Genomic DNA, 108,577 nt, shown 5'->3' on the forward strand with positions numbered 1-108,577 from the left:
CTGTGCCGGCTGCCAGGGCTGGGCCGGTGCCTCTTCGGGGAAGGCCATCGGCGGGCGCCCCTTGAGCGAGCTGAGCATCGGGATCAGCGTCATCGACACCAGCAGGGAGATCGCGATGGCGATTGCCACCGTCAGCGCCTGGTCGCGGAACAGCTGCCCGGCGATGCCGTCGACGAACACCAGCGGCAGGAACACGGCAATGGTGGTCAGCGTCGAGGCCACCACCGCCATGCTCACCTCGCGCGTACCTTCGATGGCCGCACGCAGAATGCCCAGCCCACGTTCGCGGGCCTTGGCGATGCTCTCCAGCACCACGATCGAATCGTCCACCACCAGGCCGGTGGCCAACGCCAGCCCGCCCAGCGACATCACGTTCAAGCTCAGGCCGAACTGGCCCATGAAAAAGAACGTGGTGATGATCGAGACCGGCAGCGACAGGCTGATCACAAACGTGCTCCAGCCATCGCGCAGGAACAGGAAGATGATCAGGATCGCCAGCAGGCCGCCGATCACCGCGTCCTTCTTGACGTCGGCGATGGCGTGTTCGATGAAGCGCGACTGGTCTTCAATGGTGGTCAGCTCGGCATCGCCGGGGAAGGTCGCCTTGATCTGTTCCAGCCGCGTGCGCAGTGCCTCGGCCGTTGAGACGGTGTTGGCATCGCCCTCCTTGTAGATCGCCAGCTCGACCGCCTCCTTGCCACCCAGGCGGATGATCGCCTCGCGTTCCTTGTAACCCTGGGTGATGGTAGCCACGTCCTTCAGGCGTACAGGCACGCCATTGGCCACCACACCCGAACCGCTGCCGGACGAAGCACTCTGCGCCGCCGACGCCGCGGCGATGGCCGCGTCCGAGCCGGTGGCCGCCGCGATGGCGAACATCTGTGCCATGGCCGAGTCAGCCGCACTGCCGTTGGCCGACTGCGTTGTCAGCAGCAGGTTGCCGATTTCCTCCAGCCCGGCGAACTGATTCACGGTGCGCACCAGGAAGCGCTGCGCGCCTTCTTCCAGACGGCCGCCGGAGATGTTGATGTTCTCTTCCTTGAGCCGCTGGATCACCATATCGATCGGCATCTTCAGCTGGGCCAGCTTCTGCTGGTCGATGTCCACCTGGATTTCATCCTCCAGGCCACCCCCCACCTTGACCGCGGCCACGCCGGTGACGGGCTCGAGTTTCTTTTTCAGATCTTCGTCGGCATAGCGGCGCAGGCCGGTGAGCTCGCGCACGGCGTCAGCCTCGCTGGCCGCTGCCTGCCGGCTGGAGAGGACCAGGCGCATGATCGGTTCGGTGGACGGGTTGAAGCGCAGCAGCACCGGTGCCTTGGCCTCCAGCGGCAGGTTAAGCGCTTCCATCTTGTCGCGCACCTCCAGACTGGCCTGGTCCATGTTGGTGCCCCACGCGAACTCCAGCACTACATCGCTTTGCCCGGTGCGTGAGATCGACTTGAGCTTGCGCAGGTTCTTGACCACGCCAACGGCTTCTTCCACCGGCTCGGTGACCAGCGTTTCAATCTCTGCCGGCGCCGCACCGGTGTACTCGGTGCGTACGGTAAGCGTCGGATAGCTCAGGTCGGGCAGCAGGTTCACCTTGAGGTTGCCCAGTGCGATCAGACCAAACAGCAGCAGGGTGACCGTGCACATCGCCACCGTGACGCGGCGGCGCGTGGCGAATTCGACCAGTCCGCCGCCCATCGCGCCGGGGGCGTGGCCGCTGTGTGGGTCGCCACCGTGATCGTTGCCGGCAGCGGTCATGGCGTGCTCCCGGCCTTGCCCGTCGCGTCCGTGGCCGCCACGGCCTTGGGATCGGCCGGCACGATCACCTGTACGGCGGTGCCATCGCGCAGTGCGACCTTGCCGGCGGTGACGACCTGGTCACCTTCGGCCAGACCCTCGCGGATCTCCACCCACGCGCCTTCGGCATAACCGACCTTGACCGGCACACGTACCGCCTTGCCGTCGGTGACGCGGAATACCGCCGGCTCACCGTCGTCGAGAATCGCCAGCCGCGGCACCACCAGCGCGTTCGCACGCTGGTCATAATCGATGCGGATGCGGCTGAACATGCCCGGCTGCAGCGACTGCGTGCCGCCATCGAAGCTGCTGACCACCCGGAACGTACCGCTGCCCGAGTCGACCACCGGCGAAATGCGATCCACCAGTCCGGTGAACGTCTGGCCCGGCAGCGCGTCGGCAGCCAGCGTGACCGGCTGGCCCGCACGCAGCGTGGCCAGCTCACGCTCGGGCACGTTGAGCGTGGCTTCCAGTCGCGAAATGTCGACGATGCGGAAGATCGGCGTGTTGATCTGCACGAAATTGCCCGTCTTGATCGAGCGCGAGGCGATCACACCAGAGATGGGCGCCACCACCGTCGTATAGGACAGTTCGAGCGTGGCCAGACGATGCAGTGCGCGCGCGTTCTCCACGTCATAGCGCAACTGGTCAACATCAGCAGCGCTGACCATCTGCTGTCCCACCAGCTTCTGCGCGCGCTGGTAGGTGTTTTCGAGCTTGCGCAGCTGGGCCTCACTCTGCGCCACACTCAGCCGCGCGCGGTCCGGGTCCAGCCGCACCAGCGGCTGCCCCGCCCGCACATGCTGGCCTTCCTCGACCAGTACGGCCAAGGCAACGCCCGAGGTCTTGGCCACAACCTGCGCTTCAGCACGCGGCTCCAGCGTGGACGTACCGGTGTAGCTTGCAGCCACCGGCCGATGGCCGGCCGCCGCTGTTTCCACCGCGACAGCCTCGGTCTTCTTCTCCTCCTTGCCCTCCTGCTTGCGCTCGCCCGCCTGTGCGGAATCGGTCCCGCCCTTCGAGCAGCCCGCCAACAGCAGGCCGATGGCCGTGGTCAGAAGCAATGCGGCGGCCAAGCGTCCGCTGCGGCGGCCGTGCAGTGAGAAAAAGTGCGACATCGTGTGTTCCCTGGGATGCGTGGGCAGGTGTGGTAGCAAAGTAATGCACCACCTCACGGGAACACCATAGATCAAAGGTCATGGTGGTCGCCGCACGCGCGCCGCAGCCGCAGATTTCAGCCAGATGAATCCAGCGGCTATACTCGGCCCGTTCCGGGAACGCTGCCGGGACCACCAGACCCGCACCGGAAAGGACATCATGCGCCCGCAGCCGCTCGCCGCTTGTCTTCTCGCCGTCCTTGCGCCTCTCGGGGCGGTTGCACACGCCGCCCCAGCTACGTCACCGCCCGCCCCCGCAACAGCGCCTGCCGCCACTGCCCCCAGCGGCAACTTCGACAATGGCCGGGTCCTGGCCTACACGTGTCAGGGCTGTCATGGCATTACCGGCTACAAGAACGCCTATCCCAGCTACAAAGTGCCGAAAATCGGCGGACAGAGCGTGGAGTACCTGACCCAGGCGTTGACCGAATACCGTCAGGGCAAGCGTCGCCATCCGACCATGCAGGCGCAGTCGATGAGCTTCAGCGAGCAGGAAATCGCTGACCTTGCTGTCTATCTGTCCACCGTCAAGTAAGGCCACGCCCATGTCGAATGCCGCGCACCACCTGCGTCACGCCATCGCCCTGTCCGTCGCTGCGTTGCTGGCGGCGTGCTCAGGCGGCACTGAAGGCCCACACGCCGGAGGCGATACCCCGGCCTCCTCCTCCGCCGGACTGCCGGCCGGCCGCGTTGCTGCCGGTGAGGCGCGCGCACAGGTCAAGGGCAAGGCTACAGGGCAGAGCTGCATCGACTGCCACGGCCAGGACGGCAACGTCCCGCTGGACCCGACCTACCCCAAGCTCGGTGGTCAGTACGCCGACTACATGGCGCATGCGTTGCAGGCCTACCGCAGCGGCGATCGCCAGCATGCCCTGATGACGCCGCAGGCCGCCGACCTGAGTGACCAGGAGATCGCCGACCTTGCCGCGTACTTTGGCAGCCGCCCCAGCCAGTTGCGTGACCTGCAGGGCGTACGGTGACGCCTCCGCACGTCCGCCCACCGCGCAGATCGCGATGAACCCGGTAGGTGACGACCGTTGGTCGTCACGCTGTGGGGGTTGCACCCACCCCACCGGGCAGACGCCCGCGCTGCCAACGCACGGCTGCGCCGCCAGAGCGTGACGACCAACGGTCGTCACCTACCAACGCGGCGTCGGCCGGATCGCGATAAATCTGGACGGCTCCGCCGCCGGAGCGTGACGAGCGACGGTCGTCATCCAACAACCCGGCGTCGAGCGGATCGCGATGAACCCGGTAGGTGACGACCGTTGGTCGTCACGCTGTTGCTGTTCAAGCCGCGCTGCGCGCTCGCCGGGCAGAGCCCGGCGTTACCAGAACATGGCTGCGCCGCCAGAGCGCGACGAACCCGGACCGCTGGTGATCGGACTCAGCTTTCCAGCTCTTCCCAGCGCGCGTAGGCTGCGTCCAGCTCGGCCTGGACCTTGGCCAGCTGCTGGGTGTGGGCGGTGACTTCGGCGCTGCTGCGGGTATAGAACGACGGATCGTTCATTGCTGCAGTCAGGCCTTCCACGTCGCCTTCAAGCTTTTCGATCGTCCTGGGCAGCTGCTCGAGCTCACGCGCGTCCTTGTAGCTCAGCTTGCGCTTGGCCGCAGCCGGCGCGGGCGCGGCCGCGACAGGCGCGGCAACCGGACGGCCCGCTGATACCGCCGGAGCGGTCTCGCTGGCAGTGGTGCTGGCACTGTAACGCTGCCAGTCGGTGTAGCCACCGACGTACTCGCCCACCACGCCGTCGCCCTCCATCACCAGCGTGGAGGTCACCACGTTGTCGATGAAGTCACGGTCGTGGCTCACCAGCAGCAGCGTGCCGGCGTAGTCGGCCAGCAGCTCTTCCAGCAGCTCCAGGGTTTCCACGTCCAGGTCGTTGGTCGGTTCGTCCATCACCAGCAGGTTGGACGGCTGGGCGAACAGCTTGGCCAGCAGCAGGCGGTTGCGCTCGCCACCCGACAGACGGGTGATCGGCGCGCGCGCGCGCTCGGGAGTGAACATGAAGTCCTGCAGATACGCATGCACGTGCTTGCGCTTGCCATTGAACTCCAGGAAATCGCGACCCTCGGCCACATTCTCGATCGCGCTCCAGTCTTCGCGCAGCACGGCACGGTACTGGTCGAAATAGGCGATCTGCAGGTTGGTACCAGCGCGCACTTCACCGGCCTGAGGCTGCAGCTCGCCCAGCAGCAGTTTCAGCAGCGTGGTCTTGCCGCTGCCGTTCGGCCCGATCAGGCCGATGCGGTCGCCGCGCAGGATGGTGGTGGAGAAGTCGCGCACCATCGCGCGTTCGCCAAAGGCGAAGGACAGATCCTTGACGTCGATGACCTTCTTGCCCGAGTTGGCAGCCTGCGCGGCCTCCATCTTGACGTTGCCACTGAGCTCGCGCCGGTCAGCGCGCTCGTTGCGCATCGCCTTGAGCCGGCGCACCCTGCCTTCATCGCGGGTACGCCGGGCCTTGATGCCCTGACGGATCCACACTTCCTCCTGCGCCAGCAGCTTGTCGAAGCGCGCGTTTTCCTGCGCCTGCGCGTTCAACCGCTCTTCGCGGCGCCGCTCGTAGTTGGCCCAGTCGCCCGGCCAGCTGGTCACCTGGCCGCGGTCGATCTCGACGATGCGGTTGGCCAGCGCGCGCAGGAAACGGCGGTCATGGGTAACGAAGATGACGCAGCCGTTCCACCCTTTCAGGAACGCCTCCAGCCAGTCGATGGCTTCGATATCCAGATGGTTGGTCGGTTCGTCCAGCAGCAGCACGTCGGGGCTGGCCACCAGGGCACGCCCCAGCAGCACGCGGCGCTTCATGCCGCCGGAAAGCCGCGCGAACTCGGCGTCGCCGTCCAGGTCGAGCTTGGTCAGCGTCTCGCTGACCCGCTGGTCCAGTCCCCAGCCGTTGGCCGCGTCGATCCTGCTCTGCACCCGGCCCAGCGCATCGCCATCGAACTCCTCGGCGGTGCTCAGGTGATGGAACTCGGCCAGCCACTGGCCCAGTTCACCCAGACCATCGGCCACCACATCGAACACGCTGCCGGCGGCGCCATGCGGCACCTCCTGTTCCAGCCGGGTTACGCGCACGCCCTGCTGCACGCGCACCTCGCCGTCATCGGGCACCAGTTCGCCGGCCAGCAGCTTGAGCAGGGTGGATTTGCCGGCGCCGTTGCGACCGATCAGGGCGATACGCTCGCCAGATTCGATCGACAGTTCGGCTTTTTCCAGCAACAACGGGCCGCCGACGCTGTAGTCGACGTTCTGCAGAGTGATCAGAGGCATCGGCATAGTGTAGCGGGATATCCGCAGGCGGTAGCGGTCGCGCTGCACCAGCCCGGCAGACCACCGCAACGCAGGTACAATGCGCCATGACCGATTTTTCGACCCTGCCGCTCAGCCCGGCCCTGCAGCCCGGCCTGGATGCCCTTGGCTACACCACCCTCACCCCCGTGCAGGCGCAGAGCCTGCCGGCCATTCTCCAGGGCCGCGATGTCATCGCCCAGGCCCCCACCGGCAGCGGCAAGACCGCCGCCTTCGGGCTTGGCCTGCTGCAGGCGCTGGACCCGTCGGTGATCCGCGTGCAGGCGCTGGTCCTGTGCCCTACCCGCGAGCTGGCCGACCAGGTGGGCAAGCAGATCCGCAGGTTGGCCACCGGCATTCCCAACCTCAAACTGCTGGTGCTCACCGGTGGCGTGCCTTTGGGCCCGCAACTGGCCTCGCTGGAGGGCCACGACCCGCATGTGGTGGTCGGCACACCCGGTCGCGTGCAGGAGCTGGCGCGCAAGCGCGCCCTGAACCTGGGCGTGGTGCGCACGCTGGTGCTGGACGAAGCCGACCGCATGCTCGACATGGGCTTTGAGGAGCCCATCCGCGAGATCGCCGGGCGTACCCATCGCGACCGCCAGGGGCTGCTGTTCTCGGCCACCTTCCCTGACGCCATCCGTGCCATGGCCCGCGACCTGCTGCGCGATCCGGTGGAGATCACCGTGGCCGGCGCCGACCAGGCCCCGGCCATCCGCCACGTGTTCTGCGAGGTGGAGCCGGCACGCCGGCAGAAGGCACTGGCCGGCCTGCTGCTCAAGTACACGCCCGAGTCGGCGGTGGTGTTCTGCAACACCCGCAAGGATGTTGACGAGGTCGCCAACTCGCTGCAGCAGTTCGGCTTCTCGGCGCTGCCGCTGCATGGGGAAATGGAACAGCGCGACCGCGAGGAGACGCTGTTGATGCTGGCAAATCGCAGCTGCAACGTGCTGGTGGCCAGCGATGTGGCCGCGCGCGGGTTGGACGTGGAAGACCTTGCGGCAGTCATCAACTACGAGTTGCCCACCGACGTGGAGAGCTACCAGCACCGTGTCGGGCGTACCGGCCGTGCCGGTGCCAGCGGGCTGGCCATCAGCCTGGTCGCCGGACGCGAGAAAACCCGCGCCGAAGCGGTGGAGGCGGCGCTCGGCCGCGCGTTGGACTGGCAGAAAACACCGCTGGCCACCTCGCGGCCGGCCGAGCTGCCGCAGGCTGCCATGCGCACGCTGCGCATCGACGGCGGCAAGACCGACAAGCTGCGCCCGGGCGATATTCTCGGCGCACTGACCGGTGATGCCGGCCTGGCTGGAAGGTTCATCGGCAAGATCGCCATCTATGCCACGCGCTCCTACGTGGCGATCGCCCGCGACCAGGCCGGCAAGGCGGTGGCCAAGCTGGAGGCGGGCAGGATCAAGGGACGCCGGTTCCGCGTGCGGATGATCTGAGCACGCGCGACGACCGAGGGTCGTCACGCCTGGTAGCGCCGACCCCACGGTCGGCTGCTCTTCGTACAGGTCGCGGTGGCCCTGCCGCGCTGCGCGCGGTGAGCCGACCATGGGTCGGCTCTACCGGTCCATGCCTCAGAACACCAGTTCGGTGTGCAGCGGCAGGTCCGCTTCCCAACGGCCTCGGCCACCCAGGCCGTCCAGTTCGACCAGCACGCCGGCGCCGGCCACGTCCACACCCAGGCGGCGGATCAGCGACAGCGCGGCCACCAGCGTCCCGCCGGTGGCCAGTACGTCGTCGATGATCGCCACGCGGGCGCCCGCCGGCAGCGCATCGGCATGCACTTCGATACAGTCGCTGCGGTACTCCAGGGTGTATTCCTCGCGCAGCACCTTGCCCGGCAGCTTGCCCGGCTTGCGCACCGGCACGAAGCCCACGCCGAGCTCCAGCGCCATCGCCGCGCCGAGGATGAAGCCGCGTGACTCGATGCCGACCACCGCGTCGAGCTGCGCGGCGCGCCAACGCTCGGCCATGGCGACCACGGCGCCACGGAAATCCTCGCCGTGCGCGAGCAGCGGCATGATGTCCTTGAACAGGATACCGGGCTTGGGGAAGTCGGCGATGTCACGCAGGCGCGAGGCCCAGGCGGGGACGACCACGGCGGCGTCGGTCATTGCAGCTACCAGCTTGTAAGGGCGGCATAGGGTAACCGCTTCGCCGCGTCGATGCCCGTTGCTGCCCTGCGCCAATGTCGGCGGCCCTGAACGGACCGTCGATGGTGATGACAGCGCGTCGGCCCGGCTCAGGAACTGCAGGACAGCATCGAGCAGCCTGCCCGCTCCTCGGCCCACGCCGGGCGCGGGCTGGCGTAATGCTCCAGCCCGGGCCGCTGCGTATACGGATCGCGCAGCACGTTCTGCAGGGCCAGCACGCCGCCCATGTCGCCGTCCATTGCACGGTCGATGGCCTCCTGCGCGAGCCAGTTGCGCAGCACGTACAGCGGGTTGGCAGCGGCCATCTTCGCCTGCTGCGCGGCCGGGGCCAGTACGTCGTCACGGCGCCGCTGGGCATACTGGTGCAGCCAGTCGTACAGGGCCGGCTGTACGGACTCACGCCGCGCCGGATCATAGAAAGCACCCGCGAGCACATCGGCCTGCGGTGCGTGCAGGTCCAGCTGCATCAACCCACGCCAGGCCAGCGTCATATCCATCGCGCCCTGCTCCATCAACTGCAGCCAGCGCTGGTACAGCGCCAGGTCCGCATCGCTGGCGGTGTCCAGGCCGAACCTGGCTGCCACGTCCCGGCGCGTGCAGGCAGTGAAGGTCTCCTGATAGGCGGCCAGCCCCGCCTGCAGCGGCCCAGTGTCGGTAAACAGCACCGATAGTGCCTGAGCCAGCCGGCCCAGATTCCAGTACGCCACCTGCGGCTGGTGGCCGAAGCGGTAGCGTCGCCCCTGCGCATCGGTGGTGTTGGGGGTCCAGCCTGGTTCAAACGGCTCCATCCAGCCGTAAGGCCCGTAATCGATGGTCAGGCCCAACACGGACATGTTGTCGGTATTCATGACACCGTGGACGAACCCCACCCGCATCCAATGGGCGATCATCACCGCTGTGCGCTCGCAGATGCAGCGGAACCAGGACGCGTGCAACGCCTCGCCCTGCCCGTCCAACCAGGGAAAATCACGCGCGATGCAGGCGTCCACCAATTGCCGCAGCAGGGTGATGTCACCACGCGCGGCAGGCAGCTCGAAGCTGCCAAAGCGCAGGAACGAGGGGGCTACGCGACATACCACCGCGCCGGGCTCGGCCTGCGCGTTGCCGTCGTAGAACATGTCCCGCACCACCGCCTGGCCGGTACTCACCAGCGACAGCGCCCGTGTCGTCGGCACGCCGAGATGGTGCATGGCCTCACTGCACAGGAACTCGCGAATCGACGAGCGCAGTACCGCACGGCCATCAGCGCCCCTCGAGTACGGCGTTGGCCCAGCCCCTTTGAGCTGCAGTTCCCAGTGCTCACCATCGGGCGCCACCAGCTCGCCCAGGGAGATGGCGCGGCCGTCGCCCAGCTGACCGGCCCAGTGACCGAACTGATGGCCGCCGTAGTTGGCAGCCCAGGGCTGCATGCCCGGCAGCAGCGCGTTGCCGCCCAGCACCTGGGCCATGCCCGGATCTTCCTGCCAGCCCGGCTGCAGGCCAAGCGTGTCGGCCACTTCCGGCCACCACGCCAGCAGCCGCGGGTCGGCCACCGGCGTCGGCAGCACCGACGACCAGGCCGCGCCGAGCACCTCGCGGCGGCGCGGGCCGCGCTCGGGGTCACCCGGCAATGCGTGCAGCAGGCGGTTGTCGAACGGGTAGGCAGGCGTGTTCATGGGGACGTGATGGGGGCGCGGCGGGCAGCGGGCAACCGTGCTGCGGGCAGAACGCTCATGTCGCCGCCTCGAGCCGTCCACCGCGGGCAACCGCACGCAGGTAGGCAGGGCGCTGCTCGATACGCTCGACGAAGCCGCGCAGCGCCGGTCGATCGCCGAGACCGCCGCCACGCTGGGCCGCGGCCTGCAGGGGGAAACTCATCTGGATGTCAGCGGCAGTGAAACGCGGGCCGGCAAACCAGGTACTTGAGGCCAACCGCTGTTCCATCCAGTCCAGGTGCAGGCGGCGCTGCGGGCCGACGAAGGCGGCTTCAGCACGGTCGGCGATGCGCGTGGCGAACGGCCGCGCGAAGAAGGGCATGGGCGCCTTGCGCAGGCGCGAGAACACCAGCGTCAGCAACAGGGGCGGCATCGCCGAACCCTCGGCGTAGTGCATCCAGTAGCGGTAGGCCAGCCGTTCCTCGCCATCGGCAGGTGATGCGGGGGGCGAAAGCTCATGGCCGGGGTCGTAGCAGTCGGCCAGATACTCCAGGATCGCACCGGACTCGGCCACCACGTGATCCCGGTCCTGCAGCACCGGCGCCTTGCCCAGACCATGCACCCGGCGCAGCGCCTCCGGCGCCAGCAAGGTGCGCGGGTCGCGGGCGTACTGCTTGACCTCGTAGTCCAGCCCCAGTTCCTCAAGCATCCACAGCACGCGCAGCGAACGGGAGTTTTCAAGGTGGTGGACGATGCGCATGAACGATGTTCCGTAAGGACAAGGCCCTCATGGTAGCGGCAAGCGCGCAGCGGGCAGGTGTGCGCCGCGCGATGGTCAGGTCGTAGACGGGTGCCGGGGCGCGGACAAAAAAAAACGCCGGAAGCTTTCGCTTCCGGCGTTCTGGCTACCCAAAGGCAGCAGACGGATCAGACCGCCTGCACCTGGTCAGCCTGCATGCCCTTCTGACCCTGGACGGCGACGAAGGTAACCTTCTGGCCTTCCTGCAGGGTCTTGAAGCCGGTGCCCTGGATGGCACGGAAGTGCACGAACAGGTCCGGGCCGCTTTCCGGGGTGATGAAGCCGAAGCCCTTGGCGTCGTTGAACCACTTGACGGTGCCGGTCTGACGATCAGACATTTTGTTAACTCCTGAAACACATGTTGAAAAGTATCGCAGCCACCGGATATCGGAGCCGAGACTGAGTTGCAGGCGTTAATAAAGCGGATCGATGAGCGGATCGTGAGATCAACTGCACCAGGCCACGATTCACGGTGACCCTAGCAAACACAGTACGCCGAACGATACGCGGGTTTCAGCGAAAAAGCGATAGCCCCTGCGTTCATCGTTGGCAGGTGTCAGCTCAAGCACGGCAAGGACTGACGCTGCGTATCGGGTAACCCCTACCCCGCATTCAGTTTTTTCCTGCACACTGGGTCCATGAGTACCGTTCCCACCCCCCGTCCCCGCATCTGGGTTGACGCCGACGCCTGCCCGGTGGTGATCCGCGACATCCTGTTCCGCGCCGCCGAGCGCAGCGGCCTGGAGTTGACCCTGGTCGCCAACCAGTGGATCCGCACGCCGCCCTCGCGCTGGATCCGCGCCATCCAGGTGCCACAGGGCCTGGACGTGGCTGACAGCGCCATCGTTGAACGGGTCGCCGCCGGCGATCTGGTGGTCACCCAGGACATCCCGCTGGCCGCCCTGGTGCTTGAGCGCGGTGCGCTGGCCCTGCACCCGCGTGGGGAGCTGTATACACCTGACACGATCGCCCAGCGGCTGTCGGTGCGCAATTTCATGGAAGAGCTGCGTGGTTCCGGGGTGCAGACCGGCGGGCCGCCGCCACTGCACGCGCGTGACCGCCAGACCTTCGCTGCCGCGCTGGACCGCTGGCTGGCCCACCTGCCCCGATCCTGAGCCCGGCAGTGAGGGCGCCGAAGCACTATCATGGCGGTCTTTGTTGCCCGGAATTTCCATGGCTCTCACCGCCACCATCCGCAAGGCCGAACTGCAGATCAGCGACATGGATCGCGGCTATTACGCGACCCACAATCTGACCCTTGCCCAGCACCCCTCCGAGACCGACGAGCGACTGATGGTGCGCATGCTGGCCTTCGCCCTAAATGCCAGCGACCGGCTGGAGTTCGGCAAGGGGCTCAGCACCGACGATGAGCCGGACCTGTGGGAGCACGACTACACCGGTGACATCCTGCGCTGGATCGACCTGGGGCATCCGGACGAGTCGCGCATTCGCAAGGCATGCAACCGCTCGGCGCAGGTGCAGATCGTCAACCACGGTGGCAATGCCTCCGATGTCTGGTGGCAGAAGCAGGGCAAGGCGCTGGAGCGCTTTGCCAACCTGTCGGTACTCGACCTGCCCGGCCCGTTCGTTGAACAGTGGGGTCTGCAGATCCAGCGCGCCATGCGCTTCAGCGTGCTGATCCAGGACGCCGAGGTGCAGCTGATCAACGACCAGCTGCAGCTGGATGTGGTTCCCGTCTGGCGCAAGCGCGCCAAGGACTGAGCATCATGGCCACGATCCGCTGCGACGTGCTGGTCATCGGTGCCGGTGCAGCCGGGCTGATGTGTGCGCTGACCGCCGGCCAGCGCGGGCGCATCGTGCACGTCATCGACCATGCCAACAAGGTCGGCAAGAAGATCCTGATGTCCGGTGGCGGCCGCTGCAATTTCACCAACACCGGCACGACGGCGGCCAATTTCATCTCGGCCAACCCTCATTTCTGCAAGTCCGCCCTGGCCCGCTACAGCCCGGCCGACTTCATCGAGATGGTCGAGCGTCATCGCATCGCCTATCACGAAAAGGAACTGGGCCAGCTGTTCTGCGATGTTTCCTCCAAGCAGATCGTCAAGATGCTGGTGGACGAATGCCAGCAGGCCGGCGTGCAGATCCGCACCCACTGCGCGGTGGAATCGATCGAGCGCGGTGCCGACGGGTTCCGTGTGCAGACCGCGCACGGGCTGTTCCATGCCGCCTCGCTGGTGGTGGCCACCGGCGGCCTCTCGATTCCCAGCCTGGGCGCCAGCGGCTTTGGCTACGAGCTGGCCCGCCGCTTCGGCCACCAGGTACTGCCTACCCGCGCCGGGCTGGTGCCGCTGACCCTGAGCGGTACCCACCAGCAGCGCCTGGCCGAGCTCAGCGGCGTGGCCCTGCCGGTGGAAGCGCGCTGCAACGGCCACCGTTTCAGCAACTTCATGTTGCTGACCCACCGCGGCGTCAGCGGCCCGGCGATCCTGCAGATTTCCTCGTTCTGGCAACCCGGTGACCGCCTTGAGCTGGACCTGCTGCCGCAGCTGGACGCACAGGACTGGCTGCGCCAGATGAAGCGCGAACGCCCGGCGGCCGAGCTGCGCACGGTGCTGGCCGAGGTGCTGCCCAAGCGTCTGTCCCAGCGCCTGTGCGAACACTGGCTGCCCGACACGCCGGTGCGCCAGCTCGACGAGCCACAGCTGCGCCAGGCCGCGCAGCTGCTGGCAGCATTTCCGTTGGTGGCCAGCGGCACCGAGGGTTACCGCACCGCCGAGGTGACGCTGGGCGGCGTGGACACCGCCGAAGTCTCCTCCTCCACGATGGAATCCAAGCGGGTGCCGGGCCTGCATTTCATCGGCGAAGTGCTCGATGTCACGGGCTGGCTCGGCGGTTACAACTTCCAGTGGGCCTGGGCCAGCGGGCATGCGGCCGGTCAGGCCGTGTGATCCGGATCGCGGTTCATTGCAGCTGCGCATGGACCCGGAGCGTGCCTTGGTGTATCTAACTGCTGTACCTGGGGAGCGTTGAATGCAGAACTCGAAGGACATCACCCTGCGCCTGGTGATCGTGGACGACAGCGGTGAAAACGCCGAGGCGATCGTCAGCCAGCTGCGTAACAGCGGCATCGCCGTGCGGCCCTCGCGCCCGCAGGACGACGCCGAGCTGGCCCAGGTGCTGGCCGACACCGCCATCGACCTGGTGCTGACCCGGCATGGTCAGAGCATTGGCCTGGCCCAGGTAGCCCAGCGCATCGCCGGCAGCGGCAAGGACGTGCCGCTGATCCTGCTGGTCGATCACATCGAGGAGGACACGCTGGTGGAAGCCAGCGCGCACGGCGTGCGCGCGCTTGCCCTTGGTCACCGGCCCGAGCACCTGCTGGCCGTGGTCCGCGACCAGTGGGTGGACCTGCAGGCGCGGCGCGGGCTGCGCCGCATCGAGGCGCAGATGCGCGAGACCGAGCGCCGCTGTGATGCGCTCATCGCCTCCTCGCGCGACCCCATTGCCTACATCCACGAAGGCATGCACATCCGCGCCAACGAGGCCTATCTGGAGATGTTCGGTTTTGAGAGCTTCGACGAGGTCGAAGGCATCTCGCTGCTGGACATGGTGGCCAGCCAGCACGTGGACGACTTCAAACAGCTGCTCAAGGCGCTCGGCCGCGGTGAGGCGCCACCGCCGCAGTACCAGCTCGACGCGCGCCGCCAGGACGGCAGCGCGTTTGCCGCCACGCTGGAGTTCACTGCGGCCACCTACGAGGGCGAGGCCTGCCTGCAGGTCGTGCTGCGCCGCCGGCTGGAAATGGATGCCGAGCTGGCGCGCGAGGTCGAGGACCTGCGCCAGCGTGACCAGGTCACCGGCCTGCTCAACCGCCCGACCTTCATGGTCCGCGTGGAAAACGCCGTGGCCCAGGCCGGCCGCAGTGAAGGCCAGTTCGGCCTGCTGCTGGTGGAGCCGGACCACTACGCCCGGCTGCTGCCGGACATCGGCCTGGACTCGGCCGACACCCTCGTGGCTGCGCTGGCGCAGCTGCTGGCGGGTGTGGCTGGCGAGGCCATGCCGGTCGCGCGGTTTGGCGAGCACAGCTTCGCCGTGCTGGTCGATGGCCCCTACGCCACCACCATGGCGCTGGCAGAGCGCATCCGCGAAACCTACGCTGCCCATGTGTTCAGCGTCGGCGAGCGCTCGGCCACGGTCACCGTCAGCATCGGCGGTGTACAGGTGGGCGAGAAGATCGCCAGCATCGGCCAGGTGCTGGCGCGCGCCAGCGCCTGTACCCAGGCCGCCTCGGAGGTCGGCAACACGGTGAGGGTGTTTGACCCCGCCGCGGCCGACCGGGTCGAGGAAGAGCGCATCGAGCGCTGGGTGGCACGCCTGCGCGAAGCGCTGGCCGGCGACGGTTTCCAGCTGCACTACCAGCCGGTGCTCAACCTGCAGGGCGAACCGCTGGAGCTGTATGAGGCCTACCTGCGCCTGGACAACAACGGCGAACTGGTCGGTCCGGGCAGCTTCCTGACCATCGCCGAAGAACACGGGCTGCTGGCGCAGATCAACTGCTGGGTGGTGCAGCGGGCCATCGCCGTGCTCGGCGAGCGTCAGCGCGCGGGCCATGCCACGCAGATGCTGGTCAAGATCACGCCGGAGTCCTTCGCCGACCCGCAGCTGATCGCCACCCTGCACCAGGAACTGAAGGCGCACGACGTGCCCGGGCACCGGTTGTGGCTGCATGCACCCGAAGCGAAGGTGTTCACCCACCTGCGCAACGCGCAGCAGTTTCTGGCTGATGTGGCACCGCTGGGGTGCCGCATCGGCCTGGAGCAGTTCGGCTCGGGGCTGGACTCTTTCCAGCTGCTGGCCCACTTCAAGCCGCAGTTCCTCAAGATGGACCGCGACTTCACCCGCGACGCGGCGGCAACGCGCGACAATCTGGCCAAGATCACCGAAATCACCCGGCGCGCGCAGGCAGCCCAGATCCTGACCCTTGCCGAGTTCGTCAGCGACGCCAACTCGATGACCCAGCTGTTCAGTGCGGGGGTGGATTACGTGCAGGGCGAGTTCGTCGGCGCGGCTGCACCGACGATGGACTTCGACTTCGGTTGAGCGGGCCGCTTACAGCTCGTGCTGGGCGTCCAGCTCGAAGCTGCTGCCGATCGGCGCGGCAACCACGTTCTGCCATACCCGGGCGGGGAAGATGTTGCCGGTCTCGCCCCTGAAGTTCTGCAGGTTGTGCAGGTATGGGGTGTGCGCCCAGCAGCGGTAGCCGAACTCCTTGATCTTCCGTACCTCCGCTTCGACGTTGTCGATGCCCGAGGTACGCGCGTAGATCAGCGGATGGCAGCGACGCACGGTGTCAGCCGCGCCATTGAGCACCCCGAGCAGATCATCCTTGACGTTGCTCTTGAGCACGTCCAGGCGCTCCAGCTTGAGGCTGTCGATGCTGTTGATCAGCTCTTCGTCCTGGCCGTTGTCACCGCGCCTGCGGCCCTCGGCCGCGGCAGCGCGGAACTGGTGGGTGTAGACGTTGTGCAGGCGGTTGAGGATCGCATTGCCGACCACTTCCTGCAGCGCCAGCCGGGACGGGTCCACCACGTGCACGCGGCCACCGCGCTCGACGGTACGGGCAAACCACAACGGATGCGCGCCATGTTCGGCGCCGACCTGCAGCACATGCTGCCCTTCGATCACAAAGCTGCTCAGCACGTCGAGCTCTTTTTCGGCCCATTCGCCGTAATGCTGCAGCGAACGGACCGCGTTGTCGTTGTCGGTGGCATCCACGCCGATCATGGCGCCATAGCGGGTGGTCCACAGCTCCAGCGGAGCACCGATGGTAAGGGTCGAAATATTCATTGAAGTTCTCGTTGGTCGTTTTCGTTAAAGCTGGGCGGACGCGGCCTGGCGCGCCCGTACGTTTTCCTGCCATGCCGTCCGCGCGTCATCGCGCAGCCCCTGCGCCTTCCAGCACGCGCTGGCACGCTCCCACAGCGCGATCAGGTCCGGTCGCAGCCGGTGCTGGCTGGCCGCTTTTGCCGCTACCTGGCAGGCGAGCTGGAACTGCTCGCGACGCAGGTGCACCTCGACAATGCGCCGCCAGGTCTCGGCAGCAAGCAATGCGGTGCCCTGCAGCTTGTCGGCCAGATCCTGCGCCACCTGCTGCGGCGCCGGCGCATTGCCCAGCGCCTCGTAGGCCAGCTGCACCGCCAGCCGCGTCTGCAACGAGGCGGCTTCGAGCGCCGGCTCGCGACCGGCCAGAAATGCGTGTGCCAGCGCCTGCTCCAGCAGCGTCAGCGCCTGCGCAGGTTCGGCCAGCTCGGCACGGGCCAGCGCCACTCCGGCCACGGTCAGCGCGGCGGCCGGTGTAGCGCTGTGCGCATGGACCTGCGCGGCCAGCGCCTCGGCGCGGCGCAGGCTGGCCTCACGGATGCCGCCCACTTCCTGGCGCGCGCGCAGCAACAGGGTTTCGGCCAGCAGGCGCTGGCTTTCCTGCGCCATCAGCGGATGGTCCGCCAAGCGCATGCAGACCGCCTCGGCCTCGTCAAAACGCTGCAGCCCGGCATCACCCTGCTGCTGGCTGCCCCACCACTGCAGTACCTGCAGCCACGCAAGCTGCACCGGCAGCGAATCACGCTGGTCGAGCTCGGCAACGGCGTGGCGCATGCGCGACAACCCGTGCATTCGGCTGGCACGACCCTGCTGCTGCAGCCAGGCCAGATGGAGCTGGATGCGCACGGCCTGCCAGTCGGCGTCGCTGGGTGAGCCGCTGCGGGCCGGCGGCAGGGTCAGCTCCACGGCATGCTCGTAGATCCGCTCGGGCTTGTGCCCCTGCACATTGAAACGGCTCGCCAGAATCACCTGCACCTGCAGCCAGCGGGCCAGTTCGGGCACGCTCATCCGGTTGATCCCGGAGAACAGCGCGCTGGCCGCTGCCGCCGGCAGGCTCGGCACCAGCAGTTCCAGCTGCGGCACCTCCGACCCCTCCACCACGTGTACGCGCAGCAACCCGGCACCGGCGGTGTCGTCCAGCAGCGCCTGTACCCGATGCGCGAACGGCAAGGGTTCGGCGGGCACCACGGCCGCGCCGCGTTCTGCTGCTGCAGGCGTCGACGCCTCCGCCTTGGAGGTCGTCGGGACCACAACCTGAGGCAACGGCGGCGAGAGCGACGCGCACGTGGCCGCCGTCGGCGACTGCGTGGCATCAGGCGCGGACACGGTCGCCGCCACTGCCGGCTCTGCCGGTTCTGCCGGTGCATCCTGATACTGGAGTTGGCAGCCTTCCCCCATGTCCACCGAGGCACTGGACATCCAGTCGTCCCAGATCATCTGCTCGCCCCGGGTGGCGAGCCAGCGCATGCGCAGCGACATCTGCGTGCCGCCGAGTGTCCACATCGGACGCGCGGCAACGGCGGCTTCTGATTGCGGGGATGCGGGTTCGCGCGACACGGGGGTGGGCTCCATCGGGGTGGCAGACTGGGGGGTGGCGGGGAGTGGTGCGGCAACGCCCGGCTGCGGGGTGGCGTGCGGTCGGCGCAGTGGAACAGCGCCTGCACGGAGCGGAATGCTGTGACCTGCCCGGCGGGCCGGCACCTTGATGAAGGCCGCCGGCGCGGCCGGGGCCAACCGTGCCCAGCGGATCGACGGTGATACGGTGTCGCGCAACGGTTGGCTGCGCCGCAGTCGAGGCCGCGCGCGATATCGCTGCCGCACGACGAGCAGCACCGCCAGCACCAACAGTGCGAGCAGTGCCCACAACGACCAGAGCCACGGCCCGGCGAACGCTTGCTGCACCTGTGCCAGGACGCTTGCCGCGCCCGGCGCCGGCATCGGGCGCGCGTCATCCAGCGTGCGGGCGCTCGAGGCCGGGATTGCTGGCTGCACCGCCGATGCATGCACCGGGAGCGCCGCCGCATCCGCCGGCACACCATCACCGGCGACGTCAGCGACATCGATACCCCCCATGGTCGATGACTGGGCGGCAACCGGGGAAGGCGCGAGCGCAGCGACCGGTGCGCCGGCGGCGCGCGCGGCGCGCGTCCCGCTGCTGACTACCGCCCCAGGCACGTCCGTCATGACCGGCAACGGCACCGCCTGCACGGGCGCCACCCCAGCGACGGGCGGCGCGTCCACGTCAGCCACCGCATGGGGTTCGTTCACCGCCGACGCCGGTGCCGGCTCCCCCATCGTCGGGGTACCGGGCCATGCGCATGCAGCCAGCAGGACGCACAGGGTGGCAGCCCGCCAGCAGCGCAGCGAACGCCAGGCGGCAAAGCCCGGCGCGCATGGCGCTGCGTTCTGCTCATCGCTGGCGTGGACCTGGACCACGGCGCTCCTGCTCCTGTGAAGGGGGGACAGCAGTCCGTGGGTGACGTGACGCCCAACAGCGCCCGCCCCCTGTGCTGACCGGTACCGTAAGGTCGCCCATAAGCACGAGGCAGACTATCGGACACGCCCTAATAAGAAGCCCCGCACCATTACGGCACAGGGCCTGCCGGCGCAGTCCGGGCGCCTGCAACGTAAAAGGGCCGGCACCTGGCCGACCCTTTCACGTCATTACCTAAAACTATCGACTCGCCCGATCAGCTCAGATCAACCAGATCGTTGATCTTCACATCCGGGTTGACGTCGGCCTCGTAATCCACCCCTTCGACGCCGAACCCAAACAGGCGCAGGAAGTCAGCCTTGTAGCCGGCCAGGTCGCTGATCTCATACAGGTTCTCGTTGGTCACCTGCGGCCACAGCGCAACCACCCTGCCCTGTACGTCGGCGGCCATTTCCTTGTAATCGGCACGCAGACGGCCTTCCTCGTCGACCAGCTTCACCGCATGGCCCTGCGCATCGACCAGCTCGTGACGCAGGCGCTCCTGGGCTGCGCCCTCGGCCTTGCCGCCATAGAGAATGTCGTAGAGCACGTCGAGCTGCTCGATGCAGCCCTCATGCGTACCCTGCTCTTTCATCACCTTGAACAGCAGCGACAGGTACAACGGCATGGTCGGAATCGCCGAGCTGGCCTGGGTCACCACCGCCTTGAGCACCGACACGCGTGCATCGCCGCCGATCGCGGCCAGCTTCTCGCGCAGACCCAGCACCTTCTGGTCAAGATCCTTCTTGGCCGCACCGATCGAGCCGTTCCAGTAGATGGCCTGGGTAATCTCTTCGCCGACGTAGGTAAACGCGGTGGTGGTGCAGCCCTCGGCCAGCACACCGGCCTCGGCCAGCGCGTCGATCCACATCTGCCAGTCCTCTCCCCCCATCACCGCGACGGTACCGGCGATCTCCTCGGCGGTGGCCGGCTGCAGCGTGGTCTCGGTCAGCACTTCCTTGTCGGTATCCAGCCCACGCAGGGTGATGGTCTCGCCGATCGGCTTGAGGGTCGAGCTGATGATTTCGCCGGTCTTCGGGTGCTTGCGGCGCGGCGCGGCCAGGCTGTAGACCACTTGGTCGACCTGGCCCAGATCGGCCTTGATCATCTCGATGGTACGTGCCTTGACCTCGTCGGAGAACGCGTCGCCGTTGATGCTCTTGGCGTACAGGCCCGCTTCACCGGCGTACTTGTGGAAGGCGGCTGAGTTGTACCAGCCGGCCGTGCCCGGCTTGGTTTCGGTGCCCGGACGCTCGAAGAACACACCCAGCGTCGCTGCACCACTGCCGAAGGCAGCGGTGATGCGCGCGGCCAGGCCGTAGCCGGTGGAGGCACCGATGACCAGCACGCGCTTGGGCCCGTTGGTGATGGCCGGACGACTGCGGATGTAGTCGATCTGCTGCTTGACCGCGGCCTGGCAGCCAGTGGGATGGGTGGTGACACAGATGAAGCCGCGTACGCGCGGTTTAATGACCATGAGAACCTCGAAGGTGGCGGGTGCAGGCCGGGCCTGCACTGCAGGAAACACCGCGCCGATGACGCTGCGCGAACCGCAGAAGCGTAGTGCGCAGGCGGGCTTTGCACAACCGACGCCAGCGTATGCACCGCTTTCTCGTGGCAGGTGGCGCCGGTTGGCCGTCACGCTGCTGCGCGCTGCTGTCGATCCTGCACATAAAAAAACCCCGCCGAAGCGGGGTTTTTCATGTCACCGGTCAGGGACGACGCGCGAGCGCTTCGTCTTCCTTGGCCTTGGGCAGCAGGTCCTGCTTGGTCACCGCCAGCACCCCCATGGTCAGCAGCGGGCAGGCAATGAAGATCGAGGACAGGGTACCGATCACCGCGCCGATCATCTGGCTCAGCGCCAGCCCTTCCAGCGAGCCACCGCCGTACATGTACAGCGCCAGCACCGACAGGAAGAACACCAGCGAGGTGATGATGGTGCGCGACAGCGTCTGGTTGATCGAACGGTTCATCACTTCCAGCGGTTCGACACGCAGGCTGCGGAAGTTCTCGCGGACACGGTCGAACACCACGATGGTGTCGTTGATCGAGAAGCCCATCACCGACAGCAGACCGGCCAGCACGGTCAGATCGAACTCGCGGCCGCTGATGGAGAAGTACGCCGCCACGACCAGCACGTCGAACAGCGTGGTGATGATCGCCACCACCGCGAACTTCCACTCGAAGCGGAACCCGATGTAGATCAGGAAGCCGATCAGCACGAACAGCGCGGCATACAGGCCGTTGAGTGCCAGCTCCTTGCCGACCTGCGGGCCGACGAACTCGGCACCGACGATCGAGGCGGTATTGCCTTCGACCGAGATCGCCCGCTGCACAGCCTGCGCCGTGCGGTTGTTGGCATCGCCGGCGCTTTCGCCTTCGGCCGCTTCCTGCGGCTGCAGACGGATCAGCAGGTCGCTGCCGCTGCCAAAGCTCTGTACCTGGGCGCCAGCATAACCGGCTCCTTCCAGATGCTCGCGCACGCCGTCAACGTCGGCCGGCTTCTCGAAGCGCACTTCCACCACGGTGCCGCCGGTGAAATCCAGCGCGTAGTTGAAGCCCTTGCCGATGATCGTGCCCATCGAGGCCAGGAACACCAGCGCGGCGATCGTGACCGCCACCCAGCGGGTGCGCATGAAGTCGAACTTGGTGTCGTTCGGGATCAGATGAAGCGGAAACAGTTTCATGATTGTCGATCCTTCCCGTCAGATAGCCAGGGACTTGAGCTTCTTGCGGCGCGAGTACACCAGCACGGCAAGGGCACGGGAAACGGTGATGGCAGTGAACATCGAGGCGATGATGCCGACGATCATGGTCACCGCAAACCCCTTCAGCGGGCCGGTGCCAAAGGCGTACAGCGCCACGCCGGCGAGGATGCCGGTGAGGTTGGCGTCGAGGATGGTGCCCGAGGCCTTCTCGTAGCCGGCCACGATGGCCGCCTTGGGCGGCATGCTGGCGCGCAGCTCTTCGCGGATACGTTCGTTGATCAGCACGTTGGCGTCCACCGACAGGCCGATCGACAACGCCAGACCGGCAAAGCCCGGCAGGGTCATCGTGGCACCGAACAGCGACATCACCGCCACCACGATCAGCAGGTTGAACAGCATCGCCACAGAGGTGATGACGCCGAACATGCGGTAGTACACGGTGAAGAAGACCAGGGTGAACAGGAAGGCGAAGGCCACGGCGGTGACACCGCGCTCCACGTTTTCCGCACCCAGGCTCGGGCCGACGATCTTCTCTTCAACGAAGTCCATCGGCGCGGCCAGCGAGCCGGACTTCAGCAGCTTGGCCAGGTTGTCCGCCTCGGTCTTCTCCAGACCGGTGGTCTGGAAGTTCTTGCCGAACACGCCGTTGATGTTGGCCACCGAAATGACCTCTTCCTTGACCCGGAAGCTGCGTACTTCCTGGCCGTTGACGGTCTCCACGGTGGGGATGCGCTCGGTGTACACCACCGCCATCGGCTTGTTGACGTTGGCACTGGTGAAATCAAACATGCGCTGGCCGCCGACATTGTTCAGCGTCACGCTCACCGCCGGCACGCCGTTCTGGTCGGTCATCGCCTGCGCGGCCACCATCTGGTCACCGGTGACGATCACGCGCTTGTTCAGCAGGATCGGGCCGAGGCCATCACGCCGCTGGTATACCTTGGCTTCCGGCGGAATCCGTCCCGCGGCGATGGCGTCCTGCGCGTTGCCCTCGACCACGGCGCGATACTCCAGCGTCGCGGTTGCGCCGATCATGCGCTTGGCTTCGGCGGTGTCCTGCACGCCCGGCAGCTGCACCACCACGCGGTCGGCGCCCTGGCGCTGGATGATCGGCTCGGCCACGCCGAGCTGGTTGACGCGGTTGCGCAGGGTGTTGACGTTCTGCTCGATGGCGCCGGTAGCGATCTCGGCCAGCTCGGTGTCCGGCAGGCTGACGGTCACGCGGTTGCCGCTGACCTCGTAGTTCAGCGTCGGCTGCGCCTTGACCAGCACCTCGCGCGCACGCTGGCCGGCATCGGCACCGGCCGACGGGCTCAGGTTGGCCACGATCGAATTGTCCGCGCGGCGCTCCACCGACTGGTAGGCGATGCGTGCGTCACGCAGGCTGGTGCGCACGTCTTCGGTGTAGGCATCCAGGCGCTTGTCCAGCGCGGCCTTCTGGTCCACCTGCAGCACGAAGTGCACACCGCCCTGCAGGTCCAGGCCCAGCACCAGCGGCGAGGCGCCGAGGTTGCTCAGCCATTCCGGCACGGTCGACGCCAGGTTCAGGGCCACCGTATAGTCTTCGCCCACGCTCTGCTTGAGCACGTCGTTGGCGGCGGTCTGGGTCTGCAGGTCCGGCAGGCGGACGATCAGGCTGTCGCCTTCCTTCTCCACCGCCGTGCTGCTGACGTTGGCACCCTTCAGGTCGGCCAGCACCCGCTCGCGCAGGGCGTCATCGATCTGCCCGCCACGGTTGGCGGTGATCTGGATGGCCGGGTCCTTCTGGTAGATGTTGGGCAGCGCGTACAGCGTGCTGACCGCCAGGACGATCAGGATGAGGAAGTACTTCCAGCGTGGAAATTCGAGCATTGCGAGTGTCCCGCGCGGCGCCGCCAGCGGCGCCGCGGTTGAGCTTCGGAAAGAAAGGGCTTACTTGGCCGAGTCCAGCGTGCCGGGCAGCAGCACGCTGCCGATGGCGCCCTTCTGCACGCGGATGCGCACGTTGTCAGCCACCTCGATGGTGACGAAGTTGTCGCCCACGTCGGTGACCTTGCCCACCAGGCCGCCATTGGTCAGCACTTCATCGCCACGCTTGATCTTTTCGATCAGCGCCTTGTGTTCCTTCTGGCGCTTCATCTGCGGGCGGATCATCAGGAAGTACATGATGGCGATCAGGATGACCGGGAACAGCAGCGTGCTCAGGCCCATGCCCTGCGGTTGGCCACCGGCGGCCTGGGCGTGAGCGGCGGGAATCAGGAAAGCGAGCAGGTTCATCGAAGGTCCTTGTGTTGGGCGGCGCTCCCGGCCTGGCTGGACGGGGCGCGACCGCGGAACGGGGTCAGCCGTGAAGTATGCCACGGGCCCGGACGTTCGTCCTTGGGCCCTTTGGCAGGGGGGTGCAGCTTACAGCGCGGGCGTTGCCGCACCCCGGGCTGCGTAGAAGGACTGCCGGAAGGCGTCAAAGGTTCCCGAAGCAATCGCCGCGCGCATGTCGGCCATCAGCTTCTCGTAGTAATACAGGTTGTGCAGGGTGCCCAGCATCGGCGCCAGCATCTCGTTGCAGCGGTCCAGGTGGCGCAGATAGGCGCGGGTGTAGCCGCCAGCACAGGCCACGCAGCCGCAGCCCGGCTCGATCGGGTCCATGTCGCGCTGATACTGCGCGTTGCGGATGCGCACGGTGCCGAACGAGGTGAAATAGTGGCCGTTGCGCGCGTTGCGGGTCGGCATCACGCAGTCGAACATGTCCACCCCGCGGGCCACGCCCTCCACCAGGTCTTCCGGACGCCCCACGCCCATCAGGTAGCGCGGGCGGTCGGCCGGCAGCTGCGGATGGAGGTGGTCAAGCATGGCGTTGCGCTCGTGCTCGGGTTCGCCGACCGCCAGCCCGCCAATGGCATAGCCATCAAAGCCGATCTCCTGCAGCGCGTCGGCCGAGCGGCTGCGCAGGTCGGTGTGCACGCCGCCCTGGACGATGCCGAACAGCGCCGCATCATTGTCAAATGCGTCATGAGCCTGGCGGCTGCGCCTGGCCCAGCGCAGGCTCAGCTCCATCGAACGGCGCGCGACTTCTTCGGTGGCCGGGTACGGCGTGCACTCGTCGAAGATCATTACGATATCCGAGTCGAGCACCTTCTGGATCTTCATGCTCTCTTCGGGGCCCAGGAACACCCGGGCGCCGTCGGTCGGCGAGGAGAACGTGACGCCTTCTTCGGTGATCTTGCGGCGATGCGCCAAGGAAAACACCTGGAAGCCACCCGAATCTGTGAGAATCGGCCCATCCCAGCGGGCAAAGCCGTGCAGGCCGCCGTGGTCGGCAATCACATCCAGACCCGGACGCAGATACAGGTGGAAGGTGTTGCCCAGGATGATCTCCGCACCGAGCGCGCGGATCTGGTCGGGGAAGATGCCCTTGACCGATCCATAGGTGCCCACGGGCATGAACGCCGGCGTTTCCACCGTGCCGCGCGGGAAGGTCAGACGGCCGCGGCGGGCGCGGCCATCGGTGGTGTGGAGCTCAAACTGCAGTCGGGACATGGTGCGGTGTTCAGGCAGATAGACTGCCATTGTCGCCGAAAACCGCCCATCCCTGCGCAGGCCCGCGCTCAGCCCTGCGGCTGGGGAAACAGCAGCATGGCGTCGCCGTAGCTGAAGAAGCGGTAGCGCTGGGCGATGGCGTGCTGGTAGGCCTCAAATACCCGCGCCTTGCCCGCGAACGCTGAAATCATCATCAGCAGCGTGCTTTCAGGCAGGTGGAAATTGGTCACCATCGCGTCGACGCTGCGGATCTGGTAGCCGGGCGTGATGAAGATCTGGGTCTCGCCAGCGAAGGGCAGCAGCTCGCCGTCACGCATGGCGCTCTCCAGCGCGCGCACCACGGTGGTGCCCACGCCGATGACCCGGCCACCGGCCTGACGCGTGCGCCGCACCTGCTGCACCAGTTCGGCACCCACGTTGAGCCACTCGCGGTGCATCACGTGGTCCTTCAGCTCGTCCACGCGCACCGGCTGGAAGGTGCCCGCGCCCACGTGCAGGGTAACGTGGCCGAAACTCACGCCCTTGGCCTGCAGCGCCTCAAGCAAGGCCTGGTCGAAGTGCAGGCCGGCGGTCGGGGCGGCCACCGCGCCGACCTCGCGGGCGAACACGGTCTGGTAGCGTTCGCGGTCATCCATGCCCGGCTCGCGCTGGATGTACGGTGGAAGCGGCAACCGACCGGCGTGCAGCAGCCACTGCTCCAGCGACTCCGGCACGTGGAACTGCAGCACATAGAACTCGCCATCGCGGCCCAGCACCTCGGCCTCGCCGCCGGCATCCAGGGCGATCCGGCTGCCGGCCTTGGGCGACTTGCTCGCGCCCACCTGCGCCCGCGCCTGCTGCGCGCCCAGCAGGCGCTCGATCAGGATTTCCACCCGGCCGCCGCTGGCCTTCTGCCCGAACAGCCGCGCCGGAATCACACGGGTGTCGTTGAACACCAGCAGGTCGCCGGGCTGCAGCAGCTCTGGCAGGTCACGCACGTGGCGGTCAACCAACGCGTCCGGCGAGGGCGGCACCAGCAGCAGGCGGCTGGCCGAGCGCTCGGCCAGCGGCGCCTGGGCGATCAGTTCTTCGGGAAGGTCGTAGTGGAAATCGGACTTCTTCAAGGCAGTGGACGGCAACAGGTCGGCAATGTCGCGCATTGTACGACCGGGGCACCGGTGGCGTCGCACACAAGGCCGAACGTCGGGAATCATGCTGCTATGCAGCAGGCATTTGCGGGGTTATCGGATAAAAAACTGCGTGCTAGCATCGAATGGGAAGTCCGATGCACAAGCCTTGCCCCAGCGCGCGCTTTTGACGCGCGCTCTGCATTTAAGGCGTGCGCCCTATCGTTTCAGGAGATCTGCAATGAGCTTCATCGACCACCTCGCCCCCCTTCGCCAGCACGGCGGCGCCCGCCTCACCGTCGGCCTGGACGACACCGCGCTGCAGCGCCTGGCCAGCGGCCACCCGCAGCTGGTGGCGGCCGTTGAAGCCGCCGCCGTTGCGTTTGAACAGGTCAAAGGTGAGTTCGGCGACCTGCTGGAGCTGGATGAAGCCGAGCAGATCGCAGCGACCCAGCAGGGCTTCGTCAATTTCTACGCCGACGACGCGGTGACCCCGTACGTGGCGCTGGTGGCGCGTGGCCCGTGGGTGGTCACGCTCAAGGGCGCGGTCCTCTATGACGCTGGCGGTTACGGCATGCTCGGCTTTGGCCACACCCCCGCCGAGGTGCTCGAGGCGATGGCGCGTCCGCAGGTGATGGCCAACATCATGACCCCCAGCCTGTCGCAGAAGCGCTTTGTGACCGCCCTGCGCAAGGAAATCGGTCACCGTCGTGGCGGCTGCCCGTTCACCGAGTTCATGTGCCTCAACTCCGGCTCCGAAGCGGTCGGCCTGGCTGCCCGCATCGCCGACGTCAACAGCAAGCTCAACACCGACCCGGGCGCGGCCCATGCCGGGGCCAGCATCAAGCGCGTGGTGGTCAAGGGCAGTTTCCACGGCCGCACCGACCGCCCGGCGCTGTATTCGGACTCCAGCCGTCGCAGCTACCAGCAGCATCTGGCGAGCTACCGCAACGAAGATTCGGTGATCGCCATCGCCCCGTACGACGAGGCCGCGCTGCGCAAGGTGTTCGACGATGCCGCGCAGAACCAGTGGTTCATCGAAGCGGTGTTCCTGGAGCCGGTGATGGGCGAAGGCGATCCCGGCCGCTCGGTGCCGCCGGCGTTCTACGCCGCGGCCCGCGAACTGACCGCCGCCCATGGCAGCCTGCTGCTGGTGGATTCCATCCAGGCCGGCCTGCGCGCCCATGGCGTGCTGTCGCTGGTCGACTATCCCGGCTTTGAAGGGCTGGAGCCGCCGGACATGGAAACCTATTCCAAGGCGCTCAATGCCGCGCAGTATCCGCTCTCGGTGCTGGCGGTCAACGCACGCGCCGCCGGGCTGTACCGCAAGGGCATCTACGGCAACACGATGACCAGCAATCCGCGGGCATTGGATGTGGCCTGCGCCACGCTGGCCCAGCTGACCCCGCAGGTGCGCGCCAACATCGCCGAACGCGGCCGCCAGGCCGTGGCACTGCTGGAACAGCTCAAGAGCGAGCTCGGCGGGCTGATCACCAAGGTGCAGGGCACCGGCCTGCTGTTCTCCTGCGAACTGGCCCCGCAGTTCAAGTGCTATGGCGCCGGTTCCACCGAAGAGTGGCTGCGCAGCCATGGCATCAATGTCATCCATGGCGGGGAAAACTCCCTGCGCTTCACCCCGCACTTCAACATGGACAGCGAGGAGCTGGAGCTGCTGGTGGCGATGGTCGGTCGCGCCCTGCGCGAAGGCCCGCGCCGTCAGGAAGCCGCGGCGGCCTGACGCACCGCCTTCTGGCAGGTGACGACCGTTGGTCGTCACGCTTTTGCTTCATCGGGTTGCCGGGCAGAGCCCGGCACTACCGGCGCCGCATCAAACTCGCCTCTGGTAGGTGACGACCGTTGGTCGTCACGCTTTTGCTTTAAACGGATTGCCGGGCAGAGCCCGGCACTACCGGCGCCGCATCAGGCTCGCCTCTGGTAGGTGACGACCGTTGGTCGTCACGCCTTTGCTTTTATCGGGTTGCCGGGCAGAGCCCGGCACTACGGGGCGGCGCTCAAGCGGGGTAAAATGGCCTGCTTGTCGCCCTCCGGAACCCCCATGAAGTCGATCTGTGTCTACTGTGGCTCAAACCCCGGCAGCAAGCCGGCCTACACCGAGCGCGCCATCGCGCTGGGTGACCGCCTGGCCCGTGATGGGCTGCGCGTGGTCTACGGCGGCGGCAACGTCGGCCTGATGGGCACGGTTGCCAATGCCGCACTGGCCGCCGGCGGCGACGTGGTCGGGGTCATCCCGCAGCAGCTGGCCGACTGGGAAGTGGCCCATCGCGGCCTCACCTCGCTGGAAATCGTCGGGTCCATGCATGAGCGCAAGTCGCGCATGTTCGACCTCGCTGATGGCTTCGTCGCCCTGCCCGGCGGCTTTGGCACCATGGAAGAGATCTTCGAGATGCTGACCTGGCGCCAGCTGGGCATCGGCAACAAGCCCTGCGCGTTTCTTGATATCGAAGGCTTCTACGCCCCGCTGATCAGCATGATCGACCGCATGGTCGAAGAGCGCTTCCTGCACCCGGACCAGCGCGCCGACCTGTGGTACGGCTCGGATATCGAGCAGATGCTGGAATGGATGCGCAACTACCAGCCGGCCCAGGCCTCGAAGTGGATCGACGAGAAGCGCCGCAGCGCCCTGCGCTGATCGCTACCCCTGGGTCACCTCGGTCGGCGCCGGCCGACCGAGCAGATATCCCTGGCCATGGTCGCAGCCCAGCTCCAGCAGCGTCTGGCGCTGCGCCTCGGTCTCGATGCCTTCGGCGATGGTCTCGATGCCCAGCGTACGTGCCAGCGAGACCACGCCTTCCACCAGCGCGCGGGTGCTCTGGTTTTCCGGCCCATGCAGGCCGGCAATGAAGCTCTGGTCGATCTTCAGCGACGTGATCGGGAAGCGATGCAGGTAGGACAGCGCCGAGAAGCCGGTACCGAAATCATCCAGCTGCACCAGGATGCCGCGCTCGCGCAGCGTCTGCAGGATGCGCAGCGTGCGCGGGCCGTCGTCGAGCAGGGCCACCTCGGTGATCTCCAGCCGCAGCCGGCGCGGGTCGGCATCGAATGCTTCGATCAGCCCGAACAGCCGGCTAGTGAAATCGGCCGAGCGGAAGTGCCGCGGTGAGACGTTGACCGACACATAGCCGCGCCCGCCCCGGCACAGACCGGCGATGACCTGCTCGTAGATCAGCCAGTCCACCTGTTCGATCAGACCGCTGTCCTCGCCCAGGTCGAGGAACACACCGGGCAGCAGCATGCCGCGCTTTTCATGCTGCCAGCGCAGCAGCGCTTCGTGACCGATCACCTCGCCGTCGACCAGGCGGATGATGGGCTGGTACCACGCCACGAAATCGCGGCTCATAATCGCCCGGCGCAGGTCCGACTCCAGATCGAGGCTGCGCATGGCCTGCTCGCGCATCTCCTCGTCGAAAATCGCACAGCGCTCCTGGCCCTGCGCCTTGGCGCGGTACATCGCCGCGTCAGCATCACGCACCAGCTCCTCACCACTGCGGTAGCGCGGGTGCCAGAACGCAATGCCCAGGCTGCCGGAAGGAAACAGCTCGCGCCCCTCCACCCACATCGGTTCCTGCAGCGCGCGCAGCATGCCCTGCGCGAATGCCAGACCCTGCGCCTGGCCCTGTGGGCACTGCAGCAGGATGGCGAACTCGTCGCCGCCCAACCGCGCCACCACGTCCTCGGGCCCCATCATCGCCACGATGCGATGGGCCACCTCGACCAGCAGGCTGTCGCCGGCGGCATGACCGATGCTGTCGTTGACCAGCTTGAAGCGGTCCAGGTCCAGGAACAGCACGGCAAACAATGCCTCGGCATCATGCCGGGCGCGCGTGAGCGCATCTTCCAGCCGGTCCAGCAGGTGCAGGCGGTTGGGCAGGCCGGTCAAACCGTCATGCATGGCCTGGTGGGTCAACCGCTGCTCGGCCCGCAGGCGCTCGGCGATCTGGCCGAGCAGCTTCTCGTTGACTTCGGCCAGCTCTCGCGTGCGCTCCTCCACCCGTCGCTCCAGATTGGCATGGGCCAGCCGCAGACGTTCCTGCCCGCGCTGGCGCGCCAACCCGCTGGCGATGTTCTGGGCAACAAAGGTCAGCAGCCGCTGATCGTTGCGGGTGAATGACACGTCAGGGCTGTAGCTCTGCACCACGATCGCGCCGACCACATCGCCGTCCACCCCCAGCGGCACGCCCAGCCAGCAGTGCGAGCGCGCGCCGAACTCGGCCACCTCGCCGCTGTCACGCATCGCGTCCATCCGCTCGCGGGTGGCCAGCAGCGGACGTTGCTCACGGACCACATATTCGGTGAGGCCACGACTGAACGGCCGCGAGGGCCGCGCGTTGTTGAACTCGTCCACCGAGTAGACAAAGTCCAGCCCGTCGCCGGCCTCGTTGACCAGCGCGATGTAGAAATTGCGTGCATCCAGCAGGGTGCCGACCATGCCATGGACCTGCGCGTAGAACTCGGTCAGGCTCTCGGCTTTCATCGCCAGCTCGGCAATGCCGTATAGCGCAGCCTGCAGTTTCTCGGCGCGGCGTCGCTCGAATACTTCTTCCTGCAGGCTCTCGTTGGCCAGCTGCAGCTCATGGGTACGCCGCTCCACCTGCCGTTCCAGCTGCACCTGGGCCTGGCGCCGGTCCATCGCGGTCAACACGTGCTGGGCCACAAAGCCCAGCAGCGCGCGGTCGGCTGGTCCATAACGCTGCGGCAGGTCGTAACTCTGCACCACGATCGCCCCGCTGACCCGGCCTTCGCGCAGCAGCGGCACGCCGAGCCAGTCCAGGCTTTCCGGGCCCGGGTCGCCATCGGGCTGGCCGAGGATCGCACGCAGTTCGGTGGAAGGGCCGCTCAGCGGCTGACCGTAGTGCAGCAGACCCACCGTGAGGCTGGCCTGCAGCTCGGCTTCGGGATAGATCCGTTCGGGATCGGCGACAAAGGTATCGACCTCGTCGGCGAAGTAGAGAAAGCGCAGCGTCCGCTGCACGTCGTCGTACTCGACGATGAAGCAGTTGCGCGCATACATCAGCGTTTCCAGCACGCCGTGAACGTGGCGCAGCATCTCGCCCATTTCCAGATCGGCGCCGGCCAGATCGGCGATCTCGTAGAGGGCCTGCTGCAGCCGTTTGGCGTCCTGCAGCGCCACGATCTGCCCTTCCTGCCGACTGCGCTGCAGCCCCAGCTCCAGGGCCTGACGGGCCAGTGTCCACCACGCTTCGGACGGCTGGGCGTGCTCGACCTTCACCGCCAGCCGCGCACCGTCGTGGATCCAGACCTGCCACGCATTGGCCTCGGCGTCCGTGCTGCCGCCGCCCCACAGCCACTGACCGTCCTGCTCGTCGCTGGGCGGGCTGGTACAGCGCCCGGCGCCCAGCTGCGGGTCGTCCCAGCCCAGGTGCAGCCGCGCGCCGTCAGGCAGCAACGCATGCAGCGCCTGGGCCAACGTCTGGGAAACCACCGTTTCGCTTGCCGTCTGCACCGCTGAGGTCAATCCTGATTGTGTGTATGTCACGTGGCGCCGGCCGTACGGGCGCATCCCCTGAAGCGAGCATAACGCGCCGCGTGCGGCAACGGGACGCAGCGCAACCCCAGACTGCCTTCCGGCGCGTTGTTGCCTGATGATGACCACGCCGTCCGCCCTCGCCCTGTCCCACTGCGGCCCGCCGCAGCCACGCTATGCGCCAGCCGACACAGCGCTTACCCTGTGCGGCGTGGATACCGCTGCCCTGCCCACCGACGATGCCTTGATGCTGGCCTGGGCCGCTGGCGACCTGCCGTCTTTCCAGGCGCTGTACGAGCGTCACCGCAAACGCCTGTTCGGCTTCCTGCTGCGGCAGGTGCGCGACACCAGTCTGGCCGAGGAGCTGTTCCAGGACGTGTGGCAACGGGTGATCGCTGCGCGGATGGACTGGAAGCCCGATGCGGCCTTCACCACATGGTTGTTCCGCATTGCCCACAATCGCCTGAACGACCACTGGCGCGCGGCCCGGCATCGCCCGCCCGCACCGCTGGACGCCGACGAACGACTGCAGGCCTTGAGCGACAACCACACACCGGAGAGCGAAGTGAGCCAGTTCGAGCAGCGCCGACGGCTGCAGCTGGCCATGGACGCGCTGCCAGCTGACCAGCGCGAAGTACTGCAGCTGCGGCTTGAGCTGGAGCTGAGCCTGGAGGAGATCGGGCAGATCACCGGTGTGGGCCGGGAGACGGTCAAATCGCGCCTGCGGTACGCGATGGACAAGCTGCGCACGGGACTGCTGCCATGAACCGCAACGACCCCCTGACCCCGGAAGAACGCGACCTGGCCCGTCTGCTCGGGCGCGGCGGGCGCGCACCCTCAGCCGCGGTGGACGACGCCATCCTTGCCGCCGCGCGGGCTGCCGCAGGACCTGCACCCGCCACGGCCGACCACGCGACACCATCGTCCGTCCCTCGCGCGCCGCGCCGCCGTCCCCGCTGGCCGGCCGCCTTTGGCGTGGCCGCCTCGCTGGTGGTGGCCTTTGGCCTGGCCTGGCAGCTGCGACCCGAGCCGCCGACGTTGCCGTCGATGGACGCAGCGCCGCCACCCGCCGCGCCGGCGGCGTCGGTGAAGGCGGCCCCCGCTGAAGCGACTGATGCACCGCCCGTCGCGCCGGAGGCGGCCGTCCAGGCACCAGCACCAGCACCGATGCCGTCGACTGCACCGAAACAGGGCCCGGCTGCGCCACGCGCGGCGGCGCAGCCGCAGGCAGCTGCGCAGGCCTACCGCGTCGCTCCGCCTTCTCCGCCCTCATCGCCAGCGCCAGCGCCAGTGTCGCCCGCTGCCGATGCGATCCCCACTGAAGCGACCGACCCCGCCGCCGCGCCGTTGTCCACTTCCGCAGCCAGTCCGCAACGGCGGGCCAGCGTGATGGCCGAGCGCAGCGCCGTGGAGGCAGGCGCCAACGCGCGGCCTGCCCCGCTTGCGGCGCGCGCCAACGATGCGGCCTCCCTGCAGCAGCAGCTCGACGCCGATGCCCAACTGCCCCGACGGCAGTGGCTGAACGCCATCCGTGCCCACCAGCAGGCCGGCAACGAAGACCTGGCCCGGGCCAGCCTTGAGCGTTATCTGTCCCAGCATCCCGGGGCGCGTCTGCCAGACGACCTGCGCGCACTGCTGGAGCAGTAGCGCGCGCGCCGGCGCGTGGCAGGGACGGTTAGAATCACGGTGATGCTCGACACCCTCACCACCGCCGTCAGCTACAGCCAGGACATCAAGCACAGCCGCTTCATCGCGCACGCTGCGCCGATCGAAGAAGCCGGCCAGGCGTTGGCGTTTCTGCAGCAGGTAGCGGTGCCTGATGCCACCCACAACTGCTGGGCCTACCGGCTGGGCAACGAGTACCGCTCCAGCGATGATGGCGAACCGGCCGGTACCGCCGGGCGACCGATTCTGGCGGCCATCGACGGCCAGGGCTTCGACCGCGTCGTGGTGGTGGTGATCCGCTGGTATGGCGGCATCAAGCTCGGCGCAGGCGGGCTGGTACGCGCCTACGGTGGCACCGCGGCCGAATGCCTGCGCAACGCACCGCGCAGCCCCTTGCTGCAATGGACGCAGCTGCGCATCCGCGCCGCCTTCGAGGACCTGGGCACACTGCACGCCGCATTGGCCGCGCACGCAGCGCTCAAGGGCGAGGAACACTTCGATGCTGATGGCGTGGCCATGGACGTGCAGTTGCTCGCCGACCAGGTTGAAGCATTGAAAACACGCCTGCGCGACGCCACCCGTGACCGTATCCGTTTGAGTGAAGTCGACGCATGAGCGAACAGCCCGCCACACCTGCCCCCACCCTGCGCCGCCTCGGCAGCCTGGGCACCCTGTGGCCGTTCGTACGCCGCCACAAGGGGTTGTTCGGCGCGTGGTTGGTCGCGCTGGCGGTCTCCTCGGCCGCTACGCTGAGCCTGCCACCAGCGGTCAAGCTGATGATCGACCACGGCTTCAACGGTGACGGCGGGCGCATCAACCTCGCCTTCTCGGTGCTGATGCTGGTGGCGGTGGTGCTCGGCCTGGCCACCGCGGCACGCTTCTTCTTTGTTTCGCTGCTGGGCGAGCGCGTGGTGGCCGACCTGCGCGGCGAGCTGTACGGCCACCTGATCGGACTGGATGCCAGCTTCCACGACCGCAACCGCAGCGGTGAACTCGTTTCGCGGCTGACCGCCGACAGCGAACTGCTGCGCAGCGTGATCGGTTCGACCATGTCCGTGGCGCTGCGCAGTGGGGTCACCGTGGTCGGCAGCCTGGTGATGCTGTTTGTCACCAGCCCCCGCCTGGCGGCGTGGGCGCTGCTTGGCATTCCGCTGGCAGTGCTGCCCATCGTGGTCGGCGCGCAGCGCCTGCGCAAGGTTGCCCGCGCCAGCCAAGACCGTATCGCCGATGCCAACAGTCTGGCCGCGGAAACACTCGGTGCGGTGCGCACGGTGCAGGCGCACGCCCGCGAACCGTACGAGCGCGGCCGCTTCGATCATGCGCTGGCCGATGCCATCGCCGCCGCCAAGCGGCGCATCGGCTCCCAGTCGGTGGTGACCGCCAGCGCCATCGTGCTGATCTTCGGCGCCATCGTCGGTGTGCTGTGGCTCGGCGCCCATGATGTCAACGAAGGGCGCATGAGCGCCGGCACGCTCGGCCAGTTCGTGCTGTACGCAATGATCGGTGGCGGCTCGGTGGGCGCGCTGGCCGAAGTGTGGAACGAGCTGCAGCGGGCCAGCGGCGGCATGGGGCGGATCAGCGAGCTGCTGCACGAACGCAGCCTGGTGCAGGCACCGGCACACCCGCAGGCGCTGCCTCAGCCGCTGCGCGGCGCCATCCGCTTCGACGATGTGGTGTTCCGTTACCCGCAGCGCCCCGACCAGGCGGCGCTTGACCACTTCAGCCTGGAGGTGGCGCCCGGCGAGACCGTAGCGCTGGTCGGCCCTTCGGGTGCGGGCAAGAGCACCGTGCTGCAGATGCTGCTGCGCTTCCACGACCCGCGCAGTGGCTCGGTCAGCGTCGACGGCGTGGATGTCCGCCTGCTCGACCCCGGCACGCTGCGAAACGAGCTTGCGCTGGTGCCGCAGCAGCCCACGCTGTTTGCCGCCAGCGCGCGGGACAACATCCGCTACGGTCGGCTTGAAGCGACCGATGACGAGGTGGACGCCGCCGCGCGCGCGGCCGAGGCCGATGAGTTCCTGCGGGCCCTGCCCGAGGGCTATGACAGCGAACTGGGCGAGCGTGGTGCGCGCCTGTCCGGTGGCCAGCAGCAGCGCGTGGCCATTGCCCGTGCGCTGCTCAAGGACGCACCGATCCTGCTGCTGGACGAAGCCACCAGCGCCTTGGACGCGCAGAGCGAGCGCGCCGTGCAGCAGGCGCTGGAGCGCCTGATGGCCGGCCGCACCACGCTGGTCATTGCCCACCGGCTGGCCACCGTGCTCAAGGCCGACCGCATCGTGGTGATGGACCACGGTCGTATCGTAGCGCAGGGCACGCATGCCCAGCTGCTGGCCGAGCAAGGCCTGTACGCGGAACTGGCTCGGCTGCAGTTCATCGATTGACCACGCCCGGCTAACACTGCCAGGCGCAGGCTCGCCGCAACGCCACAGATGAGGAGCCTGCCATGTCCTTCCGTCAGTTTCCGGCCACCGACAGCCTGGGCGAAAGCCACGTCATTCTCGAGTTCAAGGCCGAGCAGGACAGTGGCGAGCGCGGCGACAAGGAGCCGCGGTATGAACTGGATGATGGCCGCCGGCTGCTGCGCAGCGGGCGCGAATTCGTCACCGCCGGCGGCGAGCTGCGGCTGACGATCTAGGCGATATGCGCAGCCTGCGCGTCCGGTGCGCAGGCTGGTCAAATAATCGCCAGCCCTCTTGACAGCCTTTTCGCAGAACGCCTGCGAGAGGTTATCCACATGTTTGCGCAACGCTCATCCACACCACCTGTGGATGAAAACGTCAGCGCAACAGGACCCGACCGATGCCGCTGGCGTCAACTGCTGCCGCCGCCAACGTGATCGCCGCCGCATCGCTGCCGGGCACGAAGCCGATGCGGAAATGCACCTCGCCTGTCGGCGTTCGCGAGGAATGAATGGAAGCCAGGCTGACGCCGTGCTGCTCGAACACGTGCAGCAGCGCGCGCAGCGAACCCGGACGGTCTTCGGGCAGATGCACCGAAAGCGCCTGACGTTCAGTCAGGTCGGCCAGCAGATAGCCGACCCGCTCGAAGGTGTAGTTGCCTTCGGCCACGCTGGTCTCGCCCAGCGCGTCACGATTGTCCAGCAGCAACTGCTGGCGGAATGCGGCCCGCGCGTCATCGTCACCGCGCGCCACCTGCGCCTGGAGCGTCTGGAGCTGCGTGATCAACCGTTCCAGCATCGGCGCGACATGCGGGTTGCCGAACTGGATGTCTTCATAGATCGCCGGGTTCAACGACAGGATGCGCGCGATGATCGCCGTATCCAGCTCGAACGACGCCGAGCGGTACGGCAGCAGCGCTGCCAGGCTGCCCAGCTCCGGCGCATAGTCACGCAGCACGCCGGCCTGTGCGAGGTGGGTGGCATGCACCATGGCCTGCACCAGCGCCATGACCTTGTCGTGGTGCTCGGGGCTGGCCTGCACACACTCGGCCTGCAACGTATTGCACAGATGTGCGAGCCACGGCTGCCAGTGCTGCAGCCGCGCCTGGCACACCACCATCACCCGGCCCTTGAGCGTGGGCGACTTGGGCGGTGCAGTCATCGGATGCAGGCCCACCACCTCAGCCTGCGAGGCCAGCATGGCCTGCACGGGTGCCTGCTTGACCGAGGTCACGTCAAGCCACAACCGTCCCGCTTCGCGCCCGGCCGATTGCTGCACGTACTGGGCGATCAACGCCGGGGTCTGCCGGATCGGCGCGGAGAACACCAGTACCTCGGCACGCTCCAGCAGCTGCTCCGGGGTGTGCGACGCGGCATCGGCCGGGTCGTGGCCGATCACCTGCATGCCCATCTGCTGCTCGAAGAAGCGCTGCAGCCAGCGACCGTAGGCACCGGCGTTGCCCACGATGCCGATCACCTGCGGCGCAGGGCTCATGCCAGCCGCTCGGCGCGGAAGCGGCCGCCGTCGGCCAGGGCGGCAGGCGCCGCAGCCAGCACGTCGAACTCCTCGTGCTGATTGCCCAACGTGGCCTCGAGCGCGGCATGCACGCCGGCCAGCGCACGGGTGATCGCCGCTTCCATGTCCAACCCGCGCAGCACGAAGCTGACGATCAGCGCCATCAGCACATCGCCGGTACCGGCCACGTCCACCGGCAGCAGCGGCGAGGTCCAGCGCCAGATGCCTTCGCGGCCGACGGCCAGCGTCACCAGCTCGCCGGCATCGCCGCTGACACTGTGTGCCAGCACCCAGTGCGGGCCGCGGGCCAGCAGCTCGCTGGCCGCCGCGATGGCATCGTCCTGCGCCAGTGCCGCCCGCCCGGTCAAGCGACCGAGCTCGAAGGCGTTCGGGGTGACCAGCCAGGCGCGGGGCAACAGGCGTTCGGCGAAGACGCGTTCCAGACCCGGCTCGACATAGGGGCCGGTGTGCGTATCACCGATCACCGGGTCCAGGCAGTAGCGCAGCTGCGGGCAGGCAGGCAGCGTCTGGTCCAGCCAGTCCGCGAATGCCTGGCCATTGCCGACACTGCCGAAGTAGCCGGACACCAGCATCTGCGCGCGCTGCGGCACGCCGCGCTCGCTGGCGCCACGCAGCAGGTCGGCGAACCAGTCGCTGGGCAGCACGCGGCCGCGCGTGGTCTCGTAGAACGGCGCATTGCTCAGCAGGGTGGTCGGCACTTCCGCCACGCGCAGACCCAGCGCACGCATCGGCGGTACTGCCGCGCTGTTACCTGCGTGCCCATAGACCAGCTGCGACTGCACCGAGATGACATCGACCGGAGACGGCCCCTGCGGGCGCTGGCGGCGGCCGTGGACCAGATGGTTTTCAAGGGATTCGTTCATGGGACAAGTTTACGCCCGCACCGCTCACGGTAGAGCCGACCCATGGTCGGCTCACGCGCGGAGCGCGCAAGGTTGCCGCAATCTGTACGAAGAGCAGCCGACCGTGGGGTCGGCTCTATCATGGTCTGGTGGTCAGCCAGCGCGGCGACGCGGCGCCAGACAGAAAAAACCCCTGCGATGCAGGGGTTTTTGATCAGGACGTCATCCGGTCCCAGAACCCCTTCACCCCGTCGATGAAGGTCGCCGACTTCGGCGAATGCTTGCGCGCTTCCTCGCCGATGAAGGTCGCCTCGAACTGCTCCAGCAGCCGGCGCTGGTCAGCGGTGAGGTTGACCGGGGTCTCCACCACCACGCGGCAGTACAGGTCACCTTCGCTGCGGCTGCGCACCGAACGTACGCCCTTGCCGCGCAGACGGAACAGCTTGCCGGTCTGGGTTTCAGCCGGAATGCGGATTTCCGCTTCACCGCCCAGCGTGGCCACGCGGATGCTGTCGCCCAGCGCCGCCTGCGAGATGCGGATCGGCACCTCGCAGTGCAGGTCATCGCCATCGCGCTGGAAGATCGGGTGCTCACGCACGCGCACTTCCACATACAGGTCGCCCGGCGGGGTGCCGGCCGGGCCGGCCTCGCCTTCACCGGCCAGACGGATGCGGTCGCCGGTGTCGACACCGGCAGGCACCTTCACCGACAGCACCTTGTCTTCTTCCACACGGCCATTGCCGTGGCAGGTCGTGCAGGGGCTCTGGATGATCTGGCCGCGGCCGTTGCAGTTATGGCAGGCCTGCTGCATGGCGAAGATGCCACGCTGGATGCGCACCTGGCCACGGCCATGACAGACGCTGCAGGTTTCCACCTTACCGTCTTCCGAGCCGCTGCCATGGCAGTCATCGCACTCGGACAGGGTGGGAATCTCGATGCGGCGCTCGACGCCGGCCACCGCTTCTTCCAGGTCCAGTTCCAGCACGTAGCCGATATCGGCGCCGCGACGAGCCTGGCGTGCGCCACCGCCGGCGCCGCCACCAAAAATATTGCCGAAGATATCGCCAAAGATATCGTTCATATCCGGGCCGCCCGGGCCGCCCGGGCCGCCACCACCGCCCATGCCGTGCTCGAACGCGGCGTGGCCATGGCTGTCATACATGCGGCGCTTGCCGCCGTCGGACAGAACTTCGTAGGCTTCCTTGCACTCCTTGAAGGAGGCTTCGGCCGCTGCATCACCCGGATTGCGGTCGGGGTGGAACTTCATCGCGCAGCGACGATAGGCCTTCTTCAGCTCGTCGTCGGTGGCGGTTCGGGCAACGCCCAGAACTTCGTAATAATCGCGTTTGCTCATGGGATGGATCGCATTCCGGTACGTCGGGATTCGTCAAAGCGGAAGAGCGGAACCAGGTCCGCTCTTGCGTCGGGCGCCCCGACACGCCAGCTGGCGGCCAGGACCCTGAGGCGGCAACGGAGCATGGTGTTGGCCATGCCCCGTACCGTCTGGATCAGGACTTCGTATCGTCCTTGACTTCGGTGAACTCGGCGTCCACCACGTCATCCTGCTTGCCACCGGTACCGGCGTCAGCGCCCGGGGCGGCACCGCCCTGTTCGCCCGCGGCGGCGGCGGCGAACAGCGACTGGCCAGCTTCTTCCAGTGCCTTCGATTTGGCTTCGATCTGCGCCTTGTCGTCACCCTTCATCGCGGTTTCCAGCTCCGACAGGGCCGATTCGACCTTGCCGATGACATCGCCGCCGACCTTGCTGCCATGCTCGGTGATGGCGCTGCGGGTGCCGTGGATCAGAGCGTCGGCCTGGTTGCGGGCCTGCACCAGCTCCTGGAACTTCTTGTCTTCCTCGCGGTTGGCTTCCGCGTCGGCGACCATGCGTGCGATCTCCTCCTCGGACAGACCCGAACCGGCCTTGATCTCGACCTTCTGTTCCTTGTTGGTCTTCTTGTCCTTGGCCGACACATGCAGGATGCCGTTGGCGTCGATATCGAAGGACACTTCCACCTGCGGCAGGCCGCGCGGCGCCGGTTCGATGCCGGAGAGGTCGAACTTGGCCAGCGACTTGTTGAAACGGGCCTGCTCGCGCTCACCCTGCAGCACGTGCACGGTCACAGCCGACTGGTTGTCTTCGGCAGTGGAGAACACCTGCGAGGCCTTGGTCGGGATGGTGGTGTTCTTCTCGATGATCTTGGTGAACACACCGCCCATGGTTTCGATACCCAGCGACAGCGGGGTCACGTCCAGCAGCAGCACGTCCTTGACGTCGCCACCCAGCACGCCACCCTGGATCGCTGCGCCCAGTGCAACGGCTTCGTCCGGGTTGACGTCCTTGCGCGGTTCCTTGCCGAAGAACTCGGTCACCGCCTGCTGCACCTTCGGCATGCGGGTCTGGCCGCCGACCAGGATCACTTCGTCGATGTCGCTCGAGCGCAGACCGGCATCGTTCAGCGCGAGGCGGCACGGCTCGATCGACTTCTTCACCAGGTCTTCGACCAGTGCTTCCAGCTTGGCGCGGGTCAGCTTGATGTTCAGGTGCTTCGGGCCGCTGGCATCAGCGGTCACGTAAGGCAGGTTCACTTCGGTCTGCTGGGCGCTGGAGAGCTCGATCTTGGCGCGCTCGGCGGCGTCCTTCAGACGCTGCAGGGCCAGCGGGTCCTTGCGCAGGTCGATGCCCTGGTCCTTGTTGAACTCCTCCACCAGGTATTCGATGACGCGGTTGTCGAAGTCTTCGCCGCCCAGGAAGGTGTCACCGTTGGTGGCCAGCACCTCGAACTGCTTCTCGCCGTCGACATTGGCGATCTCGATCACCGAAACGTCGAAGGTGCCGCCGCCCAGGTCGTACACCACGATCTTGCGATCCTTGTTGTCACCCTTGTCCAGGCCATAGGCCAGCGCGGCCGCGGTCGGCTCGTTGATGATGCGCTTGACGTCCAGGCCGGCGATGCGGCCGGCGTCCTTGGTCGCCTGGCGCTGGCTGTCGTTGAAGTAGGCCGGCACGGTGATGACCGCTTCGGTGACCTTCTCACCGAGGAAGTCCTCGGCGGTCTTCTTCATCTTTTCCAGCACCTTGGCCGAGATTTCCTGCGGCGCCATCTTCTTGGCATCGCTGGTGGACACCCAGGCATCGCCGTTTTCATGGGCCTGGATGCCGTACGGCACGTGCGAGATGTCCTTCTGCACTTCACCGTCGGTGAACTTGCGGCCAATCAGGCGCTTGACGGCGTAGAAGGTGTTCTTCGGGTTGGTCACCGCCTGGCGCTTGGCCGAGGCGCCGACCAGGATTTCGCCGTCCTTGGTGTAGGCGACGATGGAGGGCGTGGTCCGGTCGCCTTCCGAGTTTTCAATGACGCGGGCCTTGCCGCCGTCCATGATCGCCACGCACGAGTTGGTGGTGCCGAGGTCGATACCAATGATCTTGCCCATGTGGGGAGACTCCTGAGTGCTGTGTTTTGGTCAGACCGGCACGCTGGCCGGTGGATGAAAACGATGTGGGGGATGGCCGTGGAACATTCAAGCCACCCTCCGAACGCTGTGTTCAATGGGGTCGGGTCGCCGTCTGCCCAAGGGCCGACGGCCACCCATGCCGGGTCAGTCGGCGGCCACCACCACCAGCGCGGGGCGCAGCAGGCGGTCGTTGAGCAGGTAGCCCTTCTGGAACACCTGCACCACGCTGCCCGGCGCGGCGTCGTCGGCCGGTACCTGGCTGATGGCCTGGTGATGCTCGGGGTTAAACGCCTGGCCGGTCGGGTCCAGCAGGGTCAGGCCGTTGTCACCGGCGACCTTGAGCAGCTGCTTGTAGGTCAGTTCCAGACCTTCGCGCAGCGGATGGGCCTCATCGCCTGCGGCCTTCAGCCCGGCATCGAGGCTGTCGAAGACCGGCAGCAGCTCGCCCAGCAGTTTTTCGTTGGCAAAGCGACGGGCCTGCTCGACATCGCGGGCCACGCGCTTGCGCTGGTTGTCCAGGTCGGCGCGCTCACGCAGCGCATCGGCCTTGACCTGCTCCAGCTCGCCGCGCAGCTGCTCGATCTGGTCGTGGAGTGCACCCTCGGCCGCGTCGGCCGGCTGGGCTTGAATCTCTGGCTGTTCGTGGTTCATGTGCGGTTCCCTGGCGGACACACCCCGCCTCCACCCACCCTAGTGTGGGCGGGATGCTGCGTTTCAAGCGTCAGATCACTTCGAACCGTGCGGCGGGGTCGAAAAGGCGGCGCCAAGGGCCTCGGCAGTGGCCGTGACCAGCGGAATCATGCGGTCATAGGCCATCCGGCTGGGGCCGATGACCCCCAGCACGCCCAGCACCTGGCCCTCGGCCACATAGGGGGCGGTGACCAGCGACACGCCCTCCAGCGGCACCATGCCGGTTTCCTCACCGATGAAGATGCGCACCCCCGGCGCCTGGATCGTGCGCTCGAGCAGCTGCAGGATCTCGCGCTTGCTGGCAAACAGCTCGAACAGCTCGCGCAGGCGTTCCAGGTTGGTCAGATCCTGCACGCCCAGCAGCCGGGTCTGGCCGGCCAGCAGGATGTCGTCCTCAGGCGGCTGCAGGGCCTGTTCGGCCAGCTCGACGCTCTGTGACAGCAGCCGTTCCAGCTCGCTGCGGGCGCTGCGCAGCTCCAGCAGCAGGTGCTGACGGATGCCCGACAGCGGCATGCCGGCAAACTGCGCGTTGAGGTAGTTGGCCACCTGCTCCAGCTCACCCGGCTCCCAGCTGCGGCGCGCCTCGATGATGCGGTTCTGCACCTCGTTGTCGGCAAACACCACAATGGCCAGCACGCGGTTGGCGTCCAGCGCCACAAAATCGATCTGCCGGAAGGCGAACCGGGTCCGGCGCGGCGCGCTGACCACCCCGACGAACTGGCTCATCGCAGACAGCAGCTGTGACGCACTGCCCAGCAACGCCTGGGTACCTGCGCCGCTGGCCAGCTCCTGGCGCAGCCGGCTCAGGTCCTCCTCGCCCGGCGGCTGCATCTGCACCAGGCTGTCGACGAAGACGCGGTAGCCGTGGGCGGTGGGAATACGCCCGGCCGAGGCGTGCGCTGAACTCAGCAGACCCACTTCTTCCATCTCGGCCAGAATATTGCGGATGGTGGCCGCACTCACATCCAGCCCGGCCACCCGGGCCAGGGTCTGTGAGCCCACCGGTTCACCGTCCTGGATGTAGCGCGTGATCAGCGTGCGCAGCAGATGGCGGGAACGGGCGGGAAGCTGGTCGGAGAACGCCTGCATGGAATCAGCCTGTGAGACTGTTCCATTAGATAATGCCAGCCCCCATGCTTGGCAAGTCATTGGACCGACCTGCCCTGCGTGCTAGCTTTGCGCGGCTTGAGAGACTGACCTACCGATGCTCAGACACCTATCCATCAAGGATTTCGCTGTTGTCCGCGCCACCGAACTGGAGTTCGGGCCGGGCATGACCGTGGTTTCAGGCGAGACCGGCGCCGGCAAGTCGCTGATGGTCGACGCGCTGGGCTTCCTGTCCGGCCTGCGCGCCGACAGCGGCGTGGTCCGCCACGGCGCCCCCCGCGCCGAGCTTTCCGCCGAGTTCGCGCTGGAGCAGCTGCAGGCCGCGCGCCGCTGGCTGGCCGACAACGAACTCGACGATGAGGAGCAATGCCAGCTGCGCCGGGTGATCCGTGCTGACGGCGGCTCGCGCGCTTTCATCAACGGCCGTCCGGTGACCCTCACCCAGCTGACCGAGCTGGCCGGTTTGCTGGTGGAGATCCACGGCCAGCACGAACAGCAGGCGCTGCTGGCACGGCCCTCGCAGTTGGCGTTGCTCGATGCCTACGCTGGCAACGCCGAGGCGCGGCGCAGCGTGCGCCAGGCCACCGCCGCCTGGCAGGCGCTGGTGGACGAGGCTGACGCGCTTTCCCAGCAGGGCGATGTGAGCGACCGCATCGGGTTCCTGGAACACCAGTTGCGCGAACTGGAGCGCGAGGACCTGGAACCGGCGGCCATTGCCACGCTGGAGGCCAGCCACCGCCGCCAGGCCCATGCCAGCGCGCTGCTCACCGCCTGCGAGGTGGCCAGTGGCCGCCTCAACGGCGACGACGACGGCGGTGCACTGGACCTGCTGCAGCAGGTCCGCGGCGAGCTGGGCCGGGTGGCCGAGCATGACCCGCGGCTGGGCGAGGTGGACGCGCTGATCGACAGTGCCGCCATCCAGCTGCATGAAGCGCTGGCCCTGCTGGACCGGGTGCGCGACGACCTGGACGCCGACCCCGAGCAGTTCGCCGAGAACGAGCGTCGGCTAGGCCGCCTGCACGACCTGGCGCGCAAGCACCGGGTGGCGATGGCCGAGCTGGGTCCGCACCGCGAGCGCATGCAGGCCGAAGTGGAGCAGCTGCGCGGCGCCGACGAACGCCTGCAGCGCCTGGCCGGCGAAATCGAAAAGGCCGCTGCGGCATGGCGCACGCAGGCTGCGGTGCTCAGCGAAAGCCGCCAGCGCGCGGCCAGCGAACTGTCCACCACCACCACCGGGCTGATTGCCGAGCTGGGCATGGGCGGTGGCCAGTTCCTGATCCAGCTGGAGCCGCATGGCGACGGCCAGCCCGACGCACAGGGTGCCGAGCGGGTCGAATTCCTGGTGGCGGCCAATGCCGGCCAGCCGCCGCGCCCGCTGCGCAAGGTGGCTTCCGGCGGTGAGCTGTCACGCATCTCGCTGGCCATCGAAGTGGCCGCACTGGACCTGGACGCCGTACCGACGATGGTGTTCGACGAAGTGGACTCGGGCATCGGCGGCGCTGTGGCCGACATTGTCGGCCAGAAGCTGCGCGCCCTCGGTGAGAAACGCCAGGTGCTGTGCGTGACCCATCTGCCGCAGGTCGCCTCCAAGGGCCACGCCCATTACCGCGTGAGCAAGGCCCCGGTGGACGGCATGACCCAGAGCGCCGTGGAAAAGCTCGACACCCGCGCCCGCGAAGAAGAACTGGCGCGCATGCTGGGCGGCGTTGAAGTCAGCAAGGAAGCGCGCGCTGCCGCCCGCAAGCTGCTGCAGGCCTGAGCGCCGGGGCGCTGGCGCCCCTCGCAACCGGTAGGTGACGACCGCGGGTCGTCACGCTTTCGCTGGCAGAACCCAGGCCCCATCACAAAAAAACCCGGGTATCCCCGGGTTTTCAGCTTTCAGCACGTGCGTCCGCGCTCAGCGGCGCTTCTTGCGCACGTACAGCACCAGCGAATGCTCTTCCAGCTCGTAGCCGTGCTCGGCGGCGATCCGGCGCTGCAGCTCCTCGATCTCGGTGCTTTCAAACTCGATGATCTTGCCGGTATCCACGCACACCATGTGGTCATGGTGGCCGCCACGGTCCAGCTCGTACACCGCCTGGCCGCCCTCGAAGTTGTGCTTGAGCACCAGACCGGCCGCCTCGAACTGGGTCAGCACCCGGTAAACCGTGGCCAGACCGATCTCATCGCCGTGCTCAAGCAGCTGGCGATAGATGTCTTCGGCGGTCATGTGGTGCTGCGGGGTGCGCTCCAGCAGGGCCAGGATCCGCATCCGAGGATGGGTCACCTTCAGGCCGACTTTGCGCAGGTCGTGGGTTTCCATAAAGCTCCGTTCATTGGCGATTTAGCGCCGGCTGCCTCGGATTGGGTCGCGGTGGCACGCCGGGAGTGTATCATCGGTTCGATTTCCCAAACCGCCATTCCCGATGCGCAATCTTCTGCTGGTCGCCGCCGTCGCCCTGTCCACCACCGGGTGCGGCATCATCTATAAGCAACCCATCTATCAGGGCAACCTGATCCGGGAAGAGGGCGTGTCCAAACTGCAGGTCGGCCAGAGCCGCCAGCAGGTCGACGCCCTGCTCGGCACGCCTTCCATCGCCGACCCCTTCCACGCCCAGCGCTGGGACTACACCGCCAGCCAGCGCGTGAACCGCCTCGGCAAGACCGAAGTGAAGAACTTCGTGGTGTATTTCGAGAACGACGCCGTGGCGCGCTGGGAAGGTGATTACTTCCCCGGCAATGACGCGGAGCTGGCCCGCCAGACCATCCGCCAGTTCGGCCGCAACCTGCCCAAGCCGAAGAACAAGAACGGCGGTCGCTGAGCCCGCCTGCCCTGCCCGCTCCCGCGCGCAGGGCCCGTGCCCGTCAACCGCCGCGCGCGCGTCGCCGGCGGTTGTCCTTGGGGTCGGCCAGCAATGGCCGCAGCAGTTCCACCCGGTCACCCTCCTGCAGCGCCTGCTGCGGCGGGGCGACCACGCCGTGCACGGCGTAGGCCACGCACTGCTCGCTGCCGGGCAGCGCCGCAGCGGCCACCGCCTCGGCCACGGTGGATGGCTCGGGCAGTTCCAGCACACGCGCGTTGACGCGATCAGCCCAGGCCAGCACCACCTCCACCCGGATCACTGCTCAGGCCTGCTGGTCGGCAACGCGGACGAAATCGTTGACCATGCGGTCGGCCAGGCCCTGGAAGCCGATGGCCAGCGCCGGCCCCAGCAGCCGCGAGGTCGGCTCGAACTGCAGCGCCAGGCTCACCTTGCAGGCGTTTTCGGCCAGCGTATGGAACTCCCAGCGTCCGTGCAGCTGCTTGAAGGGCCCATCTTTCAGGCGCATATCAATGCTGTGCGGACGCTCGAGCGTGTTTTCGGTCATGAACCAGGTCGAGAACGAGCCCAACCCCAGGTCCAGACGGGCCACCACACGGGTGTCCCCTTGTTCAAGGACGTGCGCGGCCGAACACCAGCGGAACCGGTGCGGATAGGCGGCTACATCGTTGACCAGATCAAACATGCGCGCGGCGGAATGTTCCACCAGCGCGCTACGACGGATGGTAGGCATGACAAGGACTGCTGAAGGTGATCGACCGGGCGGGCCCGAATCGGAGACAATACGGAAATGAGCAAGAACACCGGCAAGGATAAAGCAAAGAACGCGACGGCCAACAAAACCATCGCGCTCAACAAGCGTGCACGCCACGAGTACCACCTCGAGGAACGCCACGAAGCCGGCCTGGCCCTGCAGGGCTGGGAGGTCAAATCGATCCGCGCGGGCCGCGGCAACATCATCGACGCCTATGCGTACGTGAAGGATGGCGAGATCTATCTGATCGGCGCGCAGATCACCCCGTTGATCCAGGCCTCTACCCACGTGGTGGCCAACGACCGCCGCGAGCGCAAGCTGCTGCTGCACCGTCACGAAATCGACAAGCTGATCGGCCGCGTCGAGCGTGACGGCTACACCCTGGTGCCCACCGCGCTGTACTGGAGCAAGAACAAGATCAAGCTCGAGATCGCGCTGGCCAAGGGCAAGCAGAACCACGACAAGCGCGATGCCGCCAAGGACCGCGACTGGGCGATCGAGAAGCAGCGCGTGATGCGCCGCGGCAACCGCGACGCCTGATGCCTGCCGGCCTGCACACCGCCTCGGCTGATGAGGTGCAGGCCCTCTGCGCGCGGCTGCTGCAGTTCAACCAGCAGGCTACCGGGCTATCCTTCGATGACACCGCTGTGCACCTGGTCTGGCGCGATGCGCACGGCCAGCTGCGCGCCGGCCTGCTCGGCGAGGTCTGCGCCAGCTGGCTGAACATCCATGTGCTGTGGGTCGACCCCGATCTGCGCGGTCAAGGCATCGGCGCCAAGCTGCTGGTCGCCGCCGAGACGCAGGCCCGGCAACTGGGGGCCATCGGAGCCGCATTGGATACGTTCGACTGGCAGGCCGAGGCGTTTTACCGTGCCCAAGGCTATGTGGAGTTCGGCCGGCTGCACGACTGCCCGCCCGGGCACCAGCGCATCTACCTGCAACGCCGCTTCGCGACGTAGAGCGGGGCCCTGCCCCGCTCGGCCATACCCTGCCCCAACGCCTCACACCCGATGTCGCCGCCCTGCCCCGCGCACGTGCGGCGCCAACGCCGCGTGCATCACCGCCAGGTGCATCACCACGGCCAGTTCCTGCGCCCGGCTGTCGTCACCGTCGCGCCAGCGCAGCGCGTGCGCTGCCGCCTCCTCGGGCAACAGCTGCAGCAGCCGCTGCTCATCCATCGTGTCGGCAGCGGCCAGCAGGCGCATCGCCAGCCGGCGCGCCTGCAGCACGTAGGCCAGCACACTGGCCGCCGATAGCGACAGCAGCGCCACCGACAATCCATGCTCGAACCAGTCGGAGAGCGCATCGGGCTCAGGCACCCAGGCGGCCACCCCCAGCACCAGCAGGCCAAGCATGCGCCAATGGCCCGGCCACAGCAGCCCCCGCCGCGGCCAGTGCACCACCACCGCACTGCCGATGACCGCCGTGGCCGCCAACGCCGGCAGCGTGCCGTGCAGCGCCAAGGCCAGCAGCAGGGCAAGCACTGCCCATACCCAGGTGGGCGGCAGCGCGCGGCGCAGGTAATTCGATCCGACCGGACCGATCAGCTGACGCAGGGTGCGCCCGTTACATACTTCCACCCGACTCTCCATGAAGACCTGTGACCATGCTGGCCACCGGGGCGTCGCAGCAGGGTCGGAATGACGTTAACAGTTCATTCCCTGCACCCGCTACCGCGTCTTCTCCGTGGGTGACTATTCAGGTGAATTGCCGTAGCATCACCCTCGTTAGGCAGGTCAGGTCCAGCTATCCGGGACCCGGCCTTGTACCTTGCAACGCTGTAGAAACCGGGGGTGCATTGGTTTCGACGGGGGTTGTGAAGTCGCTTGGCGCATGCCGAGGGGGTAGCTTTCCTCGTAAATCCAGCTGCAAAACTCTAGTTGCCAACGACGACAACTACGCTCCGGTCGCTCTCGCAGCCTAAAAACTGCGGTGTGTGACCATCTGCCGACTTAGGCGGAGCCTCGAAACTGCTTGTGTCCATGCTCGCAGCGTAGAGTCATTATCATGGAATCGCGCTGGGCGGCTGCCTGTCAGTCCGGCACTAGACTAAAACAGGCTGGTTCCGGGATGCGCTTTGCACACCGTGCTGTTCCGGGACGAGATTCAACGGTGAGCTAAGCATGTAGTGCTGGGGATGGAGTGCCTTCGGACGGCGGTTCAATTCCGCCCACCTCCACCAATACGCGGTTCGTCATAGACCGGAGAAGCCCGGAAACCCCCGATACATAAGGGTTTCCGGGCTTTTTTACTTTCCGGATCGGTTCGTGGCAGTGCGTTGCAGGCCGTGAGACGGTGGGGGCATATTCTGGGGCATCTGCCCTCTTCGAAGAATCACATGCCCCCACTCTCTGATCTGGCCATCCGCAGGACCAAAGCGTCCTGCCGCACCCAGAAGATCTTTGACGGCGGCGGCCTCTACTTGGAGATATCGCCCAAGGACAGTCGATGGTGGCGGTTCAAGTACCGTTTCGACGGGAAAGAGAAGCGGCTGGCCCTTGGCGTCTATCCAGAGGTCTCACTGGCCCTTGCTCGGCAGCGGCGTGAAGAGGCGCGTCAGCTTCTCGCCCGGGGTGTCGACCCATCGCAGCACAAAAAAGCCGCGGCGCTCGCCAAGGCTGAATTGGGCTCCAACACGTTCGAAACTGTGGCTCGGGAGTGGTTGGCCAAGCGCGATTGGGTGCCGTCCTACTCCCTCAAGGTCAACGCATGGATGGTCAACGACGTGTTCCCCTGGATTGGGAGCCGACCGGTGAGCGAGCTGCTGGCGCCCGACTTTCTGAGGGTGGCACGCAGGATCGAGGAACGTGGGGCGATTGAGTCCGCCCACCGCATCATGCAGAACTGCGGCCAGATCATGCGCTATGCCATCGCCACCGGCCGCGCGGATCGGAACCCCGTTGCTGACCTTCGCGGGGCCCTTGCTCCGGCCCCGGAGAGGAACCACGCTGCAATCGTTGAGCCATACGCCTTCGGCGGCCTCCTGCGCGCCCTGCATTCGTACACAGGCACCATGGTCGTAGCCTCGGCCCTCAAGCTGGCCCCGCTGGTGTTCGTCCGCCCGGGCGAATTGAGGCAGGCTGAGTGGTCGGAGGTGGATCTAGACGCCGGCCTCTGGAGCATTCCAGCATCGCGCATGAAGATGCGCCAGGCCCATGTGGTTCCCCTTGCCAAACAAGCCGTGGCCATCCTGCGAGACCTGCACCAGCTGACCGGCAGAGACACATATGTCTTCCCATGCCGCGGTAAAAAGGGGCGCCCAATGTCAGAGGTGGCCGTTCTGGCCGCGCTTAGAACAATGGGGTTCGACAAGGACACAGCTACCGGACACGGCTTCCGTGCGACGGCCCGGACCCTGCTTGATGAGGCTCTCGGCTTCAGGCCGGACATCATCGAGCACCAGTTGGCCCATGCGGTCAAAGATCCCAATGGCCGGGCCTACAACAGGACCAGCCACTTGGGAGAGCGGACGCGGATGATGCAGAAATGGGCCGATTACTTGGACGACTTGCGAAATCAGCGCAGCGGAGGCCCGGTACATCCATCGCCGGAGGCTATCGCCGCAGATTTGCAAGATTCCATGTCCTGAGTTCGGCACCAAAGTCGCGACTTGGGCGTCCCACTGTACTGCGGCACCGCTGGGTCTTATGATTCCTCGGATGCTGGGGGGAAGATGAACAAGACAGCCACATGGAAGCGGCGTCGGCTGGACGCCAAGCGGGACCGTAAGCGGCGAGCTAGAAAGACATGGCGGGATCGGCAAGCAGAGATGCGGCTTGCAGCTCATGCGCGCTTGGCAGCGGTTGCGCCTGCGCGGCCCCACCCGAACCCGGAACAGGCGACTCGGAAACGCGTCCGTACCATTACGCCCCCTCCCCGCTTGGACCTCGACGAGAACTACCACGCCACGATCTCTCTGCTTAAAGACATTAGGTTCGCCACGCAGCAGCTGCGTGGTGACATCATGGTGGATCTCAAAGTTGTTAAGGACATCTCTCCTGCTGCCGCTTTGCTCTTGGTCGCGGAGTGTGACCGCTGGCGCGAGCGAACCAAAGCGCAGTGGCTGCGTGCATTCGACGTGTCCTACTGGACGCCAAGCGTTAGGCGCCGTCTTAAGGAGATGGGATTTTTCGAGGTACTTAACAGCCGCAACATCCCCGAAGATCCCGTCTTGGCCGGCGAGGACCGTTATGTCTCATTCCTGACGGGTCGTCGCAACCCTGGAGCTCCTGCCGCTGAGCTCCGGAAAGGCATCGAGGCACTTGGCCCAACAGTGGCAGACAGAGAAGCTTTGTACGAAGGCCTCGTAGAAGCTATGACCAATGTGACACAGCATGCCTACCGGACCCGTCGAGGCGATTCAGGCCCGGAACGATGGTGGATTTCAGCATCTGTCAATCCCGAGCGCCGTACGATGACTGTCATGGTAGTGGACCATGGCGTTGGCATTGCAAAGACTCTACCTAGAAGCGGCCGGTGGGAGGCAGTTAGGCAGGCCATACCCCTTGGTATGGTGAAGGACGATGCCCACATCGTTCGCGCTGCCTTCGCAAAGGATGATGTAAATCGGTCTCAGACGGGCGAGGAACACAGAGGGAAGGGCTTACGCGAAAATATCAAAGGTTATGTCGAATCGCATAACTCGCACGGAAAACTCCGAGTTATAACGAATCGAGCTAACTACCAATACAGTCGGTTGAACGATACCGAGGACGAAACGTCGACCTCGGTCCCAATCCCCTTCGAAGGGACGTTTATCGAGTGGGTCATTGAAGACTATGGTCAAGAATGAAATGAAAGTAATCGATATCAGCCGCGACTTTTCCAGAGTGCCGGCAGGCCGACATAAAATAGATAGCGACCATAGCGGCGAGGTCTTTCGAGACAATCTGCTCGCGCCAGCTTTGCGCCAGTACGAGCACGTGAAGGTAGTTCTTGACGATACGGAAGGCTTCGGCTCTTCTTTCTTAGAGGAGGCATTCGGAGGACTGATCCGCTACTGTGGCTTTACTAAGGATTATCTGGCCTCGCATCTCACCTTGATCGCCAAGTCCCCTGGCGCCATGCGCTATCCTGCGAGAATTCAGAATTATATCCTGAAGGCTTCGAACTTAACGATTCCTTCGAACCCAAAGATTCAAAGAATGAAGAGGTAATCTATGGGATCTGTCTGGGACGGAACCTTGGCAGGAATAACTGGTGCAATCGCTGGAGGTATTGGCGGCTATATCGCGACACGTGTTGCGAACTCCGCTAATAGAAAAGCAGTGCGCCTAGAATCCCGCCTCGACGCTATTGATAATACTGTCGAGAGCCTTTGCAGAGACTCCGTCGCGTATTGGAAAAACTCCAGTCGCGATCAGTCTTCTGAAAGTAGAATTATTGGTTACTTTGAGGACCTTGGGATCAAAGTCTCGAACCTTTCAGGCTTTGGCGTTTCCGAGCAGAGTATCTCTGCAGCGCAGTTCAAAGTCGACCGGCTATTCGACTTGGTGACCGACGATCCGTTCCAATCCGATCGATGGACGCCGCGCAAAGATATCATTGAAGAGGTTAGAAAGAGTTGCCGCGGAATTTCGGCAACATTCCACCCCAATCGAAGTTAAGCCGTTACCGATCACTAGGGCGCGCCTTGGCGCAATACGCCGGTCAATGATGGCCATGTGGATGCTCCTGGGCGTGGCCATCGATACTTTCTCGCGGATCCACTGGAGCTTCTTCGCCACATTGGCGCGCAGCTCGGCCTCGTGTCGCAGCACCCACCGCTCCGCCCCGTGCCGACCGCTGTTGAAGTCGGTGCACTGACGCAGGGTCAGCGCGGTGTCGGGCTTGTCGTAAGGCCCCCGCGGCTGCCAGATGAAGTTGTCGGCGAGGTCAGGGTGGCGGCGGTACTCGGTCATGAGCGGAGCATAGGCCCCGCCTGTCTCAGGGACCGATACGCTATGTTCGGCGCACACCAGCTATCCTTCGTCCTCACTTCGAAGGAGGGTGCATGGCCAACCTAGACAGCATGCTGGAACGCTTGGAGCAGTGCGAGATGGAGCTCCACGCGTCTCGCGGCTACATCAAGGCATTGGAGTACGGAATGCATACCCTTATCGCCCGGCATCCCAACCCCGCCGAGCTGTCCGAGCTCTGGGCCCACGTACTCCCCGAGGTTGCCGATCATCATGCCGAGATGCAGGACAGGCCCCCGCTGTACCACGCCGCCCTACAGCAGGCTCTTGGCGTGATCACGGAACAGATCAATGGCGCTGCCAGCCGGGACTAATGATTTGCGTCATAGCTTACCGAGGTCGCTGACTACGGAGCGACCAACGGTCAGATCTACCATCAACAAACTGCCCCCGGCTACCCGTCGTCCCTCTTGCGCGTTCAGATAAAGAGCCTGTAAGCGACCGGCCTCCAGCAAGTCCTCGGCCTCTAAACTGTCCGCCCGGCCCCTCAGTGGCTCACCCGGCGAGGCCATTCCACCATCCAGGGGGTGGACTATCGAAGGCTGCATGGACGTGCTCTTGGCGTATGCGGTAGCAAGCATGCGGCCCTGGACCGAAGACCACCCACCCAGCACGAGCTCAGTTCCCACGCGGGATGGATCCACGCCGGCTTTCAAGGATGCAACCTCGAACGCTGGCCAGATCTTGTCGATCAGCGGGCCCAACTCCGCCAAGACCCTCTCCAACTTAAAGGCTGGCCTGTAGCCAGCATGCAGGATTATCTGGTAGACCTGTAGTAAAAACCTAGCAGACCCACGCGCGGCTAACACGACGTTGTGCTGCGGAAGCAATAGGGCCTTGGCACCTGTGGAAGGAGCGCCTGACTCCGCATCTTCGACTAGGGTGTCAACGACAACCACCAACCGCTCTGGGGATAGAAGGACGTTCAATATGGTCATCGAGCCACCTTCTTTTGGCGAGCGGATCGCCAGACAGAGTCATGATGCCGCATCACATCGGAAGATGTCACTTCAGGGGGAGACAGTTATGCCAAACACTGGAAGTTTTTATCTTCTTAGCGTGGAAGGAATTCAGGACCGCGGACACCTGTTGCAGGTCACCAAGATCGACGCACGCTGCCTACAGTGCGGCATACAATTTCGTGCAATACCGACCTCTGGCCTAATAGACCACGACGGCGCAGCCTCCCTGACCTGTCCTGAATGCGGGAACCATCAAGCGATCAGCCGCAGTCGCCTCGAGGACTTTCGCAGGACAGCCTGAACAAACGGCTGACCTGCGAGCCTGGCACTCAGGAGGGAAGTCACCTCGTTCATTGATTCAATCCCGAGGAAAGGTCGGCCTGCACCACTCAGCCAGTAGCGTAGCCCCCTCGGCGGCCTACGGTAGGGTCACAGGTTCGCGCACGTGATCCGCCCCGACACTGGGCTGCTCCTGCACAGCGACGGACATGGCCGGCACTGATGCGTTTAGCCATGTGCGGTCCGTGGCGGCCTTGATCAGGGCCATGAGCTTCCAGCCCGGCTCCAGCAGCTCTTCGCCCGTCACCGGGTCGGTGATTGCGTACTCGCCGTCCAGCAGGTCCGCGATCTGCAGACGCAGCGTGCGGTCGTATTCGCGGCTGAATACGTGGTTTGTCGCCGGATCCCAGTCCACGCGATCGAAGAAGAAAAGCACGGGGCCGTCGTTGGTGCGGAAATCCCACTGCACCTCAATGCGTGTGGCCAGCGCCTCTATGGTGTTGCTGGGTGATTCACTGATGATCGGCGGCATTGTTACTCCAAGGGATTAAGGCGCCCGGCAAGGCCAGGCACCGGTCAGCTTTCGACAATGCTCAGAACGGCAAGGTTGGCTTCGACGCCAATAGCCTGGCCCGGCGTGCCGTAGTAGTTGCCACCCACGACATCGATCTGCATCCGATAGGGGATGTCGCCTGCTTCCGAGCTGGTATCCGTCAGAGACAACTGCGGCCATTCCCACGTGGTGTAGGTCCGGGTCGTGTTGTCGTCTGCCGTGTAGACGTTCTGGGACGTTGCAGTGATGTTTTGCTCAGAGAGCAGCGTTGGTCCGCGCCAAAGGCGAAGCCTCAGTATCCCGGTACGCGCCGGCTGCGGTGAATTGCCTCCGGAGATGATCCCCGAGCTCAGGCGCGCCCAGCGCATCACCGTCTTCGGGCGGCCCAGCGAGCCCTTATGGGTCGCGCTCATGAACGTTGCGCTGTTCCAGTTGCTCTCGTTGAGGTTGTACTGCCCGCCGCTGTTGATGGCGCCGGCACGCAGGGATCCACCGAAATAACCGTTGCCCCTGTTGTCGATCCAGAACATCGCATTGGCTTTGCTTGCCGCAGCAGGATCAGATCCGATCCCCAGCCACATCATCAGATCGCCCGTCGTGCCGAACGGCTTTCCGTGCGCAAGCATGTAGCCACCAGAGCGCGTAATCCAGCGTCCCTGCTCGAACGTCGTGCTACCGGTGTTGTTGGGGTCGGTGATTGCGAAGCGGTCGGCAACGACGTCGAAGGTGCCGCGCTCCCCGTCGTTGTTGGCACTCCAGCCAATCACCCGTTTATTGACATCCAGCATCACGCCGGCCTTGGCCATGAGCTGGGTTTGACCGTTCTCCAGTTGCGTGGCGCGAACAGACAGCGACTGCGTTACCGCGCCGTATTTCGCATCCAGGCCAGCCGCCCCTTCGGACCAAGCAGACGGGAGTGTCTTGCCAGCCGGGACCTTTTCCAGCAGCGGCCGGATGTACCAGACGTAAGGGTTGTCCTCCCCAGTGGACACGAGTTCAATGCCAGCCCGCACGTACGCAATGGCTGCATCGTTCACCACGTAGCTGGCGACTGGGCGCGGCAGGTTGTTGAAGGTCGCGCTGCCTACGAACGTCGACGCTTGGTCAGCGCTGGCCGTGGCTACCAGCGCGCCATTGCCGTTGTAAGCGTAGATGATGACTCTGGCGATGCAGCGGAAGCAGTTGATCCATGCCGACAGCAAAAGTCGCTCACCTTGACGCACAGCAATGAACTCAGAGTTCGCCACCTGCAGGAAGGTGTTGACCGCTGGCCTGCCAAGAACCCGCAACAGCAGGCTCGTCGTGTTGCCTGGGGTGTAAACGTTGCCGTCGCCAATGTTCCCGTTGCTGGAATCCGTCGTAACGTTCAGCCCTGTGGTGTTTGCAAAGCGCGTCCACCCTCCTACTCCAGCGAATATCGAGTTCGGAACCAGGTTGGGCGAGCCCACCTGCTCGGCGCGCACCTGGGTGATAGCCTGAGACAGCGCGTTGCCCTGCGCATCCAGCTCCGCTCGGAGCAATGACGTTGCCGCAGCTGTGCCCCGGAGGGTCTGCTCATCCGTGTAGGCGGTGGCCGTACCGCCGTACTCGAGCTTGAAGCGCCGGAAGGAGTTGTTGGCGTCTGTCCCCTCTACAATCGCGCGTACCGCAATAGTTGCACTGCCAGGCGGCACGGCCACGCGGACCTCTACACGCTGGAACTGACCGCCCTTGGCGTTGTCAGCCAGCGCTGTGTCGCTGGCCAGTATGTTCCCCGACGCGTCACGGGCTGCGATATCAATACGCTTGGTGCCAGTCGGCGAGTTGACGTAAATGTCGGCAGACAAGGTGTAGACGCCCGTGTTGAACGGCAGTTGCAGCGCTTGCGACGCTGCTGTTCCGCCTGCTGTCGGCGGCAGGACCATGTAGCTGCCGAAGGTGTTATCCCGATTTACGTAGGCACCTGCAGGCAGCGACCAGCCATCCGTGCCGAGGTCAAAGCCTGGATTCGCGAGCAGGTTTGGATTGGGGCGCGAGGCCGCCTCTACCGTCTGGATAGCTTCAGCATTGACGCGGGCACTATCAATGCTCGCCTTCTCAACGGAATCGACCCGGGCATTGCTGGCCTTGTCGGCAAGGCTGGCGCTGGTTGTCTCCAACCGCTGCCCCAAGATCCTGTCCTGCTCCACCAGCGCATCCACCTGCGAGGCCACCTGCGCGACGCCTGCTGCACGTTCGTCGCCGGCGGGCATCCTTGCAAGCACGGCGTCGATGCGCTGGGACTGCGCGGAGATGTCCGAAGCGTTCTGCAAAGCTGCACTGATAACGGCGGCGAACGCGTCGGCAACCGAGGCAAACTCGCCGATCAGGGTCCAGTGCTCCGGGTGATCGTGAGGCGTCAGGTTTACATTCGGGGTCTGACGGGCCGCGTACAGCTTCCCGCCGCTCTTCACATAGAAACCGATCGGATAATCGGTTTCCCATTCCCAGTCAGGAGCATCCATGATCTCGGAAAGCAGGCTGTTGAGCCGGCCAACTTCTTCATCGGTGTACTGACGCGCAGCGGCGATCGCATCGTTCGCCGCCTTCAGGTCACCGGCCAGCATGTCGGTAATCGCCTGGCCAACGCGCTGATTCGCCCGCTCGGCCTCTTCCCAAGTTTCCCGCAGTTGCTCGCCCAGGTTCTGGCCGAGCGCCTTGGCCACCACCCGCATGCCGGTCGAAAGATCCCCGGAAGTATTGCGGGAGCGGCAGGCGAAGGTCCAGTCCCCCGCCTTCGGCACCACAGCCTCGAACGGAACGGTGTGGTAGCCGGCCTCGCCAATTGGCGTCATGGCCTCCCAGTCCGGCACAGACACCTGGCCAAGCATGTACCGCACCTCCACCCCGGCGAAGTCCGGCGATTGGATCGTCTCGCTCAGGAACCCCCAAGTGTACATACGTACACCACCCGGCAATTCGTCCACTTCGAAGTAGTCCACCAGCCGCGGCGGAACGTCGGCGCCCGCAGTGGCGTAGGTCGCCGAGGCCGACACGCCCATCCGCCCTGCCGGGCTGAAGGGGCGCACCACCACGGTGTACTGGTCGGCCTGGCGGATCCGCCAAGTGGCCGTGCGGGTGCTGGTCTGAGCCACCTCGGTCAGGATGCCGTCGTTACCTGCTGCCAGGACGATCACGTTGCCGACCGGGCCGCTGATCTCGAAGGTGACAGTCAGCTCTGTGAAGACGGTATCGCCCTGCACAACCTGCTGCTCCGTCACGTTCAGGCCGCTGGCCACCGGGCGGGTCAGGCCCGGGTTGCTGTCCACCGGCGGCACATACTGGCCGGTCAGCACGTAGTCCCAGAACTCCGGGGGCTCGGGCACTACGGACACCTTGGCGCCCTTCAGGTCGCTCTCCGGCTCGATGCCGGTCACGCGCACGCGGTAGCCGGGCGTCTGCTTGAAGTCGTAGATCCAGATGGTGTCGTGCGCCGGGTTAGCTGCGGCGGCGCCGGGCAGCGGCGCGGCGGCAGGCCACGCTTCGATCAGGCGCAGGGTGTCGCTGGTGCCGGTGAAAGGCTGCACGCGGAACACGCGATAGACCCGCTCGCCGGGGATGCGCAGGCCGATGTAGGCGTTGCCGGCCGCCGGTGCCGGGACCGGCTCATCCAGCTGCAGGGTGATCGTCTTTCCCGTCGGGTCGGCGGCTACACGCTCAACACCGATGAATTGCTCCGGCCTGCCGTCCACCATGCGCACCTTCTGCACAGGGACGTCCCGATAAGGTGCCTCTCCGTCGACCAGTACCCCGACCAGACGCCCACCGAAGCCCCACTGGGTCAGGTCGTGCTGCAGCGCCAGCACCGACAGGCGTCGGTAGCTCAGGTGCTCGATATCGGTGCTGTAGCTGATGTCCTTGTACTGGTACAGGGACTGCGCCAGGTGATAGCGCGCCATCCGTGCTGCGTGTGCCTCGCTGGTGATGCCCTCACCCTGCACCGTGGCCGGGTTGAGCATGGTGCTCACGCCCGGCGCCGCGACGCGCAGGGTCTTGGTCGTCCAGTCGGTAGCATCAAAATAGCTGTACTCAATGCCATCGGCCGCGTTGGCCAAGGTGTAGTCGACTTGGAACTGCCCCTTTTTGATCGTGGCCATATTGACCACGCCCGACAGAGGCTGCTCCGCGCCGGCCCATGCTACCGACAGGCGGCCGCCGGCCCAGGTGATCTGCCCGAAGCCCGCCAGCGCCACGGCGTTGAGCACATCGTCGTGGTTGCGCACATCCTTGATGTGGTGTGCGTAGGTGTAGCCCTCGGCCGCGCAGGACAGCATGAAGCCTTTCAGCGCTTCAATGTCGATCTGCGGGTCCTCCAGCCCAACGCCGGCGATCAGCTTCCCGTTCTCATCACGGAAGCCACGGGCATAGGCCAGGATAAGCGCGCCGGGATTGTTGGTCTCCTGCGTGACCCAGCCCGCTTCCGTCCATACCTGCACCGGGTTCGAATGAGCGACACAGCGGATTTCATCTGGCTGCCCGTTGAGCTGGCCAGTCGCTTTGATGCGAATACCGATCCGCGCCAGACCCGCGTAATCGGCGGTGTCCTTCTGGATGCTTGTCAGGGTGGACCAGGTGAAGTCGCTTGTGGCGCCGCTGCCGTTGGTGTTGCGGCCAGCGATCCGAACGCGCACCTCGTACTGGCCTTCGTGGACGTCCAACGAGTAGCTGCGGCGCTGCTGCTTCTGCGAGCGGCTCACCACCTGGTAGGAACCGAAGAACATCCAGTTGCTGGCCCCAGCAACCCGGTACTGCACCTCGATGGTTTCCCGGTTGTCCTTCGGCTTGCCCTTGCTTGTGGTGTCGAACAGCATGAAGTCCACATCCACCTTCAGGCGGATGGTGCTCGCGCTGCTGGTCCGCTGTACCCAAGGGCTGGGCTCGCCTTTCTCCGCCTCCAGCGCGCCGCCCGCAATCGTGTCGGCGTTGCTGTACAGCGGGATTTCCTCGGCCGGCATCTGCGAGAACCCGTTGTGCCATACGGTGACACCCTCGAAGCTCGACAGCAGCGCATCGCCGTTGTACAGCGCCTCTACGCGCCCGACGTTGATGCCCGGGGTCAGCACCATGGCCATGTATTGGTCGTCGCTCTCATACCAGCTGTACGGATTGCTGGCGACATCCGGCGTGATTCGCAGCGGGCCGCCCAGCAGCAGACCGACCGGCTCATAGGGCCGAGGCTGGTTGCGGGCAGCCCCCAGGCTGTAGACCGCACCTGCATCGCTGGCGCTCGGCTTGGGTCGCTTGGGGCCCAGCACCTTGTTGATGATCAGTGCGCCTGCCGCGTAGATGGCGGCCTGCGCCATGCCAGCGGCAACGGCACCGTAGCCTGCAGCCACCATGGCCGTACCGACGCCCATGGTGAAGACGGTGAGGGCCACGAGGGCCACGATCATCAGCGCGGTCTTCTTCACCACACCACGGACCTCGATCACCGTCCCGCCCTTCGGCCGCACCCGGTCCATCACCTCCAGCGGCACAAGCACGCCGTTGATGCGCACTTCCCACAGATCCCCGTCGTAATCCGGAACCGTGCGCGACAGGAACGCGCCCAGACGCTCGCCTTCCTGCAGCTCGGCCGCCAGCGTCCGCTGCCCCTCCAACGTCACCGGGTGCGGGGTAATGATCAGCGGAGCGGTGGCATTCATCAGACCCATCTGTAGTAACCCTCAATCCTCAAGCCGAAATCCGGCAGATCACGGACGCGGTGCAGCACGCTGCAGCCGTTCTTTTCGTTGGAATGCAGCACCCAGCCCTCGTGGGCCAGGCGGAAAAAGACGCCGGCATGGCCTGCGCGCTTCTGGCCGTGCTCGATCATCAGCACCAGGTCACCGTCCATCGGAGAGGCCGCGGCCGTGGCATACGGCCGCGACAGGTCGCCGATGGCAGCCTGGCCAGCCGCGCCCCGCGGCCGTGCGCCGGGAAGGCGTACTGCGCGCCCAAATAGCTGCTGCTGCACCAGCACCACGAAATCAGCGCAGTCGCAAGTTTTCTCGCAATACGGCACGCCAACCAGCGCCTCAACATCCGCCGCGCGCATCAGAAGATCCCCGGCAGGGTGAAAGGGTTGGCCCGCAACCGCACGGCCTGCTGCCGCATGAGGAAGTCCACGCCGCACTGGGCAGATGCGGTAGCGCCGGAGATTGAAACGCTGGTGACAGGCAGGTAGTAGTCGCGCTCGTAGACATTCGGATCCGCTCTGTCCGACAACATGAGCCTGGCCATCAACAGGTCATTGGGCGCAAGTGCTTCCAGATCCTCGGAGATGCCCCGCCCGACGTTGTCCAGCACCAGCTGCGCGCGCGGCGACTGCCCCCGCGTGTCTTCGGGCAGCTTGAAGCTGAAGGGCACCCCCAGGTACTCCACACCTTGGCTCACCCAATCCTGCGTGTCGTTGACGATGCGCAGCGGCGCCGGCAGCGACGTTGCGCTGATGGAGAGAAACAGCAGGGTGCCGCTGGTGTCGGTGACGCGTTGCTTCCGCGCGGTGAACGTGCTCATCGCAGGTACTCCAGCTCTAGGGCGCAGGTGGCGCGGCCAAACCTCTTCATCTCCGACTTGACCTCGCCGAAACCATCTGGAGCGAACCGGGCTTTCACTACTTGGCCGGTGCGGGGATGAGTGAGGTCGAACTCCGCCACGCGCTTGAGGTCATCCAAGTACCAGCTCACAAAAGCCTCAACGTCGGCCGCTGACTCCAGCAGCACCGTCATCGAGAGCTTGGCGAGGACCTTGGTGTTCTCGATGCGCTGCTTGGGCAGGCCTCGCTCCATATCGGTGCGTACGATCGAAGGAGGGAATGTCTCCCGAACCGTTTCGGACAGGATTTCCGGGTAAGACGGGAAGGCAGGCATCAGACCGCCTCCTGCAGACCGAAACGGGCTTTCGCCCCGGCGTATGTGGCACCAGTGCCGGATGCGATGTTGCTGCCGATGTACTGGTCGACCTGTTTCAGCATGACCTCGATGTTCATTTCCCCGTTCGCTCCCTGCGTAACGCTGGCCTCGGCCGATGTGCCGGCCGGGGCGTTGTTGATGGTCACGTTGACGCGCGCCGCTTCAGCTTTGCCGCTTGCTTGGCGGCCAGGCGCAGCGGGAATGACGCGCCCACTGTCGCCCGGGATCAGGTACTGCCGGCCGTTCTGTTCGAACAGCTCAGGACGGCCACCCTCGCCCACCTGGTAGAAGGAACCAAGGCGGGCGGCCCCACCGCTCGCGCGGCCCCCGCCGAAGTTCAACCCGCCGTTGAGCCAGCCGGTGTTGTTGCCGAAGCTCTGTGCCGAATAGGTGCTGGAGACAGCGCCACCAGCGGCAGCACCGAACCCACCCCATGCGCCAGCAATCGCGTTGACCAGCCCCATGGATGCTTGGCGGGCGCCAATCCGCGCGAGATCGGCAATGATCGAGTTCGCCATGTCGCTGAAGGAAAGCTTCCCGGTCTGAGCCAGCCGAACCCAGGCATCTTCCCAGCCACTCAGGGCAGTGCTCATCACCCCGCCGGCTTGGTCCATCGCATTGCGGGCGGCGAAGACATAGTCCTCCCACACGCGATTCACGCCAGCGCGCCAGTCACCCAGCATGGCGAGCCGCGTTTCTTGGAAGGCGCGCTCCTTGGCCAGCTCGGAATCACGGAACGAAGCGGCATTAGCCGCAAGCAGGTCCCACGTTTCTTTTTCCTTGGCGACATCACGGCTACCCAGTCGCTTAAGCTCATCCTGGTATTCGCGCTGGATGTCCAACTGCCGGCGGAGCATCGCTACTGCATCCGAGCCCCGCCCCATCCCCATGACGTCAAGCTCGTTGGCTCGATCCCGGTTTGCCCCCGCCTGCGCGAGAATCGCCTGCTGCCGCGCCAGCGCTTCGGCAGCTTCCTTTTCCTTGGTGTAGGCCGCCGCCTTCTGGCCCGATGCCAGCAGTTCCTCCCTGGCCGCCGTGAGCAGTGCGCGCGTGGACGCCGTCATGGTGTTCTTACCCTTGGCCAACGCCTGCTCGATCGCCATGGCCTGCCGCTCGCTCTCCGTCACTTTGACGCCCGTCTCCACCAGCTGCTTGTTGGCCTCGATCTGACGCAGTGCCGTAGCCAGCATGGTCTGAGCCGCAGAGTCGTCACTGTTGCGTGCAGTCTTCCGCTCACCCTTTGCGGCGTCCTTGGCCAGCTTCGCTAGTGCGACGTCAAAGCTGCCGCCACTGATGCTGCCGTTGGCCCCGAACATCACGCCTTTGAGCAGGTCCGACTGCGGGTTTGACACGCGCAGCGCTTCATAGCTCTCCTTCAACCTGCGCGTACTCGCCTCAAGCTTTTCAGCGCGCGTCCGCGCACCTTCCAGTACGGTGCTGATGTGTGAGTAAGCCGCAACACCATCTTCTCGAAGCTGGTTCCAAAGCGCTTCCCCGGAGGCGAGCTCCTGTTGCTCGCTACGCTGCTGGTTCAGCAATCGCAGCTGCTCCTGCAGTACAGCAATGTCTCGATCCCGGGCACCCGGGATCAGATATCGGGGGCCGACGAAGGAACCGTTCTGGAGGGACTGCAGCTTCTGTTGAATCTGCGCAATGTTGATGTCCAACGTAGGGTTTGCGAGCTGCCGCAGGTCTGCGGTGAAAGCTTGCCACTCCGTCCTCAGCGACCTGATCACTCCGGTCAGCGCCTGCGTCTGCGCTTTAGCCTGCTCGGTCCGGCGATCAAGCTCGTCCATCGCAGCGGTCATGGCGAAAGTGGCCGCCTCTGACTCTCGCCCCTGATCTTCAAGCGCCTTCGTATGCTCCAGCACCGCGGCTGTCAGGAAGTGGTAGTTCCCATCGAGTTCAATCAGCGCCTTCGACGGCTCTCTCGCAACGGCCTCCAGTTGCCTGGCGATGACGGAGGCCTCGCGGCCAGTCATTTCGGCGATGCCCGCTGCGGTGGTGGCCACCCGAACCAGCATGTCACCACTTACCCGGCCTTCTTCAACGAGGGCAACTACGGCCTTTCGGGCCTGCTCATAACGGCCCGTGGTCCGGCCAATCGTCTCCGCCGCGGCACTGAGCCCAGATGCGGTCAGGCCTGCCGAGTTGCCTGTTTTCAAAAGCGCCCCGTTGTAAGCATCCATCTGCTTCTGAGCGCTGTAGGTTGTCGCAACAAGTGCGCCCAGACCGAGCGCGAAGCCTGCAACGGTGACACCCGTCGCGCTGAACATTGCTGACAGGGCACCTGACCGCGCAGTGAGGCTCGTGATTGACGCCTGTGCCTGGGCAAAGTTGCCCGTCATCAGGGCTCGCATCAGGGTGCCCAGCGACTGCTGGGTCTCGATCGCCTGGAGGTTCAGCTTGCCAAAACCTCCGGTCAGCTTGCCTGCGCCGTTGGACGCCTCGAGCAACCGGGCGCGGGTCAGGTCTATCTGATTCTGATACTGCTGCCACACCTGCGGCCGGAGAAGTCCGAGGTCACGCGCGCGGGCGAGCCGCTCCTCTTGGTCGGCCAACCTGTTGAGTGCGGCAACCGTTGGATTGATCTGCCCCAACAGCTTCTGCAGGTTCAGCTCCTGGGCCTGCGATGCTCGAGCGGCTTCCTTTTGCTGCTGTGCGGTCCGCAGCTCCGCCTCTTCCAGCGCTTTGACGCGCGCGACCATGCGCTGCTGCTCAGTGCCTCCCGCTGCCATGGCCCTTGCTTTCACATCGATGCCGGCGGCAGCGTCGCGTGCGGCCTCGGCCAATGCACGCTCCGACACGTTTGCCCCGCGCATCGATTCGGCGTACTGGACCGCTTGCTGCGCGACGGACCTGAAACGGGCATCCTGGCTCGCCAGCTCGCGGTCGAGTTGCTGGCTTGCGGTCGCTAGCTGCTGTTGCGCCACAGCGGTCGTGCTGGCTGCCGAGCCCACCGCCTGCAGGTTGCTGGCAGTGCTTGCCAGCTTTCCTTCCATCGCTCCCAGCGCGGTCAGGATGCTCGCGTTGGTCTGATTCAGCGTCTGCAGCTCGGTGATGACCGCGCCGGTGCCGGTGCCGATGCGGTCGAGCGCCCCGCCCAGCCGATCACCCAAGGCACTGGACGACCGCTCAACCGTGCGCGACAACGACTGGAAATCTCGCTCCAAGCGATCGGTGGCACCGCTGACCTTATCGGCCGCCGCGGCATTTTCGTCCAGGGCCTTGGTTCCCTCTGCCAGACCGCTACTATCGACTTTGTAGCCAAGCTCGGCGATATCCACTCATGATCTCCCGGTGCTGCTTTGTTCGGCGCGCTCGCGCGCCGCCGCCTGGTCCTCGCGAACCGCTTTCAGGTACTGGTCGTCCATGGCCATCAGCAAGGCCACCTCTTCAGAGAGCACTTGGACGCCCGTCAGGCGCTGCCATTCGCCCACGTCGGCAAACGAAAGGGCCTCAGGGCCCGAGCGGCGCCGGCCTGACAGCTCCCAGAACCAGCCCCATACGTGAAGGGCTGGCTCCGGAGGCTCTGCGTTGGGCGACTTGGCACCGAATCGAGCATTACGCTGGCGCCGCGTCTCGCCCTTCTCATCCGCCATGTCGTAGCGGACGGCCACGTAGACGGCTTGCGCCGCCTGCGCGCTCAGCTCAGCGAAAGAACGCCGCCCGGTCGCCTAAGGCGAAGTCCACCTGCTCGGCCACCCACGGCAGCTCCTTGAACACCTGGCGCAGCGCCTGCTCCGTGAACGCCGGCTTCTCGCCGCGGAACGTCAGGTCACCGTCCCAGCGCCAGTCGCTGACCGAGGCAGCGAGCATGTCCGTCCGGCCGGCTTCCAGCTTCTCGGCAGTCACCTTTCCGCGGTTGAACATGCGCTCATTCGTCGCCTTGCGAGATGCTGCCCTCACCTGCTCGTGGCTGTCGGGGAGCAGCATCAGCTCCAAGCCGATGGGTTCATCGGTAGCCGGGTGCTTAATCTGCAGCGGGCGCGGCTCGGCAACGATCTTGGTCAGTTCAGTCATAGGTTGATCCTCTGGTGCGATCCGGAAGAAAGCCCCGGGGAAGCCGGCCGGATCAGGTCCGGCTTGTCAGGCGGCCGCCCTATCCCCGAGGTGTCCGAGTTACGGGGTGGCCGGAGGCGGCGGCACGTCGATCGGCGCCTGGTTGAGGCCGAGCGTGTAGGTGTTCAGCCGGAAGTCTTCATTGCGGCCGCCGGGCTTGTTTGGACCGGCGACCAAGCCCCGCAGGTACTCCACGGCGCCATCCGGCCGCTCGACCTTGAAGGCGTAGGCGTCGGGCACGTCCGGCGCGCCAGCGGCCCGCATGGCCACCTGGCCCGGGTCCGACAGGCTCTCAGCCACCTCGACCTGCGGGTCGCCGGCGTTGGTGATGCCCTTGCCTTTCTTTGCCACCAACGTGTCCCAGGTGTCGTACTGGACGATGTTGGTGTTGATGCCGCGCTCACCCACTGAGCCGACATTGCTGACCTGGACGAAGGCCAGCGCCTTGAACTCTGCTTCGGTGAGGTCCTTGTTCTGCGGCGACACGCAGATGAACAGCTTCGATCCGCTGTTGGTTTGTGCTTCGGTCTCGGCCATAGCCATATCTCCTCGCGATGGGCATAAGAAAACCCGCCACGGGGCGGGGTCGTTGGTAAAGCAAAAGGCCCGCACGCGGCGGGCCTCGGGAATAAATCCGGCAGTATCTTGCGGTCGGTTCTGTAGTTACTTCTTACCCGGACTCAGCTTGGCCGCAACCAGCTGCATCGCCTGCGGCCGGGTAAATCCAGCCTCCACATAAGCCAGATACTCGCCGCGGCACAGGCGCGCCTGCTCGGCCGCGAACTCGTTGAGCAGGTTTCGATTGCGCTTCATGCGGTCGATGGCATCGCGCATGGCCTTCAGCTCGCCCTCGTTTGGCGTTTCGCTGCTCCTGACCAGATGCAGGTTGGGTGTCTTCGGGCTCATGGCCGGAGTCTACCCCGAAACGAAACCCCGCCAGCGAATGGTGACCGGGTGCATGTGCCGCTCCGGATCCTGAATGATGCTGGACGTCCAAGGCTTTCGCTCCACCCGCATGCCGGCGAAGGTCGTGCCCTTGGCGAAGGCAGCGATGATCTGGTCGGTAATGGCCGTGCCCACCATGATCCCCTGCCCCGGTCGGTAGCAGGCCGAAAGCTGGGCGAAGCCTTGCAGCAGCGACGGGCCGTCATCGGCCATGCCGTAGTTCTGGGTCTGGTTCGGGAACCACTGCAGCTCGAGCCAGCGCGCATCCGCACCGGTCGGCGGGGTGAAGCCGAGGCCCGGATATGAGCACGGCAGGGATGCGGCTGCCGCGAAGCGGGCGACCAACGTTGCAAAGGCGTCGTAGATCTCGCTGTCGGTCATCCCATCCGTCCTCTCACGTCCGCCGCCACCTCGGCGACGATGAAGTCCCAGCGCTGCGCCGCCGCGCGCGCGAAGCCCTTGCCGGCCTGCGCATAGACCCGCCCGAGGCTGTCTGTGCCCTGGAAACCGTGTTCCATGCGCATGGCGTACTTCGCCGTCCAGCCTGCCCACACCGTCTGGCCAATCTGCAGGGTGACGAAGACCAGCCCGGGCGCCTGCGCTCCGTCGGCCGGCATGCCCTCGGTCGACGCTGCCTGCGAGTTGCGCAGGAAGCCGGTGTCCACCGGGAGCTTGCCGCCCTGCCCCTCTGGCGTGTTGGCCTCTTCCATCAGCCTCTGCGCCGACTCGCGGAAAATCGCCAGCTGCATTTCCTTCGCCTTCTCCGCGAAGGCGCGGACCTGGCTGCCGAACTTGTTAGCCACGCTGCATCTCCGCTGCCATGTCGATCCGATACGTCTTGGTGCACCTGCAGGCGATGGTTTCCTCGGGACCCGCGCCGAGTGCGCTGTCACCAGGGAAACGCATGTACGCGCCGCTCGGTGTCTGGAAGGGCTGACCGAAGGGCCGTTGCTGCCCGTCCATCGCCTGATGGCTGTGCCGCGTGCGGTCGTCGCCGGTGGCGGACCAGCTGCCGATCACGTTCTCCGGCGCCAACCGCCCCGCCTCGATCTGCTGCCGATATGCCTCTTCCCGACCGGCGTTCATGGCAGTCAGCGACTCGGTGCGGGCGATCATCTCGCCGCGCAGCGCCAGCAGCCGATCAGCGTAGCGGCCGGCTATCTTGTCGATGTCCGCCGCCGACACTGGCTTTCCTGCCGCGATGGCCCGCTTCACGATCCCATCCAAGCGGCGATCGCGCCGTTGCCGGCCGAAGTACTCGGCCATCTGCGATGGGTCGCCGGTGGCCAGCTGCTGCCGCACGTTGGCGGCGAACTGCGCCTGCTGGGCGGTGAGACCGACCACACCACCTGTGCGCCGCCCCGTTTTACCAATCCGCCCAACCAGCTCCAGCGCGCTCTGCCGAGGGTTGGTGCCTTGGGACATTGCCCGCTGCAGGTGATGCCGCACCAGCACGCGCTGGTCCTCGACAATACCGCTGATCAGCCTGGACGAGTTCGTCCGCAACCATTCCTCCACGCCTTTGTTCCGCATATCGAAGCCGAACCGATGTAGCGGCATCTCGGTCTGCGGGTTGTACCGCCCGCGCACCTGTTGCCGCAGCGACAGGGTCGGCAGCTCCTTCATGCCCGCGTCGGCACCACCCACAAAGGCTTGGCGCACCGACTCGGCCACGGGCGACAGCTGCTGATCATCGAAGCCCAGCGCCTCGAGCACCGCATCGATCTGACCGGCGCGCAATAGCTCGGCCACCAGGTCCAGCTGCGCTTGGGATCGGACGGCCGCGATGGCTTGCTCGAAAGACTTCCGGATGGCCGGCTCAAGCCGGCGCGCGAGCAGCTCGAGTTCGCGAGGGGTCAGGTTGGCCATCAGCGTCGGGCATGGAACTCATAGAGCAGCACCTGGCCACCCGGGGAGAGCGGCTGCAGGTCCACGAAGTTGTACGGCACCCCGCCCAGCAGGATCCGGTCGTCCTTGCTTGGCTCAATGTCGATCGCGATGGACATCAGGCCCAGCTTGTCGCCCTTCAACACCAGCGCGGCATCGCGGTTGGTGAGGCTGTAGTCCAGATCCACCACGGTGCATGCGTGCTGGGTAGCTGGGCCGGGCTGCGGGTTGTGCGGCGGGCCACTGGGCGCGCCATCACGCTGCAACAGCGTTGCGTAGCCGAACCGGTCGATCAGCCGCGTGGCCGTAGCCTGCATGCGGTTGTAGAACGCGCTCATACGACACGCACCGCGGGCAGCAGCGCCGGCTTCCGCAGCAGCGGCGCCAAGATCTCATCGATGGCCGGAACCACCGGCCGATTCGGCACCTGCCCGGCCGCAGCCGCATCGGCATAGGTAACCTCGATGGGGCCGACCTTCTCCTTGGTCACGGCCTCGCTGGCGACGTAGTCCGGCGACAGGCTGCCGGGGCTGGCCAGCTCGCGAAGCGCCGCCTCGTAGGTTGCACGCTCGACCTCATCCGGCACCACGTTCGCGCGGAGCAGGTTGCCGCCATAGTCCCGCGCACCGGTGCGGGGCCATTCGTTGGCCTGGCCCCGCCCTTCGGTGCGCACGCCGGGGAACATCGACGCCCACCGGCCGCTGGCCAGCAGCACCCGATAGCGTCCATCGATGTAGTCCGTGGCACGAACCAGCGCGCCGGTGCGGGCTTCGTCCGTACCGAGCGCCCATGCCGCGTTGCCGCGCGCCTGGTGATAGCTGTTCGCTGCGTCCAGCGTGCCGTACATGGTCAGCCCTCGCCCTTCTTCGCCTCGGCGTCGGCGATGGCTTCCTTCAGCTTGCCGACGCCCCAGTGGCTGCCGACACCCGGGATGTTGAGCGCCTTGGCCTTTGCCACCAGCACGCCCTTGTCTTCGGGGACACCGTCCGCGCCGGCGCCCGCGTCCGCATCACCGCCGCCGTCCGAGCCCTCGCCTGAATCGCTGGTGCCGGCCGCGCCCCCCTTCATCGCATCGACGTCGGCGATGGCTTCCGAGCGCAGGCGCTCGATGGCGTCGGCCAGCTTCACCTCCCGCAGCACCTCGTCCAAGCGGTTCCAGTCCTCGACGGACAGACCGGAGGCATCATGCGCCGCGCGCACGACCTCGCTGAGCTGCACGGTGAGACCGTCGACCAGCTCGACCTGCGTCGGCAGGATGCTCGACCCCAGCAGGGTTGCGGAACTGGACGTCTGGGCGGTCGCAGCCTCGCCCTGAATCAGGATGTTGGCCCTGACCCAGCCCTGCACCACAGAGTTCTTCTTCAGCTGCTCCCAGTTCTGGACCAGGCTTTGCACGCCGGGCAGCAGAACAGTGCCATCGGGCAGGCCCAGCGGGCCCTTGTGGTTGTTCGTGATCTTCATGCTTCGCTCCAGTGAGGCCCCGGCATGCGGCCGGGGCCGTGCGGATCAGATGCCGTCCAGATAGACGACTTCCTTCGGCAGGCGAACGTCCAGGCCGCCAAGGCGCATCACGCCCGGGATGTCCCAGCGCAGCGGGCCGCTCTGCCAAGCCGGCAGGAAGCGGTGCGGCATCGGCATGTGCAGCTTCAGCACCTGCGGGTCGTTGCGGTACGCCACCAGGCGGGTGGTGCCGCCGACACCAGCGGTGTCCAGGCCACGCACGCCGCGCAGGGTCAGCTGCTGGCCGGTCTGTACGGTGTACAGGTTGTTGGCCATGAACCACTGGATCACGGTCATGTCGCTGTGCTCGCTCATCTTGCGAGTGGCCAGCAGATTGAACTTGGACCACGGCAGCAGCAGCGTGTCCGCGATCGAGGTCGTGTTGGTGCCGTTGAAGACGTTCAGCAGCGCCTGGTTGAGCACGCCGACGATCAGGTTGGTGTCGGTATCCACCGTCCAGCTGCCGGTCGAGGCCGCCACCGGCACAACGCCAGCGGCGTTGAACAGGCCGGTGAAGCCCTTGCTTTCATCACCGAGCAGCGCAACGCTGTCCACCATCTCTTCCGATGCTCGGCGCGCGGCCGCCGCATCTTCGGTGGACAGGTTGATGCCCAGCATCTGTGCGCGGCCGACCTCTTCCCAGCCGTAGCCGTAGCCGATACCGGCGGTGTGGACCGGCGTCTCGAACTTCGAGCGAGCGGTGCCGGCCTTGGGGATGTCATCGGCATTGCCGTTGATCCAGTCGGCCTTGCCGTGCTGGTCCTGCGAGTAGTACGTCACCGAGGTGGCAAACTCGCTGCCCGAGGTATCCACCGGCACCAGGGTCCGGTACTGGATGTCCGGGTAGACAGTGCGGTAAACGCCCGGCTCGATGATCGAGGCTTGGGCGACGACGAAGCCCAGTGCAGCCTGGGCGTCGATCAGGGGGATTGCTCCATTCATTGAGGTGGCTCCTTAGCCGAGACGGACGACGGCCAGCTGGCCTGCCGCGGTGGTGCTGGTGTCCCAGCGGGCGCCGGGGAAGGCGGTGTTGTCGGCTTCGACGTTGGTGAACGCCCCTGCGTCAGTCAGGAACACCGCATCGCCTGCGGCGACTGCGACGGCGGCGACAATCCAGGCATCGCCCTTTGTGCGGACTCGAGCGGACTCGCCGACGCCGAAGGCATCCGTGGCGCGGCCAGTGACCTGGCCATCGGTGACGCTCAGGCCGGATGCGGAGCGATCCAGCATCGCGATCCCGACGATCTTGCCGCCGGCGAAGGCCTTCACCGCCTTGTCAGTCGCGCCCTGCTCGACGGCCTTGCCGAAAGCGATGGCCGCACCTTCGACGGTGCGGGAGATCTCGGTCGCCGGCAGCATGGTGGCCGGGGCACCGGCGATCGCAGCTGCCTGGGTGTCGGGGTAATTGGTCTGCAATGCCATGGCTTAGGCGTCCTTCTGGTTGCGGGTGCGGTAGTCGAGGCCGGCCACCGAGGCCTGCCAGCCGTTGTCCTGGACAGTCGTGCGGTGTGCGGCGCCGTCACGCAGCGCCTGGCTGACCGGGTCGCGCGGCTTGGCGCTGTCCGCCAGGATGTCGAAGCGGGCTTCGATGTAGGCATCGGCCTTGCCGGCGACCGCGGCGTCCCCGAGCTTGGCCACCACGGCGGTCCGGCGGACTTCGGCGTCGGTCTTGCCGCTGTAGTCGGCGTCGTGGATGGCCTTGGCCTTGCCGACCAGGTCGGCACGCTGTTGCACACGCGCGTCGATGGCGCTGTCGGTGAGCACCTTGCCCTTCAGGTCGTCGCGCTCGGCCTCGAGCTTGGCGATGGCCGCGTCTTTGGCCACGATGGCCGCCTGGTGATTGGAATCGGCCGTGGCCGCCGCCGTGTGGGCGTCCTTCAGCTGCCCCTGCAGCTTGGTGATGGCCTGCATGCCGGCGTCGTTGGTCACGACGGACAGCCCATCGACCAAGATGGTCTTGTCGCTCATGGTTGGTTCCTTCTTCTGGTGATGGGGGCCGGGATCCGGAGCACCAGGGGCGCCCCCGTCCCCGATGCGAAGCTGTGCGCCGCCCCGGGCCTTATCGACCAGGGCGAGGTGGTTCATGCGCAGGTTGGTCTGCACGGCGTCGTAGGGCTGGCCGTCAGGGGTCACGCCGTCACGGAAGACGATCTCGGCGGTGTAGCCCATGGAAAGCTCGCGCTTGCCCGACTCGTAGGAGCGGATCGCGGCGGCATCCATCAGGACCAGTGGGACTTGAACGAACTCACCGTCGCGCACGACCTCGCCGCCGGTTTGACCCGCCGATACGGCCTTCCAGGTCGTCGCGTCTACCATCTTGGTGGGGTGATCCACGGTCGCCGGTCGATACGCATAGCTGCGCATGGCGTCCTGCGCAAACACCTCTTCAGGCGGGCGATAAAGCCGAACGATGTGCATGTCGGGCCGGCCCAGCTCACTGCCGAGGTAGTCCTGCACGCCGGTGCGCGCCACCTTTACGTCAGCCACGAGATAGCCGTCTGCGGTGCGGCGCGGAGCAGACACCGAGACGCGATCGGTAAGAAACATTGTTCAGTCCTCGCGGATCTCTTCGAACAGTTCAGGGCCCAGCACGATGCGGCCGCGGTACGGCTCGACCTTTTCCAGGTCGATTGGCGCCTTGCTCAAGCTGATGTGCGGCGTGTAGTCCGGGAAGTCGTGCGAGCCTCCGGCGCGGATGATGCTTTCGTGGCGCCACACCAGCGGCGAGGAAGCGAACATCAGGACAGCCGACATGCCTCCGAGCGGCTCGACCGCGCGTGGTCCACCCTCGGGGATCACCAGCTCATCCGTGCCCGAAGAGCCCCAGTCATTGGCGTTGCCGGCCTTGATCCAGTCGAAGGCCTGCCGCGAGTAGGCAACCGTCACGTGCAGGTCATCCCGCAGATCAGTGATGCCCTGCGCCCTTGCCCACGCCTCGATGTCGCCGGTGTTCACCACCTTGCGGCACACGTACAGCGAGCGGGGCTGGGCGTCCACGACTGCCGTCACCGCGGCACGCTCTTCGTCGTCCTGGCCGACCTTGTCAGCGTCGATGCCATCCGGATTCGATGCCGACCATTCCAGCATCTCAGCCTCAAGGCCTGGGGCCACCCCTGCCTCCGTGAGCATGTTCACCGCGACGGTGGACATCACGTTGTCAGGCAGCAGCCGGGTTTCAGCGATGGTCTTGATCGTCTCGGCCGTGGCCTTCCCGATCGCGGCCCGCTCGGTGTCCGTGGTCTGCCACAGGCTGCGCCAGTTGTAGAACACCTCCGCCGGGCGGCTGCCGAGCGCCGAGCGTATCAGGCACTCATCCAACACCTGCAGCGCAGGCTGCAGCACCAGCTCCTGGTTGCTGCTGATCCGGTCGTAGTAGTTGCGCAGGTCGCTTTCGCCGCTCGCGTTGAGGCCGCCGGGTGACTGGCCCAGAAGGCGCGTCATTGGAATGTCCGAGGCACCCGACACCAGCTGCAGGAAGGCCATCAGCACGTCAGTGAGCCCACCGAACTGCGCTGTCTTCTGCTCGTACTCTTCGGCGGCGTCCATGAGCAGCGTGCCATTGATCCCCTTGGCCATCATCGCCAGCTGCAGCCTCTGCAACATCTGCGCTTCGAACTCTGGGTCGGCCAGCCGGTCCATCAAGTCAGGGATCTTGACGATGTCGACCTTGGCCTCGAACACCAGCGAGGCGATGTTGCCGGCGGTGGCATCGGCATCTTTGATAGCCCTGCTGATGGCCAGCAGCACGGAATCACCCCACCCATCACCAGCATCCAGCTCAGGATCCGCCTTGGGCGCGCCCTGCAGGATGACCAGGCGGGAGGGGTGGATCCTCAACTGACCAGCGGTGCCGCTGCTCAGGTTGTAGTAGGCCGGCTTGCCGTAGCCCGGCGACTCGGGGTCAAGGTCCAGCTCGCCCGCCTGCAGCACGCGCTTGGACAACACGTTGATTTGCCGGATTCCACCCCTGCCCAGCGAGTCGGCCTGCAGAGGCTGCAGCGGATCGCTCTGGCCCGTGCCGATGTACAGCGCCGCGCCGCCGGTGAGCCGCGCGCGGATCAGTGCCTCGAGCAACTTCTGCTGAAGGCCCAGGCGCTTCTCTTCTGCCTCGATGGCGGTGATCTGAGCCTGATCGGCGCTCCAACCGCGCCACTTGCGGCAGCTGTCCATCGCCGGGATGTCGATGACCTTCCGGGCCAGCCAAGTGCCGCGATACGCATTGGATGCGTCAGCCTCTGGTAGGTGCGGCACGCCGTAGAACGACCATGCGGCCTTGTCACGGGGGGTGCCGAGGTTGGCGACCAGGTTGACCAGCCCGTCCTTGATTTGTGCGAGCTTGCCCATCAGAGCGCGTTCCCGAGGTTGTAGTTGCTACCGCCCATGGCATTGAATGCGCGCGCGCATGCGTCCACCTGGTCGTCGTTGTTGCCGTTGGGGAACATCCGGAACTCGTCCAGCAGCTTCTCGTTCCACTCGGCACGGAGCATGCGGACGTTCCCCACGTTGATCTGGGCCGCCAAGGGGGATGCACGGGTGACCTTGTCGCCGGTCTCGGTAGTGAACTCGAAGGGCACTCCGGCCAGTTTCTTTCCGAGGTAGGCGGCTTGGGCCTTGCCGGCCTGGCCCGGGTCCTGTGGAAGCGACTGCTTGCACCGGTCGGCCTTGGCTGTGTTGACGATCAGCTTCTCCACCTCATCCGGCCCGCCACGCTCACGGACAACGTTCACGATGTAGATCAGCCCGTCCCTGTCACGCGCGAGCTTCGCCCCGGCCGTCCAGTCGCCGGCGTCCTTGGTGGCCGCCAAGTCCCAGCCGCGCAGCATGCGCAGCCCAGTCGGCAGCGCATCAATGATCTCGATCCTGCCAGCCTTGATGATGCCGCCGGCCAGAGGTGAGGGCCGTTGCTGGTACTGCCCGGCGAAGACGTAGGGCATGGCCTCCTGCATTCGCAGAAGGTCCGCCACGCTGTGCTTCTCTGGCCAGAGCGCCTCGCCTTCTTCCGACAGAGCTTCAAAGCACACATGCTCCCAGACCTCGCCGTTGCCGCCGGCGCAGGTCGGCTCGCCCGGCTTCCGTCCCAGCAGCCAGCCGGCCAGGTCGCCCTCATGCAGGCGCTGCATGATCACAATGATCGGGGTGTCGGCGCTATTCACGCGCGACTGCAGCGTGTTGTTGAACCAGTCCAGGACGCCGCCACGGACCTTGTCGCTGCCCGCCTCATCCGGCTTGTGCGGGTCATCGATGATGATGGCGCCGCCAAAGCCGGGCCGGGACTTGCCGGCGCCGAAGCCGGTCACCGTGCCGCCTGCGCCGGTGGCGTACACCACCCCGCCCTTGCTGGTCCGCCAGTCGCCCTTGGCGCTGCTGTCCTTGCGCAGCTCGACCTCTGGGAAAATCTCCCCATAGACCTCGTGCTGCACCAGCTCGCGGGCGTTGGCGCTGTTGTTCAGTGCCAGCGGCGCGGCATAGCTGATATGGATGAACTCGGAGTCAGGCACCTTGCCTAGGCACCACGCTATCCAGTTCACCACCGCCAGCTCGGTCTTCGAGTACCGCGGTGGCAGGTTGATCACCAGGCGCTTGCACTCGCCTCGGTAGACCCGGTTGAGCGCCTCACACAGCTGAGCATGGTGCTTGGCCCGCATCCACGGGAAGCCCTTCTTCCTCAAGAAGGTGTAGCGGCTGAAGAAGTAGAAGTCCTCTCGGGCCAGCTCGGCAGCGACCACCTTCTGTTCGGCGGTCAGCTCTGCCACGTCACACGTCCTCCATCAGCTCCCTTGCCACGTCACGGAATCGGCCGGGGGTCATGTCCGCGTTCTGGATGGGCCCTCCGTTCGGACCACTGTGCTCATGCTGCTGGCGGTTCGTGTAAGCCCCGCCAGTCTCCTTGGCCGCCTGCTCGATCAGCTGGGCAGCCAAGGCCATGTTCTTCATGCCTTCGGCCTTGTTGGCCATGCGGTTCAGGGCACGCAGGCGGACCGCCCTGTTGGCGATGGGAATGTCCGCCGTCTCAGCCTTGAAGCGCTCGCGGGTGTCGTTGAACAGGTCCACCCAGCGCTGCGCCAGCTTCTGGCCAGCGCGCTTGTTGGGGTCGTGACCTTCCACAACCTGGCGGGAGACTTCCACCTTGAACTCGGTCTTGACGGCCTCCACCACCTGCGACGGCGTGTCGAAGCACGCCAGCTGCTGGACGATGAAAGTCTTGATCTCGCTACTGAGCGCGGCCATCGGCTGGAACCCTGTCAGGCCCAGTCAGGTTCAGGCAGCCCTGAGCAGGCAGGTGCCACACGACCGGGCGATGTTGATCTTGGCCACCTCAGGCGGCGCTTTGGCGGCTTCCACGAGCCGCTGAACCTCGGCACTGGGCCCATACCGACGGACAACCCCCACGAACTCATCCACGTCGTGCGCGCGCATCGCCAAGCAGGCTGTCCCGTCCCTGTGGAACTTCGGGGCACCGTACTGATCAGTCTCCTGGCTCAGGTGGTACAGCTCGTGCTCCACCAGCGCGCAGAACTCCGCATCGCTGCAGGTGGCGCAGTAGTCGGCTGCCAGGGTGATGACCGCAGTAGGCACCCGGCCGAACCAGTCCACCATCTGGCGTTCCATGCGGCCCTTCTGCCAACCACCAGCGCGGAAGGCCACCAGCTCGGCCTGGCCCACTACCGTCCGGCCCTGCTTGGTGAATCCGCTGGACGCCCAGAGGACCGAAACGTCTGCACTCTGCAGGTGCTGGTGGTCCGGGTTGAACAGCTCACCGCCTTCGTCCAGTACATGAGCCTCGATCCAGCCCCACACTTCAGGGGCTGGCTGGAACCGGGCGCACAGGTCGGCGAAATCCTCTTCGTGGACTGCAGCCATATTTTCCGGGGGTAGCGGACGGCTCATGGGCTACTATTTCCCAACACCAAACGGAGCTTGAGCATGGAGTATGGCCCCGCAGTTGAAGCAGCGATCTTGATGGATATTGCAAATGGAGAAGACCCAGGCGAAGGGAAGAAACGCTGGGCTATCCGAATGGGATACGCCTCTGAACAGAACGGCAAGCTTGTCCTAACGGATGCCGGAAGCCTGAAGCACTGGGGCCCTAGTCCGGGGTAGGCACCGGCTTGCCCTGCACCTGCTCGACCCCTTCCAGCTGAGCCTCGTACTGGAGCAGGCAGCGCTTGCGACCGTTGCTCACGGCGAACACCTGGGAAGGCCGCCCCTCCCGGATCCAGCTGCAGCGCTTGGTCAGTGCCGCGTCGATTGGCACATAGGTGGCCACCGGCACCTCCACAACATCGGGTGCCGGCGGGTTGGCCCTGGGCTGCTGGCCGGCGCATGCCGCGAGCAAGGCTGCGGCGGTGGCAATCACGATGACGCGCATGTCAGTACCCCTTCAGCGCCGGACAGGCGGAGTCGAGCAGCTCGAGGGCCGCCTTGCATGTGTCGGGGCGCTGCTCGTATCGGGCGCGCCAGGTGGCAGCGTCCGATTCGGATGCCTCGATCTTGCTGGCCAGGACCTTGAGCGCCTCGGCGCTCTCCGCCTTCAGGGCTTCCAGCTTGGCCGCTTCGGCGCGGAGCGTGGCGGCGATGTCTGCCAAGCGGCGGTCGCGCTCGGCAACGTCGCCCTGCAGTCGCTTGGCGTCCGCGTCCCAATCAGCCTTGACCTTAACCACCTGGGCGCTCAGGTCACGGATGCGCTGCTCTTTCTCATAGGCCGAAAGCCCAGAGACCATGCAACCGAACGCCAGCACGGCGCACACCAGCTTAATCTTGCTGCCGGGCTTGCGGAGCCATTGGAGCGCGTCTGCGGCGGCGCCGACGACCAGCTCCCATGCGGCCCGCAGGAATCGAATCAACACGCTCATGGCTTGTCGCCTCCGAAGGCGCCAGTGGCTTTCTCCACCATGCGCACGTAGCCGGGCAGCAGCCGGCGGATGAGAACCCCGGACAGGCCAGCCAGCGGCAGCTGCGGCGCACCGGCTAATGTCGGCCAGACAGAGGCCGCTACCGCAATCACCCATGCGGCCACGATGGCGTAGGCAACCACCGCCACTCCCAGGGCAGCCCACCGGGCGGACGTCTGGAGCAATCGGTGCCCACGTCGGCGGCTGGAGTCCGCAGCTACCCGTCCAGCGTCTTGCTCGGGCAGGAGCAGCACCCCGATCAGAGCACCGGCCATCGCGACCAACAGCACCGACTGGGGAACGCCGAGGATGATGCGCTCGGCCTGTCGCAGCGCGTCGGCCGTGGCCGGCGCAATCACTGCCGCTGTGAACGTTCCCACCACGGTCTTGACGATGCTGACGGGCTCGGTCACTTTGCGCCTACCTGTGGTGGGCTGAGCCCCACGATCTCTGCGGTGGAATCGACGCTTGAGGTGACGCCGCTGAAGTCAGGGCGCCGCCCCAGCTCGATCGCGCGCTTGGCGGCTGCGTACACGTCAAGCAGCGTGCTCAGCTTCTGCTCGTGCTGGCCGTAGCCGGCTCCCGGCATGCTGGCCCATATGTTGCTCACCGCGGCGATCGCCTCAGCGATCTTTCCCGCTTGGATAAGGGGGAGCGCACGGCGCTCTCGGATCTGCTGCAGGGCGATCTTGTCTTGGCTCAGCGGAGTGAAGTCCGACAGGCGAAGGCCCTTGCGGTACGCGTCGTAATAGCGCCGCAACAGCTGATAGCGTCCGGCCGCCGTGGACTGGATCTTAAGCTTGGGAAGGTCCACCAGCACGCGGGGGTGATCAGCGTAGCTGGTGAACAGGCCGCCTCCAACGATCACGTCGTAGCCGCGGTCGTTCGTCCGCTGCCTGCCGTTGTCGGTGCCCTCGGCCCACGCCAGCATGTCCAGGAAGGCCACGACGTTCACGCCGCCGGCCTGTTGGGGAGTGATCTGAGCCACGCTAAGCTCCTGGGGGAGATTCATTTGATCGCAAAGAGGAAACCCATTGATGTCCCTTCTCCCGTCACCTTCCACCTTCTGGGCGGCGCTCTCGGCTTGGGCGGCCTTGTGGTCGGCCCTCGCCTCGCTCTTATCAGCAATCGGGACGTTTGCAGCGGCCGCCACCGCACTCTTTATTTGGAGATCTGACACTGCCGCCCGGCAAAGGGATAGGCGTGCCGATGCAAGGGCTCTCGCCCGGCATCTAATGGGAGAAGTTCAAACAATATGTTCGCTAACGCACACGCTAGTCACGAGCGAACTCGCACAGCCTGCCAATCGGGACAAAGTGGTTGCAAGGTTCACTGAGGACCCTGCAGGGCTAGTCCAACGCATTGCAATTGGCGAAAGGCTTATCAGCCCACGATTCGAACGACTCAGTGAAAAGCTAGGGATACTTCCGGCTGTAACCACCGACGCCGTGACGCTCTTCACTTCGTCAGCACTAGGCCTCGGAAACATGATCAAGGCTCTGCGCGGCTATCCGAAGACGGACGCAGAGTCGATAGATGAAGTGCTGTACATCATTCGGACCGTGCACGAGGATGCCGTGGCCCTCCATGTCGCTCTGGCAGAGGCAACTGGAATCGGCAAAGATCGGCTCGAGATTTTGAAGGCAGGCCTCAGATCTATTCCCTGAGCTGCGAGCGTCGAGCATTCAAGAGCGTTGATCCCCCGTCGATGGCGGGGCTATTGAGTTTGGCCGGCGGCCAAGTCTCGCGATGATGGGGATTCTGCACCTCAGAATGTAGAGTCATCAACTCTACATTCTCAGGCGCTAGGCAGCGCGGGCCTGCGGGGTCCTGTCGGAGTTACTCAGTGCGCGGGAGAGCTGGCGGGCTGCGATGTCCACTTCCCGATTTAACTCTGACAGCAGCCACTCAAATACAGGCTTCCAACGCTTCGGGTAGTCGGAGGGATGACATCCCATCGCCAGCGCTCGGCGCCGGTCCGGCAGCGGCTCGATACCGGTGCTCCTGCAATCCGGGCAGGCCTTTTCGCTGACCTGACCCGTGCCACGGCAGTTCGTGCAGCGATTGCCGCTGGCCAGTTCCAGCACCACCGCATCCACCATTCGGGACAGGTGCTGGTAGGTGTTCCTCGGCCAGGCATTGGCCTTCGCCAGCACCACCGCCCCCTCCCTTTCACGCAGCTGCCGGCGCTGACCGTCAGTGAGCCCGCGCCGAGTGAGCGAAACCACAGCTTGGGCGAACTCAAGATCCGCTTCGGCATCGGCAACTGCGCGCGCGCGCCGGGTGAACTCGGGGCGCACGATGGCCAGCACTGCCTCGGCAAGCTTTGCGCGGTGGCGCGTGGCCCCGTCCGGGAGGTAGACGGCCTCCATGACCTCCCGACCGAGGCCGGCCGGAACCATGCCAAGCGCCGCTGCGATGTCTGAGGTGGTCAGGGCCGGGGTGCCGCCGCCCTGCCCGACGTCGAAACGCACGGTCTGCGGGTTGAGCCTGGCCAGCATTTCGCGGCGGTCAGCCATGGGTGTTGTCTCCTGCGCTGTTGCTGGTGGTGGAAAAGTGTTCGGCCACGGTCAGTATCTCGATCACGCAGCCGGGGGCGTCCAGGGCATCCGCTCCCTCGCCGGGGTAGCGCTTCGCTGCGGTGCACTCGATGACCCGGGCGTCGTCGCGCCAGATGCCAGCATCGGTCAGCGCGTCTTCGGTGGAACGGACCAGCTTCGAAAGGTCTGGCAGCTTGCTAGGGAACACACGACGGCGCTTCGGTGCGCTCAGCGGTTTCGGGAGGGTGAACGTCATCCGGACCTGCAGCGGTTCGTCCAGCACCGGCAGGGCTAAGTGCGCACGCACCTGCTCGGCGGCCAGCTTGACGTCTTGGCGCCAAGGCCGAACCTTCTTCGAGGACTCGGCGAGGATGGCCCGGCCGCTCTTGGCCAGCCCCTTGAACGACTTGCTGCCCTGCGGTGCCGGCGACCCGTAGACCACGATCCGGATGCTCATGCGGCCACCTGGATGGCGCCCATCTGCCACAGGGCCAGCATCGTGCGTTCGTGGCCGCGCTGCCAGATCTCGGCCTTCTCTTCGCGGGTGTAGCGCCGCCCTTGGTCCAGCTCGCGGTGGCATGCCCGGCAGGCGCTAGCGACAAAACAGTCGTGCGCTTTCAGCGCGCCCCCTTTGCCATGCCGGGACTGGTTGCTGTGCGCGGGCTCGCCGAAGCCGCCCTCGCAGCAGCCTTCAATCTGCAGGGTGCATTCCACTTGATAGGTGAGGTCTAGCAACGCGCGGTCGCGGTAGTTGCCGTGCATCAATATCTCCCCACGTGGTCATTAGCAACCATTACGATTGAGCCCTGAAACCTGACAGGTGATCCATGGAAAGGAAAAGCGTGAGCCGAGACTCTGCCGTACTCATGATCATGGCTTTTGGATTCGGCGTGCTCGTGGCCTGGGCGCTCTTCTACGTATGGGGGAGCTTCCCCACAGTCAGAGAATTCGATCTTCCCGCCTGGACTCAGGCGATAGGCAGCGTGCTCGCCATACTTGTTGCCATAGCGGTCCCCGCATGGCAACACCAGAGATCTAATGATCGAGAGCAACGAAAAGAGAATGCACGAGCCCTTCTTGCGATAGCTCGGGCCAATTCGGAGTTGGGCGATTTCATCTGCAACATCCAAGTGCTTGGCCTTCTCGGCAACCGAACTAACGACTTCGAACCCATCGAGTCTGTGATTCGGGCAACAACGATGCCTGCGTCTCTGATGGAACTCATGGGTACAGCACATGAGTTTCCCGATGAATCGCAGTACATCGTGCGATTCTTCAGCAGCTTGGGCGCTGTCAACAAGCTCGCACGGTCCTATCACCGAGATTTCCATCGCGGGAGTCTGCAACCGGGCTCCGTAGAGGCGCTTTTCAAACACCTCGACATTTGCGCGTCGATCGGTGAAAGACTTTCCGATAGATTCCTCATGGTTCTCACGCAGCACGCTGGCACTCCCCCGAAGTAAAGTCTCCGGGGTTGAACCCAAGCCCCAGCAGAACCGTGTCCGACCACTGCACAGGCCGAGCACGAATGCCCTGCTCCTCTGGGTGGTCACCGATCTGCACCAGCACGGTGATGGCGTCGCAGGCCAGCGACCGGGTGAGCTTGAGGCTGGATCCGCCAAGCATGATGTGACCGGGCGCTCCCTGCCCCCGGTCGATGGCCGGCATCAGGCGCCAGCCCAGCATCGTGCCGGCCACCATGTGCCGCCAGTCGTCCTTCGTGAGGCGCTGGCCGTGCCAAGCAAGTTGGGCGGCCAGGTCGCCGCAGATCGCGTTTAGCATGCGCTGCTGCTTCGGGGTCATCATGCCCTCGCCGCGCTGCCTCCAGTCTTCGGGCTTGAGATCGCTCATGCGGCGTCCTTGGTGAGGGCGGCTTCCCACGCGGCAGCCGTATCTGCTGCGTGCGTGCTTGGCGGCTGAACCGGCTGCATCAGTCGCTGATGCAGCATCGAGTGGAACGCGGTAGCGCCGACGCGAACCTTGATGCGCGCCATAGCCGACAGCAAGATCTGAGTTTCCCCCTCGTGGAAACGCTGCTTGAACTCCCACGGGTTTTCGTCGCGATACCAGCGCTTCGGCTCATGCCCGGACGTGAGGAAGACGCGCCGCCCTGATACTTCCAGGAGTCCCCACCGCGGCGGCAGTTCATCTGCGCGGAGCAGGCCTTTGGGCGCCATGAAGTAGCGGTACTGTCCGAGGCCGCGCGCCGGGTCAGCTCGGAACGGCTTCTTCCTGTCAGCCAGGAAGTCGGAGCGGCTCACCTTGCATTCCACTAGCAGCGTGCGCCCGGTATACCAACCGATCGCATCCGGGTTTTCACCGTTGCCGGTCGCCGCGCACAGCTCTTCCAGCACTACCGAGCAACCTGCAGTGTTTCGCAGCCAACGTCCTGCCACCTTGACCAGGTCGGCGTGGGTCAGACAAGTCATGTCGCTTCCTTCTTCGTCAGGGGGCCGGCGTAGTACGTAATGGGCACCTGCCGCATGCCTACTCGCCAGTCGGTCTGGCCGCGCACCCCGTAGATGACCAGCGGCTTCTCGCCGTAGCCGAAGCAGGCGTACCAGCCTGGCTCAGCAACGGGCTCGGCCGCGTCGCGCAGCTGCAGTTCCAGCTTCGGCAGGTCACGCGGCATGACGCACCTCAACCTGCTCCGGAGCGGCCGTTTCGGCCGGTGCAGCCTCCGACTCTGCACCCATGCCGATTCCCAGCTCGCGGGCGATGTCGCCCATGTGGGCCGCAACCTGCTCGCGCGTGGCCGGCACCGACTGGCGGACCTCGTGCGTGATCTCGGCCACCGGCGCCGGCGGCAGTTCCGCGCCGCGCATCACCGCTTCCTTGGCCCGGTTGTAGGCGGCCTGCAGCAGCTTGTCGGCTTTGTCGGCGCTGGCCAGCCGGTAGCGGTGGCCGTCCAGGTACTGCCACACCAGCCGGGTAAAGCCGTCCTGCATGGCTGTGTCGGCGCGCACCGCGTCGAACGGCGGAATGCCCAGGCACATCATCCGGAACTGCGGCAGCGTCGGCGGCCACGGCTCTGCGCTGGCGATGCATGCGGCCAAACCGTCCGCGAGCTGCCTACCGGACAACCCGGAAAGTCCCTTCGACCACGTTGTCGCCGCAGGGCCCGCCGGATTCGCTGTGTAGGCGCTGGTCCACTTGTGGCCGTAGATCTGCGACATGTGCCGCCAAAGCTGGTCCATGGAGTTCTGAGACTGCACGCGCGGCATCTGCGGCTCCGCCGGCCTGCTCTCGGGCTTGGATGTAATGCTCGACTTCGTCGGAAGGTGCGAGGCGACGTGTTCCATGGTTCGATCCGGTGCTGGTGTTGACGGGCTTGGGGCCTTCGGCATGGCGAGCCCGGGCGGCGGTGATCGCCCAGGCGAACGGTTTCGCCACCGGTGGTGCGCGGGCTAAGCCCTCCCCGACGGTGTCGGCCAGAGCCTCGGGCGTCACCCCCTCTTCCAGCGCGGCGATGAGGTCCGGATGGCTCGGGTTCGTCGTGTGACACCCAGCCTGTCGCATCAGCACGCAAGCACGCCCAGCGAGCGTCGCGCGCTCAGAGATCTCTGGTGCTTGCTGAGATCTATCTGGAGTATGTATCCCTGTCCCTGTCCCTGTCTTAGCCGTGACGCGTCCGTGACCTGTCACCGTGACAGGTTGTGTGACTGGTGGCGTGACAGGTTCGCCCGGGTCACAGCCACCCGCGTCGTCATCACCGTCGCCACCACCCCTGTCCTGGCCATTGACCAAACTCACCTGCAGGCCCTGTCGTTCCAACAGCTTGCGAAGGTCGGCGGTCTTGATGTTCCAAGGCGGCGTATTGCCAGTGCCGCGCAGCGCGGTGAAGGCCAGCGACCGCCATTCGCGCTCGCGCCGCTTGCGCTCAGCCTCGTTGTTCTTCCCCGCGCGGTACTCTTGCCGCTCTGCCCACGCTTCTGAGGCCTTCTCGGCAACGACGGGGTGATACCAGCGTCCATCGGTGCACAGAAGGAATCCGCGCATGGCTCCGGCCTTCACCGCCAGCCAGCCGCGCACGTCCCGACCGAAGCCCGCATAGGCGGCTAGTGCCTGGTCGTTGTTCGGCAGGCTCGCCGCCGGCAGCTGGTTCCATGCGGCGCACCAGAGCAGCACCGCGGCACGGAACTCATCGCCGGTGGCCAGGATGGCCAGCTCACTGTCGCGCAAGCGCGAGACGTCGAGCGGCATGAACGGCATACCACGCAGGTCGACGTCAGGGGACACCAGTGGATTCATGTCAGGCAGCCAGGGGCGTCTCGTTGCTGGCCCACACCGGCAGCCAGGTCTGGCAGCGCTTGCGGCTCATGCTGCAGATACGCGCAACGCCATGGACCACCAGTCCATCCGCTTCCAGCTCGGGCAACCGGCGGGCGACCATGTGCCGGTCAAGGCCGGCAGTGAAGGCCAGCTCGCGGCTGGTCAGGCCAGCATGCTTGCGCACTGCAGCAGCGACCTGGGCCTGCTGATGGGCCTGCGTGCCCGACTCCACGAGTTCGTGTCCAGCCTCATGGCTGGTGTCGGGGTCTGTGTTGCGTGCAGGGATCCGTGTCATTCAGAAATCCTCTTGGCGAACGCGGCGTCACTGACTTCGCGCATGGACATGAACTTCGGGGGCTCGGGCGACGGGCGCTGGATCTGCCCGCCCTTCTTTAGGAATGCATCCATGTCTGCTTGCAACCTCGCGCGCTCAACGTCCTTGGCGCGGATGTCGTGGTCGAACTGGTTCACAGCACGCCTCGCTGGCCCTTGGCCTCGCGCAGCTTTGCCATCAACAGAATCAAGGCCGCATGGATCCCGGCGGCGGCGCTCTGCAGTTCGCTGAACTCGTTATCGGTGATCAGACCGTCGGTCAGGGCGCTGTGGAGCGCCTCAGCGAACTGCCCCTTGCTGGCGGACGTGGCCAGGATTGTGCTGGTCAGACAGCGCGCATCGTCCGGGGCCTCCAACAGGTGCAGGCCATAGCCGTGCTCAGCTGCCAACGCGATCAGGATCCGGTGGTCCCCGGTCAGCCCCATGATGTCGTTCGCCTCGACCAACGACAAAGCATGCGTGGTGTTGTTCGGGTTGACCTTGTTCCGGAGCACCGCACCGGACATGGAGCGCTCTTCCCCCTTGTCGTTCACGGTAATCAGGCGGGTGGCCAACGCCTCGGCGCCGCCGGGCGAGTCCTTCACTGTCTTGTGGGCTGCATCGAGAATGTTCATGGGCTCGCTTCGTGAACGTAGATAGGTATCTGGCTGGGGCGCACCATCTGCGCCATGGACAAAAACAGCGCAGGGACGTCAGTGAACAAGGTCGTGACGTTGACCCGCATGTGCGGGAATGCCTTCGTGGTGCGGCGGGTGAATGGAAAGGCAAAGGCCTTTCCGCTCACCCTCCCTGAGCTGGGTCCAGTGCCAGAGGGCGGCGGGCAGGTGGTCTGGCTTTGGGGTAAGCCGAAAGACTAAACATGGCGAGTAATTTCCTGCGAGTTCAAACCCGTCTCATTGCAACTTCCGTGCATGCTTCGCGCGCCCTGCATTTCGGGAACTTTCGTTACGCACTAAGGGTTGCTGGGCTCTTGTGCTGGCCTCCCGGGCGTATCGACTCTTCAACTTGTAGCAAGGCAGTCATTTCGAAAATTGCCTCGCCGCCTATGGCGCATGCGACAGCCTCATTGCTTGGCGGCATATCAAGCAGCCTCCGCGTGGTCGTCGTCGTTGGCCGGGGCTGGGCCGAAGACGTCAGGCCGCAGGTAGTGACGGCTGACGCCCGTCGCGGCCTCGATCGCCAGGACATGCCGAGCCGGCACCGGCCTGCTGCCGCTCGTCCACTGATTGACTGCCTGCGGCGTTACGCTCAGAAGCCGAGCTATACCGGCCTGCCCGGTTCCGTACTTCTCGATGGCGATGGCGATAGCGTTCATGACGCCATCTTAAGCAGCGCTTTAGTCTGCAGTCAAGCGATGCTTTCTTACAATGCGCTGCACTAGGCCGGACAATCAAGCAATGCTTGACAATATCGCCATGGCGGCCGCCATACGAACGGCCATTGATGAGTCCCCGCTGACACAGAAGGGCGTCGCAGATGCTTTCAAGGTAACCGAGCAGGCGGTCTCCGGCTGGCTTCGAACCGGTAAGGTGGACAAGCGCAAAATCCCGAAGCTTGCCCAGCTCACTGGCAAGCCCCTCTCTCACTTCGGCATGGGCGGCTTTGATGAACCTGTCGCGCCCCCTGCGACGTCGCAAAGCTATGTTCGGGTCCAGCAACTGGATGCCGAGGCAGGGATGGGTGGGGAAACGACCAACGACGATTACCCGGAGATCATACGGGCCATGGATTTCGAGCCGGCCTACATCAGGTCAATTATCGGCTTTGTGCCAGCACCTGGCCGTTTGGTGCTGGTGACCGGTCGAGGAGACTCTATGATCCCCGTAATCCAGCCGGGCGAAAGCCTGATGGTGGACAGCGGAATCACCCACTTCGATGGCGATGGCATCTACCTCATCAACACCGGCAATGGTCAGCAGATCAAGGGGCTGCAAGACCGAGGTGATGCGATCTACGTTGTCAGCGCGAACACCGCACTCTATCCGGCGTTCCCGTTGCCGGCTAATGCGTTGATCGGCGGCAAGGTGTATCTGCGGAACAGAATTGACCGGCTCAACTGATTCGGCGGGGGACGCATGAAAGCACTAGGAATTATGGCTGGCGCACTCGGCATCGTTATGATGATGTTTTCCTGCACCATGGATGTAAGCGTCTCAACGCCCTACGGGTCGAGGGTTAACAATCTCGGTCTGATGCAGCAGCAAAGTATGCTCGTGAACGTCAGCTTGGGGCTCATGCTCATCGGTGTCGTTCTATGGATCGCTGCGCGCCGCAAGGTGGTGGACCCCAAAGACTACGCAACGCCGTCCGCCCCCACTTCGGATGAGCTCAAAGACCTAGACGTTCTTCTCGCTGACAAGGGCTGGACTGGAATTGCCTTGCGCGCTGATGATCCCAGAGTTGTGCACTCTGTCACTGCCGGTTCCGTCGCAGATAGTGTGGGCGTCAGGGCTGGTGATCGGCTTATCCAGATTGACGGCAGTTTTACCGGCGCCGACCTGCGACAGAACGTGATCCTGTTGTCTGGAGATCCCGGGACAGTCGCGTCTCTTACTCTTCGACGTGGCGATCAAGCCATCGAGGTCGAGGTGGATCGAGAGGGCAGCGATGATCGGATTCCTTCCAGGACGCACGTCGATCCATCATCCGAGCAATCCAGCCGCGCTAAGGCGCCGTCTGACCAAGGACAGGAAGGGTACGGCGCATGGCTCTATGTCGCCATCTTCGCATTCGGTCTCGTACTGCTTTACTTGCGCTTGAGTTGACTTAAGTCGTTGTTTTTTACTCCCAGGCCCGTCATCCGACGGGCCTTTTTCATTTCTCCGCCCAAATAAATTAAAGCACTGCTTGACTCGCAGCTAAAGCGGTGCTTTACTTGCTCCGTCGCCCAGCACCCCGCTGGTAACGGAGACTTCGAGATGCGATTCAAGCGTCGCCCCCTTTGGATGTGGATCGGTGCGGTGTACGTGCTGGCAGTCTTCGCCAGCGCTGCTGCCATGGCAGTCGGCGTACGTCCGGCTGGGATGGGAGCCTGACAATGGCCGCCTTGACGGAACTGCACAGCGAGTCCGACCTGCGCCGACTGCGCATCGAACGGTCAGCGCTCACAGCCAACCTGATCAGCTCTGGCCTGCGCATGCCTGGCGCGGACATCGCCTTCAGCGCTGCGTCCTTCGCCGGTGCCACGCCGGCTGACGCCTGGGAGGCTGCCAGGCGTCATGAGCTGATGAGCATCGGCTTCCCGGACGAAATCGAAGCCAGCGGTGGGCTCAGCTACCCGCGCGGCCTCTCCGACGTCGCCGCCTCGCAAAAGCGCCGGCAGGAGCTGATCGACACTTGCCGCGCCCTGCCGAATCCGTTCTCCGAAAACTCTGTTGCGATCCTGCGCGGCAACGCCGACCTGGAGCGTGCGGCATGAGCGCGCTGACCTCCAAGTGCTACCGCAACCGGACTGGCTTCAAGGACGACACCGACTTCGTTGAGGTGCTGTCCGACGGCACCTCGATCATCCATACCAAGACGGGCCGCCGGAACCAATTCGCTCATGACTTCCACGGGTGCATCTCTCGAGGCGAGTGGGTCGAGGTCCAGCCTGCAACGCGAGCCCACGCCGCGGCGGGTGCCGCATGAGCGCGCACGTCCTCCCCTTCCCGATCCAGACCCCAAGCCAGGTCTACCTGTTGCAGAGCGTGCGCGCTGCGGCCACTCGCTCCGGCTTGGATGTGAACGAGACGGTGCGCGAGTTCGTGGCGGCCGGATGCACCAAGGAAGCCCAGAACCGCATTTGGGAGCGCGCGCGCCGCCGGCGTATGGCGCTGATCTACGGAGGTGTCGAGTGAAGCTGTTGGTAGAAGAACTGAAGCTTCTGGCAGCGCTCGCGGGGATCGTCGTGTGCCTGCTCGCCCTTATCGGGCTGGCAAGCATGGCGCTGCAGGACTACCTGCGAGGTGCCTACTGATGGCCCGGCATCCTGTGACCCTGCTCGCTCCTGTCGCGCTGTGCGCGGCGGTGAGCGGGTTCTGCATCGCGCTGACTGTCCGTGCCTTCCCTCGGGGCGCCGACACTTTCTTCCTGGTGGGCTGCATCGGGGCCGTCTTCTTCGGCCTCCGCGCCTTGATCGAAGCGCGTCGCGCTTGGCCGAAGTTCCGCACCGATTCGGCCCACCTCACGGCGCTGCGCCGCTCCGTTCCCTTCACTCGCATCAACCTCCCCAAGGACGACATCCGATGAGTTCTTCCCTCGCTCCTCAGCAACCGGCGATGACCGGTGAAACCCGCGCGCTTGCGCTGATGCCCACCTCGATCGACCAGGCTATTCAACTGTCCGAGGTGATGGCTAAGGCCAACCTGGTGCCCGAGCACCTGCGCGGCAAGCCCGGCGACTGCCTGTTGATCGTGATGCAGGCCCAGCGGTGGGGGATGGACGCGGTCAGCGTGGCGCAGTGCACGTCAGTAGTCCACGGCAAGCTCTGCTACGAAGGCAAGCTCGTGGCCGCTGCTCTGTATTCCATGGGCGCCATCGAAGGCCGGTTGGAGTATGACATTCAGGGGACCGGCCAAAACGCGAGCATCACGGTCACCGCCACCCCGCGTGGTGGAAGGGGCCCGCAGTTGGTGCGCGGCACCGTGAAGGATTGGCGCACCTACGGCAAGGACAAAACCGGCGCCCGCATCGACAACGCTTGGGACAAGATCCCTGAGGACATGTTGGTCTACCGCGGCACCCGCCAGTGGGCACGCCGCTACGCACCCGAAGCGTTGCTGGGCGTTTACACCCCCGACGAAATGGAAGATCACACCGCCGATGTGCGAGTTGTCGCCCACGTCCCCGAAGGTGAAAGCGGCCCCGGCAGCTACCCGGTAGATCTGTTCGAAAAGAACTTGGCCGGATGGACCGCCGCTATCCACGCAGGCAAGTCCACCTCGGACCGGATCATCGCCATGGTCGAGACCAAGGGGGCGCTCACGGACGAGCAGAAGAAGAGAATCCGTGCCGCTGAGTCGGCCGCCGCTACCGAGGTGTCCCAGTGATCATCGTCTCCCTTGTCCAAGGCACCCCCGAGTGGCACGTCCACCGTGCCGTGCATCTCAATGCCAGCGAAGCCCCCGTGATGCTGGGGGAGTTCCCGACCATCACCCGCGCCCAACTACTGAAGGTCCGCGCCACCGGCGTTGCACAGGAGATCAGCTGGTTCCTGCAGAAGATCTTCGACGACGGTTACCGCTTCGAAGCCTTGGCCCGCCCCTTGGCTGAGGAAATCATCGGCCAGGATCTGTACCCCTGCGTGGGCAAGAGCGGAAGCCTGTCAGCGAGCTTCGACGGCCTCACACTGCTGCAAGACATCGTTTTCGAGCACAAGACGCTCAACGCGACTCTGCGCTCGGCTCTGACCGCAATCGCCGACGAAGTCGCCAGCTCCCGCCCCGAAGATGAAGCAGTTCGCGATCACCTGCCGCTGCAGTATCAGATCCAGATGGAGCAGCAGCTGGCCGTCAGCGGCGCCGAGCGCGCGCTTTTCATGGCATCGAAGTGGACCGACGAAGGCGAACTGATCGAAGAGCTGCACTGCTGGTACTACCCGAACCCGGACCTGCGCGCGCGGATCGTGGCCGGCTGGGCGCAGTTCGAAGCGGACGTGTGCTCCTACCAGGTCGTGCAGGTCGCCGAGCCTGTCGTGGGTAAGGCGCCCGACCAGCTGCCGGCGCTGCGCATTGAGCTGACCGGCATGGTCAAGTCCAGCAACCTCGCGGACTTCCGCCAGAACGCCATGGCTGTGCTGGGTGCCATCAACCGCGACTTGCGGACAGACACAGACTTTGCGGATGCCGAGCAGACGGTGAAGTGGGCCAAGGAGGTTGAGGGCAAGCTGGAAGCCGCCAAAGACCATGCGCTGAGCCAGACCGCCGACATTGACGCCCTGTTCCGCACCTTGGACGACGTGAAGGCTGAAGCGCGCCGCGTGCGACTGGAGCTGGAGAAGCTGGTCACCAAGCGGAAGGACGAACGCCGCATCGAAATCGTGCAGGCCGGGCGTTCGGACGTGCAGGCGCACTACGAACAGATCAACGCCACTCTCGGCCAACACGCCATCGCCTTCCCGGTCCAGGCCGTGACCAACGAGCTGGGCGCGGTCATCAAGGGGAAGCGCTCGTTCAGCGCCATGGAGGATGAGGTCAGCGCCACGGCCGCAAACATCAAGATCGCGGCGAGCCAGCAGGCAGAGCGCATTCGCGGCAATGTGGCCATCCTCAACGAGCATGCGCTGCATGCCTTCCTCTTCCAGGACCGCGTGCAGCTGTGCGCCGGCAAGGCACCGGAAGACCTGCGCAACCTGGTTGCTGCCCGGATCGCCGAACACCAGAAGGCTGAGCAGGAACGGCTGGAAGCTGAGCGTGCACGGATCCGGAAGGAAGAAGAAGACCGCGCCGCCCGCCTGCAGCAGGAAAAGGAGGCACAGGCCGCGCGCGATGCCGCAGCCGCAGCTGAGGCAGCAAAGCCTGCACCCGCTCCGGAGCCGGTTGCACAGCCCGCCGCTGCCGCACCGGCAGCGACCCAGAAATCCCACGTCCAGGCCGTCGCCGACTTGGTGGGCGACCGTCCTGTCGCACCGGCAACGGCTGCCGCCGACGGCAAGCGCATCAAGCTGGGTGAGATCAACGACCTGATCGGCCCACTGTCGATTAGTGCCGAAGGCCTGCGCCAGCTCGGCTTTGATCCTGTAAGCACCGAGCGTGGCGCCAAGCTCTATGCCGCGGACCAGGTGCCGGCCATGTGCGAGCAGATGATCCGCGTACTGCGAGCTGCAGCCATCGGCGAGCGCCACCCGCTCGCCGCCTGAGTTAACCGCCCTGCATTCCGCAGGGCAACCCGCCGCTGCAGCTCACGGAGAGCACCGGGCACTTAACCCGGAGGTTCGAGGACGACGGTCCTTCGGTTCGACTCCCGACAGCGGCACCACCTACTAGCTGGAGCACCACCATGGCACCGCGCATTGAACTGCAGGACGTCGAGTCGAACCAGATCCACTCCATCGGCCACGACCCGAAGACCAACACCTTGGCCATCTGCTTCCCGAGCCGCAAGGGCGGCCAGCTGGGCCCGGGCAGCCTCTACCACTACAGCAACTTCACCGCCGAGGACTTCGCGGCCTTTCAGGCTGCCGAGTCGAAGGGCAAGCACTTCAGCGCCCACATCAAGGCGCACCCTGAGAAGTATCTCTACGTGAAGATCGAACTGCCCGCGCAGGCGGCCTGAGGAGAGCACCATGCCCTACGTGACCGTCGACCTCGACATGGGCGAAATCGATGATGACGACCTGGTCCAAGCCTGCAAGAAGCGCGGACTGACCATCATTCCGGGTTCGAAAGGAAGCACCGAAGACCTGACGCAGGTCGTAGAGCGCGCCTCTCTGTCCTGCCGGGATCGGCCGGACATGCCGCAGGAGCTGAAGGACCTGTTCTGGAAGGTCCACGACCGCGCGATGCCGTGAAGACCTGCACCTCCTGCTGCCGCCGCTTGCCGCTCGCCCGCTTCCAGAGCGCCGGCAACGGCAAACACAAGCCCACCTGCCTCACCTGCATCAATGACCAGCGCCGTCTGCGAAGCCCACTGGCACCGATCCGAAAAGACCCGGTCCAGGTGCACATCAACAACGCCGTTCACCTCTGGCATGGCCCTGTCACGCGCACCGCGCTGACGCCCGCCGTCTGACCTTGGAGCACCCATGTTCTTCCGCAACCTCACCATGCTCCGCTTCCCGCCGAGCACTGACTTCTCCGAAGTCGCCACCCTGCTGCCGCACGCCACCTTGAAGCCGGTCGGGCAGCTCGAACTGAGCAGCCGAGGCTTCATCTCGCCCTTCGGTCGTGACGAAACCGAAGTGCTCCACCACCAGATCGGCGACTGGCTGTGGCTGGCCATCGGCGGCCAGGACAAGATCCTGCCGGCCTCGGCCGTCAATGAAGCCCTTGAGCAGAAGCTCGAGCAGATCGAGAAGACCGAAGGGCGCCGGCCCAGTGGCCGCGAGCGGAAGCGCATGAAGGACGACCTGCTGCACGAGCTGCTGCCGAAGGCGCTGGTGAAGTCGAGCCGGGCCGACGTGTTCCTGAACCTGCAGCTCGGTCTGGCCGTGGTAGACACCGGCAGCCGCAATACCGCCGAGTACGTGGCATCGGGTATCCGTGGCCTACTGGGCAGCTTCCCGGCCATGCCGCTGAACGCCGAGGTGGCACCGCGCGCCGTCCTGACCTCGTGGATCGCCGGCGAGCCGCTGCCCGATGGCCTGACCCTCGGCGAAGAGTGCGAGATGAAGGATCCATGTGATGGCGGCGCCGTCGTGCGCTGCCAGCACCAGCAGCTGCACTGCGATGAGATCTATCGCCATCTGGAAGCCGGCAAGCAGGTCAGCAAGCTGGCGTTGGTGTTCGAAGACAGCCTTTCCTTCGTGCTGGGCGACGACCTGGTCGTGCGCAAGCTGAAGTTCTTGGACGGCGCCCTCGACAAGCTGGACTACCTCGAGGAAGACGGCCGCCGCGCCGAACTGGACGCCCGCTTCGTAGTGCAGACCGGCGAGATAGGCCGGCTGTTCAACGTACTGGCCAGCACCTTCCGCATCAGCGAGGCGTACTGACATGGGCGACATGGGCGAGATCTTCGGCGCTTTGCGGGAAGCAACAAAGCAGCACCGCGCTCAGATGCTGGAACAGGCCGACACCACCGGCTGGGAGGAGATCACCGAGTACCACTACCGCCGCCACTTCGGCCCCGTGCGTATTGACTGGTGGCCCAGCGGCGGCAAGTGCCAGGTCTTCCAGAAGGGCAAGGGCGCGCCGCGCATGGTCTACGGCCACGGCCGCACCAATCAACTGATCGCAAAGCTGAAGAAGGAAGAAGCCAATGGCTGACGGATCCCGCTCCTTTAACTTCCCGCTGCCTCAGCGCTCGCGCCTCCGGCCCGGTGAGATTGTGGTTGATCTGTTCGCCGGCGGCGGCGGCGCCAGCGAGGGCCTCAAGCAGGCCCTGGGCATCGACCCGGCACTGGCCTACAACCACGACGAGCTGGCCATCGGCATGCACGCGGCGAACCACCCTCTCACCCAGCACCACCGCGAGGACATCTGGCACGCGGATCCCCGCGTGGACGTCGCTGGCCGCTCCATCGGCTGGTTCCATGCCTCCCCGGATTGCACGCATTTCAGCCAGGCCAAGGGCGGCCAGCCGCGCAGCCGCAAAACGCGCGCCCTTTCGTGGGTGGTGCTGAAGTGGGTCGGGCAGCTGCTGCGCGACGACAGGCTCAACGGCACCAACACCGCGCCGCGCATCATCTCAATGGAAAATGTGTGGCAAATCCTCACTTGGGGACCGCTTGTCGCGAAGCGCTGCAAGGTGACCGGCCGGGTACTGCGCATGGACGGGACTGTTGCAGCGCGCGGCGAGCGCGTGTCAGTCGAGCAACAGCAGCTGGTCCCGGATAAGCGGCACAGCGGTCGCACGTGGCGACAGTTCGTGGCCGCCCTGCGTGCGTTGGGCTACGCCGTCGAGTGGCGCAAGCTCGTCGCCAGCGATTACGGCGCGGGCACCAGCCGCGAACGCCTGTTCCTGCTCGCGCGCCGCGACGGCGAGGCCATCGTGTGGCCGAAGGCCAGCCACGGCCCTGCCCCAGGCCAAGCGCCGCGCTTTACCGCAGCCGACTGCCTCGACTTCTCCGACCTCGGCCGCTCGATCTTCGGACGCAAGAAGGATCTGGCCGACGCCACCATGCGCCGCATCGCAAAGGGCGTCCAGCGCCACGTCATCGACGCTGCCGAACCTTTCATCGTTCCGGTCACCCACCAGGGCGCGGATCGCGTGCACAGCATCCGTGAGCCCCTCAAGACGATCACGGCCGCCAACCGCGGCGAGCTGATGCTCGCTACTCCGGAGCTGGCGCCCTTCATCGCGGAGCACGCCAACGCCAGCAACCAGCGCACAATGGCTGAAGACGAACCGCTGCGCACGGTCTGCGCCGGAGTGAAGGGCGGGCACTTCTCCGTGGTGACGCCGATCCTTGCCGGTGTCGGCGGCCGCGCTGGCCAGTCCGAGCCGCGCTCGGGCGCTGAGCCGCTCTACACCATGACCACCAAGGCAGACACCGCGTTGGTGACCCCGCACCTAGTCAAGTTCCGGGGTGACAGCGTCGGCACGGCGGCCAGTGAGCCAGTGCCTACGATCACCTCGGGCGCCGGCGCCGCACGCCCAGCTGGCGCGGCGCATGCGCTTGGCTTGGCTTCCGCATCGCTCGTCACCTTGCGACGGCACATGGTCGGCGCAGACGTGCGCACGCCGCTCACCACCGTTGCGGCGCAGGCCGAGCACCACGCGCTTGCGACCGCCTTCTTGGAACAGGCCAACGGCGGGTTCTACCAGGGCGCCGGCAACGATGCCCGTGATCCGGTCAGTACCATCACCGGCAGCGGCAGCCAACAGCGGCTGGTCAGCGCAGAGCTGTCCGAGCTGACGCCAGAGCAAGAAGCCGGCGCGCTGCGCGTCGCAGCGTTTCTGGTGAAGTACTACGGCAGTGGCATAGCCGTGGGCCTGGCCGAGCCAATGGACACCATCACCACCCGCGACCGCCTCGCACTGGTCGCCGTCCACATCAGGGGCACGCCGTACGTCATCGTGGATATCAAGCTGCGCATGCTCAAACCGCACGAGCTGTTCCGCGCCCAAGGCTTCCCGCCTGAGTACGTCATCGATCGCACATCCAACGGCACGCCACTCAAGACAACCCACCAGGTGCGCATGGTCGGCAACAGTGTGAGCCCACCGCCGCTGCGTGCTCTAGCTGAGGCGAACCTGGACCCAATCGAATCCGAACTGAGGATGGCCGCATGAACCAGCACACCAGCATGGCGGTCACGGTGGCCGCAGACCTGATCCAACAGATCGCAACGAAGCTGTTCGGCGATGCCGGCGCTGGGATCAACGACCTGGTCACCTTGGCCAACCGCGTGCAGGCCGATGTCGGAAATCCGGTATCGCCCTCCCCGGGTGGTCAGGGTGGATTGAACTACGAGCGCATGTTCGTAGACGCCTGCGCCGCACTGGCTGAGGTTTCGCGAGAACTGGGCTGCGATCCGGAACAGGGTGGCGCTGAGCCGATCCTTGCGGCCATTGCCGAGCTGCGAGAAGCACTCGCCGCCCGCCAGCCGGTGGGGCAGGAGCCGATCACTGTCGAGGCTGTGGCGACCGTTCGGCGCGACGGTGAAGGCGACTACTACATCGACTGGCTGACGGAAGGCGCTATTGCCGACCTGGAAGCGGGCGACGTGCTGATGGTGTCCGACCGGAGCATCACCGACGACTCTGGATCTGGCGAGGTCTACGCCTCCCCGCCCGCGCAGGCCGTGGACCTTGGGCAATTCAAGGCTCTAGCAGCACTCGCCCATGCAGTAATCCATCACGGCGACCAGTCCCCTATGAAGAACGGCGTGTTCGCAGAGGCGGAGCGCCTGCTGGCCCTGATCGACGGCAAGGCGGTGCAGCCGTGAAGCGACTCACCCGCCCCGCCATCTTCATGCTGCTGGCGCTGTGTGCGCTCGCCGCATGGTTCGCGCCGCCGGCACAGTGTCCCTGGCATCCCGATTTCCAAGGTTGCAGAAGCGACAAGCAGCCAGACGAGGCTCCCGACCATGGCTGATCCCTACCGCGAGTTCCTTGAGCACAAAGTTCGGGTTGCACCGACCCTCGGCTTCGAGGTCAACCCGGCACTGGTGAACCCGATCCTCAAGCCCCACCAGCGGGACAGCGTCGTGTGGGCGTGCGCCGGCGGCCGCCGCGCCCTGTTCCAGCGCTTTGGTCTGGGCAAGAGCGTGCAGCAGCTGGAGATCTGCCGGCTGGCCATGGGACACGCGGGCGGCGCGGCGCTCATCGTCATGCCGCTGGGCGTGCGCCAGGAGTTCCGCCGCGACGCGGCGATGCTTGGCATTGAAACCCGCTTCATCCGCACCAGTGCCGAGATCGACCCAGCGTTCGCCGGCGTGCACCTGACCAACTACGAGTCGGTGCGCGACGGAAAGCTGGATCCGAACCTGTTCACGGTGGCGTGCCTGGATGAGGCGTCGGTGCTGCGCAGCTTCGGCTCGAAGACCTACCAGCAATTCCTGACCCTGTTCGACCAGGTCCAGTACCGGTTCGTGGCGACGGCCACCCCCAGCCCGAACCGCTACAAGGAGCTGATCCATTACGCCGGTTTCCTCGGGGTGATGGATACCGGTCAGGCCCTGACGCGCTGGTTCAAGCGCGACAGCACCAAGGCCAACAACCTGACCCTCTACCCCCACAAGGAAAAGGAGTTCTGGCTGTGGGTGGCCAGCTGGGCCTTGTTCCTGCAGAAGCCGTCCGATCTGGGCTACAGCGATGAGGGCTACGACCTTCCTGAGCTGAAGGTGCACTTCCACGAGGTGAAAGTGGATCACCGCACTGCCGGCGTCGAGCGGGACGGCCAGGCAAAGATGTTCCGCGATGCAGCCCTTGGCCTGCAGGATGCTGCGCGCGAGAAGCGGGACACCCTGCCCGCGCGGGTGGCCGCCGTGCAGCAGATCGTAGGGGCTCGCCCGGATGCCCACTGGCTGATCTGGCATGACCTCGAGGCCGAGCGGCACGCGCTGCAGGCCGCCGTGCCGGAGGCCGTGAGCATCTATGGCGATCAGGACCTTGATGAGCGTGAGGCTGCCGTTGTCGCCTTCAGCGAGGGGCAGACTCGGATCCTGTCGGCCAAGCCTGTCATCGCCGGCAGCGGCTGCAACTTCCAGCGGCACTGCCACCTGGCGGTGTATGCCGGCATTGGGTTCAAGTTCAACGACTTCATCCAGTCCCTGCACCGCATCCAGCGGTATCAGCAGCAGCATCCCGTCGAGGTGTGGATCGTCCATGCCGAAAGCGAGCGCGAGGTGCTGGCCAGCCTGCAGGCCAAGTGGAAACGACACGAAGAAATGGTGGAAAAGATGAGCGACATCATCCGGCAGTTCGGCCTGAGCAAGGCCGCCATGGCGCAGGTCCTCACCCGCAGCATCGGCGTCGAGCGCATCGAAGCCGCCGGCGACGGCTGGACGGTGGCCAACAACGATTGCGTGCTCGAAGCGCGCGGCATGGAAGAGAACAGCGTGGATCTGGTCATCACCTCGATCCCGTTCGCCAATCACTACGAGTACAGCCCCAGCTACAACGACTTCGGCCACACCGACGACAACGCCCATTTCTGGGCGCAGATGGACCACCTGTCGAAGGAGCTGCTGCGCGTCCTGAAGCCCGGCCGCATCGCAGCCATCCACGTGAAGGACCGGATCCAGTTCGGCAACGTCACCGGCGCCGGCGTGCCCACGGTGAGCCCCTTCCACGCCGAGGCCATCTTCCACTACCGCTCCCACGGCTTCGACTACATGGGCCTCATCACGGTGGTGACCGACGTGGTCCGCGAGAACAACCAGACCTACCGCCTGGGTTGGTCTGAGCAGTGCAAGGATGGCACCAAGATGGGCGTGGGCTCGCCGGAGTACATCGTGCTGCTGCGCAAGCCGCAGACCGACAGGTCGAAGGGCTATGCCGATGAGCCCGTGCGAAAGGAGAAGACGGACTACACCCGCGCGCACTGGCAGGTCGATGCGCATGCGTTCTGGCGATCGAGCGGCAACCGCCTGCTGACCGCCAATGAACTCGGGCAGCTGGGCCCCGACAAGCTGGCCAAGCTGTTCACCCAGCACAGCCTGGAACAGGTCTACGACTACGAGGCCCACGTGCGCATCGGCGAGCAGCTGGAGGCCCGTGGCGCCCTGCCCTCGACCTTCATGTCCCTGGCACCCGGCAGCCATGATCCGGATGTGTGGCACGACGTGAACCGCATGCTCACCCTCAACGGCGAGCAGACCAAGCGCGGCCTGGAGAACCACATCTGCCCGCTGCAGTTCGACATCGTGGACCGCCTGATCGAGCGCTACAGCAACAAGGGCGACCTGGTGTTCGATCCGTTTGGCGGCTTGTTCACCGTGCCGTACCGGGCTCTGAAGAAGCACCGCCGCGGCCGCGCCGCCGAGCTGTCGCCTACCTACTTCCTCGACGGCGTGAAGTACTTGCAGGCGGCCGAGCGGGAGATGGCCATGCCTGACTTGTTCGATGGCTTGGACGAAGACCTGAGGGAGGCCGCATGAGCAAGGAACGCCCCATTCTGTTCAACGGCGCGATGGTGCGCGCCATCCTGTCGGGCGCGAAGACGCAGACGCGGCGTCTGTGCAAGGACATGAACGCGTGGGTAGACCAAGGTTGCCGAGAGGTGAGGGACGTTGACGGCGTTCCCCATCATTTCCTGCTTGGCGCGCAGACCCCAATCGAGAAACTGCGATGCCCCTTCGGCCAGCCCGGCGAGCGCCTGTGGGTGCGGGAGAATTGGGCGCGCGTGCCCAGCACCGCATACCGCTGCAGCACAGGCGTAGAGCAGGCCGAGGACCCGGAACATCCCGGCATGGCCGCTGTGTACGCGGCCGGCTGGGAGCGATCAAATCCCGGCCGCTGGCGCCCCAGCATCCACATGCCGCGCTGGGCCTGCCGCCTGGTGCTGGAGATCACGGACGTGCGCGTGGAGCGGCTGCAGGCGATCAGCGAGGCCGACGCTATCACCGAGGGCCTCACGCAGATGGAGATAGGAGGTTGGCTGCCCGGGCCGTGCGATCACCCCGAGTGGGCGTTCCACCAGCTGTGGAATCAGGTCTACGGCGAATCGGCGTGGGACAGCAACCCGTGGGTGTGGGTCATCCATTTCAAGCGCGTGGAGGTGAGCGGTGTCTGAGCTCTTCGAGGAACCTGGTCTGCCGGACCACCGGCACGTCGGGCACCACCTGGCTGGACTGTCCGGGGTGGACCTGGCCAAGGCGGCACCCGCGACGGTGAAGATCTGGGAAGCAAGGGGATTGGCGCTGCTGGCAATGGCACGAGGCGACAAGGCCGAAGCCGAGCGCGTGATGGCCAACATCAACAGCCGCCGCAAGCGCGGCAAGAAGACGGGCGCCGGGCAGACGCCGAAGGATGAGAGATGAGCGAACGAATGGCTGCTACAACGCCACCGGTGGTGTTCATCAGGCTGCCGGAGGTCATCCGGCGCACCGGCATGGGGAAGACAACGGTGTACAAACGAGTCCGGGATGGCGCATTCCCTGCGCCCGTGCAACTTGGTGAAGGAATGGTCGCTTGGATTGAAGCCGAGGTCGAAGCGTGGCAGGCAAACATCATCGCTGAGCGCGAGGAATTGAGCCTGCCCAAGGCCGCGTGAGCGGGGGCATCATTGGGGGCATGCGGAAGTGCGAACGACCCAATACCCCTTATATGCCAGATATTTACAAGCACTCCATGGTAGAGCCCACCTCCACCAATACCAAAAACCCCAACCGTTCTCGGTTGGGGTTTTTTCTTGGCTGATCGCGGCCGACGAATCAAGCGCCCGGATTGCAGTCGTGGCTGCGGGAGTGGGTTAACGCCTCTGGCGCCAGGTCAGCAGCCTTACCGTACGCTTCAAGCAATCACCGCTAGTCATGCGGAGCTTATGGGCCGCAATCTCCGCATGCGCAAGTTATTCGCCGCATATAGTGCGGCGATAAACAGCGCCATTCTCCGCACGGCCAGCGTGCTTTCCTTGTAGTGGCGGATCGGCTCCGGGTCCATTTCGTTGCGCTCGTCCTCGAACATCCGCACCGCATAGACCGCGTAGTTCAGCTGCGCCGGGACGTGTCCGTGCTCGGCCGCGTAGGTAATCGCGTTGTACACCTCTTCCCGGCTCAAGGGCTCAGCTGCCAGGTCGCTGCAGAGGGCTTCGGTCGTGCTGCGGATGTGCTTGCCGCTCGCCGAGGCTTCGGCATCAATCCTGTAAAGCAGGTCGAGTGCAACCAGTTCGTAGGCGGCCGCGGCGCCAGTGCCGTCGGCATGGACGGAGCTGCCGTCAACCTCAGCGCACGTCACAGCGTGCCTGCGCATCACCTTCCAGTTCACGTCACACCGGCCCGATCCGTCGCGCGGCGTCGCCAACGCCACTTTCGATCCGGTGCACGCCGGGTAGTCTCGACACGGCGTACCGAGGGGCCCGACGCATCTTGGCACGCGCCACACCGATATCCTGAAATGGAGCGATGACATGGCACGCCTCAACTCTCCTCGCCTGCGCGGCAACACGCGCCCGATACCTGCGCACGTGCGCCATTCTCTTCTACTGGCCGGGCTCGCCTGCGCCGACACCCTGGCGCTGACCGCCACCACGCACGCCGCGCCGCGCAGCCCGGCAGCGGGCATGGCGCCGAAGGCCTTCTGGGCGTGTACCTACCGGGACAACGCACCGCCGAACTGGGAATACGTGCGCTACATCGACGCTCCCAGCAAAGCCGCCGCCGAGGCACGAATGCGCGCGGAACTGCCCGCCCACCAGAGCCTGATCGGCTGCAGTGCCACGGGTGGATAAAAACTCCACAACGCACCCATAGGCCGCTCCCCTCCCCTCCCCGTGCAGAACGGCGCCGCGATCACACGCGGGATCGCGGCGTTTCAGCATCAGCAACAGCGCAGTTGAGCGATCAGGGGCTGGCGCTGGTCAGAACGGCAGCGCCACTGTCAGCCCGGTCCACTTCGTGGCCATCTGCTCATAGCGGGCAGCCTCCACCCGCAGTCGTGCCGCCCCGTCACCACGACGGCGCCACGCGCGCCAGTCGCCACTGCGGTCATCGTCCAATGCCTGTGCCTGCTGCAGCAGTGCAGCGGCCTTCCCAAGCGCCCAACGCGCCTTGCCTCTGTGCTCTTTTTCCATGACGCCATGCTGGCGCGCGCACGTCGCACCGGCCGATACGCAGGCAACGGCAGCTGACTAGAGACGCTTGCCCTGGGCGACTTCGCGCCGCATCCAGGCAACCTTGCGCGCGACGTTGGCACGCAGTTCGGCCTCATGCCGCAATACCCAGCGCTCGGCGCCGTGCCGGCCGCTGTTGAAATCGGTGCACTGGCGCAGGATCAGCGGCGCCTCGATGCCGTCTTCCAGATGCAGCCGGGCAACCCATCCACCGTCGATGCGGTCGAGCATCTGGACCACGACCACGTTATGCAGGGTCAGGGCAGTATCGGGCTGCTCATACTGGCTGCGGCGCTGCCATATGAAGTCGTCGGCCAGGTCGGGGTGGCGGTGGTAGTCGGTCATGCCGCGGAGCTTAGGAGCGCCCCGTCTCACCGGCTGCGTCAGGGTTACGGCGGCCCCACCAATCGCGCCGCCCGCTCGGACAAGGCGCATCCTTTCCCGCGCAGCACCGTGATTGCCTCGCGCGCCCGCCGCTCCAACCCGGCATTGCCAATGAACGTGCGCACCGAATCCCTGAAGCGCAGCACGATGTTGTGGGTGGCGAAGGTATGCCGATAATCCACTTCGACCACCTCGGCATAGGGCCGCGAACGAAGCCGCAGCACGCGGTATTGGATGTGGTCCGGATGCAGCACCAGCACCGGGTTGATGCTGTTGTGGGCGAAAGACGCCCATGGCATGAAGGTGAAACCAGCAAACGCGGCTTCCAGCGTGACGGTCAGCGGGGTGGTTGAAGGCGCACTCATGCGGCGCATCATCCCGCCTGGATGTGCAGTCGGCAACCACGATCACGCAACGATCCGGTGGAGCCGACCCCTGGTCGGCTGCCGCGCAACGCGCGGCAGTCACCCTCATCCGACCGCTGTCGGCTCCCCTCAACCACCCATTAGCGGTCCACGGCGTTGCTGCCTCATCTGCAGGTCCTGCAGCTCCTGCACACGTTGCTGCGCCAGCTGCTCGGCCAGCTCACGCTCGCTCGCCTGTGCCTGCTCGAAGGACTGCGCCAGCGGCTGGTTGACCGCCTCCAGCGTGGACATGCGCTCGCGCAGACTGGTGAGATCGCCGCGCCGCCCCTGCACCACGAACACGTAGTCTCCGCCTGGGCATCCGGCGCTCGACCCGGACAGCACCACGTGATCAACCCGATCCAGCCCCTTGGCGACGGCCAGTGCGGTCAGGCTGCCGGCGAGCCGTTCGCTGATCTCATCCCACGGTTTTCCGGCTCCCGCATCCAGCCCGCGCACACCCTCGCAGCACTGCTGCCACAGCGCGTGGCGCGGATGATCCGGCGCGGTGAAATCAATGGGTGCAGGTACATGCACAGGGACGGGCGCGTCCGGCACGGCTGGCTGTGCATCACTGAGCAGATAGGGACTGCGCAGGATCGGGCGCTCACGGTTGGGATCATCGGGATGGAACTGCTGACGCAGGCGCGCGCGTTCCAGGCGGACGTCACGCGCGGCTTCCAGATCGGACAACGTAGCCGGGTCGGTCACCGCGCGGGGCGAGATCGGCATGGAGGGTAACGGTACGGGTACGACGCCGATCGGAATGCTCGCCCGCAGCTGTCTTTGCTCCAACCAGCCGGTGGTGTCGCTGTAGTGATACACACGGCCCTCGCGCAGAATCCGGTCAGGATCGATATTGGACACCGGGCCCGGAACATGTTGTTGACGTGCCTCGACCATGTCCCGCAGATAACCCGCCGGGTCGTCGATCAACGCCCGATACTTGTTGACCACCCGCGTCATGGTGTCGAAGCCGCGGTCCATGCCGAGATTGGAATTGTCGAGCAGGATTGACCAGACGGCCTCTGCTTCAGCGTCGCCGCCATACTCTTGCGCCGCTACCAGCAGTTTGTAGGGGGTCCAGGCTGAAGGATCGATCTCGAGATTACGAAAGGCCTCATCGTGCGCCTTCTGCACATCCTTCACCGGCAGATTGAGGGCCAGATCGGGGCGCTTCTCTGCCAGCTGAGCCTCGCGCAAGGCCAGGTCTCGCTTCATCAGATCCACCCCGAATGCCTGCCAGTCGCGCTCATTGAGATACACGCCGTCCGCGCGCGCCTGCCGGTCGGCAAAACTATTCGCTGTGGCGCCCGGTGCATTGTCATTGCGGATCACGCCCAAGGCCAGCAGACCGTAGCCATCGTTACCCTGCTTCTGCGCCAGATAGTTGAAGTACAGCTCACGATTGCCTGCGGCTACATAGGCCTTGAGCACATCAACGTCAGCTGCATTCAAGCCGAGCTTGAAATCACTCACTTTTCAGTTTCCTCGATGCTGTTATCAACCAGAAGTGCTATGGCGCGCGCCTTGATTTCCGGCCACCTTGGTAATCCTTCTCTTGAGTAGTTGATTCGAACGATCACATTCCGCCCGTTAATCAGGAATACCTGATCGCACTCTGCGAATCCCCTGATCCGCTTCTTCACCATCTTCCCGTCGCGATACTCGACACCCGACTCTGTGACCTCTCTCCGCGTGCATTTGATGACTTGATCGATCGCACCGGCATCGTCGCGCGAGACAAACCAATCCCTGAGGAAAACGTCATCTTCGTCAGACGGCGTTTCGCGCCACCCGTTTGCTCGCTGGTAGGCATGCACCCTGTCCATATCGACGTAGTACGGCGTCAGGCCATACACCGCCGCGCCCTGTATACGCGTTTCCAGCGATTCGGCTGGGTCTTCTCGCCCGGGAACCATTGGCGTGTAGCTATGCCGAAGAGCTTCTGCCGGGTCAGGGCCGCTGATGTAGCCATAGCTGATGCTGACCGTCCGTATCGATACGTCCACCGACAGGTTGCGCCGCTCGCCAGGCTTGAAGGGCTCCAGCGAGGGATACTCCAGCGCCAGCGAAAAGCTGCCGTCGTGATACGGTCCTGTCTGCATGTCAAAGTAGTTCTGCGGCAACATCAGCGCGTACGGCCCCACGCAGGCGCGCGCCATGGGCACGGGAATCTGGCCCGAATCGAGCGGTTGGTTGTCGATGGTGATCGAACAGCCCTGCTCATTGGTGAGCAGTCGGGGCGGCTTGCGCGGCTCTGCTTTCGCACATGCGCTGAGTGCAAAGGCCAGGGTGATGACCACGGGTAATGCCCGGAAGTGCAGCATGATCGTCCTTGCTGGAAAACAGAGACGACGGTAGCGCGCAGCGGAGGCGAGAGAATCGCCGCATTCCTATAGTGTTCAATCGGTCACAGGCTGGCGCAGAGCATCAGTCCTGCTGCGACATTCCACAGCATATTGAAGCGCTGTTCGCGTCAGGCCTGAGGCGAACCGCGCCTGTAGCGCCGGGCTCTGCCCGGCGCGTGCGCAGCGCGGCTTCATCGCGATCTGGTCGAAGAGCCGCCGGGCAGAGCCCGGCGCTACCGTCGGCTGCATTCAAGCCGGACCGGGGAACACTAAGTTTCCAGTCTCCGTGGCGTCGTTATCGACCAGAATGGATATGGCGCGCGCCTTGATCGCCGCCGACCTCGCTGACCCGCCCCGCGCAGCTCGTCCATTCGAGCACGATCGTGGATGTCGCAGAGGCGCGACCAGTCCCTGTCGAGATAACGTCTAATCTTCAAGCAACCTCCCCCGGGGTTCTCGCCTCTTCACCTCGGGTCCGCAGCCATCCTTGGCTTGCGGGCAACAGCAGAATTCAATCCAGCCACTCGTGCAGTGCGCCTTCAATTTCTTCATTCAACTCGTCGAGCAGACTGGAGACACCGTCGCTTTGCAGCACATCTTCCACGGCCTGATTGATGAAGCGCAGATCATCAGCGCTGACGGTCTCCAGTGAGTTCATGTAAAGCATGGCCGGCCAGCGCAGCGAATGTTCGAATTCCTCGCCCAGCTCATCGTCATCCCTGCTCGCGATGAGGTGCTTGTAGCGCGCCCAGCGCCGCATGAACTCGCTGGCAAAGCCGGAGTTGCGCATGTCCTCACGCAGGTCTGCCATTTTATGCAGGCCTTTCTTCTTGTCGAACCCGCTGAGCGTGATGATGCAGGCCACCATCATGACGTTGGCCAAGGCCGCCGCGATCTCGTCGGCATGCTCACGGCCCGGCCCCTCCCCTTCCGCGATGAGATGCTGGATGACGGCGAGCGCGTAGGTCAGCACCTCGAAACGGACCGCATCGCCGGCAAGGAAGGCGCGCTGATGCGCTGGCATTTGCTCATCGTTGGCCCAAACATCGACGATCAACGAAATGGGAAGCAACAAGCGCACCAGTTGCAGCGTCAGTTGATCGACCCCCTGCGCCGCGCGGATCTGCCCATCAATGGAGCGATCAAGCCGGGCGTAGTAACCGACATCGAACAGACCGGTGTTCTGCTGAGTCCCCTCTGCCCGCCCTGCACCGCTGGAGCCCGCGTTCGACGACGAGGCGCCACGCCGCGACAGGAAGTCGTTCACAAGACCGAAGAACACCAGCGTTTCGTTGTCATCCGGCACGTTGAACTTGCCGAACTCAACGCCGTTTACCTGCAGCCGGTTGCGTGCGCAGGCAATTTTGTTGACCTTGTCCAGCGCGATCGTCGACGGCGGCTCAAGAATCGCCTTGATCCGGATCTCGTGCTCGGTGATCAGCGCGCCTTCTTTTGCTCCACCAAACACGGTGTCATCAACCAGCGCCACGATGTCTGCCGGCACCAGCCCGCCCCCATAGTTGGCAAGCGCACCGTTGAGCTTCTTCACCGGAATGTTCGGCGCAACGTGAATTTTCTTGTAAAAGTCGTTGTCAGGGTCGTAGGCCTGCAACACCTCCAGCAGCGAGACCGACGCAACCGGCTCCGGTTGCGGCTGGGCTCGCTGCGATCCAGCAGCGCTTTGGCTTCGACCGTTTCGCATGCGGTCAAAGCCCGCCCGCCGGTCCGTATCGCTCAACGCGGCATGCGCCTCGTTGACTTCCTTCATCTTGCTGGTGGCCCAGGCCAGGGTTTCCGCATCGGCATTTGCATAGCGGTCAGGGTGATACTGACTACGCCGCCCACGGTAGGCGAGACTTATCTCTTCCTGCGACGCGCTGGGACGGATTCCCAGGATCTCATAATAGTCCTTTTCCAACACCAACTCCCTCTGCTGCACGTTTCGTCCACGCGTATGCGTGGCTGACCAGTACATCAGTGTGCCATGGAGAAGAGACCTTCGTCACAGGCCTTTTTACTGGCTGCGAAGCCGATCATTGACCGCCAACAAAATGGCTGGAGGAGTCAATATTCCGACCCCTCAGCCACCTGCAATCACTCCATCGCGCAGGCGACAACCAGCAGCCGCGCATCGCGATTTCACTGGGCTTGATATCCGCAACAGGACCGACAACGGCGCTGTCAAATGCAGGCAAAGGCAGTGCGCTCTGCACGCGCTTGGGCAGATCAGGATTGGCCAAGGCGCCGCGCCCCAACGCCACGATGTCGGCCCCGGCGTCGAGCATCTGGCCTGCGCCCACCAGCTCGGCTCGCCCAGCCAGGTCTCCCGGCGCATGACCGCACTGGAGGAGGAGCTGAACGCCCGCCTGCTTCACCGCACCGCCCGTTCGGTCGCAATTACCGCTATAAGGTGAGGCGCTGGTCCCTTGCGCGACGGCCATGCTGGAAGCCGAAGAGGCGCACAAGGGCGAACTGGGCAGAGCGCCGACGCACCTTTCAGGTCATCTGAAGATCACCGCACCCAGCATTTTCCGGCAGCGCGAGGTGGTGCCGCGGCAGCACAAGGTTAAGCGCTGGGTGCTGGTGATACCGGCCAGTTTCACCATGGGCCTGTCGCTGGCCCTGCCGCTTCACCTGTATCTGTGCGGCGCCCGCAGAAGGTAGAGCCGACCCATGGTCGGCTCCCGCGCAACGCGCGGCAGTCATCGTCATCCGACCGAAGTCGGCTCCCCCTCAACCGCCCATCACCGGACCGCGGCGTTGCTGCCTCATCTGCAGGTCCTGCAGCTCCTGCATACGTTGCTGCGCCAGCTGCTCGGCCAGCTCACGCTCGCTCGCCTGTGCCTGCTCGAAGGACTGCGCCAGCGGCTGGTTGACCGCCTCCAGCGTGGACATGCGCTCGCGCAGACTGCTGAGATCGCCGCGCCGCCCCTGCACCACGAACACGTATTCTCCGCCTGGGCATCCGGCGCTCGACCCGGACAGCACCACGTGATCAACCCGATCCAGCCCCTTGGCGACGGCCAGTGCGGTCAGGCTGCCGGCCAGCCGTTCGCTGATCCCATCCCACGGTTTTCCGGCTCCCGCATCCAGCCCGCGCACGCCCTCGCAGCACTGCTGCCACAGCGCATGGCGTGGATGATCCGGTGCGGTGAAATCAACGGAAGCGGGTACAGGCGCAGGTGTCGGTGCCGGTGCGCCCGGCGTTGCGGGCTGCAGGTCGCTGATCAGATAGGGACTGCGCACGATCGGAAGTTCGCGG

The 108,577-nt window shown here is 65.5% G+C and carries 123 protein-coding genes, 1 tRNA gene, 1 other RNA gene and 1 pseudogene (2 of these 126 cut by a window edge); 50 read left to right on the top strand and 76 right to left on the bottom strand.

The annotated features are described in order from the left end of the window. Together RZA67_RS09440 and RZA67_RS09445 are read right to left on the bottom strand one after the other, a co-directional pair. Positions 1–1,689, bottom strand: partial view of an efflux RND transporter permease subunit gene (locus RZA67_RS09440; RefSeq protein WP_317213975.1) — the 5' end (the start) only. It extends 1,758 nt beyond the left edge of the window; only the first 1,689 of its 3,447 coding nucleotides appear in the window; its start codon is at positions 1,687–1,689; the stop codon falls past the left edge of the window. 56 nt (positions 1,690–1,745) lie between these two features. Then, positions 1,746–2,906, bottom strand: a complete 1,161-nt coding sequence (locus RZA67_RS09445) for an efflux RND transporter periplasmic adaptor subunit (RefSeq protein ID WP_317212492.1) — start codon at positions 2,904–2,906, stop codon at positions 1,746–1,748. A gap of 199 nt (positions 2,907–3,105) precedes the next feature. On the opposite strand from RZA67_RS09445, the gene RZA67_RS09450 reads away from it, so the two are divergent. Both RZA67_RS09450 and RZA67_RS09455 read left to right on the top strand, forming a co-directional pair. Continuing rightward, positions 3,106–3,480 (top strand): c-type cytochrome, encoded by a 375-nt coding sequence (locus RZA67_RS09450; RefSeq protein ID WP_317212493.1) that lies wholly within the window; start codon positions 3,106–3,108, stop codon positions 3,478–3,480. Positions 3,481–3,490: 10 nt separating this feature from the next. Continuing rightward, a complete protein-coding gene (locus RZA67_RS09455; RefSeq protein WP_317212494.1) occupies positions 3,491–3,925 on the top strand; it encodes a c-type cytochrome in 435 nt (144 codons plus the stop codon). Between the two features lie 407 nt (positions 3,926–4,332). On the opposite strand, the gene RZA67_RS09460 is transcribed toward RZA67_RS09455, so the two are convergent. Next, a complete protein-coding gene (locus RZA67_RS09460; RefSeq protein ID WP_317212495.1) occupies positions 4,333–6,219 on the bottom strand; it encodes an ATP-binding cassette domain-containing protein in 1,887 nt (628 codons plus the stop codon). An 86-nt stretch (positions 6,220–6,305) separates the two neighbouring features. Here RZA67_RS09460 and dbpA point away from each other — a divergent pair, with 86 nt between their 5' ends. After that, positions 6,306–7,682, top strand: a complete 1,377-nt coding sequence (gene dbpA / locus RZA67_RS09465) for an ATP-dependent RNA helicase DbpA (protein ID WP_317212496.1) — start codon at positions 6,306–6,308, stop codon at positions 7,680–7,682. A gap of 135 nt (positions 7,683–7,817) precedes the next feature. Here dbpA and RZA67_RS09470 read toward each other — a convergent pair whose 3' ends face one another. The 4 genes from RZA67_RS09470 to RZA67_RS09485 form a co-directional block, all read right to left on the bottom strand. Further along, positions 7,818–8,357 (bottom strand): adenine phosphoribosyltransferase, encoded by a 540-nt coding sequence (locus tag RZA67_RS09470; RefSeq protein WP_317212497.1) that lies wholly within the window; start codon positions 8,355–8,357, stop codon positions 7,818–7,820. Between the two features lie 128 nt (positions 8,358–8,485). Further along, positions 8,486–10,051: a protein adenylyltransferase SelO family protein gene (locus tag RZA67_RS09475; RefSeq protein ID WP_317212498.1), complete on the bottom strand. Its 1,566-nt coding sequence runs from the start codon at positions 10,049–10,051 to the stop codon at positions 8,486–8,488. A gap of 55 nt (positions 10,052–10,106) precedes the next feature. Then, positions 10,107–10,790, bottom strand: a complete 684-nt coding sequence (locus RZA67_RS09480; RefSeq protein ID WP_317212499.1) for a glutathione S-transferase — start codon at positions 10,788–10,790, stop codon at positions 10,107–10,109. A 167-nt stretch (positions 10,791–10,957) separates the two neighbouring features. Further along, positions 10,958–11,167, bottom strand: coding sequence for a cold-shock protein (locus RZA67_RS09485; protein ID WP_025875108.1), 210 nt, complete (start codon positions 11,165–11,167; stop codon positions 10,958–10,960). Between the two features lie 300 nt (positions 11,168–11,467). Here RZA67_RS09485 and RZA67_RS09490 point away from each other — a divergent pair, with 300 nt between their 5' ends. The 4 genes from RZA67_RS09490 to RZA67_RS09505 all read left to right on the top strand — a co-directional run bounded on the left by RZA67_RS09490 (position 11,468) and on the right by RZA67_RS09505 (position 15,893). Next, entirely contained in the window at positions 11,468–11,944 is a 477-nt protein-coding gene (locus RZA67_RS09490) for a YaiI/YqxD family protein (protein WP_317212503.1), read from the top strand. A gap of 58 nt (positions 11,945–12,002) precedes the next feature. Next, positions 12,003–12,551, top strand: a complete 549-nt coding sequence (locus tag RZA67_RS09495) for a YaeQ family protein (protein ID WP_317212504.1) — start codon at positions 12,003–12,005, stop codon at positions 12,549–12,551. Between the two features lie 5 nt (positions 12,552–12,556). Then, positions 12,557–13,741 (top strand): NAD(P)/FAD-dependent oxidoreductase, encoded by a 1,185-nt coding sequence (locus RZA67_RS09500; protein WP_317212505.1) that lies wholly within the window; start codon positions 12,557–12,559, stop codon positions 13,739–13,741. 82 nt (positions 13,742–13,823) lie between these two features. Continuing rightward, complete coding sequence (locus tag RZA67_RS09505) at positions 13,824–15,893, top strand: EAL domain-containing protein (RefSeq protein ID WP_317212506.1); 2,070 nt, start codon at positions 13,824–13,826, stop codon at positions 15,891–15,893. A 9-nt stretch (positions 15,894–15,902) separates the two neighbouring features. On the opposite strand, the gene RZA67_RS09510 is transcribed toward RZA67_RS09505, so the two are convergent. Then, positions 15,903–16,640, bottom strand: coding sequence for a hypothetical protein (locus RZA67_RS09510; RefSeq protein WP_317212507.1), 738 nt, complete (start codon positions 16,638–16,640; stop codon positions 15,903–15,905). A gap of 24 nt (positions 16,641–16,664) precedes the next feature. Beyond that, positions 16,665–18,230 (bottom strand): hypothetical protein, encoded by a 1,566-nt coding sequence (locus tag RZA67_RS09515; protein WP_317212508.1) that lies wholly within the window; start codon positions 18,228–18,230, stop codon positions 16,665–16,667. A 148-nt stretch (positions 18,231–18,378) separates the two neighbouring features. On the opposite strand from RZA67_RS09515, the gene RZA67_RS09520 reads away from it, so the two are divergent. Further along, positions 18,379–19,128 (top strand): hypothetical protein, encoded by a 750-nt coding sequence (locus tag RZA67_RS09520; protein WP_317212509.1) that lies wholly within the window; start codon positions 18,379–18,381, stop codon positions 19,126–19,128. Between the two features lie 235 nt (positions 19,129–19,363). Here the strand turns inward: RZA67_RS09520 and fabV are convergent, their stop codons facing one another. The 6 genes from fabV to queA form a co-directional block, all read right to left on the bottom strand. Continuing rightward, a complete protein-coding gene (gene fabV / locus RZA67_RS09525) occupies positions 19,364–20,623 on the bottom strand; it encodes an enoyl-ACP reductase FabV (RefSeq protein ID WP_317212511.1) in 1,260 nt (419 codons plus the stop codon). Between the two features lie 235 nt (positions 20,624–20,858). Then, entirely contained in the window at positions 20,859–21,833 is a 975-nt protein-coding gene (gene secF, locus RZA67_RS09530) for a protein translocase subunit SecF (RefSeq protein WP_317212513.1), read from the bottom strand. Between the two features lie 18 nt (positions 21,834–21,851). Beyond that, on the bottom strand, positions 21,852–23,705 hold the full coding sequence (gene secD, locus RZA67_RS09535) for a protein translocase subunit SecD (RefSeq protein ID WP_317212515.1): 1,854 nt from the start codon (positions 23,703–23,705) through the stop codon (positions 21,852–21,854). Between the two features lie 60 nt (positions 23,706–23,765). After that, positions 23,766–24,110, bottom strand: coding sequence for a preprotein translocase subunit YajC (gene yajC / locus RZA67_RS09540; RefSeq protein WP_317212516.1), 345 nt, complete (start codon positions 24,108–24,110; stop codon positions 23,766–23,768). Positions 24,111–24,239: 129 nt separating this feature from the next. After that, a complete protein-coding gene (gene tgt / locus RZA67_RS09545; RefSeq protein ID WP_317212517.1) occupies positions 24,240–25,370 on the bottom strand; it encodes a tRNA guanosine(34) transglycosylase Tgt in 1,131 nt (376 codons plus the stop codon). A 68-nt stretch (positions 25,371–25,438) separates the two neighbouring features. Next, the gene (gene queA, locus RZA67_RS09550; RefSeq protein ID WP_317212518.1) at positions 25,439–26,509 is read right to left on the bottom strand and encodes a tRNA preQ1(34) S-adenosylmethionine ribosyltransferase-isomerase QueA; all 1,071 of its coding nucleotides are present in this window, start codon (positions 26,507–26,509) and stop codon (positions 25,439–25,441) included. A 208-nt stretch (positions 26,510–26,717) separates the two neighbouring features. Here queA and RZA67_RS09555 point away from each other — a divergent pair, with 208 nt between their 5' ends. Beyond that, positions 26,718–28,214, top strand: coding sequence for an aminotransferase class III-fold pyridoxal phosphate-dependent enzyme (locus RZA67_RS09555; RefSeq protein ID WP_317212519.1), 1,497 nt, complete (start codon positions 26,718–26,720; stop codon positions 28,212–28,214). Positions 28,215–28,532: 318 nt separating this feature from the next. Then, positions 28,533–29,126: a TIGR00730 family Rossman fold protein gene (locus RZA67_RS09560; protein WP_317212520.1), complete on the top strand. Its 594-nt coding sequence runs from the start codon at positions 28,533–28,535 to the stop codon at positions 29,124–29,126. A gap of 3 nt (positions 29,127–29,129) precedes the next feature. Here RZA67_RS09560 and RZA67_RS09565 read toward each other — a convergent pair whose 3' ends face one another. Next, complete coding sequence (locus RZA67_RS09565; RefSeq protein WP_317212521.1) at positions 29,130–31,937, bottom strand: EAL domain-containing protein; 2,808 nt, start codon at positions 31,935–31,937, stop codon at positions 29,130–29,132. Between the two features lie 163 nt (positions 31,938–32,100). On the opposite strand from RZA67_RS09565, the gene RZA67_RS09570 reads away from it, so the two are divergent. From RZA67_RS09570 to RZA67_RS09590, 5 genes are all read left to right on the top strand, one after another. Continuing rightward, on the top strand, positions 32,101–32,745 hold the full coding sequence (locus RZA67_RS09570; RefSeq protein WP_317212522.1) for an RNA polymerase sigma factor: 645 nt from the start codon (positions 32,101–32,103) through the stop codon (positions 32,743–32,745). Further along, entirely contained in the window at positions 32,742–33,626 is an 885-nt protein-coding gene (locus RZA67_RS09575; protein WP_317212524.1) for a hypothetical protein, read from the top strand. Before RZA67_RS09570 ends, RZA67_RS09575 begins: the two co-directional genes overlap by 4 nt. Positions 33,627–33,668: 42 nt before the next feature. Beyond that, complete coding sequence (locus tag RZA67_RS09580) at positions 33,669–34,259, top strand: YigZ family protein (RefSeq protein WP_317212525.1); 591 nt, start codon at positions 33,669–33,671, stop codon at positions 34,257–34,259. After that, positions 34,256–36,025, top strand: a complete 1,770-nt coding sequence (locus RZA67_RS09585; RefSeq protein ID WP_317212526.1) for an ABC transporter transmembrane domain-containing protein — start codon at positions 34,256–34,258, stop codon at positions 36,023–36,025. The genes RZA67_RS09580 and RZA67_RS09585 overlap by 4 nt, the downstream gene beginning before the upstream one ends. Before the next feature lie 62 nt (positions 36,026–36,087). Beyond that, positions 36,088–36,279: a hypothetical protein gene (locus RZA67_RS09590; RefSeq protein WP_317212528.1), complete on the top strand. Its 192-nt coding sequence runs from the start codon at positions 36,088–36,090 to the stop codon at positions 36,277–36,279. Positions 36,280–36,421: 142 nt separating this feature from the next. On the opposite strand, the gene RZA67_RS09595 is transcribed toward RZA67_RS09590, so the two are convergent. The 6 genes from RZA67_RS09595 to hrcA form a co-directional block, all read right to left on the bottom strand. Beyond that, positions 36,422–37,537 (bottom strand): prephenate dehydrogenase, encoded by a 1,116-nt coding sequence (locus tag RZA67_RS09595; RefSeq protein WP_317212529.1) that lies wholly within the window; start codon positions 37,535–37,537, stop codon positions 36,422–36,424. Next, positions 37,534–38,442 (bottom strand): pyridoxal kinase, encoded by a 909-nt coding sequence (gene pdxY / locus RZA67_RS09600; protein ID WP_317212530.1) that lies wholly within the window; start codon positions 38,440–38,442, stop codon positions 37,534–37,536. The genes RZA67_RS09595 and pdxY overlap by 4 nt, the downstream gene beginning before the upstream one ends. 193 nt (positions 38,443–38,635) lie before the next feature. Beyond that, entirely contained in the window at positions 38,636–39,775 is a 1,140-nt protein-coding gene (gene dnaJ / locus RZA67_RS09605) for a molecular chaperone DnaJ (protein ID WP_317212531.1), read from the bottom strand. A 154-nt stretch (positions 39,776–39,929) separates the two neighbouring features. Then, entirely contained in the window at positions 39,930–41,855 is a 1,926-nt protein-coding gene (gene dnaK / locus RZA67_RS09610; protein ID WP_317212532.1) for a molecular chaperone DnaK, read from the bottom strand. 165 nt (positions 41,856–42,020) lie between these two features. Continuing rightward, positions 42,021–42,527 carry a nucleotide exchange factor GrpE gene (grpE, locus tag RZA67_RS09615; RefSeq protein WP_317212533.1) on the bottom strand — a complete coding sequence of 169 codons (507 nt, stop codon included), beginning with the start codon at positions 42,525–42,527 and terminating at the stop codon, positions 42,021–42,023. A gap of 75 nt (positions 42,528–42,602) precedes the next feature. Beyond that, positions 42,603–43,655: a heat-inducible transcriptional repressor HrcA gene (gene hrcA, locus RZA67_RS09620; RefSeq protein WP_317212535.1), complete on the bottom strand. Its 1,053-nt coding sequence runs from the start codon at positions 43,653–43,655 to the stop codon at positions 42,603–42,605. Between the two features lie 115 nt (positions 43,656–43,770). Between hrcA and recN the strand changes: the two genes are divergently transcribed. Next, entirely contained in the window at positions 43,771–45,432 is a 1,662-nt protein-coding gene (recN, locus tag RZA67_RS09625; protein ID WP_317212536.1) for a DNA repair protein RecN, read from the top strand. A 138-nt stretch (positions 45,433–45,570) separates the two neighbouring features. On the opposite strand, the gene fur is transcribed toward recN, so the two are convergent. After that, on the bottom strand, positions 45,571–45,975 hold the full coding sequence (gene fur / locus RZA67_RS09630) for a ferric iron uptake transcriptional regulator (protein WP_317212537.1): 405 nt from the start codon (positions 45,973–45,975) through the stop codon (positions 45,571–45,573). Positions 45,976–46,078: 103 nt separating this feature from the next. Between fur and bamE the strand changes: the two genes are divergently transcribed. After that, positions 46,079–46,474 (top strand): outer membrane protein assembly factor BamE, encoded by a 396-nt coding sequence (gene bamE, locus RZA67_RS09635; protein ID WP_317212538.1) that lies wholly within the window; start codon positions 46,079–46,081, stop codon positions 46,472–46,474. Between the two features lie 43 nt (positions 46,475–46,517). Here bamE and RZA67_RS09640 read toward each other — a convergent pair whose 3' ends face one another. Together RZA67_RS09640 and RZA67_RS09645 are read right to left on the bottom strand one after the other, a co-directional pair. Beyond that, positions 46,518–46,775 carry an RnfH family protein gene (locus RZA67_RS09640; RefSeq protein WP_317212539.1) on the bottom strand — a complete coding sequence of 86 codons (258 nt, stop codon included), beginning with the start codon at positions 46,773–46,775 and terminating at the stop codon, positions 46,518–46,520. A gap of 3 nt (positions 46,776–46,778) precedes the next feature. After that, positions 46,779–47,207 carry a type II toxin-antitoxin system RatA family toxin gene (locus RZA67_RS09645; RefSeq protein WP_317212540.1) on the bottom strand — a complete coding sequence of 143 codons (429 nt, stop codon included), beginning with the start codon at positions 47,205–47,207 and terminating at the stop codon, positions 46,779–46,781. 57 nt (positions 47,208–47,264) lie between these two features. Here RZA67_RS09645 and smpB point away from each other — a divergent pair, with 57 nt between their 5' ends. Beyond that, positions 47,265–47,768 carry an SsrA-binding protein SmpB gene (smpB, locus tag RZA67_RS09650; RefSeq protein WP_317212541.1) on the top strand — a complete coding sequence of 168 codons (504 nt, stop codon included), beginning with the start codon at positions 47,265–47,267 and terminating at the stop codon, positions 47,766–47,768. Continuing rightward, on the top strand, positions 47,768–48,187 hold the full coding sequence (locus tag RZA67_RS09655; RefSeq protein ID WP_317212542.1) for a GNAT family N-acetyltransferase: 420 nt from the start codon (positions 47,768–47,770) through the stop codon (positions 48,185–48,187). Before smpB ends, RZA67_RS09655 begins: the two co-directional genes overlap by 1 nt. Positions 48,188–48,229: 42 nt before the next feature. Here the strand turns inward: RZA67_RS09655 and RZA67_RS09660 are convergent, their stop codons facing one another. Beyond that, a complete protein-coding gene (locus RZA67_RS09660) occupies positions 48,230–48,808 on the bottom strand; it encodes a hypothetical protein (RefSeq protein ID WP_317212543.1) in 579 nt (192 codons plus the stop codon). Between the two features lie 209 nt (positions 48,809–49,017). On the opposite strand from RZA67_RS09660, the gene ssrA reads away from it, so the two are divergent. The 4 genes from ssrA to RZA67_RS09680 all read left to right on the top strand — a co-directional run bounded on the left by ssrA (position 49,018) and on the right by RZA67_RS09680 (position 52,384). Continuing rightward, positions 49,018–49,410, top strand: a transfer-messenger RNA (tmRNA) gene (ssrA, locus tag RZA67_RS09665). 156 nt (positions 49,411–49,566) lie between these two features. Next, complete coding sequence (locus RZA67_RS09670) at positions 49,567–50,817, top strand: integrase arm-type DNA-binding domain-containing protein (RefSeq protein WP_317212544.1); 1,251 nt, start codon at positions 49,567–49,569, stop codon at positions 50,815–50,817. Between the two features lie 291 nt (positions 50,818–51,108). Beyond that, positions 51,109–52,020 (top strand): hypothetical protein, encoded by a 912-nt coding sequence (locus RZA67_RS09675; protein WP_317212545.1) that lies wholly within the window; start codon positions 51,109–51,111, stop codon positions 52,018–52,020. 1 nt (position 52,021) lies between these two features. After that, the gene (locus RZA67_RS09680; RefSeq protein ID WP_317212546.1) at positions 52,022–52,384 is read left to right on the top strand and encodes an STAS-like domain-containing protein; all 363 of its coding nucleotides are present in this window, start codon (positions 52,022–52,024) and stop codon (positions 52,382–52,384) included. A 324-nt stretch (positions 52,385–52,708) separates the two neighbouring features. On the opposite strand, the gene RZA67_RS09685 is transcribed toward RZA67_RS09680, so the two are convergent. Then, positions 52,709–53,128 (bottom strand): hypothetical protein, encoded by a 420-nt coding sequence (locus tag RZA67_RS09685; protein ID WP_317212547.1) that lies wholly within the window; start codon positions 53,126–53,128, stop codon positions 52,709–52,711. A gap of 92 nt (positions 53,129–53,220) precedes the next feature. On the opposite strand from RZA67_RS09685, the gene RZA67_RS09690 reads away from it, so the two are divergent. Beyond that, on the top strand, positions 53,221–53,499 hold the full coding sequence (locus RZA67_RS09690) for a hypothetical protein (RefSeq protein ID WP_317212548.1): 279 nt from the start codon (positions 53,221–53,223) through the stop codon (positions 53,497–53,499). Between the two features lie 9 nt (positions 53,500–53,508). On the opposite strand, the gene RZA67_RS09695 is transcribed toward RZA67_RS09690, so the two are convergent. The 28 genes and pseudogenes from RZA67_RS09695 to RZA67_RS09830 all read right to left on the bottom strand — a co-directional run. Beyond that, on the bottom strand, positions 53,509–54,123 hold the full coding sequence (locus RZA67_RS09695; protein WP_317212549.1) for a hypothetical protein: 615 nt from the start codon (positions 54,121–54,123) through the stop codon (positions 53,509–53,511). 442 nt (positions 54,124–54,565) lie between these two features. After that, a complete protein-coding gene (locus RZA67_RS09700) occupies positions 54,566–54,958 on the bottom strand; it encodes a hypothetical protein (protein ID WP_317212550.1) in 393 nt (130 codons plus the stop codon). Positions 54,959–55,002: 44 nt separating this feature from the next. Continuing rightward, the gene (locus RZA67_RS09705; protein ID WP_317212551.1) at positions 55,003–60,642 is read right to left on the bottom strand and encodes a host specificity factor TipJ family phage tail protein; all 5,640 of its coding nucleotides are present in this window, start codon (positions 60,640–60,642) and stop codon (positions 55,003–55,005) included. Next, entirely contained in the window at positions 60,642–61,034 is a 393-nt protein-coding gene (locus RZA67_RS09710) for a peptidoglycan endopeptidase (RefSeq protein WP_317212552.1), read from the bottom strand. Before RZA67_RS09710 ends, RZA67_RS09705 begins: the two co-directional genes overlap by 1 nt. Continuing rightward, positions 61,034–61,495, bottom strand: coding sequence for a DUF1833 family protein (locus RZA67_RS09715; RefSeq protein WP_317212553.1), 462 nt, complete (start codon positions 61,493–61,495; stop codon positions 61,034–61,036). The genes RZA67_RS09710 and RZA67_RS09715 overlap by 1 nt, the downstream gene beginning before the upstream one ends. After that, positions 61,492–61,848, bottom strand: coding sequence for a hypothetical protein (locus RZA67_RS09720; protein WP_317212554.1), 357 nt, complete (start codon positions 61,846–61,848; stop codon positions 61,492–61,494). The genes RZA67_RS09715 and RZA67_RS09720 overlap by 4 nt, the downstream gene beginning before the upstream one ends. Then, the gene (locus RZA67_RS09725) at positions 61,848–65,177 is read right to left on the bottom strand and encodes a phage tail length tape measure family protein (RefSeq protein ID WP_317212555.1); all 3,330 of its coding nucleotides are present in this window, start codon (positions 65,175–65,177) and stop codon (positions 61,848–61,850) included. Before RZA67_RS09725 ends, RZA67_RS09720 begins: the two co-directional genes overlap by 1 nt. Next, positions 65,178–65,510, bottom strand: coding sequence for a hypothetical protein (locus RZA67_RS09730; protein ID WP_317212556.1), 333 nt, complete (start codon positions 65,508–65,510; stop codon positions 65,178–65,180). A gap of 31 nt (positions 65,511–65,541) precedes the next feature. After that, positions 65,542–65,913, bottom strand: a complete 372-nt coding sequence (locus RZA67_RS09735; protein ID WP_317212557.1) for a hypothetical protein — start codon at positions 65,911–65,913, stop codon at positions 65,542–65,544. Positions 65,914–66,012: 99 nt separating this feature from the next. Beyond that, positions 66,013–66,489 (bottom strand): hypothetical protein, encoded by a 477-nt coding sequence (locus RZA67_RS09740; protein WP_317212558.1) that lies wholly within the window; start codon positions 66,487–66,489, stop codon positions 66,013–66,015. Between the two features lie 126 nt (positions 66,490–66,615). Further along, positions 66,616–66,858, bottom strand: a complete 243-nt coding sequence (locus RZA67_RS09745) for a hypothetical protein (RefSeq protein WP_317212559.1) — start codon at positions 66,856–66,858, stop codon at positions 66,616–66,618. Positions 66,859–66,867: 9 nt separating this feature from the next. Beyond that, a complete protein-coding gene (locus tag RZA67_RS09750) occupies positions 66,868–67,278 on the bottom strand; it encodes a phage tail terminator-like protein (RefSeq protein ID WP_317212560.1) in 411 nt (136 codons plus the stop codon). Then, a complete protein-coding gene (locus RZA67_RS09755) occupies positions 67,275–67,700 on the bottom strand; it encodes a hypothetical protein (protein ID WP_317212561.1) in 426 nt (141 codons plus the stop codon). Before RZA67_RS09755 ends, RZA67_RS09750 begins: the two co-directional genes overlap by 4 nt. Beyond that, positions 67,693–68,766 carry a phage minor head protein gene (locus RZA67_RS09760; protein ID WP_317212562.1) on the bottom strand — a complete coding sequence of 358 codons (1,074 nt, stop codon included), beginning with the start codon at positions 68,764–68,766 and terminating at the stop codon, positions 67,693–67,695. The genes RZA67_RS09755 and RZA67_RS09760 overlap by 8 nt, the downstream gene beginning before the upstream one ends. Continuing rightward, entirely contained in the window at positions 68,766–69,122 is a 357-nt protein-coding gene (locus RZA67_RS09765; protein ID WP_317212563.1) for a hypothetical protein, read from the bottom strand. The genes RZA67_RS09760 and RZA67_RS09765 overlap by 1 nt, the downstream gene beginning before the upstream one ends. Continuing rightward, positions 69,119–69,631, bottom strand: coding sequence for a DnaT-like ssDNA-binding protein (locus RZA67_RS09770; protein WP_317212564.1), 513 nt, complete (start codon positions 69,629–69,631; stop codon positions 69,119–69,121). Before RZA67_RS09770 ends, RZA67_RS09765 begins: the two co-directional genes overlap by 4 nt. 2 nt (positions 69,632–69,633) lie before the next feature. Next, a complete protein-coding gene (locus RZA67_RS09775; RefSeq protein ID WP_317212565.1) occupies positions 69,634–70,245 on the bottom strand; it encodes a hypothetical protein in 612 nt (203 codons plus the stop codon). Positions 70,246–70,290: 45 nt separating this feature from the next. Then, positions 70,291–71,226, bottom strand: a complete 936-nt coding sequence (locus RZA67_RS09780; protein WP_317212566.1) for a major capsid family protein — start codon at positions 71,224–71,226, stop codon at positions 70,291–70,293. Positions 71,227–71,238: 12 nt separating this feature from the next. Beyond that, the gene (locus RZA67_RS09785) at positions 71,239–71,706 is read right to left on the bottom strand and encodes a hypothetical protein (RefSeq protein WP_317212567.1); all 468 of its coding nucleotides are present in this window, start codon (positions 71,704–71,706) and stop codon (positions 71,239–71,241) included. A gap of 3 nt (positions 71,707–71,709) precedes the next feature. Further along, positions 71,710–72,831 carry a DUF2213 domain-containing protein gene (locus RZA67_RS09790; protein ID WP_317212568.1) on the bottom strand — a complete coding sequence of 374 codons (1,122 nt, stop codon included), beginning with the start codon at positions 72,829–72,831 and terminating at the stop codon, positions 71,710–71,712. Positions 72,832–72,834: 3 nt separating this feature from the next. Next, the gene (locus RZA67_RS09795) at positions 72,835–74,628 is read right to left on the bottom strand and encodes a phage portal protein (RefSeq protein WP_317212569.1); all 1,794 of its coding nucleotides are present in this window, start codon (positions 74,626–74,628) and stop codon (positions 72,835–72,837) included. Continuing rightward, positions 74,628–76,037 (bottom strand): phage terminase large subunit, encoded by a 1,410-nt coding sequence (gene terL / locus RZA67_RS09800; protein ID WP_317212570.1) that lies wholly within the window; start codon positions 76,035–76,037, stop codon positions 74,628–74,630. The genes RZA67_RS09795 and terL overlap by 1 nt, the downstream gene beginning before the upstream one ends. A gap of 1 nt (position 76,038) precedes the next feature. After that, complete coding sequence (locus RZA67_RS09805; RefSeq protein WP_317212571.1) at positions 76,039–76,512, bottom strand: DUF2280 domain-containing protein; 474 nt, start codon at positions 76,510–76,512, stop codon at positions 76,039–76,041. A 30-nt stretch (positions 76,513–76,542) separates the two neighbouring features. Further along, positions 76,543–77,172 carry a putative metallopeptidase gene (locus tag RZA67_RS09810; protein ID WP_317212572.1) on the bottom strand — a complete coding sequence of 210 codons (630 nt, stop codon included), beginning with the start codon at positions 77,170–77,172 and terminating at the stop codon, positions 76,543–76,545. A 199-nt stretch (positions 77,173–77,371) separates the two neighbouring features. Next, positions 77,372–77,653: a hypothetical protein gene (locus RZA67_RS09815; protein WP_317212573.1), complete on the bottom strand. Its 282-nt coding sequence runs from the start codon at positions 77,651–77,653 to the stop codon at positions 77,372–77,374. Position 77,654: 1 nt separating this feature from the next. After that, a complete protein-coding gene (locus tag RZA67_RS09820) occupies positions 77,655–78,137 on the bottom strand; it encodes a hypothetical protein (RefSeq protein ID WP_317212574.1) in 483 nt (160 codons plus the stop codon). After that, on the bottom strand, positions 78,134–78,589 hold the full coding sequence (locus RZA67_RS09825; protein ID WP_317212575.1) for a hypothetical protein: 456 nt from the start codon (positions 78,587–78,589) through the stop codon (positions 78,134–78,136). The genes RZA67_RS09820 and RZA67_RS09825 overlap by 4 nt, the downstream gene beginning before the upstream one ends. Positions 78,590–78,714: 125 nt before the next feature. After that, positions 78,715–79,164, bottom strand: a pseudogene (locus tag RZA67_RS09830) (glycoside hydrolase family 104 protein); the annotation flags it as partial. 49 nt (positions 79,165–79,213) lie between these two features. On the opposite strand from RZA67_RS09830, the gene RZA67_RS09835 reads away from it, so the two are divergent. Beyond that, complete coding sequence (locus RZA67_RS09835; RefSeq protein ID WP_317212576.1) at positions 79,214–79,843, top strand: hypothetical protein; 630 nt, start codon at positions 79,214–79,216, stop codon at positions 79,841–79,843. Positions 79,844–79,981: 138 nt separating this feature from the next. Here RZA67_RS09835 and RZA67_RS09840 read toward each other — a convergent pair whose 3' ends face one another. Genes RZA67_RS09840 through RZA67_RS09850 form a run of 3 tightly spaced genes read right to left on the bottom strand, consistent with a single transcriptional unit; the run spans position 79,982 to position 81,478 of the window. Next, entirely contained in the window at positions 79,982–80,695 is a 714-nt protein-coding gene (locus RZA67_RS09840; RefSeq protein ID WP_317212577.1) for a hypothetical protein, read from the bottom strand. Beyond that, positions 80,688–81,173, bottom strand: coding sequence for a RusA family crossover junction endodeoxyribonuclease (locus RZA67_RS09845; RefSeq protein ID WP_317212578.1), 486 nt, complete (start codon positions 81,171–81,173; stop codon positions 80,688–80,690). The genes RZA67_RS09840 and RZA67_RS09845 overlap by 8 nt, the downstream gene beginning before the upstream one ends. Next, entirely contained in the window at positions 81,170–81,478 is a 309-nt protein-coding gene (locus tag RZA67_RS09850) for a hypothetical protein (protein WP_317212579.1), read from the bottom strand. Before RZA67_RS09850 ends, RZA67_RS09845 begins: the two co-directional genes overlap by 4 nt. Before the next feature lie 80 nt (positions 81,479–81,558). Here RZA67_RS09850 and RZA67_RS09855 point away from each other — a divergent pair, with 80 nt between their 5' ends. Then, complete coding sequence (locus RZA67_RS09855) at positions 81,559–82,179, top strand: hypothetical protein (protein WP_317212580.1); 621 nt, start codon at positions 81,559–81,561, stop codon at positions 82,177–82,179. Here the strand turns inward: RZA67_RS09855 and RZA67_RS09860 are convergent. From RZA67_RS09860 to RZA67_RS09900, 9 genes are all read right to left on the bottom strand, one after another. Next, positions 82,148–82,567, bottom strand: coding sequence for a recombination protein NinB (locus tag RZA67_RS09860; protein WP_317212581.1), 420 nt, complete (start codon positions 82,565–82,567; stop codon positions 82,148–82,150). The genes RZA67_RS09855 and RZA67_RS09860 overlap by 32 nt on opposite strands. Next, positions 82,564–83,145, bottom strand: coding sequence for a hypothetical protein (locus RZA67_RS09865; protein WP_317212582.1), 582 nt, complete (start codon positions 83,143–83,145; stop codon positions 82,564–82,566). Before RZA67_RS09865 ends, RZA67_RS09860 begins: the two co-directional genes overlap by 4 nt. Continuing rightward, positions 83,142–83,348 (bottom strand): hypothetical protein, encoded by a 207-nt coding sequence (locus RZA67_RS09870; RefSeq protein ID WP_317212583.1) that lies wholly within the window; start codon positions 83,346–83,348, stop codon positions 83,142–83,144. Before RZA67_RS09870 ends, RZA67_RS09865 begins: the two co-directional genes overlap by 4 nt. Then, positions 83,338–83,772, bottom strand: a complete 435-nt coding sequence (locus tag RZA67_RS09875; RefSeq protein ID WP_317212584.1) for a hypothetical protein — start codon at positions 83,770–83,772, stop codon at positions 83,338–83,340. The genes RZA67_RS09870 and RZA67_RS09875 overlap by 11 nt, the downstream gene beginning before the upstream one ends. A gap of 16 nt (positions 83,773–83,788) precedes the next feature. Continuing rightward, entirely contained in the window at positions 83,789–84,967 is a 1,179-nt protein-coding gene (locus RZA67_RS09880; protein ID WP_317212585.1) for a DUF1376 domain-containing protein, read from the bottom strand. Between the two features lies 1 nt (position 84,968). After that, positions 84,969–85,283: a winged helix-turn-helix domain-containing protein gene (locus tag RZA67_RS09885; protein ID WP_317212586.1), complete on the bottom strand. Its 315-nt coding sequence runs from the start codon at positions 85,281–85,283 to the stop codon at positions 84,969–84,971. Next, on the bottom strand, positions 85,280–85,459 hold the full coding sequence (locus RZA67_RS09890; RefSeq protein WP_317212587.1) for a hypothetical protein: 180 nt from the start codon (positions 85,457–85,459) through the stop codon (positions 85,280–85,282). The genes RZA67_RS09885 and RZA67_RS09890 overlap by 4 nt, the downstream gene beginning before the upstream one ends. Beyond that, entirely contained in the window at positions 85,456–85,935 is a 480-nt protein-coding gene (locus RZA67_RS09895; RefSeq protein WP_317212588.1) for a phage regulatory CII family protein, read from the bottom strand. Before RZA67_RS09895 ends, RZA67_RS09890 begins: the two co-directional genes overlap by 4 nt. A gap of 467 nt (positions 85,936–86,402) precedes the next feature. Next, entirely contained in the window at positions 86,403–86,636 is a 234-nt protein-coding gene (locus RZA67_RS09900; RefSeq protein WP_317212589.1) for a YdaS family helix-turn-helix protein, read from the bottom strand. Positions 86,637–86,718: 82 nt separating this feature from the next. On the opposite strand from RZA67_RS09900, the gene RZA67_RS09905 reads away from it, so the two are divergent. The 22 genes from RZA67_RS09905 to RZA67_RS10010 all read left to right on the top strand — a co-directional run bounded on the left by RZA67_RS09905 (position 86,719) and on the right by RZA67_RS10010 (position 100,619). After that, a complete protein-coding gene (locus RZA67_RS09905) occupies positions 86,719–87,381 on the top strand; it encodes a S24 family peptidase (protein WP_317212590.1) in 663 nt (220 codons plus the stop codon). 15 nt (positions 87,382–87,396) lie between these two features. Next, entirely contained in the window at positions 87,397–88,086 is a 690-nt protein-coding gene (locus RZA67_RS09910) for a PDZ domain-containing protein (protein ID WP_317212591.1), read from the top strand. Positions 88,087–88,358: 272 nt separating this feature from the next. Then, positions 88,359–88,739: a hypothetical protein gene (locus RZA67_RS09915; protein ID WP_317212592.1), complete on the top strand. Its 381-nt coding sequence runs from the start codon at positions 88,359–88,361 to the stop codon at positions 88,737–88,739. Further along, positions 88,736–88,951: a hypothetical protein gene (locus tag RZA67_RS09920; RefSeq protein WP_317212593.1), complete on the top strand. Its 216-nt coding sequence runs from the start codon at positions 88,736–88,738 to the stop codon at positions 88,949–88,951. Before RZA67_RS09915 ends, RZA67_RS09920 begins: the two co-directional genes overlap by 4 nt. Continuing rightward, positions 88,948–89,160, top strand: a complete 213-nt coding sequence (locus RZA67_RS09925) for a hypothetical protein (protein WP_317212594.1) — start codon at positions 88,948–88,950, stop codon at positions 89,158–89,160. The genes RZA67_RS09920 and RZA67_RS09925 overlap by 4 nt, the downstream gene beginning before the upstream one ends. After that, on the top strand, positions 89,157–89,279 hold the full coding sequence (locus RZA67_RS09930) for a hypothetical protein (protein ID WP_317212595.1): 123 nt from the start codon (positions 89,157–89,159) through the stop codon (positions 89,277–89,279). The genes RZA67_RS09925 and RZA67_RS09930 overlap by 4 nt, the downstream gene beginning before the upstream one ends. Continuing rightward, positions 89,279–89,551 carry a hypothetical protein gene (locus RZA67_RS09935; protein ID WP_317212596.1) on the top strand — a complete coding sequence of 91 codons (273 nt, stop codon included), beginning with the start codon at positions 89,279–89,281 and terminating at the stop codon, positions 89,549–89,551. The genes RZA67_RS09930 and RZA67_RS09935 overlap by 1 nt, the downstream gene beginning before the upstream one ends. Continuing rightward, on the top strand, positions 89,548–90,351 hold the full coding sequence (locus tag RZA67_RS09940; RefSeq protein ID WP_317212597.1) for a recombinase RecT: 804 nt from the start codon (positions 89,548–89,550) through the stop codon (positions 90,349–90,351). The genes RZA67_RS09935 and RZA67_RS09940 overlap by 4 nt, the downstream gene beginning before the upstream one ends. Beyond that, entirely contained in the window at positions 90,348–92,159 is a 1,812-nt protein-coding gene (locus RZA67_RS09945) for a hypothetical protein (RefSeq protein WP_317212598.1), read from the top strand. The genes RZA67_RS09940 and RZA67_RS09945 overlap by 4 nt, the downstream gene beginning before the upstream one ends. Positions 92,160–92,190: 31 nt before the next feature. Next, positions 92,191–92,278 (top strand) — tRNA-Lys (locus RZA67_RS09950). A gap of 21 nt (positions 92,279–92,299) precedes the next feature. Beyond that, a complete protein-coding gene (locus RZA67_RS09955; RefSeq protein WP_317212599.1) occupies positions 92,300–92,575 on the top strand; it encodes a KTSC domain-containing protein in 276 nt (91 codons plus the stop codon). Between the two features lie 10 nt (positions 92,576–92,585). Continuing rightward, positions 92,586–92,810, top strand: a complete 225-nt coding sequence (locus RZA67_RS09960; protein ID WP_317212600.1) for a hypothetical protein — start codon at positions 92,586–92,588, stop codon at positions 92,808–92,810. Then, on the top strand, positions 92,807–93,031 hold the full coding sequence (locus RZA67_RS09965) for a hypothetical protein (protein WP_317212601.1): 225 nt from the start codon (positions 92,807–92,809) through the stop codon (positions 93,029–93,031). Before RZA67_RS09960 ends, RZA67_RS09965 begins: the two co-directional genes overlap by 4 nt. 13 nt (positions 93,032–93,044) lie before the next feature. Beyond that, the gene (locus tag RZA67_RS09970) at positions 93,045–93,950 is read left to right on the top strand and encodes a recombination-associated protein RdgC (RefSeq protein ID WP_317212602.1); all 906 of its coding nucleotides are present in this window, start codon (positions 93,045–93,047) and stop codon (positions 93,948–93,950) included. Positions 93,951–93,960: 10 nt separating this feature from the next. Further along, positions 93,961–94,224, top strand: a complete 264-nt coding sequence (locus tag RZA67_RS09975) for a hypothetical protein (protein WP_317212603.1) — start codon at positions 93,961–93,963, stop codon at positions 94,222–94,224. Further along, on the top strand, positions 94,217–96,193 hold the full coding sequence (locus tag RZA67_RS09980) for a DNA cytosine methyltransferase (RefSeq protein ID WP_317212604.1): 1,977 nt from the start codon (positions 94,217–94,219) through the stop codon (positions 96,191–96,193). Before RZA67_RS09975 ends, RZA67_RS09980 begins: the two co-directional genes overlap by 8 nt. Then, positions 96,190–96,849 carry a hypothetical protein gene (locus RZA67_RS09985; RefSeq protein WP_317212605.1) on the top strand — a complete coding sequence of 220 codons (660 nt, stop codon included), beginning with the start codon at positions 96,190–96,192 and terminating at the stop codon, positions 96,847–96,849. The genes RZA67_RS09980 and RZA67_RS09985 overlap by 4 nt, the downstream gene beginning before the upstream one ends. Continuing rightward, positions 96,846–96,998: a hypothetical protein gene (locus RZA67_RS09990; RefSeq protein WP_317212606.1), complete on the top strand. Its 153-nt coding sequence runs from the start codon at positions 96,846–96,848 to the stop codon at positions 96,996–96,998. The genes RZA67_RS09985 and RZA67_RS09990 overlap by 4 nt, the downstream gene beginning before the upstream one ends. Further along, positions 96,991–99,504: a DNA methyltransferase gene (locus RZA67_RS09995; RefSeq protein ID WP_317212607.1), complete on the top strand. Its 2,514-nt coding sequence runs from the start codon at positions 96,991–96,993 to the stop codon at positions 99,502–99,504. Before RZA67_RS09990 ends, RZA67_RS09995 begins: the two co-directional genes overlap by 8 nt. After that, positions 99,501–100,139 (top strand): hypothetical protein, encoded by a 639-nt coding sequence (locus tag RZA67_RS10000; protein ID WP_317212608.1) that lies wholly within the window; start codon positions 99,501–99,503, stop codon positions 100,137–100,139. Before RZA67_RS09995 ends, RZA67_RS10000 begins: the two co-directional genes overlap by 4 nt. Beyond that, positions 100,132–100,386: a hypothetical protein gene (locus RZA67_RS10005; RefSeq protein WP_317212609.1), complete on the top strand. Its 255-nt coding sequence runs from the start codon at positions 100,132–100,134 to the stop codon at positions 100,384–100,386. Before RZA67_RS10000 ends, RZA67_RS10005 begins: the two co-directional genes overlap by 8 nt. Then, complete coding sequence (locus RZA67_RS10010) at positions 100,383–100,619, top strand: AlpA family transcriptional regulator (RefSeq protein ID WP_317212610.1); 237 nt, start codon at positions 100,383–100,385, stop codon at positions 100,617–100,619. Before RZA67_RS10005 ends, RZA67_RS10010 begins: the two co-directional genes overlap by 4 nt. A 257-nt stretch (positions 100,620–100,876) precedes the next feature. On the opposite strand, the gene RZA67_RS10015 is transcribed toward RZA67_RS10010, so the two are convergent. Continuing rightward, the gene (locus tag RZA67_RS10015) at positions 100,877–101,332 is read right to left on the bottom strand and encodes a hypothetical protein (RefSeq protein ID WP_317212611.1); all 456 of its coding nucleotides are present in this window, start codon (positions 101,330–101,332) and stop codon (positions 100,877–100,879) included. A gap of 142 nt (positions 101,333–101,474) precedes the next feature. Here RZA67_RS10015 and RZA67_RS10020 point away from each other — a divergent pair, with 142 nt between their 5' ends. Then, a complete protein-coding gene (locus RZA67_RS10020; RefSeq protein ID WP_317212612.1) occupies positions 101,475–101,795 on the top strand; it encodes a hypothetical protein in 321 nt (106 codons plus the stop codon). 129 nt (positions 101,796–101,924) lie between these two features. On the opposite strand, the gene RZA67_RS10025 is transcribed toward RZA67_RS10020, so the two are convergent. The 7 genes from RZA67_RS10025 to RZA67_RS10055 all read right to left on the bottom strand — a co-directional run bounded on the left by RZA67_RS10025 (position 101,925) and on the right by RZA67_RS10055 (position 107,756). Further along, entirely contained in the window at positions 101,925–102,137 is a 213-nt protein-coding gene (locus RZA67_RS10025) for a hypothetical protein (protein ID WP_317212613.1), read from the bottom strand. Between the two features lie 57 nt (positions 102,138–102,194). Next, positions 102,195–102,521 carry a hypothetical protein gene (locus tag RZA67_RS10030; protein WP_317212614.1) on the bottom strand — a complete coding sequence of 109 codons (327 nt, stop codon included), beginning with the start codon at positions 102,519–102,521 and terminating at the stop codon, positions 102,195–102,197. Positions 102,522–102,565: 44 nt separating this feature from the next. Beyond that, on the bottom strand, positions 102,566–102,937 hold the full coding sequence (locus RZA67_RS10035; protein WP_317212615.1) for a hypothetical protein: 372 nt from the start codon (positions 102,935–102,937) through the stop codon (positions 102,566–102,568). 117 nt (positions 102,938–103,054) lie between these two features. Continuing rightward, positions 103,055–104,443: an XVIPCD domain-containing protein gene (locus tag RZA67_RS10040; RefSeq protein WP_317212616.1), complete on the bottom strand. Its 1,389-nt coding sequence runs from the start codon at positions 104,441–104,443 to the stop codon at positions 103,055–103,057. Then, complete coding sequence (locus RZA67_RS10045) at positions 104,440–105,294, bottom strand: hypothetical protein (protein ID WP_317212617.1); 855 nt, start codon at positions 105,292–105,294, stop codon at positions 104,440–104,442. Before RZA67_RS10045 ends, RZA67_RS10040 begins: the two co-directional genes overlap by 4 nt. Positions 105,295–105,826: 532 nt before the next feature. Continuing rightward, complete coding sequence (locus RZA67_RS10050) at positions 105,827–107,233, bottom strand: DnaJ domain-containing protein (RefSeq protein WP_317212618.1); 1,407 nt, start codon at positions 107,231–107,233, stop codon at positions 105,827–105,829. Between the two features lie 115 nt (positions 107,234–107,348). After that, entirely contained in the window at positions 107,349–107,756 is a 408-nt protein-coding gene (locus RZA67_RS10055) for a hypothetical protein (RefSeq protein ID WP_317212619.1), read from the bottom strand. On the opposite strand from RZA67_RS10055, the gene RZA67_RS10060 reads away from it, so the two are divergent. Beyond that, positions 107,755–107,979, top strand: a complete 225-nt coding sequence (locus RZA67_RS10060; RefSeq protein ID WP_317212620.1) for a DUF2834 domain-containing protein — start codon at positions 107,755–107,757, stop codon at positions 107,977–107,979. The two genes, RZA67_RS10055 and RZA67_RS10060, sit on opposite strands and share 2 nt — an antisense overlap. Positions 107,980–108,048: 69 nt before the next feature. Here RZA67_RS10060 and RZA67_RS10065 read toward each other — a convergent pair whose 3' ends face one another. Then, positions 108,049–108,577 carry the 3' portion of an XVIPCD domain-containing protein gene (locus tag RZA67_RS10065; protein WP_317212621.1) on the bottom strand. 242 nt of this gene lie beyond the right edge of the window, so the window shows 529 of its 771 coding nt (coding positions 243–771); its start codon lies off the right edge, out of view; the stop codon is at positions 108,049–108,051.

Origin of the sequence: Stenotrophomonas sp. C3(2023) (assembly GCF_032911385.1) — a bacterium.
Lineage (GTDB): Bacteria > Pseudomonadota > Gammaproteobacteria > Xanthomonadales > Xanthomonadaceae > Stenotrophomonas.

What these genes read in the sequence shown, in the direction of transcription:
- RZA67_RS09445 (WP_317212492.1), bottom strand. Translation starts at nt 2,906, where the DNA reads ATGTCGCACTTTTTCTCACTGCACGGCCGCCGCAGCGGACGCTTGGCC.
- RZA67_RS09450 (WP_317212493.1), top strand. Translation starts at nt 3,106, where the DNA reads ATGCGCCCGCAGCCGCTCGCCGCTTGTCTTCTCGCCGTCCTTGCGCCT.
- RZA67_RS09455 (WP_317212494.1), top strand. Translation starts at nt 3,491, where the DNA reads ATGTCGAATGCCGCGCACCACCTGCGTCACGCCATCGCCCTGTCCGTC.
- RZA67_RS09460 (WP_317212495.1), bottom strand. Translation starts at nt 6,219, where the DNA reads ATGCCTCTGATCACTCTGCAGAACGTCGACTACAGCGTCGGCGGCCCG.
- dbpA (WP_317212496.1), top strand. Translation starts at nt 6,306, where the DNA reads ATGACCGATTTTTCGACCCTGCCGCTCAGCCCGGCCCTGCAGCCCGGC.
- RZA67_RS09470 (WP_317212497.1), bottom strand. Translation starts at nt 8,357, where the DNA reads ATGACCGACGCCGCCGTGGTCGTCCCCGCCTGGGCCTCGCGCCTGCGT.
- RZA67_RS09475 (WP_317212498.1), bottom strand. Translation starts at nt 10,051, where the DNA reads ATGAACACGCCTGCCTACCCGTTCGACAACCGCCTGCTGCACGCATTG.
- RZA67_RS09480 (WP_317212499.1), bottom strand. Translation starts at nt 10,790, where the DNA reads ATGCGCATCGTCCACCACCTTGAAAACTCCCGTTCGCTGCGCGTGCTG.
- RZA67_RS09485 (WP_025875108.1), bottom strand. Translation starts at nt 11,167, where the DNA reads ATGTCTGATCGTCAGACCGGCACCGTCAAGTGGTTCAACGACGCCAAG.
- RZA67_RS09490 (WP_317212503.1), top strand. Translation starts at nt 11,468, where the DNA reads ATGAGTACCGTTCCCACCCCCCGTCCCCGCATCTGGGTTGACGCCGAC.
- RZA67_RS09495 (WP_317212504.1), top strand. Translation starts at nt 12,003, where the DNA reads ATGGCTCTCACCGCCACCATCCGCAAGGCCGAACTGCAGATCAGCGAC.
- RZA67_RS09500 (WP_317212505.1), top strand. Translation starts at nt 12,557, where the DNA reads ATGGCCACGATCCGCTGCGACGTGCTGGTCATCGGTGCCGGTGCAGCC.
- RZA67_RS09505 (WP_317212506.1), top strand. Translation starts at nt 13,824, where the DNA reads ATGCAGAACTCGAAGGACATCACCCTGCGCCTGGTGATCGTGGACGAC.
- RZA67_RS09510 (WP_317212507.1), bottom strand. Translation starts at nt 16,640, where the DNA reads ATGAATATTTCGACCCTTACCATCGGTGCTCCGCTGGAGCTGTGGACC.
- RZA67_RS09520 (WP_317212509.1), top strand. Translation starts at nt 18,379, where the DNA reads ATGAAGGCCGCCGGCGCGGCCGGGGCCAACCGTGCCCAGCGGATCGAC.
- fabV (WP_317212511.1), bottom strand. Translation starts at nt 20,623, where the DNA reads ATGGTCATTAAACCGCGCGTACGCGGCTTCATCTGTGTCACCACCCAT.
- secF (WP_317212513.1), bottom strand. Translation starts at nt 21,833, where the DNA reads ATGAAACTGTTTCCGCTTCATCTGATCCCGAACGACACCAAGTTCGAC.
- secD (WP_317212515.1), bottom strand. Translation starts at nt 23,705, where the DNA reads ATGCTCGAATTTCCACGCTGGAAGTACTTCCTCATCCTGATCGTCCTG.
- yajC (WP_317212516.1), bottom strand. Translation starts at nt 24,110, where the DNA reads ATGAACCTGCTCGCTTTCCTGATTCCCGCCGCTCACGCCCAGGCCGCC.
- tgt (WP_317212517.1), bottom strand. Translation starts at nt 25,370, where the DNA reads ATGTCCCGACTGCAGTTTGAGCTCCACACCACCGATGGCCGCGCCCGC.
- queA (WP_317212518.1), bottom strand. Translation starts at nt 26,509, where the DNA reads ATGCGCGACATTGCCGACCTGTTGCCGTCCACTGCCTTGAAGAAGTCC.
- RZA67_RS09555 (WP_317212519.1), top strand. Translation starts at nt 26,718, where the DNA reads ATGAGCTTCATCGACCACCTCGCCCCCCTTCGCCAGCACGGCGGCGCC.
- RZA67_RS09560 (WP_317212520.1), top strand. Translation starts at nt 28,533, where the DNA reads ATGAAGTCGATCTGTGTCTACTGTGGCTCAAACCCCGGCAGCAAGCCG.
- RZA67_RS09570 (WP_317212522.1), top strand. Translation starts at nt 32,101, where the DNA reads ATGACCACGCCGTCCGCCCTCGCCCTGTCCCACTGCGGCCCGCCGCAG.
- RZA67_RS09575 (WP_317212524.1), top strand. Translation starts at nt 32,742, where the DNA reads ATGAACCGCAACGACCCCCTGACCCCGGAAGAACGCGACCTGGCCCGT.
- RZA67_RS09580 (WP_317212525.1), top strand. Translation starts at nt 33,669, where the DNA reads ATGCTCGACACCCTCACCACCGCCGTCAGCTACAGCCAGGACATCAAG.
- RZA67_RS09585 (WP_317212526.1), top strand. Translation starts at nt 34,256, where the DNA reads ATGAGCGAACAGCCCGCCACACCTGCCCCCACCCTGCGCCGCCTCGGC.
- RZA67_RS09590 (WP_317212528.1), top strand. Translation starts at nt 36,088, where the DNA reads ATGTCCTTCCGTCAGTTTCCGGCCACCGACAGCCTGGGCGAAAGCCAC.
- RZA67_RS09595 (WP_317212529.1), bottom strand. Translation starts at nt 37,537, where the DNA reads ATGAGCCCTGCGCCGCAGGTGATCGGCATCGTGGGCAACGCCGGTGCC.
- pdxY (WP_317212530.1), bottom strand. Translation starts at nt 38,442, where the DNA reads ATGAACGAATCCCTTGAAAACCATCTGGTCCACGGCCGCCGCCAGCGC.
- dnaJ (WP_317212531.1), bottom strand. Translation starts at nt 39,775, where the DNA reads ATGAGCAAACGCGATTATTACGAAGTTCTGGGCGTTGCCCGAACCGCC.
- dnaK (WP_317212532.1), bottom strand. Translation starts at nt 41,855, where the DNA reads ATGGGCAAGATCATTGGTATCGACCTCGGCACCACCAACTCGTGCGTG.
- grpE (WP_317212533.1), bottom strand. Translation starts at nt 42,527, where the DNA reads ATGAACCACGAACAGCCAGAGATTCAAGCCCAGCCGGCCGACGCGGCC.
- hrcA (WP_317212535.1), bottom strand. Translation starts at nt 43,655, where the DNA reads ATGCAGGCGTTCTCCGACCAGCTTCCCGCCCGTTCCCGCCATCTGCTG.
- recN (WP_317212536.1), top strand. Translation starts at nt 43,771, where the DNA reads ATGCTCAGACACCTATCCATCAAGGATTTCGCTGTTGTCCGCGCCACC.
- fur (WP_317212537.1), bottom strand. Translation starts at nt 45,975, where the DNA reads ATGGAAACCCACGACCTGCGCAAAGTCGGCCTGAAGGTGACCCATCCT.
- bamE (WP_317212538.1), top strand. Translation starts at nt 46,079, where the DNA reads ATGCGCAATCTTCTGCTGGTCGCCGCCGTCGCCCTGTCCACCACCGGG.
- RZA67_RS09645 (WP_317212540.1), bottom strand. Translation starts at nt 47,207, where the DNA reads ATGCCTACCATCCGTCGTAGCGCGCTGGTGGAACATTCCGCCGCGCGC.
- smpB (WP_317212541.1), top strand. Translation starts at nt 47,265, where the DNA reads ATGAGCAAGAACACCGGCAAGGATAAAGCAAAGAACGCGACGGCCAAC.
- RZA67_RS09655 (WP_317212542.1), top strand. Translation starts at nt 47,768, where the DNA reads ATGCCTGCCGGCCTGCACACCGCCTCGGCTGATGAGGTGCAGGCCCTC.
- RZA67_RS09670 (WP_317212544.1), top strand. Translation starts at nt 49,567, where the DNA reads ATGCCCCCACTCTCTGATCTGGCCATCCGCAGGACCAAAGCGTCCTGC.
- RZA67_RS09680 (WP_317212546.1), top strand. Translation starts at nt 52,022, where the DNA reads ATGAAAGTAATCGATATCAGCCGCGACTTTTCCAGAGTGCCGGCAGGC.
- RZA67_RS09685 (WP_317212547.1), bottom strand. Translation starts at nt 53,128, where the DNA reads ATGACCGAGTACCGCCGCCACCCTGACCTCGCCGACAACTTCATCTGG.
- RZA67_RS09690 (WP_317212548.1), top strand. Translation starts at nt 53,221, where the DNA reads ATGGCCAACCTAGACAGCATGCTGGAACGCTTGGAGCAGTGCGAGATG.
- RZA67_RS09695 (WP_317212549.1), bottom strand. Translation starts at nt 54,123, where the DNA reads ATGACCATATTGAACGTCCTTCTATCCCCAGAGCGGTTGGTGGTTGTC.
- RZA67_RS09700 (WP_317212550.1), bottom strand. Translation starts at nt 54,958, where the DNA reads ATGCCGCCGATCATCAGTGAATCACCCAGCAACACCATAGAGGCGCTG.
- RZA67_RS09705 (WP_317212551.1), bottom strand. Translation starts at nt 60,642, where the DNA reads ATGAATGCCACCGCTCCGCTGATCATTACCCCGCACCCGGTGACGTTG.
- RZA67_RS09710 (WP_317212552.1), bottom strand. Translation starts at nt 61,034, where the DNA reads ATGCGCGCGGCGGATGTTGAGGCGCTGGTTGGCGTGCCGTATTGCGAG.
- RZA67_RS09715 (WP_317212553.1), bottom strand. Translation starts at nt 61,495, where the DNA reads ATGAGCACGTTCACCGCGCGGAAGCAACGCGTCACCGACACCAGCGGC.
- RZA67_RS09720 (WP_317212554.1), bottom strand. Translation starts at nt 61,848, where the DNA reads ATGCCTGCCTTCCCGTCTTACCCGGAAATCCTGTCCGAAACGGTTCGG.
- RZA67_RS09735 (WP_317212557.1), bottom strand. Translation starts at nt 65,913, where the DNA reads ATGACTGAACTGACCAAGATCGTTGCCGAGCCGCGCCCGCTGCAGATT.
- RZA67_RS09740 (WP_317212558.1), bottom strand. Translation starts at nt 66,489, where the DNA reads ATGGCCGAGACCGAAGCACAAACCAACAGCGGATCGAAGCTGTTCATC.
- RZA67_RS09745 (WP_317212559.1), bottom strand. Translation starts at nt 66,858, where the DNA reads ATGAGCCCGAAGACACCCAACCTGCATCTGGTCAGGAGCAGCGAAACG.
- RZA67_RS09750 (WP_317212560.1), bottom strand. Translation starts at nt 67,278, where the DNA reads ATGACCGACAGCGAGATCTACGACGCCTTTGCAACGTTGGTCGCCCGC.
- RZA67_RS09760 (WP_317212562.1), bottom strand. Translation starts at nt 68,766, where the DNA reads ATGGCCAACCTGACCCCTCGCGAACTCGAGCTGCTCGCGCGCCGGCTT.
- RZA67_RS09765 (WP_317212563.1), bottom strand. Translation starts at nt 69,122, where the DNA reads ATGAGCGCGTTCTACAACCGCATGCAGGCTACGGCCACGCGGCTGATC.
- RZA67_RS09770 (WP_317212564.1), bottom strand. Translation starts at nt 69,631, where the DNA reads ATGTACGGCACGCTGGACGCAGCGAACAGCTATCACCAGGCGCGCGGC.
- RZA67_RS09775 (WP_317212565.1), bottom strand. Translation starts at nt 70,245, where the DNA reads ATGAAGATCACGAACAACCACAAGGGCCCGCTGGGCCTGCCCGATGGC.
- RZA67_RS09780 (WP_317212566.1), bottom strand. Translation starts at nt 71,226, where the DNA reads ATGAATGGAGCAATCCCCCTGATCGACGCCCAGGCTGCACTGGGCTTC.
- RZA67_RS09785 (WP_317212567.1), bottom strand. Translation starts at nt 71,706, where the DNA reads ATGGCATTGCAGACCAATTACCCCGACACCCAGGCAGCTGCGATCGCC.
- RZA67_RS09790 (WP_317212568.1), bottom strand. Translation starts at nt 72,831, where the DNA reads ATGTTTCTTACCGATCGCGTCTCGGTGTCTGCTCCGCGCCGCACCGCA.
- RZA67_RS09795 (WP_317212569.1), bottom strand. Translation starts at nt 74,628, where the DNA reads ATGGGCAAGCTCGCACAAATCAAGGACGGGCTGGTCAACCTGGTCGCC.
- RZA67_RS09805 (WP_317212571.1), bottom strand. Translation starts at nt 76,512, where the DNA reads ATGGCCGCGCTCAGTAGCGAGATCAAGACTTTCATCGTCCAGCAGCTG.
- RZA67_RS09810 (WP_317212572.1), bottom strand. Translation starts at nt 77,172, where the DNA reads ATGAGCCGTCCGCTACCCCCGGAAAATATGGCTGCAGTCCACGAAGAG.
- RZA67_RS09815 (WP_317212573.1), bottom strand. Translation starts at nt 77,653, where the DNA reads ATGCGCGTCATCGTGATTGCCACCGCCGCAGCCTTGCTCGCGGCATGC.
- RZA67_RS09820 (WP_317212574.1), bottom strand. Translation starts at nt 78,137, where the DNA reads ATGAGCGTGTTGATTCGATTCCTGCGGGCCGCATGGGAGCTGGTCGTC.
- RZA67_RS09835 (WP_317212576.1), top strand. Translation starts at nt 79,214, where the DNA reads ATGTCCCTTCTCCCGTCACCTTCCACCTTCTGGGCGGCGCTCTCGGCT.
- RZA67_RS09840 (WP_317212577.1), bottom strand. Translation starts at nt 80,695, where the DNA reads ATGGCTGACCGCCGCGAAATGCTGGCCAGGCTCAACCCGCAGACCGTG.
- RZA67_RS09845 (WP_317212578.1), bottom strand. Translation starts at nt 81,173, where the DNA reads ATGAGCATCCGGATCGTGGTCTACGGGTCGCCGGCACCGCAGGGCAGC.
- RZA67_RS09850 (WP_317212579.1), bottom strand. Translation starts at nt 81,478, where the DNA reads ATGCACGGCAACTACCGCGACCGCGCGTTGCTAGACCTCACCTATCAA.
- RZA67_RS09860 (WP_317212581.1), bottom strand. Translation starts at nt 82,567, where the DNA reads ATGAGCGATCTCAAGCCCGAAGACTGGAGGCAGCGCGGCGAGGGCATG.
- RZA67_RS09865 (WP_317212582.1), bottom strand. Translation starts at nt 83,145, where the DNA reads ATGACTTGTCTGACCCACGCCGACCTGGTCAAGGTGGCAGGACGTTGG.
- RZA67_RS09870 (WP_317212583.1), bottom strand. Translation starts at nt 83,348, where the DNA reads ATGCCGCGTGACCTGCCGAAGCTGGAACTGCAGCTGCGCGACGCGGCC.
- RZA67_RS09880 (WP_317212585.1), bottom strand. Translation starts at nt 84,967, where the DNA reads ATGAATCCACTGGTGTCCCCTGACGTCGACCTGCGTGGTATGCCGTTC.
- RZA67_RS09885 (WP_317212586.1), bottom strand. Translation starts at nt 85,283, where the DNA reads ATGACACGGATCCCTGCACGCAACACAGACCCCGACACCAGCCATGAG.
- RZA67_RS09895 (WP_317212588.1), bottom strand. Translation starts at nt 85,935, where the DNA reads ATGAACATTCTCGATGCAGCCCACAAGACAGTGAAGGACTCGCCCGGC.
- RZA67_RS09900 (WP_317212589.1), bottom strand. Translation starts at nt 86,636, where the DNA reads ATGAACGCTATCGCCATCGCCATCGAGAAGTACGGAACCGGGCAGGCC.
- RZA67_RS09905 (WP_317212590.1), top strand. Translation starts at nt 86,719, where the DNA reads ATGCTTGACAATATCGCCATGGCGGCCGCCATACGAACGGCCATTGAT.
- RZA67_RS09910 (WP_317212591.1), top strand. Translation starts at nt 87,397, where the DNA reads ATGAAAGCACTAGGAATTATGGCTGGCGCACTCGGCATCGTTATGATG.
- RZA67_RS09915 (WP_317212592.1), top strand. Translation starts at nt 88,359, where the DNA reads ATGGCCGCCTTGACGGAACTGCACAGCGAGTCCGACCTGCGCCGACTG.
- RZA67_RS09920 (WP_317212593.1), top strand. Translation starts at nt 88,736, where the DNA reads ATGAGCGCGCTGACCTCCAAGTGCTACCGCAACCGGACTGGCTTCAAG.
- RZA67_RS09925 (WP_317212594.1), top strand. Translation starts at nt 88,948, where the DNA reads ATGAGCGCGCACGTCCTCCCCTTCCCGATCCAGACCCCAAGCCAGGTC.
- RZA67_RS09935 (WP_317212596.1), top strand. Translation starts at nt 89,279, where the DNA reads ATGGCCCGGCATCCTGTGACCCTGCTCGCTCCTGTCGCGCTGTGCGCG.
- RZA67_RS09940 (WP_317212597.1), top strand. Translation starts at nt 89,548, where the DNA reads ATGAGTTCTTCCCTCGCTCCTCAGCAACCGGCGATGACCGGTGAAACC.
- RZA67_RS09955 (WP_317212599.1), top strand. Translation starts at nt 92,300, where the DNA reads ATGGCACCGCGCATTGAACTGCAGGACGTCGAGTCGAACCAGATCCAC.
- RZA67_RS09960 (WP_317212600.1), top strand. Translation starts at nt 92,586, where the DNA reads ATGCCCTACGTGACCGTCGACCTCGACATGGGCGAAATCGATGATGAC.
- RZA67_RS09970 (WP_317212602.1), top strand. Translation starts at nt 93,045, where the DNA reads ATGTTCTTCCGCAACCTCACCATGCTCCGCTTCCCGCCGAGCACTGAC.
- RZA67_RS09975 (WP_317212603.1), top strand. Translation starts at nt 93,961, where the DNA reads ATGGGCGAGATCTTCGGCGCTTTGCGGGAAGCAACAAAGCAGCACCGC.
- RZA67_RS09980 (WP_317212604.1), top strand. Translation starts at nt 94,217, where the DNA reads ATGGCTGACGGATCCCGCTCCTTTAACTTCCCGCTGCCTCAGCGCTCG.
- RZA67_RS09985 (WP_317212605.1), top strand. Translation starts at nt 96,190, where the DNA reads ATGAACCAGCACACCAGCATGGCGGTCACGGTGGCCGCAGACCTGATC.
- RZA67_RS09995 (WP_317212607.1), top strand. Translation starts at nt 96,991, where the DNA reads ATGGCTGATCCCTACCGCGAGTTCCTTGAGCACAAAGTTCGGGTTGCA.
- RZA67_RS10000 (WP_317212608.1), top strand. Translation starts at nt 99,501, where the DNA reads ATGAGCAAGGAACGCCCCATTCTGTTCAACGGCGCGATGGTGCGCGCC.
- RZA67_RS10010 (WP_317212610.1), top strand. Translation starts at nt 100,383, where the DNA reads ATGAGCGAACGAATGGCTGCTACAACGCCACCGGTGGTGTTCATCAGG.
- RZA67_RS10020 (WP_317212612.1), top strand. Translation starts at nt 101,475, where the DNA reads ATGGCACGCCTCAACTCTCCTCGCCTGCGCGGCAACACGCGCCCGATA.
- RZA67_RS10025 (WP_317212613.1), bottom strand. Translation starts at nt 102,137, where the DNA reads ATGGAAAAAGAGCACAGAGGCAAGGCGCGTTGGGCGCTTGGGAAGGCC.
- RZA67_RS10030 (WP_317212614.1), bottom strand. Translation starts at nt 102,521, where the DNA reads ATGACCGACTACCACCGCCACCCCGACCTGGCCGACGACTTCATATGG.
- RZA67_RS10035 (WP_317212615.1), bottom strand. Translation starts at nt 102,937, where the DNA reads ATGATGCGCCGCATGAGTGCGCCTTCAACCACCCCGCTGACCGTCACG.
- RZA67_RS10045 (WP_317212617.1), bottom strand. Translation starts at nt 105,294, where the DNA reads ATGCTGCACTTCCGGGCATTACCCGTGGTCATCACCCTGGCCTTTGCA.
- RZA67_RS10060 (WP_317212620.1), top strand. Translation starts at nt 107,755, where the DNA reads ATGCTGGAAGCCGAAGAGGCGCACAAGGGCGAACTGGGCAGAGCGCCG.
- RZA67_RS10055 (WP_317212619.1), bottom strand. Translation starts at nt 107,756, where the DNA reads ATGGCCGTCGCGCAAGGGACCAGCGCCTCACCTTATAGCGGTAATTGC.